We start from the raw sequence: 107,531 nt of genomic DNA, 5'->3' as shown, positions 1-107,531 counted from the left end.
TTCATGAGCGATTCCAGAACGCGAGCGAGCGCTTTTCCTCGATCATGAGCGATTCCTAGACGCGGGCGAGCGCTTTTCTTCGTTCATGAGCGATTCACGGACGCGAGCGAGCGCTTTTCTTTGTTCATGAGCGATTCCTGGACGCGAGCGAGCGCTTTTCTTTGTTCATGAGCGATTTTCGGACGCGAGCGAGCGCTTTTCTTCGTTCATGAGCGATTTTCAGACGCGAGCGAGCGCTTTCACAGTAATCATGAGCGATTTTCAGACGCGGGCGAGCGCTTTTACAGTAATCATGAAGCGACTTCCAAGCTGGAACTAGCAACTTTCTCCGTTGCACCTCATTCTTATTGACATCCTCCCTCGTATCCGCTAAAATGAAGTAAACGTTTACTCTATAAGGAAGATAACATGAAAAAATCAACGATAAAAGATGTTGCTAGAGAAGCGAATGTGTCTATTGCGACAGTATCTCGAATTTTAAATAATACGGGAAAGGGCTACTCTGACAAAACAAAGCAGCATGTAATGCAAACGATTGAACAGATGGGGTACTTCCCTAATGCTATTGCCCGTAGTTTAATTAATAATGAAAGCGGAACAATTGGAGTGCTGTTTCCTGCGGTGTCTGGAATGGTCAGTGCAGAAATGCTACATGGCATAGAAGCGGCTGCGCAAGTTTACGGAAAGAGTGTATTTGTTTGTAATACATTGTCCGATCCTGATAAAACAAAGCATTATTTACAATTACTTTATGAAAAACAGGTGGAGGGCGTTATATTTGCAAGTGGAAGGCTGACGAGAAATTTTCAAAAAATTGTTAAGCAAATGAATGTTCCTTTTGTCACTTTATCAGGAATATCTGATTTAAAGAACATACCGGAAATAAAAGTCGATGATCTAAAAGCTACCTATGATGCTACGAATTATTTAATCAAGCATGGGCACACAAAACTCGCTATGGTTAGTGGACCGCCTCATGACTTAATTGCAGGTACGCCTCGGATGGAGGGCTTTAAGCAAGCATTAACTGATGCAAACCTTCCTTGTAAATCATCACAGATTAGTTGGAGTAGCGCCTTCTATTTTGAAGATGGCAAACATGCATTTCGTTCCATTATGAAAAGCCACCCAGAGGTTACTGCAATTGTTGCAGCAAGTGATGAAATGGCGGCTGGTGTTATTTCTGAAGCAAATGCACAAGGAATACGTGTCCCTGAAGATGTATCCGTAATTGGCTATGATAATACGAAGTTAGCTACGATGACTGTTCCTTCATTAACTACTGTATCTCAAGAGTTCGACGTGATGGGGTATCGTGCTAGCGAGTTGCTATGCCAATGTATTATGGGGGAAGATACGGATTCGATTATCATGGAACACAAAATAATTGAAAGAGAATCGGTGAAAAAGACAAAGGCTCGGGGCGTAGTTTAGCAACGTAGCGACTGGAACGAACCAATGAAAGATATCGGATTCATGCCACAAAACAAGTGGTATACCGACGTCGTTCGGCAAACCCGTTTTTAGTCAGCCTTCCCCTTAGCCATGAACCGATGATAACTTAAAAGTCGCCTAGTTGCTGGGCGACTGCGCTGGATGTGGCTATTCAGTTATTATACCTACACAAGCTACTCTATCTTTAAATATAACAAGTTCATCTTTTCTTTTTAACGAAGGCTTTCGCCATAAGGTTTGGCGACAAGCCAAGTTTTCTAGCAGTAGAGTAAACGTTTAACCTTAACAGAAAAGGAAGGTTTTCATGACACAAAATAATTGGTGGAAAGAAAGCGTCGTTTATCAAATCTATCCACGTAGCTTTCATGATAGCAACGGTGATGGAATTGGAGATATACAAGGAATTATTCAAAAACTAGACTACTTGAGAAAACTTGGAATCGATGTCATTTGGCTATCCCCTGTGTACGATTCCCCAAATGATGATAATGGTTATGATATTCGTGATTACCAAAAAATCATGGATGAATTCGGAACGATGGAAGACTTTGATACATTGCTTGAAGAAGCACATAAACGAGGACTTAAAATCGTAATGGATCTTGTAGTGAATCACACATCCGATGAACATGCTTGGTTTGTCGAGTCAAGATCAAGTATAAATCATCCAAAAAGAGATTATTATATTTGGAAAAAAGGAAAAGAAAATGGGCAACCACCGACGAATTGGGAATCCGCATTTAGCGGCTCTGCATGGAAATATGATGAGGCAACGGATGAATATTTTCTGCATATGTTTAGCGAAAAGCAACCTGATTTAAATTGGGAAAACCCTGATGTCCGTAACGACGTGTATCAAATGATGCGCTGGTGGTTAGATAAAGGAATAGACGGATTTCGTATGGATGTGATCAACTTAATTTCGAAAGATCAAACCATGCCTGAACGCGAACCAGATCCAGGTAAAGAACTTGTTTCCGCATTTGAATTTCATATGAATGGACCGCGTATTCATGAATTTTTACATGAAATGAATCAAAAAGTGCTCGCTGATTATGATATTTTAACAGTTGGAGAAATGCCAGGTGTAACCGTCGAGGATGCGAAGCTTTACACTGGGGAAGAACGTGAAGAATTGAATATGGTATTCCATTTTGAACATATGGGGCTTTGGAATGGACCAGATGGAAAATGGTCCAACATGCCTTGGAAGCTTACCGATCTAAAAGAAATTTTAAGTAAATGGCAGTACGGTCTAGAACATGAAGGCTGGAATAGCTTGTATTGGAATAACCATGACCAACCAAGGGTAGTTTCTCGCTTTGGCAATGATAAAGAATACCGTGAGAAATCAGCTAAAATGCTCGCCACTCTCCTTCATGGCATGAAAGGAACACCTTATATCTATCAGGGAGAAGAAATTGGTATGACGAACGTCCAATTCCCTTCCATTGATGATTATGAAGATATCGAACTGATTAATTGGTATCATGAACGCTTGGCACAAGGGCATCATAAAGAGGACTTAATGCAAGCTATTTATGCTATTGGTCGTGATAACGCTAGAACACCAATGCAATGGAATGACAAGCCACATGCAGGATTTACAACAGGACAACCTTGGTTAAACGTAAATCCAAATTACACGACAATAAATACAGAAGCAGCTCTTGCTGATCCTAACTCTATATTCTATTATTATCAGCAATTAATTGCCTTGCGGAAACAAGAACCGACCATCATCCACGGAAAATTTGATTTATTACTTGAAGATAACGAAGAAATATTTGCTTACACGAGAACACATCAAGAAGACACTTTGCTCGTCGTATGTAACTTTACAGATCAGCAACAGACATGTGAACTACCAAACGTGCCAGAAGGCCAAGAAATCTTAATTACGAACGAGCCAACAAAAACGATGCATTCCGTTCGCCAATTTACTCTTAAACCATATGAAGCCTTTATATACAGGCTTGCTTAGAAAGAAGGAGATTTTTAATGAGAATGATCGCTTCTCTAGCCATCTCACTCGCTACAGCCCTCTTACTCGTCGGCTGTAGTGAATTTAGCACAAACTATAACTTAGCATTTGCTTCTTATTTACTTGCCTTATTGCCAATGATCATCGTTTATCTCATCGCTCAAAAATGGATCATTGGTAACGTAACACGTGGTGCGGTAAAATAGTCAGTGGGGTTTTTCCCCACTGTTTTTTTATACTCTAAGGAAAACAATAACGTTTTTCTGTCATATAGATTTGACGTAAGCCAAGTTTTTCTAATCCTTTATAAAAAATATCAGGAGAGTCGATTATACTTAATTTCGAGACAAGACAACGCACTATTTTTTAAATTTGTTTACAGCGATAGCATAAAAGGAAATACATTGGTATATGATGACCTTAAGGAGGAGGTTATACCATGAAAACTTCGAAATATATTATAATGATGTATCTTATTTTCTTTGCTATGATGGTTGGGATTAATTATTTCGCTGGGAGCAATGTAGGACAAATAGCCAATCAGTATGAAACGCTTATTCAGCCAGCTGGATATGCCTTTGCTATTTGGGGTGTTATCTACTTATTTTTGTTTATTTGGATCATTCGAGGATTCTTTATTCAAGGGGACAAAGCTACTTTATACAAAGAGTTTCAATTTGTTCTTCCCATTAATTTTGTTTTAAATAGTTTGTGGATTTTAACATTCACTCGTGACAACATACTACTTTCAACGATTATTATCCTCTTATTATTAGGCACGCTTATTTGGATGTACCGTGTCGTATGGACAATTTCTTTCAGTCGCTTACTTGACCGCATTCCATTTTCGATTTATTTTGGATGGGTATCCTTAGCTAGTGTAGTTAACCTATTCACTTATGCAAAAAGTGAAGGAATAACTTCATTTTTAGGGTTAAGTGAGTTCATTTGCACGGTCATTGTCATCTTGTTAGTGACAGGAATAGCGGCTCGAATTACCCTTCGTAATCAAGACCTTTTCTTACCACTTGTTTATATATGGACATTTATCGCCATTTACGTAAAAGATCAACAACAACTATTACAGTTTACTTTACTTCTATGTTGCCTTGTGCTTGTTGTTTGCTTCGTGTTCATTGCTATTAGGAAGATGAAAAAAATCGTTAAATGAACTGTACTACTTTTTTTCAGAAGGACTCCCTCTCCTTATCCACCTAACGACAAACTGCCCAAATAAATAAGTAATTGCTGTTATTATAATTGCTACATCTCTACCAAAAGGCTTAAACCATGCGCCATCATCTGGTATAAAAAAGGAACCTAACACAGAAGAAAAAATGGTCATTACGATTCCTAATAAGAATATAGGGAATACATTTGTATTCTTAAACTGCATTCCAACAACAATCATACATAAAAATAAACTAGGGTATAATAAAATTGGATATGTACCATTTAGATGGCACTGATAATCATAAAAGTGAATTAGGAACGGAAGTGGAAGAATGGACAATATAATATGTGTTTTTTTCATTTCGTTTCCACCTTTACTGTTTAATAACCTTGTATCACTTTAGGATTTTAAAGAAATGGTTTTATTCCTTATAATCTGTGAGCTAAATCATCACTATATCTATTCAGACAAAACATTACCAAAAAGCTTTTACCTTCAACTACAACCCTATAACCAAACTCTGGTTGTGAACGCTACTCTAAATTCATTATCTGTTTCATTCAACGGTTTTCTACCACTCATACTAAAAAACCACCAATTATTATGAATACTAGGCTTAAAAAGATTTGTAATAAACTATCGTTAGGGCGAAAGTGAAATAACAAAACATTTATAATAATAACAAATATGATGATGTAGCCTATCATTCTTATGTAAACATTTCTTGTTTTCCACTTTATATTCCCTAGTATGAGATACGTCTATTGTAGGAGTAATTCACTAAAATGATTAACGAAAGATTTAGAAATCACAAGCAGGGTATGCCGACGTCGGGCGGCATGCTCGTATTTAGTCGGCCTTCCTCTTAGCAACGAACCGATGATGACTTAGCTAGATCTATTCCGTGAAGTCGCCTAGTTGCTGGGCCTAGCCGAACATAGCTTATTAATGTTAATATACATAAGTCTCATTTTATGCTTTCTTATCTTATTTAGAAAAAGCTTTTATTTAGGCTCAAAACAATCCCAATTGCTTCGGAGCGAGTCCTTCATATTCAATGCCTAAAAGTTCTTGAAATTGCTTGGCGTTTTCGGCAGCATCACCACCTGAGTTGTTGTTAAATAACACAACAATGTCCTTCGTTTCTTTTTCTAATCTCTGTATCACTTTTTTCCATTCTATAAGCTCTTCTTGATTATACTTATATAAATAACGTACATCACGCCAATTTGTATTAATACTCGTCGGTTTATTCCAACCAACAGCATTTCTACCATGAAAACGGATAAGCGTCTGCGCTTCATTGGTTACTACTGGAACCGTCGGGATAGAACCTTCTCCTGCCTGTGGTTCATCTACAATCGAATGAATCCAGCCTTCTTGTTTCATGAATGACAATGTGCTTTGGCGAAAACGATCGCTGAACCAAGTTTGATTTCTAAATTCTAAAGCAACGGGAATATCTCCCATCATTTGCTTGCAGTAGCGCAAGTAGGTCACATTTTGTTTCGTACAATCAAACCAAGGTGGAAATTGAAATAAAACCATTGCTAACTTATCCGCCTCTTGATACGGCTGTAACGATGCTATAAATGAGTTAAACATCTCTTTTTTCGTCTCAAAAGGCGAATCCTCTTCTTTCCGTTTATGTCCCGTCATCCCTTGGTACGCTTTTACGACAAATTGGAAATTAGCAGGTGTTTCTCTTACCCATTTTTCTGCATTCTTCACTGGCTGAATTGCGTAAAATGATGCATCCACTTCAACAACAAGAAAATGGCTACTATATTCTGCTAATTTATCTTTTGCTTTAATTTGCTCAGCATATAAGGAGTAATGATCTCCCCACCCTGTCAATCCAATATAGATCAAGAAAAACCCTCCTATTTAAAAATATCATAGCATAGGAAGGTTTTTACATAAAGAAAATATGACTAACTTCTATTGAAGAATATTGTACTTAAGACTTTGAATCATTTTTAATTGCATCTACATAGCTCGAGAGAATCAGTAAAGCATGCAAGAATGCTACCGCCATGGCTTACAATGGGCGGGGCACCATGAATAAGAAAAGTACTTACATCCAAACGTATACATGTTATTGAAGTGAGTGCTTTTATTGACCGGAAGACAATTCCGTTTTCACTTGTTGTACTTCTTGTTGCGATGCGGGCATGGCTGGCTTATAAAATCCCTTTTGCGACGCATAACTATAAAGCGATCGTTGGCGAGATTCATCCCCATTACGCAAATTTATGAGCGTTTGTCTTAGCTGTGCATTATTGGCTTGAGCTATATAATCGGCATAGCTCTTTAAACTCGAATTTAATCCATTTAGATAATCATTCACAATGTCTTTATCTTGTAACATGAGAACCCTCCTATTGTAAAAATGGTAATAACTGTTGCTGCGCTTGTCTAGCAGCTTGTGCATCTTGAAGCAAAATAGATTTCAGCTCTTGATCTGTTGCGGATTGTGCGTAAGTTTCCAATTTATTAGCGATCATCCCATGACCTCCAATAATCTTACGCAAGTTCTCTAATTCGGTTTGCGTTAACTGATTCATGGCACAAACTCCTTTCAGAAAAGTTCAAGCATATTTTATGCGTTTTTAGAAAGGATATACATAGTAAAAATGTCGTTTGCCTTTTAATTTGAATTTCAGCTTCAACCTTATCTTTCACAGATTGTTAGGTGCAGGCTCTGTTATTTCCTGCTTAGACGTTTTCTAGCTCGCATCTTTCATTTATAGAAATGAAATCCTTATAAGCACCTACAAACCTCAACATTTGATATAAATTGAATTCAAAGCGCTGGGACTAAAACTTAACTTTTAATTGGATAAATTAAACCACGAAACTAGGCTAGTGCTGATTCGCACTAGCCTAGTTTTTTCATCCAATTTAGAGCAACTCGGCTTACCGCCAAATCTTTATGGCGCAAGCGTAGTTTTCTTAGAATACATCTTGAAGCTGGGTAATTCCCAAAAAGGTAGGTTTTTAAAAATCACACTTGCAAAAAACACTTTATATCGTGGTTTGTTCAATAACTGTATATGTCGTGCGTCAAATGATCCCATGACCTTTTTGGGTGAGAACCTTAAGCTTTATATTTTTCTATAGTGTAAAAATGCTCTATATTCTTGGTTTGTATATTAGTCATCCATAATGGAATGATTCTGCATTGTTTTCATATCAATGATACGTTGATTTTTACTTCCACGAAACGTTAACGTTAAATCACGTTCTGCTAGAATAAATGGACCATCTACAAGTACGTCCACATATTGCAGTAACTCTAACTGGTGCGGATCTTTATTCTCTAATAATTGTTCTAATGTCCATCCCGTATAAGCCCATATGTTTTTCCCATGCTCTTTAAGTTGTTTAGCTACTTTAGCTACAGCCTCTGCTTGGTAAAACGGATCGCCACCACTTAATGTAATATCATTTAATGGGTTCAGCGCTTCTTCTACAATTTGATTTACATGCATTTCTTTACCATTTCGCAAATTCCATGACTTCGGGTTATGGCATCCTTTGCAGAAATGAGGGCAACCTGCAAAAAAGATAACAGCACGTAATCCTTCTCCATCGACAACCGAATCATGATAAATAGATAACACGCTTGCTGTATCCATTACACATGTCGCACCCGATCATGTTCTTCCGAGGCTTTTGCCGTATTCCATTTATCCATCGTTCCTACAAGATAACCAGTAATCCGGCGAATGCGGTCGATTTGTTTTTCATCCGTTATTTGGCATTTAGGGCATTCATTATCTATCATCCCTGTATAACCACAGTTTTTACATCGATCTACTGGATGATTCACACTTCCATAACCAATACCGCTTTCTGCCATTGTTTTCACAAGTGTATCCATCGCCTTTAAATTTTTACTTACATCGCCGTCTACTTCAATGTACGTAATATGGCCAGCATTCGTATATGGATGATATATTGCTTCTCGTTTTATTTTTTCCATAGCACAAATTGGATAGTATACTGGGATATGAAACGAATTTGTATAATAATCTCTGTCAGTAACGCCTGGAATTCTGCCAAATTCCTTTTGATCTTGCTTGGTAAACCGACCGCTTAAACCTTCAGCAGGAGTTGCTATTAAGGAATAATTTAAATCATATTGTTCACAAGCCTGATCACATTTGCTACGTAAAAACGCAACAATTTCTTCCCCAGTACTCTGTGCTTCATCAGATTCGCCGTGGTGCTTGCCTGTTAAGGCTACTAAGCATTCTGCTAAGCCGATAAAACCAACGCTTAAGCTTCCTTGTTTTAACACTTTTTCTAATCTATCCTCAGGGCCTAATTGTGAACTTCCTTCCCATACTCCTTGTCCATGCAAAAAGGTGAAATCTTTCACAAGTTTACGCGCCTGAAATAAATAACGATCATACAATTGACGTATAACAATATCTGCGTATTCATCTAATTTTTGTATAAAAGCTTCAAAAGATTGTGTAGTAAGTGCTAATTTCACTAAGTTGATACTTGTAAATGACAAGTTGCCTCTGCCAAGACTATTTTCTTTTCCGTGACGATTAGCCATTATTCGTGTGCGACATCCCATATAAGCTACTTCTGAGTATGGGTTATCAGGTTCATAATAGTGTAAATTAAAAGGTGCATCAATAAAGCTAAAATTAGGGAACAGTCGTTTTGCTGTCGTTTTAAGCGCTAGTTGATACAAATCATGGTTTGGATCTTCTTTATAGAAATTAACGCCTTTTTTCATTTTAAAAATTTGAATAGGAAAGATTGGCGTTTCTCCCTTACCTAAACCTGCTTGCGTAGCTAACAATAAATTTTTTACAATCATTCTACCTTCTCTGCTTGTATCTGTACCATAATTAATGGACGTAAACGGAACTTGCCCACCACTTCGAGAATGAAGGCTGTTTAAATTATGAATAAACGCCTCGCATGCTTGATAGCATTCATGATCTGTCTCCGACCACGCTAATTCCTCCAATTCCTGCTTAGAAAGCGCAAGCGGGTACTGTTTTAATTTCCGTAAACGTTTTTCATAGGAACGTTTAACAAACGGTGCTAAATCATAATCAAATGCTGGAAAACTTTGGCCTCCGTGTTGTTGGTTTTGATTGCTTTGAAAAATAATCGCCGCTAACGCCATCGCACTTAAAATCGTTTGTGGGGAGCGCATATGACCATGTCCCGTGTTGAATCCTTTTTCCAATAATTTTCCTAAAGGAACTTGGCAACAAGTAGCCGTTCCTGTCGGCATATAGTCTAAATCATGAATATGAATATAGTTTTCTGCTACAGCTTGGTTAGCTTCTTCGCTTAACATTTGTTGCTTTGCATAGAACTTCGCACTTTCATTGGCAAATTTATTCATCTGTCCACATGGCGATCTGCCATCAACATTGGCATTTTCTTGAATTAAATCTTGATTAGAGCTTGACACAATGTCTTGAAAAGCCAGCATCAAGTCTTCACCTATGTTTTTGGGAGTGTTTTTTGTTTCAATCATTTTTCTTCTTCCTCCATTCTTTCCATTGTAGGAATTACTCTTTCCTACTACCTATAAGGCACGACCTGAACCCTCTAAATAAGAGTGTAGGTGTTATTTTCCCGTGAAATTATTTTGCGGTTGGTAAAACCTTCTCGAAAATAAAAAGGACACCTTGCGAACGAAATATGTTTTTTTCTATTTATGTAATAAGATCATGTTTAGAGTTTTAATTGAATGAAAAACATAAAGCATTTACATACACAAATAACTATATATAGTGTCGGGAAAATAAAACAAACACTATATATAGTTATATAATAGATCACTTCGTATTAAATTTCAAATGGATATTTTATGACTTTTTGATGTAAAAAAAGCAACGTTCGGGTTTTGCCTTAAAATCAACTTGACATTTTCTAAAAGGATATTGTTTACTTTTTCATTAGAAAAGTTTGGCTTGCCGCCACGTCTTATGGCGAATGACATAGTTTTTCTTATACTATAAACCAAAGTCTCGGGGGAGCCTGGTTAGTAGCGTAGCGAGTAGAGCAAATCAACTAAAGTTTTAGGAATCATGCTCCTGCAACAGGATTATGCCGCCGCACTAAAGCAAGCCCGTTTTTAGTCTTCCCATTTAGCACGAACTGATGATGACTTAGCTTAGGACGATTCGTGAAGTCGCCTAGTTGATGGGCGATGGAGCCGAACGTAGCTTATTCGGTTATTTTGTATACATAAGCCCCTAATTTTATACATTCCTATCTTTTGAGAAAAACTTGGCTTGTTGGCAAGTCTATAGCTCTAGTTTTGTTTATTACGATAAACCAAAAAACCTTATACTTTTTTATAGTGTAAAAAGGCTTTAAATGCTGTAGTGCTTGCTCAGCGCACATCTTCTAAGTAGGAGTCTTACAAGCACTTTATCTTAAAATATAACTCGTTACTAATACGCATTTCACAAACCTTCCTAAATAGATGCCTTTATTGCTTTTGTTGCGATAAAGCATTTTAAATGTTGATCTATCGGTCTACTGCCCCCAAAATCGTCTTCAAAAAAACCTGCAATCACAAAGCCTGCATCCACCTGCCCTTGAATTTGATCTTCTAAAGTATGACCAAATTCAATCGTGTGATTTGCTTTTAAATACGCCTCTACTTCTTCTTCACAAAGGTCTTGTAAAGAATGAAAAGGAATTGTATGCTTTACAACTAAATTTCCTTTTCGATCTTCTTCATCATCAAAAATAAATAACACAGGATTCGTAAAACCAGAAATAAGTGTGCCGTTCGTTTTTAACACCCGAGACGCTTCGTGCCAAACATGTGAAATATCTTTCACAAACAAATTTGCAACAGGATGAACAATGATATCAAACGTTTCATCCTGGAAACAAGATAAATCCGTCATGTCACCTTGTACAGTTTTCAGATTTAATCCTTCACGTTCAGCGACGAGCGAATCTTTTTCCAGTTGCCGATTAGATATATCAAATACTGTAACGTCAGCTCCAGTTGTAGCTAAAATAGGCCCTTGCTGTCCCCCACCAGAAGCTAAGCACAAGATTTTCTTCCCTGTAAGAGATGCAGGAAACCAGCTTCTCGGAACAGGTCTATTCGTCGTGACGGTTATTTCCCAATTTCCCGCTTTACTTTTTTTAATTACATCGCTAGATGCTTCCTGCGTATAAACTGCCCTGTCTTCCACTTTCTTGTCCCACGCAAGACGATTTTGCTCCCCAATATCCACCTTTTCCTCTCCCCATTCTAAACATTTATCTATAGAGCACTTGAAATGATCGATCAACGGTACCAACACTCAACTAACTAAGCCTTCTGACCCTTTAGTTATAAAACCATTGTATGATATAATGCGACTAAGTGCATAAGGCTTTCATGGGTGGTGGCTCATCCCTTTATGAAAGGGGGTGAGGCCTATATGACAGTTTTCGAAGGATTGGTCTTAATGATCTCGTTCGGAACGCTCATAGTAGCAATTCTGTCACAAAAAAAGTAACCACCCTAGCCTGACGAGCATTTCATGGTTACTTTTCTCAAAATGTGAGTCGCCCCCTTTAAGGGCTATGCACAAACCGTTTGGTGTTCCAGCACCAAGCGGTTTTATTCGTTTGACTATCTATATATAGTATACCTGATAATACATCAAATGAAAACCGCATATTCGTTCTAAAACTTATGCGCAACTCTTGTTATGAAGCAGGCAGTTGTTTTTTTGCGGCGAGGCTTTTGAGAGCGGGCGGATTAGTTGCGTTGACGAGCGAGCGATTTCTTCGCGTTGATGAGCGATTTTCCGATGTGAGCGAGCGATTTCTTCGCGTTGACGAGCGATCTTCCGATGAGTGCGAGCGATTTCTTGAGCGATCTTCCGATGAGTGCGAGCGATTTCTTGCGTAGATGAGCGATCTTCCGATGAGTGCGAGCGATTTCTTCGCGTTGATGAGCTATTTTGCGACGAGTGCGAGCGATTTTTTCACGTTGATGAGCGATCTTCCGACGAGTGCGAGCGATTTCCTCTGTTGATGAGCGATCTTATTAAAATTGTATGCGGAAACCGTTGAACTCATGTATACCAGTTCCAAACTTTGCAAAGCTGTTCTCTCGCAAATACGTAACTGCTTGCTTCACTTCTTGTAAAATTGATGCGTCTAGCCCGAGTGTATTATGTGAGCCAAAGACTTTCTTTACTCCATCTATGTTCGATATTTTTTCTAAAGACATAACTAAATCAACTGGGTTAGTGGATGGATAAAAAGCGTAGATTGGTGTTTGATCATAAAGTAAATCTCCCGTAAATAAATACCCCTGTGTTGTATCATATAAGACGATATGACCAGGCGAATGGCCAGGCGTATGATAGATAATTAATTGTCTATTCCCCAATTCTATCCTGTCTCCGTCCTTCAGAACATTGGTAGGATAGCCTTGAAATGGTGTATACGTATCTGGATGAAACGTTGCCGGGGTTGGAAGGCTTATATCCCTTGCTATATCTATTCTTATTTGTGCTAATGTCAACCCCTCCATTCCATGTATGAGCCAGTCTTGATCTGCTTCATGAACGTGAATTGTATCATATTCTCCATGGCTCCCAATATGATCTGCATGAACATGCGTTGTAACTACTTCAATCGGTTTACTTGTTAATTGATCCGTTATTCTTTTTATATTATCAATTCCTAAACCCGTGTCGATTAAAGCAGCCTTATGTTCACCTATGACTAAAAAAGAGTGAACTTTTTCCCAATGGCCGTATTCACTAATGGCAAATGTATTGTCAACTATTTTTTGTACGGTAAACCAAGCATCCTGTATCAATGGGTAACCCCCTTTTTCTTGTTTATTCAATAATATTCTCAGCTAGTTTATAAACCCAAATGCTACATTCTTATTTGTTGCACGCAAGCTTTAAAAACTATGGATCCATTATACTATGAGCATCATAAAAAAACAGCTGACATATTTTTTCATACCCCAGCTGTTTTTATCTATCTTTACAGTGATCAGACTAGCAAGCATAGCTGTTTTCACCGAAATCTTAAGCTCTTCTAAACATTTTTTTCGCTATTTCCATACAAATTACTGCAGCGGCTGCTAACCCTGTAGCGATGGCCCAATCACTAAAGCCAAATGCATCAGGGATGTTAAATACATCTCTTGCAAAAGGAAGCACTGTTATTCCATACAAAACAAAACCTAACAATACAGCGCCAATTACATATTTATTGGAGAAAAAGCCCATTTTTATTGACGTCTCCGTATTGGAACGAGCTGGAAAAGTTTGCAACGTACGAGAAATGATTAATGTAGTAAACGCCATAGCAACGCCCATTTCATTTGAATGATCTAATCCTATATAGAAGGAAATAACAACTGCGACAGCAATCAATATTCCTCTCGTTATTACAGTTTGCAATGTTCCTCCAGCAAATATACCTTCATCTGTCGGTCGTGGCTTACGTTTCATTACATTTGGTTCTGATTTTTCCACACCTAAAGCGATTGCTGGCAAGGAGTCGTTTACTAAATTGATAAATAACAATTGTAAAGCTGTAAATGGGTTTGGTAAGTTAAAAATGACGGCATACAAAATGGCAATAATCGCTCCTAAATTACCAGCAAATAAATAACCAATTGCCTTTTTAATGTTATCAAACACCGTTCTTCCCACCTGTACAGCATTAACAATAGATACGAAATTATCATCCGTTAAAATCATTGCCGCAGCATCTTTTGAAACATCCGTACCACTTCCCATAGCTACGCCAATATCGGCTTGTTTTAAAGCTGGCGCATCATTGACACCGTCACCTGTCATTGCAGTAACAGCACCTTTCCGCTGCCATGCACGTACAATTCTAATCTTATTCTCTGGCGACACGCGAGCATATACAGAAATGTGTTCAATTTTTCCTTCTAGCTCGTCATCCGACATGTTGTCGAGCTCTTTGCCCGTAATGGCTATATCATCGTCACCCATTAAACCGATATCTCGTCCAATTGCTTGGGCTGTAGTTTTATGGTCACCAGTAATCATTATTGTTCGAATACCTGCAGCTTTGGATTCTTCAATGGAACTATATACAGCTTCTCGAGGTGGGTCCATCATTGCCGTTAAACCAACAAGCACAAAATCATACTCATCATCATGAGTGACTTCGGTTTTTGTATCAGGTAAACGTTTATACCCATAGGCTAGCACACGTAACGCCTGATTAGAAAACTCTTCATTTGCCCCTTCAAATCGTTCGCGTAAATCATCTGTTATCGGCTGTTCTTCGCCATTTACGAACACATAGCCAGCCCGCTGAAACATGACATCAGGGCCGCCCTTTGCCAACAGTAGCTTTGTCCCATCAATCGTGTTTACGGTTGACATTAATTTTCGGTCTGAATCAAATGGCAACTCGGCTTCTCGTGGAAATCTTTCTCGTAGCGCTTCGTAATTGTGTGCATGTTTGTTCGCAAAGTTAATTAAAGCTATTTCAGTTGGATCACCAACCTCCTGCTTGTCCTGATTGATGTACGAATCATTACAAAGCGCCGCAATATAAACTAGTAAACGCTCTGCCTCATGCCAATTACTTGGATCTTCAGGCAAACGTTCATGCTTATTAAAAGGTAAATAATGATCGGTAACCGTCATTTTATTTTGCGTCAATGTCCCTGTTTTGTCCGTACAAATAATACTGGTGGAGCCTAATGTTTCAACAGCAGGAAGTTTACGAATAATCGCATGCTGTTTTGCCATTTTATTTGTTCCAACTGACAAGACAATGGTAACAATCGATTGGAGTGCTTCTGGAATCGCAGCCACAGCAATTGCTACAGAAAACATTAAAGCATTTAATAATGCAGTTGTTGTATCTACATTACTATCACCAAACCAAATACGCGCAGCTTGAACCACAAAAATAACAATACAAAGAATTAAAATACCGATACCTAACTTTTTGCTAAAACTATTTAATTTCTGTTGTAGTGGGGTTTCTTTTTGCTCTGCTGTCGAAAGCATATCGGCAATTTTTCCAACCTCGGTTTTCGTTCCCGTACCAGTTACGACAAACGTACCCCGACCATATACAACTAAAGAACTACTAAACACCATGTTTCGACGATCACCAAGCGCAGCTTCTTCTTCAATTGCTTCGATCGATTTATCAACAGCCTCTGATTCGCCGGTGAGCATTCCTTCATTTACTTTCAAAGAGCCACTTTCCAATACCCGACCATCAGCAGGAACGTAATCCCCCGCTTCTAAATAAACAATATCTCCCTGGACGAGTTCTTTAGCAGCAATCGTCTGCTTCGTACCATCTCGTATGACTTTTGCTTCAGGCGCAGACATATCTCGAAGCGCTTCTAAGGAGCTTTCCGCCTTACGTGTTTGCACAACACTAATGACAGAATTGATTAATAATACAAGGAAAATAATGAGTGACTCCACCCATTCTCCCAGTAACATTTGCACACCAGCTGCCGCTAATAATACAATAACCATTGGATCTTTAAAGGTTTCTAAAAATAATTTCCACGTAGGAACTTTTTCTTTATCTTCTATTTCATTATATCCGTCCCGTTTCAGGCGTGCATTCGCTTCTTGTTGAGATAAACCTTGTTCCGTGGACGCTACTGCTTTTAGAACATCTTCTGTTTGCCTTTGGTAATATTCCATCTCCAAATTCTCCTTGCTTGTTCAGTTTTGCAGTTATACTGTCAAAAATATATTATACGTTATCTTCTTCTGTTACTTCTATTTCTTCTAGTCGAGTAATTAAGAGTTTATCGACAAGTACACTATCCATATCGACTACTTCTAATTTCAAATTAACGATAAAAACACTATCCCCTTCTATTGGAGTATTACCTATTTCGCTCGTGATAAAACCACCTAGTGTTTGGAAGGATGTATCTTTCATAACATCATCATCAATTTCATCTTCTAAATCGAAATAACGCAAAAATGTATCAAATGGAACTTGACCGTCTGCAAGCCATGAATCATTATCACGCTGCATAATTGTAGCCCTTTCCCTACTGCCTTCTGTCTGTATTTCACCAACAATAACTTGCATAATATCATTTAACGTTACAAAACCTTCGACACCGCCATACTCATCTACAACGACAGCCTGATGGTATCCTGATTCTTTTAATGTTTCCAAAGCCTTAAAGACTTTTACATGTTCCGGTAGAATCAACGCTTTTTCAATACAGTCATCAATCGAGAATGCTTCTCCGGATTGTAATTTTGAAAACACTTTTTTTGTATGTATAATACCTAAAAAGTGATCTAAGCTCCCTTTCCCAACAGGAAAGCGTGAAAACTCACTTTGACTAATGATTTCCATATTTTCTTCAAAACTACTTTCTATATCTATCCACGTTAATTGCGTTCGCGGTGTTAATATATCACTCAGACGCTGATCGCCCATATAAAAAATTTGATCGACCATCTCGTGCTCAATTTCCTCAATACTCCCACTATGAACACCTTGCTCAATCATTTGTTGAATTTCTTCTTCTGTTACATCTGGTTCATTCGTTGTTTTAATTCCAAGTGTCTTGAGGGCGAGTTTTGTGGACTGGTCTAGTATCCAGATTAACGGTTTGGCAACTTTTGAAAAGAAATACATCGGTTTTGCCACTGCAAGTGCTACTTTCTCCGGATTTGTTAAGCCAATTTGCTTTGGTGTTAGTTCACCGATAACGAGCGTTAAAAAAGTTGTCAATGTAACGACAAGTACCATACTAATCTCCGTGCTCCAAGGAGCTAAAAAAGGAATTTCGCTCAAGTAAACACTCACATCATCCGCAATGGCGGCACCACCAAAGGCACCAGATATAATTCCAATCAACGTAATCCCTATCTGAATGGTAGATAGAAGCTCACTAGAGTTTTCCGCTAAATAAAGGGCTGTTTTAGCTTTGCTATTCCCCTCCTTCACTTTTTGTTCTAATCTTATTTTCCTTGATGTAACAACTCCAATTTCCGTCATTGCAAAGATACCATTTGCAATAATTAAAACGAGAAGAATAATGATCGATACAGCCAAATTATCCATTTCTACACCTTTCCTTTTTCATCTGCCTTCATTTGGGGAAGGCAGCTATCTATACTAAAAGTGTCTGCAATGTCTTTATATATATTTTGCCACAGTATAGTACATATTCCCATTATTACCTGTAATTAAGCTTTTATTTCCAATGCTTCGATAAAATTTTATATGACATCGTGGAATTTATCATTCAATAGTTTCCGATCGTACAAAAAATCCAAGCTGAAGATTATCATCGCTTGGAAATAGTGATACAGTGACTTGTCGTCTGTTTATTAACACGTGACTGTACAACAAAAGTATAAACAACTGACCTTTTATAATCAGTCGATTTTTAATTATGCCTTTATACATCATTGCTTTTATACTAGAAACCACATCATTTATAATAGATATGAACCGCCCTTTTTCCTTCATCGAATCTCAAACATTTAATAAAGTTCAAACACAATCCCCATTAACGAATAAATAATAATGGTAGAAAAAAGCACTGTCATATGGATTAAGGAATACAGGAACATGGAAGTTGCCCACTTCTCTGAATCCACTTTGTTAAATCGATACACACTAAGCGCCAACCAGCCTACACTTAATAAAAGTGCTACTAACATTAACCCAATACTCAATGTACCAAATAGAAAACTAATTACAATCATAATAATTAAATAAACGTTCGTTTGAATGTAGGTGCGTTGCACACCCTTTACAACAGGAAGCATTGGAATTTTTGCAGCTTTATATTGTTTATGATTCCGAATGGCTATTGCATAAAAATGCGGCATTTGCCAAATAATCATTACAATAAATAAACCGATTATGGCAGGGTGTGTAATATCTGGATAGACAGCGGCCCATCCAATGAGTGGAGGCATCCCACCGGAAATACTGCCTATTTCTGTATTATATACCGTTTTTCGTTTGCTCCATATCGTATATGGAACGACATAAAAAAACAGCCCCAAGAAAGCTAATAGTGCAGCTAACCACGTTGTTAACGCCAATAATGCAATTCCGCTGATCGCCATAACCACACTCAGCAACAGTACAATAGCTGGTTTTATTTCCCCTGTTACAGTAGGTCTTCGCTTGGTCCTTTCCATAATTGCATCAATATCTCGATCATATAAATTGTTAAAAGCACCCGCAGCTCCAATAACTAAGGCTGCACCAAGTAAAGCAAAAATAACTTCCGGCAACTTTTCCATAAAACTAATTTGATACGTATATAAAGCCAAAGTAAAACCAGCAAACATCGGGATCAGATTGGAACGAATAATCCCAGTTTTAATCGTTTTTGACAAAATGCTTGCCCAATTTTGCCTTGATCTTTCCTGCTTATTTTCCAAAATCATGATAACTCTCTTCCCCTTTAGAAAAACTTGGCTATCGCCAAACCATTATGACAATGGCTGTCTTTTTGTTTCTACTATAAAACCTAAAAAATTCAAATTCTCCTATAATACAAATAATATATGTTACCTGTTTCTTAATTTCAAACTGATGGTTCTCTTAAACATAGAACATTGACGTTTCATATCCCTTACAAGTCTTTATATAGGCTATTCATACATTCTTACAGATTGTAATGCACGTTCACACACCTAGATTAAGGTTTCCTTCAATATACAAACGCATGAATTAAATCTAATGCCCCAATACTATTATACGATAACAATTACTATTAAGCATGTGAAAGATATGTGAACCCCTTCATTGATTCTTATTGTTCATCATAACATCTTCTCTTTCCATATATATAACAAGAAAACGTTAACAAATCTTTAAGAATTAAGCCCATGTACCCTTCCTAATATTTGCTATACTGAAGGTATTGACGCAATCATCCTAATGGGGAGGTAATTATTTTGAAGAAAATGGAAAATAAAATAGCAATTGTTACTGGTGCAGCAATGGGGAATGGAAAAGGTATTGCTGAAGTTCTAGCCAAACATGGTGCTACTACTATTTTGCTAGATGTCTCCAAGCAAGTGCATGATACTGCGAAAGAATTAACAGAACGTGGCTTTGAAACGATGGCTTTAGAAGTGGATGTTACAAATAACGAAGATGTAAAAGCTGGAATTGATAAAGTTATAGAAAAATATGAGCGTATAGATGCTCTCATTAACAATGCAGGTGTTGTTCGATTAGCAAACTTTGAAGATATGGACGATGAAACAAGAGATTTTCATTTTAACATTAATATTAACGGCGTTTGGAATGTAACGAAAGCTACTTTGCCGCATATGAAAAAAGCAAAGCAAGGTAGAATTGTCAATCTATCCTCTGTAACAGGAACGATGGTAGCTGATCCTGGTGAAACCGCATATGCAACAACAAAGGCAGCCATTCTTGGTTTTACAAAATCGCTAGCTCGAGAGGTAGCTCCTGATAATATTACTGTGAATGCTATTTTACCAGGCTATGTGTTAACTCCTATGGCAGAACAAATGGCAAAAGAAACGAATCCAGATAATCCGCAAGAAGTCATTGACGGCATAGCAAGCGGAGTGCCTTTAGGACGTCTTGGTAAAATTGAAGAAGTCGGTGAACTTGCAGCATTCTTAGCTTCTGACGAATCCAGCTATATTACAGGTACACAAATTGTTATTGATGGTGGTAGCACATTACCAGAAACGGTTTCGGTTGGGAGCTAAATTTTTCAATATAGGCCATGTAAGGAAAAACAATTTCCTACATGGCTTTTTTTGCATAGAATATTAAGTAGCTTCATTCTTATCCTGTTCGCGTAAAAAAACATAAATTTCAATTAAGAAAATAAACAGAGCGACTACAGTAGCAATAAGGAAACTACTCGTTTGATGAATGCCAATAAAAAGACCAATTATATGCAAAGCGAAAATACGAATCAGTAGAAGAAGTACAGGATTAGCTAAATTTTTCCCAACGATCACTTTAACTACTAACTCGATTACATTATCAATTGTAAATAGAAAGATAAGGTATCCGATAAATATAAAACCTATTTGCTTTATAGTTAAATCCAAATCCAAAAATGTATTTGTCATTTTAATGGAGCCAAGTAATAAAAATATACCAGCTCCAAAGACGAGCGTTACTATGAGAGCTAAACAAAATGAAACGAAAAACATGATAAAAACATTCTTTTTTTCGGAACTTTCGTCTTTTCTCTCAGCAATAAATATCCAAACAGAAAAAAGCAGAAAAGACAGTATAAATATTGCTCCAACTATGGAGATAGCTATGTTCATACAATTCCTCCAAGTCTTGATCGATGCATCATAAGTAATCTAGTTTATAGCATTATACATCGTAGACATACCCTTACATACCTTGCTGAAAATGAAAGATATAAGCAGCGGATCACTTTATTTTAAATTCACTTTCAGATGTATGTATCTCATCTTCTACTGTAACGTGCTCTTGGCAAATTTTTAATAATTGTTTCAACGTTTTTTCCGATGTAACGACAAAGGAAGTAAAACCAAATTTGTATTTTATTTTCACCACAAAACCTATATTAACATCTGACGAATAGCCATAAAACTTGTGATTTTTATATATTGCTACGGCTTTTATAGAATGAATATGCTTCCACGAAAGAAAACGTGTACCAATTAATATGCCATCCTGTTTCACCGCAACTAAATTTAATGGCAACATGAAATAAGCATACATTAAAAAAAATAACATAAACAAATATTGATGCCAGGAGAATACATCTGTAATATAAACAATGCTAAACATGGAAGCGATAAAAAACAAGAACGCCACATTAGCTAATAAACCTAATTTCTGTCCTTCAACAGTTGGTGGAGCAGTTATTTTTTGCGGATGCTTCCGAATCGTTCTTCGTTCTTCATTCGTTAATGGAAAAATATGCGCTTGTTTTAATTTCACAATCACTTGGATGATCCGAAAAATATAATAGACAAGCGCTAATAATACGAAAATCATGAATAATGTTTCCATGAAAACAACCCCCTTTGTAAACTTTTATAGGGTTTCATATTCTTCTACCGTCGATGGGATAAATTGGATGGAATAATGAGAAGGTAGCTCAGATTGTAGTTTACACAATAAGCGATATCCTGTTTCATTATACATCATTACTTGTTTTTTAGCATTTGAAAGTAATGTATCTTTTTCCCAATTTATCCACGTTCCATAATTGGAAGCCCATGTTTCTAATTCGTTTTGTAGCTCCTTAGAAAGAGGTAAATCCTCCATATCTAAATTACAGCGACAACCCTTACACCAAATAGGGTCTGCCATATCCGCTTCTAATAATAACTCTCTTGTCTCTCCAGCTTTACAACAACATTCCAACATGTTAACCTCCTACAAAACTTGTTCTCCTAAATTATAACGGATTAGTCACTACGAAGGAAATGAATTATTAGTAAAAATTGTGATGATAAACAGCCTAACATGCTATTTCATTATAGCGTTTCATATCAAACATGCATACGAACATATGCATCATGAAAACCGCATTCTCCCCTTCTGTAAACTTTAAGTTAACAGCTTTCAACCATAGGTTTCTTCCTTATTATCCATTCATCATTTATACTAGAAGTACGAGAGGTGAATGGACATGGAAGAACAAGCAAACACTTTTGGAGAGCAGCTAAAACAATGTAGGGTGGAACGAGATTGGTCACAAGAAAAGTTGGCTACAGAGTTACATGTTTCTCGCCAAGCCGTCTATAAATGGGAAACAAATAAAAGCTACCCCGACATCCAGAATTTAATACGTATTAGTGATCTGTTTAACATAACAATTGATGAGTTGATTCGTGGAGATAAACAAATGCAAAAAACGATTAGCATTGACGATGATGAATTATTTGATGAATTGTCTGACCCTGGTTTTTATATAGGAATGATTCTAATACTAGTAGGCGTGTTAATCTTTGATGGTCCTTTAACAGATACCTTCTTGTTTATTGGTCTTATTATGATAGTTTTTTTTACTGATACTGTACAATCGTTGAAAAATCTGTTTAAAAGCTAGATAGTAAGGATCTTTAGTTACTTTGAAAACAGAGCTTATCGTCAATTCTTCTGGTGAGAGAGTAGTTTTCTTATACGATAAACCTTAAAATTTATTTAGTGTAACAATCATGAGAGCATATGCAACGGCGCTTTTTTATATTTTTTTCGCATACAAAATTTATTTAGTGAAATACACCTACTATTATGTCTCTATCATCCTGTCGTGAATACGGTAAAGATTGAGACTGACTCCCGCGTCTAAAGACGCAAGCACTCCATCTTATGGTATAAGGGTGGATTCTAGCATGACGAAAATTTACTTTAGCAAAATCATCAGAGGCTTCATATCCCCTCTCCGTAAGCATACAGCTTTTGTAACTTCTTCCTTGCCTCTTTCCCCCAACTTTTTACTGCATCTACAGATACGCCCTCTCTTTCAGCGATGGTCTTTGTCGTCATATCTTCTATAACGAAAAGTTTCAACCATGTCCATTGATTCTTACTTAAAATCGCCTTTGCAACCTGTAGAAGTTCTTCGGCTTCCAGATTAGGGCCTTCTGCATATTTTATCGGATAGGCATTCCCGCCAGATTTGTAATAATTACCAGTCTTTTCTTTTACCCCTTGATATTGTTTATACGCAATTACTTTTTCCTTTTCCCTTGCTTCCTTTCGTACGACGTCAATTAACCGATTACGAATCGTATAATTAAAATACGTAGCAAGCGGACCTTTATCTGGCTGATATTTTTCATACGCATTCCACATCGCCACCAACCCCTCTTGGTAAAATTCATGATGCGGATCACGGATGTTTAATTTATGCAAATGGTAATATATTCTGCGCTCGTTTTGTGCTACAATTTCATCAAATGTCATTGACACAGCTTTTTTCTGCTTCTCCATGAAATCCCCCTCAAAACTGTATTTATCCCGTATATAAGGTACTGTAAGACGATCATTCAAGAATTGGAAGATGCAAGTTGGACAAGTCTAAGTCAAAGATAACAGCACCTAAATTCCCCATTCATTCACCTAACAATTTAGTAGGAGATGAGAGAATCGCCCACACGGATAAGGTTCACTTTATACTTATATTCGAACCCAGTCTGCTAAAAGTAGTATTGGTTCCAATTTTTTCAACTTGATACCATAATAGAACAAACGTTCCCATTTGTAAAGAGGGTTCTTTGTAGTAATTAGTCAGCTAATTACTACAAAGAGAAAAGGAGAAGAAAAAAGCCTCCTCCTAAATCAATAATTCTTTCAAAAAATAAAATTTCTCTTAACAAAGGCGCAAGTATCCGTTTAGCAACGTAACGAGTGGAACGAAGCAACGAAAGTTTTAGGAATCATGGTGAGACGGTGTTGCACGGAACCGATGATGACTTATCGTAGGGCGATTCGTGAAGTCTCCTAGTTGCTGGGCGCTGGAGCCGGACGTGGCTAAATAACTTAGTAAGTTTATCCGCAGCTGCAAAATTTTATAATTTCCTAGACCACGAAAAACTTGGCTTAGCGCCAAATCTTTAGTAGTTTTCTTATATTTTTTCATACTATAAACCTTTAATCTCTTATATTTTTCTATCGTACAAAAAAACTACCTCCACATTTATAGCGGAAGTAGTTTTAATAGGATAAAAATTATCACTTACCGAACTCCTCGTGTTCGTCATGTAAGACAGAGGCATCTTCCATCTTCCCTTTTGCTTCTTTTACAATTGCTTCGAACTCTTTCTTTATTGCTGCCTGATTTTCCTCTGTTTGTTTTTTATTCAGTGATTTTATTAGTTCATCAGCATAACGCTCTAGCTCCTCCGTTCGGGCTGTGATCTCTTGATCTGCTGTGTGAATTAATTTTTGTTCTGCTTCCTGCTTTTTCACTCGTAACGCTTTTCGCAAACGTTCTGTTTGTTCTTTCTCTTCTTTTAAAATAGCCTCATCCACTGTTTGTATCGCATCATCTGTTTTCTGCTGTAACCAATCCGTTACCATACCACCTATATCTTCATCAGCAAAAACAGGATAGAAACTTCCAACTGCTATTAACATACATAGCAAAGAAACAATAATTATTTTTTTAAGATTGGAGTACCTTCTTCGCCTGTAGGTTTCTTTTCTGATGCCCAAAAGCTATTTCTCCTTCCTACACAGAAGTTCCTACTATTCATTGATACCGGAAACAACATCATCAAGCGCTTCTTTTGCTTCATCCTCTAATATTTGCGCTGTTTGGGTAATGATTGTCTGCTGCTCTTCCATTAAGTCTGCAAGCAATGCCGTTACTACCTGCCTTACATCTTCTACTGCCCAATCAATTTGATTTTTTAAGTTACGTGTCGTTATTTCTTCCTGATTACGAAGCTCTGCCTCTATTTGGTCTTGAGCACTTTGAATCGCCGTTTCCAACTCTGTTACCGCTTCCTGTTTGGCAGCAGTCAAATCACTCGTTATTTGATTTCTCGCCTCTTGCCCTAATTCACCAGTATAATGCGTTAAGTCTTCGGAAGCATAATTTAACCCTTCGTCACTTAAACGTTGAATTTCTCCATAGCCATCCAAAAACACATGATAAAATTCCAAACCCATTTGATCTAAAATTTCCCTCGATTCACCATCAAGAGACTCCAGATGCTCTATTTTCGCTGCAACAATTTCTTCTAATGATTCGCTTGTTAGCCTGTCTCTCATTAAATCAATATCCAGCGACGCATCGTTTTTTAACTGTTCATATTCCGCCTCTAACTCTGGCAGTTTACTTTCCCCATATGCCGTAACGTCATCTTCTATGGTAGCAACAGAATTTCCAAACATACCTTCATACCATTCACGTAAATGATCACCTGCCCCTGAACCGGCTAAGACAACACCGGCTCCCGTCAAAATACCTACTCCTACCATTCCAGCAACCACTTTCCCTTTCATTGTTTTTAATCCCCACTTCATAAGCACTTACTCCCCTTTGTTCTATTATTTGAAAGGACTAATAAGTGAAGTCCTATTCATCTACCCAAGATGCAATTTCTGCTTTTACCCCTTCATTCAGTTGCTCGTGAATGTCTGCTTTCTTCTCATTAGAATAATGGTGAAATTTATCTGCTACGCGAAACGTTTCCTTCGCCTTTACGATGCGCTCCGAATAACTATTCTGATAGTCTTCTATTTTCACTTTTCCTTTTCTACGAGCTCGCTCTCCTGCCTGTTTTAATTTCTTTTGCTGTTCGATCCGTAGCAGTTCTTGATGCTCTAATGCATCTTTTCCTATTTGACTCAAATACGTGTTCATCCAGTTGGAAACTATTTCTATCTTGGGGATTTGCTGTAAGTTCCAGCTTTGTATATCTGCTGCAATCCTATTCACTTGCAAGCTTGTACCAATGACTACTAGTAACAAACTAATGCCCAAAATCAACCGTTTTTTCAATTTAAATCACCCTTCGTAGTACGACGTATTAACTATGACATCAACTTCATTTCTCCCTTTGGGACTATCATAGCAGAGTGATTCGATTTTAAAATCAGAATATTATATCATTTTTCATATAGGTTAATAGTTTTGCAATCATACACAAATCTACAAGAAATTTAGGATTGTAGGCAGTTTCTCATACATGAATCAGAATTTTCATCATAATTCATGATAAATTCTCTTATTATTTGTCTATTATCTATCAAACTTTTAGCCTACTTCACAATAAATATTGGCTCGTTGCATAAGAACAAGATCGGTTTAAACGCCCCTCCACCAAGCTTGCTTTTAATAATTATCTGAATTAAAATAATTAAAAGAATATTGTTAGCAAATCTAAAGGAGTGTGTCCATGAGCGTAGAAACAAATTGTGATGTCATTAAAGTGTTGCAACGCGCCAGAAGAAATACATTAGGAGATATACTCTCCCGAACAAGCGAACGAAAGCCTAACCAAATTGCAATCACTTACAAAAACACCGAAGTAACGTATAACAAATTAGATCATCTCGTAAATCAAACCGCACATGCTTTCTTAGCAGACGGAATGAAAAAAGGAGATCGGATTTCTGTTATGTCCAAAAACAGCTTAGAGTTTGTCATTGTAAACTTTGCTCTAGCTCGAATAGGGGCTGTCATGATTCCAATCAATTATATGTTGCATGTAGAAGATATCACCTATATTGTGGATCATGCTGCAGTTACAGGGCTCATCGTTGCTGAAGAGTATATACATTTACTAGATGAAGCAGAATTAAACATGGATATTCCATATCGCTACGTCATGAAGACAAATAGCAAAGCGACCAATGAGAAATGGAAGCGATTAGATGATGTGAGACAAGATCAACCTACATCTCTCGTTGATGTTGATGTGGAAGAAGATGATCTATGTCATGTTTTATATACGAGTGGGACAGAATCACGACCCAAAGGCGTTATGCTCACTCACAAAAGCATTATTAGTGAATATGTAAGTTGTATTGTAGATGGCGATATGCAGCCTGAAGATATTATCATTCATGCGCTGCCACTATATCACAGCGCTCAACTTCATGTGTTTTTAGGCCCGAGCATGTATGTTGGTGCTAGTGGAATCATTCTTGATGGAGCTAATCCAGAAACGATGTTAAAAACAGTCGAAGAGAAAAAAGTTACCCAACTTTTCTGTCCGCCAACCATATGGATTGCTTTATTGCGTCACCCCGATTTTGCAAAGAGAGATTTATCCAGTTTACAAAAATGCTATTATGGAGCAGCAATTATGCCTAGAGAAATACTTAAAGAGTTAACAGAACGCCTACCCAATGCAGGTTTTTGGAACTTTTACGGGCAAACAGAAGTTGCTCCACTTGCTACCGTTCTAAAACCACAGGATCAGCTTCGAAAACTCGGCTCTGCAGGAATCCCTTCGTTAAATGTACAAACAAAAATTGTGGATGAAAATGATGTTGAGGTAGCTCGTGGGAAAGTAGGTGAAATCGTACATCGCACTCCACATGCCATGAAAGGTTACCTTCATGATCCAGGCAAAACAGCAGAGGTGTTTCGCAATGGTTGGTTTCATAGCGGGGATTTAGGTGTAATGGATGAAGAGGGCTATATAACGGTGGTTGATCGTAAAAAGGATATGATCAATACTGGAGGAGTAAACGTATCTAGTCGTGAAGTAGAGGAAGTCATTTATCAGCTAGCAGGCGTGTCGGAGGTTGCTGTCATTAGTATACCAGACCCTTATTGGATTGAAGCTGTCACAGCTATTATTGTCCCTAAACAAGACACACCATTAATAGCGGAAGAAGTGAAAGCATTTTGTAAAGATAGACTATCCAAATTCAAAGTCCCTAAATATATTATTTTTTCAAATACGTTGCCGAAAAATCCTAGCGGTAAAGTACTCAAGCGAGCTTTACGTGAGCAATATGAGGATAAGATAGGGGGAATGTGATGGATGCTTCAACTAGTGGGGAATTTTCTTACTTTCCCCACTGGCTTACTATGCATATAGACAAGCTACATTTTTCAAGCGACCGTTTACGATGCGTATTAATTTGTTAAATCGCCACTTATTTGTTCCCCGCTTCCCAAAGCTTCATCGGATCCTCTTGCCCTTCACGTAGCGGCATTTGAGCGGTAGGTAATGAACGTTCTGCCTTCGGTTTTTGCAAGTCTTCATATATTTTTTCCGAAGTTGTTAAGCCTACTTCCGCCGCATCTTCAACCGATGCACAGTAATACACCTTGTCAATGGATGCAAAATACATTGCTGTTAAACACATAGGACAAGGCTCACCACTTGCATACATCGTGTAACCGGACAAGTCATTCGTTTGTAATTTTTGCTGCGCTTGTCGAATCGCTACGAGTTCCGCATGAGCACTAATATCATAGGTGTGGTGAAGCTCATTTACCCCCTCAGCAACCACTTCCCCATCTTTGACCAATACCGCACCAAACGGCTGTCCACCATGCTTCACATTTGACAGTGCTAACTCTACCGCGCGTTCCATAAACACATCCATTTCCTGCACCTCCATTGTCATCCTAATACATGTTTAGAGCCTACTTCTTCATAATAGTTACACAAATATGGCATCACTTTCCAAGTTCTACCTTTATACAAGTTCCATAGATAAACGTACCATATCAACACACGGAATGCCATTTTCAAAAATAGGTTCAGAATAATGACGTACAAAAAAATCTTTGTCTACGCCAGTTATTCGAAAACCACATTTTTGGTACAGAGCTAACTGATTTATACTCGAATTACCTGTACCAATTTCCAATGTTTTATATCGCTTTTCTTTCGCTTTTTGAATAGCATCCGCAACAAGTTTCTTACCATATCCTTTTCCCTGCTCAGATTTCGCTACAGATATGTTCACCAACTCAGCGGTACTCGGTCTAGTTGGAAGTAAAACATATACACCGATTCTTTTTTCTTGAACTTCTGCAATATAACAATCCCCCCTAGGAAGATATGCTTTTACCAGATCTATTTCCGGATCTGCTTCTAATAATAAATCGAACGGTGGCGCTTCATTCACTCGTAATGGTCGAACCTTCATCTTTTTATTCTCCTTTAACTTTATTTGGAATTACTCATCTTTGCACTCACTATAACACAAGCGAAAGTAGAAAAAAATTCATTTTCTGATAATTGATTTCATGATAAACTTTTAGCAAGGTTAAATAGAAAATAATACCCTTTTCAATTTTCCTTATACTTCACTTCCACATTCTATGACATACAGAGCGCCACCAACATGAGATAAACTTGATGTATTAGGAGGTCGGTTGAACGGTATGCCATTACGGTTCTTTTTAGTACTACTATCGGTTATCTTGCTTTCCATGGTTGGATGCGAGAACAATCATGCACCAAATGCAGATAACAAACAAATGAATAGTAAGGAGGAGAGCGCTTTGAATCAAGAACTAATTCAAGCTGCGGAACGAGGGGAAAAAGCAAAAGTAAAGCAATTGCTTCATGAAGGCGCAAGTATAAATGCAACCGACGATCAAGGAACAACAGCTGTACTTGCTGCCACATATAGCAATGAAGTAGAAACAGTCAGATTGCTCATTGAGAAAGGGGCAGACATAAACAAGCAGGACAATCGGTTGGATAATGTACTACTTTATGCAGGTGCAGAAGGCTTATTAGATATTGTAAAATTAGCGTTAGAAGCAAACGCCGACACATCACTTACAAACCGCTTTGGTGGAACAGCGCTGATTCCTGCAGCAGAACGGGGTCATGTGGATGTAGTAAAAGAATTGCTCACCAACTCAGATACGGATGTTAACCATATTAACAATCTACATTGGACGGCATTAATGGAAGCAGTTGTACTTAGTGACGGCGGTAAAGCCCACCAAGAAATTATTCAATTACTTATTAAATACGGTGCAGATGTAACCATTGCAGACAAAGATGGCGTAACTCCGTTAGAGCACGCGAAAAACAAGGGATTCCATAACATTGTAAAGCTATTAGAAGCAGCGGAGGCGTAAACACACATGTGTGAACTACTCACCACTTAGCTTCGCTTGAAGTGGGAGCTTCTCATTTCCACGACGAAAGCAACCTTTCGTCTCCATGAGCGTTACTTCGGGAAGTTCCTGCCCTAGATGTCCGACGAATCGGAGTTTCTTTCGTACCTTGGATATTTTACGCATGGAAGGATTCGCTTGGTTTTCGCATTATTAGTTTCTCCATGCAACCTCATATATCCAGTTTTCAAAGAACACTTCATGCTCTTATGGTAACATGCGTTCGGTCAATTAGCACGTCTAAAGACGTACTTGACCGAAAGCCAATTCATCTCCACCTTACCGCTGGGATTTCACCCTTCACACGCTTGAAGATGGAGACTTCTTGGCTAAAAACGTTAAAGTTAAGAATGAATGCCTTCCTTAAAATGACGTTTTTGCAGATCCTATCGTGAAAAAATCATACGATTTCCTAAAAATTTTTATAGAGGCTTGGCTTCATCGCCAAGCCCGTTTCTATCTTATTAGTCTGCTTCAAACCCTTCAACGACTAATTTCCCAATCATTTTTCCTGATTCTACTTTCGCATGTGCTTTTCGCAACGTCTCTGCACAAATTGGGGATAATTTTTCTTGCAACGTTGTTTTAATCACATTTTGGTCCATCATTTCACTCGCTTTATTTAATAAAACATGTTGGTTCATTATATCTGGCGTTGTGTATAACGATTTGGTGAACATAAACTCCCATACAAAAGTAGCACTTTTACTTTTAAGCACATTTAAATCAAGCGGCTGTTCATTTTCCACAATGGAACATATCTTGCCTTGAGGTTTAATCACTTCGCCCATCGCTTCCCAATGTTGATCTGTATTATTTAGACATAGGATATAATCTACTTCAAGTAACTGCTTCGTGGCTAATTGTTCTTTTAACGGTTCATAATGGTTTATGATATGATCTGCACCGAGCTGCTTTACCCAATTTTCTGTTTCTGATCTGGAAGCAGTAGCAATGACTTCTAACCCCGCCCATTTTGCAAGTTGAATTGCTATTGATCCTACGCCACCAGCTCCGCCAATGATTAAAATGCTCATAGCATTATTTTCCTGTTTATTTTCTGGATGAATAGCTAGTCGTTCGAATAATGCTTCCCAAGCAGTTATCGTCGTTAACGGCATTGCAGCAGCTTCAGCAAAAGATAATGATGTCGGCTTCTTCCCAACAATTCGCTCGTCCACAAGATGATACTCGCTATACGTACCGGGTCTATTAATTGCACCAGCATAAAACACTTCATCGCCAGGTTGGAATAGTTCACAATCTTCCCCAACTTCGACAACGACGCCACTCGCATCCCAGCCTAACACTTTCGGTGTCTCTTCTTTCTTTTCTTTGGGCGCACGCACCTTCACGTCTACTGGATTAATGGAAATAGCGTTTATTTTAACTAACAAATCTTTTCCTGTTGCTGTCGGTTTCGTTGCTTTAAAATCAAATAAACTATCTTCTCGCTCAATTGGTAAATACTCTAGCAAGCCCACTGCTTTCATATCAATCATCTCCTTAGGTTTTTATTTTAGAATAAGAAATACTTGTCGTATAACCTTAAACTTTATGGTTTACTATAGTATAAGAGTAAACGCAAAATAATGTAAGAAGGCACATAAATGTTGTATAGTAACATTAATGTAACCTATGCATGTTTTTATAAGGTACTTTCCTTCAAAGGCTGTTAGTCTTATCCAAATATATGTGCTAATTTTATACCTTATCACTAGCCGACATATATGATGCTTTAAAAGCGGATATTATAGAAAAAAGTTGTTGCTTTTTTATACTATAACCTTTTCGTGTGAAAAACATGCTTTTAGAAACTAAATAACGAGAGTATACGCACGGGGTTTTTCCCCTTGAAATTAAAATCCGAATTAGGTGGTGGGTAAAGATGAGAAACAGAAAAAGTGGATACGGGTGTCCTGAAGGCTGTCCAGTAGAAGCCACGTTAGATGTTATTGGCGGAAAATGGAAAGGTGTCATCTTATATCATTTGCTAGATGGTAAAAAGCGTTTCAACGAATTACGTCGCTTCATTCCAGGTATAACCCAACGGATGCTATCCTTGCAATTAAGTGAGTTAGAACAAGACGGTGTCATCAGTCGTACAGTGTTTCCAGAAGTGCCCCCACGCGTTGAATACGCTATGACAGAATTTGGTACAACATTAGAACCCATTATTACGCAAATGAAAAAATGGGGAGATCAATATAAAGCAAACATGTTAGAAAAGAAGCAAAAAAGGCAGTGACTATAGAGAGCAAACTGGACATAATTTAGCATTCCTATAGTATTTGAGACATTCGGCTGATTGCCACGTTTTATAGAAAAATATGTAATTTCCCTCAAGCTATAATCCTTTACATTTTATTTTACAGTGCAAAAAGAGAAAGAGAGCATACAAGGGTGCCCTCTTTCTTGTTATAGCTTTGGTATGGATTTTGACTGTTGAACCATCTCAATTTCTATTCCTCGCTCCATCCTACGAGCGCTAAGAGATGTAAAAATTGCTCCAACTCCTCCAGAAACAACGACCATTACTACAATACCTGCGATAATGACTAGCACCGGACTCGCCTCTTTCCATATTAACACCGTATGAACAAAGTTTGCTACCACGTTTACGACACCGGTATTGTCGTTTGCTATTTCCTGAATAAATGCTTTTGCTTCTATAGGAAGTAATAATAGAACGTATGGTATAAGCGCTAAAAATAGATACATATAGGAAGCGACAAATAAAATGAGCGCGGTGCCAAACTTTAAACGATTCTGTGGATTTTCTGGATTATATTTTGCTCCAATTGCACCAAACCATAAGCCGATGCCGCTAATACCAATGGATAATACAGCTTTTAAAGCAATACCTCCAACAAATGGCAACAAAGACCATCCTAGTAACACACCGAGTATAATCTCCACCACGGTCAATACAACAAATGGTATAAGCCAACTAATCCATAATTTCCCTATTGCTATTTCTCGACCTGACAAAGGAAGGATTTGCAAGATCCAAAGATTTTTCCCTTCTCTAGCTATAGAAGAACTGGCTATTTGACCATTCAACATCGCATAAAGAAGCAAGAGTAAAACTTGCGCAATTGGCCATGTTATTTCCGCAGATCCGCGAAATTCGCTTAAACTTCCACCCCCAGCTATAACAGCAAATAGATAACCAACAAAGAAGAAAAGTAGCGGCATAAACACGAGCCATTCCCTCAAATCACGCTTCATTACATACCATTCTTTTTTACCGACGGCAATGATTGGATGGCGGGGTTCAGCCGCAGATGTTTTAAACGTCTCTTTCTTCTTCCTTTTTCCTCCACCTTCACTTAATTTAATCCAACCTGTACGAAATCCTTTTTCAACAAAAACAGAAGCGATTAAAACCGAAATGATAGCCAATGCTAGAGTCAAACCTAAAGGTAATACAAAAGAAAACGACCCTATGCTTGCTTCCGATACAGCTCTGCTTGCCCATGTAAGCGGAACCCAATTCGGAAATAATGGCAGCCCAGCTAACATTAATTCCGACAGCGAACGCTCTGACAACATGTCTGGCAACATAATAAGCAAATAGACAAATAAACCAGAAAACATACTCATCACAGTCATAAACTCATTCGCTCGACTACCCGGGATAATTTGAATTAATAACAAATTGATTAAATAAGCAACGGATAACCCGATCATCATCACTGCGAGCAAGACAAGAAGCGTAACTGGATAAAATAATAGACTTACCCCAACTGTTGCTCCATAAGTAAACAACGGAACGATAACGAAGATACATAACATAAGTGGTGTACCTGCAAGGCTTTGCAAATATTTGGTCCAAAAAATATAGGTTGTTGGAATCGGCATCGTGAACAATAAATTTAAGTCTGTTGCTGCATATAATTGCTTAAATACTTGCGGTAAGCCAAACAGTATAAGAAAACCAATCATTGCTAACATGCCATATGCAAGTACTCCTTCAAAAACAGCCCCCGTTAATGAACCACTAATTTGAATAATACCCTTCGTTATCCAAGCGATGAAAAAACCAATTACTAAGAAGCTAATAACATAAACAGCGTATGTTTTAGTCGGTTGTGATTTCATCGTATTCATAAATATTTTCCATTGATTAGCTAGTAAGACGCTCATCATTGGCTGTCACCTTGATTTGTTAATCCTTGAATAACTTTCTGATGATCCTCCCCACCTGTTAACTCTAGGAAAATATCCTCTAAACTCTTATTGGCATATTCGCCTCTGCTTCTCAATTCTTCCATCGTTCCTAAAGCTATTATATTACCTTCAAATATTATACCGATACGATCACACATTTGCTCAGCGATCTCCAATATATGTGTGGATAAAAATGCCGTCATGCCTTGATCGCATCGTTGGCGTAATAGATTTTTCAACGCTCTAGCACTTTTCGGATCTAAACCAACTGTCGGCTCATCTAAAAACAACACGTCAGGGCGGTGTACGAAGGCACCACACATAGCAATCTTTTGCTTCATTCCGTGAGAGTAGCTTTCAATTAAATCATTTGCACATTCCGTTAGACCAAACATCTCTAATAGCTTCTTCGCTTCAACTTGAAAATCGCTTTTTGGCATGCGGTATACCGAGGCAATAAATTCAAGATAATCCCACCCCGTCAACTTCGGATAAATATTAGGCTGGTCAGGCACATAAGCGATATGTTTCTTTGCTTCAAGCGGATTTTTCCAAATATCAATTCCAACAATTCGCGCTATACCGCTGGAGGGCTCTAACAATCCAGTTAGCATCTTAATCGTTGTCGTTTTCCCAGCACCATTTGGACCAAGGAATCCAAATAGCTCTCCCTTTTTCACTTCTAATGAAATATCCTGAACAGCCTTATGCTTGCGGTAAGTCTTTGCTAAGTTCATTAACTTTATCGCTTCCATTATCGTCTCACCTTTCATTTATAAGTTATTTTTCTATTTAAAAGCTTGGCTTATCGCTCACTTTTAGCGGGCGATAAAGTTTAAGCTTGTTTTATAAAAACTTAGCTATCGCCAAGTCTTTATACCAAGAAACATCGTTTTTCTTTTACGACACATTTTTTCCTATATTTTAAAATACGAACTTATTTACATATTAAAAAGGTTGCTCAGCAAATATGACATAATAATTTCCTATAGTATAACAAATCCATATTCATCTGGACATTATATTTTTTAAAGATAGCATCATTTCACCTTCAAGATACATCCGACACTTTTTATTTTCCTCTATTGGAGGTAGAAAAGCTACTTACTTTGAAAGTATTTTCATGAAAACGCATAAAAAAGATACTTTATACAGAATTACTTGTAGATATATACATTACACAAAGACACACATATAATGAAAACATAGCTAATTAGCCAAGATCTATTCGCATTCTTATTGTATCTAGATACATGAAAAACAATGAAAGGGAGCATGACTAAGTGTATTCCTTTCCCAATCTTTATTTAAAGAAAACAACTACAGAAAGGTGAGCTACCATGTCTAAAAAGAAAATTGTTGGTGTTACAGCTTGTTCAGCCGGAATAGCCCATACGTATATGGCCGCCGAATCTTTAGAAAAGGCTGGCGTTGCTAAAGGTTACGACATCAAAGTGGAAACACAAGGTTCCATCGGTGTCGAAAACAAACTAACTGCTCAGGAAATTGAAGCAGCTGACGTAGTAATACTAGCTGTAGAAATTAATATCGATATGACACGTTTTGCAGGTAAGCGTGTATTAAGAGTACGAGCAGCAGAAGCAATTAAAAATCCTGAGGCTTTAATTGAAAAGGCTTTAAATGAGGCTCCTATTTACGGAGAAAAGGGAACAAAAGCGGGAGTAGCAAAGATGGGCAAAACAGAAGAAGGCGGTTTCTTCCAGCATATTATGGCAGGCATTTCCTACATGATCCCAATGGTTATTGCTTCCGGACTTATTTTAGCTATTGCCAATGTATACGCATTCCAAAAAGATGATGCAGGAAGAATTGTCAACTGGGGTTTTGATACTTCTACATTTATGGGCGATTTAATGTCCAACTTGTTCAGTGTTGGGCAAGTCGGTTTCCTATTAATGATCCCTTTGTTTGCTGGATTTGTTGCGAACTCTATTGCCGGAAAGCCAGCGATTGCAGCTGCCATGATTGGAACCTATATTGCCAATGATGCAGAAATGCTTGGCGCTGAAGCTGGTGGAGGATTTTTAGCAGCTATTCTAGTTGCCTTTGCAGCTGGTTATCTCGTCAAAGGGCTTAAAAAAATTCCGTATCCAAAAATTATTCAGCCTATCGTACCAATTATGCTACTACCATTAGTAAGTACATTACTTATTTCTATTTTTGTCCTATACGTAATTGGAAATCCAATGGCCTCGATGATGGACTTCTTATATGAAGGGTTAACGACTTTAAATGAGAATTATGCGGCAGCACCAGTAATTGTAGGTATTATTATTGGCGCAATGGTCGGCTTTGACCTTGGTGGACCAATTAATAAAACAGCCCTTGTTTTTGGTACAGCAGTCTTTACGGACACCGTTGCTAAATATGGCATTGAAGGTGCTAACTTTGTACCACAGACAGCAACTCAAGCAGCGATTTCCGTTGCTCCACTTGGAATATGGCTTGCCTCTATACTCTTTAAAAAGAAATTTTCACCAACCGAAAAAGTATCTGCACATAGTGCATTTGGTATGGGGATGGTTGGTGTAACAGAAGGTGCTATACCTTTTGCGGCACAAGACCCCATTCGAATGATCCCTGCCTTTGTTGCTGGTTCAGCAGTTGCTGGAGGACTTGCAGCAGGATTAGGCGCCAAATTTTACGGCGGTATCGGCTCTCCACTTGGTACATTTGTCGGATATATTGAACAGCCTATTCCTTTTGTTACATGGATTTTCAGTGTCATGACAGGGGTACTCGTTACAGCCGTTATTATTGGATTCACAAAGAAAAAGGTGGAATAAATCATGGTGACATCGATCTTAGATATACAACATATTACTTTTGATTCTTCCGTAACGACAAAAGATGAAGCTTTACAATTTATTGCTGATTTTGCCAAAGAAAAAGAGATTGTTAAATCGGCTAAAGCTTATTATAAAGGTCTAAAAAAACGTGAGCAAGAGGTTACGACAGGTTTTAAGAGCTCCATTGCTATTCCTCACTGTAAGCATAAAACAGTGAAGAAACCTGCACTGATGTTAGTGAAATTTGCGAATCCAATTGAGTGGGAATCGATGGATCATCAACCTGTTCATATGACGTTCGCCCTTGCGATTCCTGAAGGGGAAAATCAAGAGCATCTCACATTACTCAGTACAATTTCTCGGGCATTAATTGATGAGACATTTACAAAATCGATTATAGAAGCTGCAACAGCTGAGGAATTACATGCGACTATTCAAAATAAATTACTTGCTCAAAGTGACTAACAGATTAGGGTGTTGTTGAAATGAAAACGAAAATTCATGTGATCGCTCATACACATTGGGACTATGAGTGGTATTTTACAAGTAGCGAATCATTTATCCAGCTGTGCTACCATGTAGATGAGGTAATCAAAGCGTTAGAAGATGGTGTCCTCGACTACTATATGCTGGACGGACAGATGAGTATTGTGGAAGATTACCTGGAGGTACACCCAGATAAACAACAAACATTACAATCACTCATCGCGGCTGGAAAATTAAAAGTTGGTCCTTGGTACACACAATCCGATCAAATGATTATTCGTGGTGAATCGCTCGTCCGCAATTTGCAGCTTGGTATTGAATCTGGAGATGCATTAGGCGGAGCAGATCGATTAGGGTATATCCCAGATGCGTTCGGACAATCCATTGATATGCCAAAGATTTTCTCACAATTTGCGATTGATAAAGCTGTCTTTTGGCGTGGGTTGTCCTCTGACCAATTAAACACTAGAGAATTCTACTGGCAGTCAGAGGATGGGTCTAATCTATTAACCTACAATATAAAAGATGGTTACTTTGTCGGTGTACAACTCATTGAAGTAGACTATGCAAAGCCTTTATTAGAGCAAATAAAACAGAATACCACCTCATCTCATATTGCTCTACCGGTGGGCGGGGATCAACGATATGTCGATTTTAATTTAAAAGAACGGATTGCTCACTATAACGAACAACTTACAGATGATCACTTCATCGAAAGTAACTACGATCATCTATTTGCAGCCATGGAGAACGAAGCTAGGACTTTACCAACTGTCCAAGGGGAATTATTGAATGCGGAGGTTTCTAAAATTCATCGTTCTATTTACTCATCTCGCTATGATCACAAATATTTGAACGATAAAATAGAACGTCGATTAATTTTTCAAATCGAGCCATTAATGAGCCTAGCAGACCAGCTAGGAATTCCATATAAACAAGCGCTTATAGATAAAATTTGGAAATTAACATTACGTAATCACGCTCATGATAGTGCTGGTGGCTGTAATAGCGATAAAACAAACCAAGCCATTTTACAACGCTTTATTGAAGCTGACCAACTTTCCTATTCTGTCGTCGATTACTTAACAAGAAAAATCAGTGAATCAAGGAAAAATGTAAAAAATAATCAAGTAACTATCTTTAACACGTTACCAATAATCAGAGAGCAAGTTATTACCATTGCTTTATCATTACCAGTGACGAGCTTTTCTATATATCATGGAGAGCAAAAATTGGATTATGACATCCGAAATATAACGAAGCATTCCAATGCACCGATTCGTAAAACAATCGATCCTGCTCCTGCATCGTATTATTACGAAATCGAAATTGCCTTGCCTGTAAAATTACAACCGCTTGGCTATGAAGTACTTGATATTGTATTGGAAGAAGATCGTCTGGAAACAGTTCCTGCTTCCGAGAAGCAAGAGGTCACTCCAAATACGATTGAAAATGAATATTATCAAGTTCAAGTTAAGAATGGCAGTGTTCACGTTCTCGACAAAGAAAGTAACACCTTATATCCTGATTTCTTACTTGTTGAAGATGCTGGTGATGACGGGGATAACTACGACTACTCGCAACCAGAAAATGACTGGAAATTACAATTTAAATTTGACACAGCTAGTGTTTCTAGCAATCCAGGAACTTGGAAAAGCACACTGAAACTGAACGGAAATTTTGTTGTTCCTAAAAACCAGCACGAACGCGAACAAGGAACTGCTACAGCATTGATTCCTTACACCTGCACTATTGGGTTAGAAGCGCATAAGCAAGCTGTAGATATTCATTTGAAAATAAATAATCAAGCAATGGATCATCGCATGCGCTTACTAATAAATGGTGGAGTAAATACAGAGGAAAGTATTGCTGATACACCTTTTGGGACTATATCTCGTCCTGTAACTGACCCTAACTTCAAACATTGGCAGGAAAAGGGCTGGAAAGAAGAGCCAACAGGTATTTATCCGATGCTTAGCTTTGTTCAATTGCATGACCAACAGAAAAGCGTGACCGCCTTTACAAAAGGGATCAAAGAATACGAAATTATCGGTTCTAAAGAAAAAGATATAGCACTCACGCTATTTCGTGCAGTAGGCTATCTTGGTAAACCTGATTTGAAACGGCGACCAGGTGTGGCTTCTGGTAATCAGTTCAAATATATCGAAACACCTGATAGCCAATTGCTTAAATCATTAACATTTAAGGTCTCTATTCGCATTGGACGTACGTGTCATGAAGCTTGTGCATTTGCAGATTACCAAAAATATGCCATATCGATTCCTTACTATCAACAGCAAAGCTTAAACCAATTTACGAATACGCTAAAATACTTTGTGATGCAACCACTCCCTTTTCAAGTACCAGAAACCTATTCGTTGGTGGATGCGACAAATGTGAAACAAGTTGTATTTAGTTCATGTAAGAAAGCACGTCAAAGTAAAGGAATGATCTTACGCTTTTTCAACCCGACAAACCAAGCTTTGGAAGATGGTGGCGAGCTAACCTGCAAAGAAAACGTCCGCTTTTGGCAGTTTACAACGATGGAAGAGAAACTGGATAAATCTAACCAAAAAAGTAGCCAAACCATTCATTTAGGAAGCTTTAAGCCAAAAGAAGTTAAAACAATATATATCGAATTTAAATAATCATATAGAACTATCTAGCTTGTGCGGACCTTCTTATCATCTATTTAGAGAGGGATATTTTCTTCCCTCTCTAAATGTAAAAACGAATGAACAAAGGCTCGGGGCGCCCGTTTAGCAACGTAGCGAGTGGAGCGAATCAACTGAAGTTTTAGGAATTACGCTCCTGCAACAGGAGTATGCCGGCGCCCTACGGCAAGCCCGTCTTTAGTCGGCCTTCCTATTTAGAACGAACCGATGATGACTTATCGTAAGGCAATTCGTGAAGTCGCCTAGTTGCTGGTCGATGGAGCCGGACGTGGCTCATTCGGTTATTTGGTTAACCCATAGCATCCAATTTTTATACTTTCTTATCCCTTAAAAAAAGCGTGAGACGAATTACTGTATAGACGCTAGGTCGTAAGAATATATTATAATGGAATCAATCAATACATGATAATAAGGTCTAAATAAAGTGGGTGATACGGTTGATTAACAGTGATCTATTTTTATTAATTGAAAGTTCTAGATTAAAATTTACAGTAGTAGATGAGCAAATTGCTGCTTATTTCTTAGAAGGAAATCCTCCTCTCAAGCAGTCGGCAATTGCAAAAAAAATAAATGTATCTACTGCTTCTATTACAAGGTTTTGTCAGAAAATAGGCTTTGAAAACTATAAGGAATTTATCTATGCCTATCGAAATGCGTTAGAAGAACACACCATTGATAAAAACAATGTGACACATAATCTTAAATTTCGTTATAAAGAATTGATTAATACGATTGATAACAATATAGATATACAAGATATTCAAACGGTATGCGAATATATTTACAATCATAAGATCATTCATGTGTACGGCTTAGGATTAAGCGCAATTGCTGGAGCTGATTTCAAATTTCGTTTTACTAGGATTGGTAAATTTATTGAAGTAGTGCAAGATCATAATTCCATCGAGATGGTCTCTTCCCTTTTAAATGAAAATAATTTAGTTATTTATTTGTCGTTACGAGCAGAAAACCAATATGTTCTTGACTCCCTACAACAGCTTAAACAACAAGGGACATCGATTGTTATGATCACTTCAAATCATTCAGAAGAAATAAAAGAACTGGCAAATGTTACTTTACTAACTTCAAGTTTACAAAACACAAATGAAGTTGGACAAATCTCGGTACAGATCCCGCTGCTCATTATTATTGATATGATTTATTCGCAGTACATTAGCATGTACAGAGAAAATATAAGCAAGTGGATTCATACGGAACACGCTTATAGACAGGGTCACAACATGAAGAATAAGCGATTCTAAACATAAATTGCTCAGGGCTTAAAGTTCGCCACTAAATAAGCCTACTACTGTGTTTCAACAAAGGTTTTTGAAAAGAAACTTTTGCGGTTAGAAAAACTTGACTTGTCGCCAAGTCTTATGGCGAAAGGCGTAGTTTTTCTTATACTAAAAACCAAAAAATCTGATGCTTTCCTATAGTGCTATAACAGCTAAGCATTTTCTACTTTACGATCGTGTAAATAAACACAAGATCTAATGAGCTACAAGGTAAAAGAAAAGAGGCTATACTAATGAAACAATACCTTGCATTTGACTTTGGCGGAACGTATGTCAAATACGCGGTAATCGATGAAGAAGCAAACATTTCTTTAGAAGACAAAACCCCAACTCCCGATCATTTACAAGATTTACTGGATTTTATCCAACAAACGGTGCAGCAAGTAAAACAAAAGGCAAACATTCACGGGCTGGCTGTTAGTTGTCCAGGAACGATTACAGCTGATGGTGAAGTACAAGGAACAAGTGCCATCCCTTATTTACACGACATCGCTTTAAAAAAAGTACTGCATGAAGCGACAGGTATGCCAGTCGCAGTGGAAAATGACGCAAACTGTGCAGCTCTTGCGGAGTTATGGAAAGGCGGCGCTGTTGGACTCCAAGATGTATTGGTCATTGTCATTGGCACAGGTATTGGTGGTGCTATCATTTCTAATGGTGCATTATACCGTGGGGCACATCTTTATGGCGGAGAGTTCGGCTACGCTATTTTGTTTGCCGACCCAAAAAGCAAACGAATCGATTATTGGAGTCAGATGGGCTCTACTTCTGCCATCGTAAGAAAAGTCGCCGAACAAAAAGGGATGTCAACAAAGTCGCTCTCTGGAGAAAACATTTTTGCCATGGCTAAAAATGGAGATGAGATTTGTCAGCAAGCTATCGAGGAATTTTATTTTGTTTTAGCAACAGGCATATACAACTTACAGCATATATATGATCCTGAACTTATTTTGATCGGTGGGGGCATTAGTGCAAGACAAGATTTTATGTCTTCCCTTTCTACTAGCATACAGGATGTTCAACAGTCAATGGGAATAGGAAACCCGCACGGAAAAGTAACTACTTGTACTTTTTTACAACAGGCAAATCTTATCGGGGCAACCTATCATTTCCTTCAATCTAAATCATAAGAAAAGGTGGTAACTATGTCACAATACACATTTCCTAACGACTTTTGGTGGGGAAGCGCTGCTTCAGCTACGCAAACAGAAGGTGCTGCAGCAATGGACGGTAAAGGAAAAAACATTTGGGATTATTGGTATGAACAAGAACCGAATCGTTTTTTCCAACAAGTCGGCCCCAGTGAAGCGTCCCGTTTTTATGAAGCCTATCAAGCAGATATTGCCTTAATGAAAAAGTTAGGTCATAATTCCTTTCGTATGTCTATCTCCTGGTCACGTCTTATGCCAAATGGTACAGGAGAGGTGAATCCAGCAGCGGTGAATTTTTACCATCACGTACTGGATGAGCTAATCAATGCAGGAATTGAGCCTTTTGTAAACCTCTATCATTTTGATATGCCGCTAGCTATGCAACAGATAGGTGGCTGGGAAAACCGCGATGTTGTCGAAGCCTTTCAAGCATATACTCGTACTTGTTTCCAATTATTTGGTTCTAAAGTGAGCAAATGGTTTACACAGAATGAACCCATTGTTCCCGTAGAGGCTGGCTATTTATATGATATGCACTATCCAAATGTCGTTGATTTCAAACGAGCTGTTCAAGTAGGGTATCATTCTGCTTTAGCTAGTGCGAAAGCAATCCAAGCCTATAAAGAAGAAGGGCAACAAGGAAAGATAGGTATCATTTTAAATGTAACCCCATCTTATCCAAGAAGCAGCCATCCAGCTGACGTAAAAGCTGCGAAAATTGCAGATTTATTTTTTAACCGCTCTTTTTTAGATGTCTCTGTAAAAGGCGATTTTCCAGAAGAACTTATCCAATTACTAGAAAAACATGATCTGTTACCAGTCACTCAAACGGAGGATCGCGTCATTTTCTCAACATATACGATTGACCTTTTAGGGGTAAACTATTACCAGCCCCGTCGAGTAAAAGCAAAAGAATATGCCACTCATCCAGATGCACCATTAATGCCTGAGCATTTTTTTGACGCTTATGACATGCCAGGCAGAAAAATGAACCCCTATCGTGGTTGGGAAATATATGAAAAAGGCATTTATGATATTCTAATTAATTTAAAAGATAACTATAATAATGTAGAATGTTTCATTTCTGAAAATGGTATGGGTGTAGAAAATGAACAGCGATTTAAAGATGACTCCGGAATCATTCAAGATGATTATCGAATTGATTTTTACAAAGACCATTTAAAATGGGTTCACAAGGCTTTAGAAGAAGGAGCTAACGTAAAAGGGTATCACGTATGGACATTTATGGATAATTGGTCTTGGATGAATGCCTATAAAAATCGCTACGGCTTAGTTTCCGTTGATTTAAATAATAACGCGAAACGTTCTATTAAGAAGAGTGGTTATTGGTTTAAAGATGTCGCTACGAACAATGGCTTTTTTACAGAAGCATAAGATGTTAAGGTATTAAGCCGTGGGCATTGTCTCATGGCTTATTTGTTTCATCCTATTTTTCTAAGCTTGGTATTCCTCTATGAATGGTTTTAAAAAATATTCGTTAATATCTCTATATGTTGCTAACTTGTTTCTATTGCTAATTTCCCCCGTGCAAAACTTCATTGTTTTCTACATAAAGATCGTTGCCTAAAGCCAACTTCCCCCTTTCAGATAAAAATGATTCTTGTTTGTGATATAAGTAACAACATTTTTGTGAAATCACGAGCATTAAAGCGTATAAACATGTTTTTACCTTCATATGTTCACACATAAAATGATTTTACGGATATTTGTCGTTTTATGACCTTTTTTGTTGAATATTACTGCCATTATGCTATATTGAAGGAGAAGTGGAAATATATAGCAGATTACAGGACTTTTCTGCTAATTACAAAAATAGTTTTAATAAGGAGATGAAAAACATGACAGCGCAAAGTCAATTTTCAATGCCTTCCATTAACTTATTTGGTTCAGGAAGCATTCAAGAAACGGGTTCCCGTTTAAAAGATGTAAATGCAAAGAAAGCGCTATTAGTAACAGATGAGGGATTATTTAAATTAGGTATCGCAGACAAAATTGCGAACATTATTAAAGAAGCTGGGCTAGAAGTAGAAGTTTATCCAAAAGCTGAGCCAAACCCTACAGACAAAAACGTAGCAGATGGTGTAGAAGCCTATAAAGCTGCTAATTGTGACTCTCTTGTATCATTAGGAGGAGGATCTTCACATGACGCCGCTAAAGGTATTGGACTTGTTGTATCTAACGGTGGAACGATCCACGACTATGAGGGTGTAGATAAATCAGAGAACCCATTAGTTCCATTAATCGCCATTAACACAACAGCTGGAACAGCAAGTGAAATGACGAAGTTTACGATCATAACTGATGTAAAGCGGCACGTAAAAATGGCTATTATTGATAAGCATGTAACGCCTTTAGTATCCATTAACGATCCAGATTTAATGGTTGGTCTACCACCAGCACTAACTGCTGCTACAGGATTAGACGCTTTAACTCATGCTGTAGAAGCTTACGTTTCAACAGCGGCAACTCCAATGACAGATGCAGCTGCTGAAAAAGTATTTGAACTTATTCCTGAATATTTACCACGAGCATTTGCCAATGGACAAGATATCGAAGCGCGTGAAAAAATGGTTTACGCACAATTCTTAGCCGGCATGGCATTTAACAACGCTTCGTTAGGGTATGTGCATGCAATTGCTCACCAAATGGGCGGGTTCTATAACTTGCCACACGGTGTATGTAACGCCATCCTTTTACCACATGTGTGCCATTACAACCTTGTAGGCCGCGAAGATCGTTTTGCTAAAATGGCAGCTTATTTAGGTGAAAAAGTAGACGGATTGAGCAAACGTGAAGCAGCTGAAAAAGCAATTGCTGCCATTGAGCGTTTATCAAGAGACTTAAACATTCCATCTGGCTTTAAAGAACTCGGTGCAAAAGAAGAAGACATCCCTACCCTAGCAGAAAACGCTATGAAGGATGCTACGGCTGCAACCAATCCTAGAAAGCCAAAATTAGAAGAAGTTCAAGCAATCATTCGTAAAGCGATGTAAGTAGCATTTAAAAAAAATTTCTAAAAGTAACGTTTTAATAGCTATTATTTTTTAAAAATATGAAAACAAATACAAACTAACTCCCACTACCTGCTTCTCAGCAGGTAGTTTTTCTACGTCACATTCCCAGTAATTCAATCACACGCTTTGTTAAGTTTGGCACGATTTCAAAAGAATATGTCATCTCTACTCGTTCCAAACGCTTATGCGCATCCATACCGTACGGGCCGATGTTGATGACAGGTATATTTAAATCCCGTATATCCTCATAAGGAACAACATGTTTGCTCCCCCAACTTGGGCTGTTCTGGGTAACAGCTTGAATATCTGCTTGTGAATCTCTAATCGCCACAAAGCTCATATCTGAAATATGTGGAAAGAAATTTCTTGTTACTAAAGGATGCGAATAGTTTGGTTGTATTTCGGTGACCGCCTTCTCCAAAGCTTTGATGAGTGTCGCTTCTTTTTCATTGTCCTCCGATAAGTCCACTCTTGGTGAGTAAAGAGAAGCATAAAATAAAATAATTGCTGGTGTTTTATCTGTCATCCATTTCCAAGCCTCCTCCACAACATAAACAGAAAATAATCGGGTATCTAAATTTTCTTGTTGCAAAAGAAAATCTTTAAACGCTTGCATATGCTGTATAAAAGGTTCACCATGCTCCTCTATTAGCCTATTTTCCATTTCCTCATATGTTAGCACTCTTGGCTTCCATCCAAGCGGTGCAGGCGATTTCCCTCGAAGTTGACCAAATTGCTGATAGCGCTGTTGTAATTTTTCAATCGCCCGCTCAAAAGCAATGTAAGCCTCCCCTTTTAATGTTTCCAAAACCTCTGCCGGCGACCAGGAATGGGTAAAAAAATTATAGTATACATAAGCAGCCAGAGCAGTTTGCGTGGTATAAGCTGGCTTTAAATCGGTTTGCTTTAAAGAAACAGGTGGATGCGTCATTTCTCCATGTGCTTCATCACAAAGATGTGGGTTATAATTGATGTGATTTGTTAACTCGGCAACTATAAAATTCGGATCAAGCCCTTCGAAGCACGAGCCAACATGCGTTTCTGCTCCTAGAACAAGAAATGTCGGAAGCAATTTCCCCACGGTACCTTTATATATGTAGCGATTCTCATCTCCAGCAAATGCTGGTGCAACAAAGTCAGAATTAATAGCTGCTACATATTCAAAGCCTTGTTCCCTTTTCCATGATTTTAATAGCGGTATCGCGGATAAAATACCATGTGAACTATCTTCTTCATCGCAAGCTGCTAAAAATAACAAATTCCCTTCCAGCTCCTCGGGGTGGTTGGCATAATATTTCAACAAATATAAATGACTAGCAAGGCCGCTTTTCATATCTAAAGCTCCCCGACCAAACAACCAATCCCCTGATTCTAAGTCTGCTTTTACCGTAGATGGCAATTGCTCCTCTTTTAGGTGTTCCATCAACTCCTCTGGAGAACAAGCTACATGCTGTAAATGTTGAAAATCAAATGTATCAACCGTATCCAAATGTCCCATAAGAATGACCGTTCGATTACTGTTTCCTTTTGTCCCTTTTACAAACGCAAGCACATTATATCTTTCCATAGAATCATTTGCTGTCGGTTGTAAAAATACTTGATCAGCATGCCCTCTGAAATAGGGGTAATTGGAAATAATGGAATACAATGAAGATGCTATCGTTTTTTCCCCATCTGTATTTACCACGCTTTCCATGTGTACTAATTGTTTGGTTATATGCACTATTTCCTCTCTAGAATGTAACATCATATCAACCTCCTTAACACTATTGTACAAAAAGTAATACTATTATGATAACAAATTTTTAACATCTTTTTGGCAGCAATTTTAAGATCGCTACCACCAGTTAATTTGAGCCTCTCTTCTAAAAAGATGATGAGTCATTCTTAATACTAAATAGTTGATGCTACTGCACCATATTAATGTTTTGGGAACATCAACCCCCTTTATGTGGTGCTAAACCAATTTGAATATCGAGCTAATTTTTGTTATTATTAAAAAATTAACAACTTTAAATTTTCTCTCTACTTAAGCAAAAAATGAAAAGGAGCAAACGTATGCAAGTTATTCTGCAATCTATTTCAGAGTTTCTATGGGGACTGCCTCTTCTTATTGCTATTCTCTTTACCGGCGTGTATTTTTCCGTACGGAGTAAATTTTTTCAATTTCTTTATTTGCCACATATTCTGAATAAAACATTGCTAAGTATCTTTAAAAAGAAGGCCCCTAATGATGATCCGTCCTCCAAAGGGATTATTTCCTCCTTTGAAGCTGTTAGTACAGCTATTGGCGGTTCTGTTGGTGTTGCCAACATTGGCGGAGCCTCCACTGCAATTGCCGTCGGCGGGCCAGGTGCTGTATTTTGGCTTTGGATTTGCGCTCTCTTTGGTATGATTATAAAAACCGTGGAAGTAACCTTGTCTGTTCATTATCGCAGCACAGATGAAAATGGCGAACCATATGGCGGTCCAACCTATTATATGGAAAAAGGACTTGGAGAAGAGAATAAATTTCGCTACTGGATGATTCCTGCTATTCTATTTGGTTGCGGTATTTTTGGCACCTTCTTTTTTACATTGCAAAACTACACGATCTCCGAAGCAGTTAGCTCTACATTTAATATTGGCATGATCCCTGTCTCTTTAACACTTATGCTAGTTACATATTACGTCATCTATGGTGGTTTAAAGCATATTGGGAAGTTTGCAGCGAGACTCGTGCCCATTATGGTACTATTTTACATTCTGTCTGGTTTGTATATTATTTTGACCCACATCACCCAAATTGGCGACGTGTTTTCCATTATCTTTCAAGGCGCGTTTGGCGGGACAGCTGCTGTAGGCGGGTTTACTGGCGCAGCAGTAACACAAGCAATTAGTATGGGGATGGCAAGATCCGTCTATAGTAATGAAGCTGGTTGGGGGACCTCCCCGATGGTTCATTCAACTGCTAAAGTAAATCACCCCGTTAAACAAGGGCTTTGGGGCGCGTTTGAAGTATTTGTTGATACGATTGTGGTTTGTTCCCTCACTGCTTTTGTCATTATTATTACAGGTAAATGGTCTTCCGGCATGTCAGGTGCCGCATTAACATTATCGGCTTTTGAAATGGGCATAGGCGACACTGGAAGAGTTGTCATCACGATTTCGATTTTCTTATTTGGATTAACAACATTAACAGGTTGGTTTGTCTATTATGAAGTGCTACTGCGTCACCTATTACGAAATCAAAAGCGCGCTTTTAAAAAAGGCGTTTTGACGTTTTACAATTGGTTTTACCCTATACCAGGAACGGTTTTAGTCATCTATGCCGTAAGCTATGGTTTAACAGGTCAAACGGTCTGGTATTTTGCCGATATCGCTTCTGCTATTCCTACGTTTATTAATGTTATGGTGATTTTACTCTTAAGCAAAAAATTTTTCACCTTACTTCACGACTATAAAGCAAGATATTTAGGAATTGGGAAAATCGATCCAACCGTACATCTGTTTTATGAAGACGAGCATCCTCCATCATCTACTTTAAAAAACGTTCCTTAGGTAAACAATGCTCGGACTGCCAGCTTAACAACACAGCGAGTAGAAAGCATCAACGAAAGATTTAGGAATCATGCCACTAAAATCAGGAGGGATGCCAACGTCGTGCGGCAAGAATAACCAAAAAACAGTAGCAATTATAAAACGCTACTGTTTTTATATGGCTTTCAAGTGTAACGACTTGCGGATAGTTGTGAACTTCAGCGACTTTATTGTGAACTTCGAGTAACTATCTTGTGAACTTCAGCGACTTTCCATAAAACTCAAGCGAAATGATGATGAACTTCAGCGACTTTACAAATTTCCTCATTATCATTGAATATCATTTTCAATTACTTTGTTCAAATAACTATTTTTTATATGTGTGTAACCATAGCTTACCTAACAAACACTGTCATTTTCAGTAAAAAGGTAAATGCTTGACAAAAAACAACTACTAATTAATAATAGATGTGTGATTAGAATTATTATAGCTAAAGCTTTTGCTTTTTAGCTCATACATCAAAATACTTCTAGGAGGAAGATAATTATGTCTTTAATAGGAACCGAAGTACAACCATTCTCTGCAAAAGCCTTTAAGCAAGGTGAATTTATCGATGTTACAGAGGAAAATTTTAAAGGGCAATGGACAGTGCTTTGCTTTTACCCAGCAGACTTCTCATTCGTATGCCCAACAGAATTAGAAGATTTACAAAACGAATATGAAAATTTGAAAAAACTAGGTGCTGAAGTGTATTCTTGTTCTACAGACACACACTTCGTACACAAAGGTTGGCACGATGCGTCTGATAAAATTAATAAAATTGAATACGGAATGATTGGCGATCCTGCACAAACACTTACGCGTATGTTTGATGTGTTAAATGAAGAATCTGGTCTTGCTGATCGTGGAACGTTCATTATTGATCCAGATGGCGTTGTCCAAACTGTAGAAATCAATGCGGATGGTATCGGCCGTGATGCTAGCTCATTAGCTGATAAAATCAAAGCTGCACAATATGTACGTAACAACCCAGGTGAAGTATGTCCTGCAAAATGGAAAGAAGGCGAAGAAACACTTAAACCAAGCCTTGACCTAGTAGGTAAAATCTAAGGAGTGCTATAAATGGTACTAGACCCAGAGATCAAGTCACAATTACAACAATATCTTGAACTATTAGAAAACGATCTAGTGCTTAAAGTAAGCACTGGAGACGATAAAATATCAAAGGACATGCTAGCTCTTACAGATGAGCTAGCTAATATGTCCAATAAAATAACAGTTGAACATACAAAGCTAGCGAAAACACCAAGCTTTAGTATTAATCGTGTCGGGGAGGACTCAGGCATTGCGTTTGCTGGTCTTCCACTTGGGCATGAATTTAATTCACTCGTCTTAGCTCTCTTACAGGTGAGTGGCAGACCGCCAAAATTAGATCAAAAAATGATTGACCAAATTAAAAGCATTACAGAAGAATATCACTTTGAAACATATGTTAGTCTAAGCTGTAACAACTGTCCTGACGTGGTTCAAGCGTTAAATATGATGAGCGTACTCAATCCAAATATTTCGCATACGATGATTGACGGTGCAGCGTTTAAAGACGAAGTAGAAAGCAAGAACATTATGGCAGTCCCGGCTGTCTATTTAAATGGAGAATTCTTTAATGGTGGGCGAATCACCCTTGAAGAGTTACTAGAAAAAATCGGACATGGTGTAGATGCTTCTGAGCTTTCTGAAAAAGAGCCCTTTGACGTTCTTGTCGTGGGCGGTGGCCCAGCAGGTGCTAGCTCAGCTATATATGCTGCTCGTAAAGGAATCCGTACTGGTATCGTTGCTGAACGCTTTGGCGGTCAAGTTCAAGATACACTTAGTATCGAAAACTTTATTAGCGTCAAGCGTACGGAAGGACCAAAGCTAGTTGCTAACCTAGAAGAACATGTCAATGATTACAACATTGATGTCATGAACTCTCAACGCGCCAGAAACCTCGAAAAGAAAGATATGTTTGAGCTCGAACTTGAAAATGGCGCTGTACTAAAAAGTAAAAGTGTCATTATTTCTACAGGCGCTCGTTGGCGAAACATTGGCGTTCCTGGCGAACAAGAATTTAAAAACAACGGTGTAGCATATTGCCCACACTGTGACGGTCCATTGTTCGAAGGAAAAGACGTCGCTGTTATCGGCGGAGGTAATTCTGGAATTGAAGCAGCTATCGACCTCGCTGGAATTGTGAAGCATGTCACGGTACTTGAATTCGCGCCAGAACTAAAAGCTGACGAAGTGCTACAAAAACGCTTGTACAGCTTACCAAACGTAACAGTCATTAAAAATGCACAAACAAAAGAAATTACTGGTACAGACAGTGTAAATGGCATTACCTATGTCGATCGCGAAACAAAAGAAGAAAAACACATTGAACTTCAAGGCGTATTCGTACAAATTGGACTCGTTCCAAATACAGAATGGCTTGATGGCACTGTGGAACGCAACCGCATGGGCGAAATCCTTGTAGACAAACAAGGACAAACAAACGTCCCTGGCTTGTTTGCCGCAGGAGATTGTACCGATAGCGCTTATAACCAAATTATCATTTCTATGGGATCAGGCGCAACTGCTGCTCTAGGCGCATTTGACTACTTGATTCGTAATTAAATAATACCTTTGTGTACAAAGTCGCTATACTACCTATCAGGGGTAGTATAGTGGCTTTTTTATACAGCAAGAGATTCCGACGCGCAAGATTAGCTTGCTTCACGGGTTCTCCTCCGTTGCGTGGATGCAAGACTTGTGATTGGTGACTTATCGTAAGACGATTTCGTGAAGTCGCCTAGTCCCTGGACGCTGGAGCCGGACGTGGCTATTCCGTTAAATCGGTATCCCAAAGCAACAATATCATACTTTCTTATCCTTTTAGAAAAATTTAGCTATCGCCAGTCCTTTTGGCGATAAACCGTCGTTGTTTCGCTTATACCTTCAGGCTTAAAAAATTTTCACTTTCCTGTAGTGTCAAATATGTACATTCGCCCATCCTTCTGCATAGGATATGGTAATTATGATTAGAAAGGATGGAACAATATGTATTATTATCCGTATGTATACCCTTATCCTTACTATATGAACAATCCAAATTACTATAGTAGATATGCACCTATGCATGCAAATATGGATGGTGCACCTCTAGCTTATCAAAATTTTGCTTATGCCTATCCGGCTTATCCAAATCCCTTTTACCAAGTAGACGATCGTTCACACTTGAAAGACTACGGCGGAAAACCATATGTGGTAAATATTGAGGAAGCTACAGAGGAAAATGAAACATTTCGCACAGCCATTTGGACGGGAGATCATTTACAAGTAACCGTCATGAGTATTCCCGTAGGTGGAGATGTTGGATTAGAGGTTCACCCAAACGTAGACCAGTTTTTACGCATTGAAGAAGGGGAAGGAATAACACAAATGGGCAATACAAAAGATAATCTCACTTTTCAGCGTAACGTCTATGATGACTATGCCATTATGGTTCCTGCTGGCACATGGCATAACATAACAAATACAGGCGATAAACCATTGAAGCTTTATTCTATTTACGGACCGCCAAACCACCCATTTGGAACGGTACATCGAACACAGGAAGAGGCCATGGAGATGGAAGAGCATTATCATTAATATCGTATGAGCTTAATACTATTCCATGGAATTTAACTTTACGGACAGAATATACACAAATGCAGTAGGAGCGCTTTATACCACTGGAACATGTTGTTAGAAGATATTTTTTATTCTTTCAAGGTCTAAGTCGCATATTATTATAAAACTTAGACCTTTTTATACTATTTTTCTTATTGAAGGTTCCCTATGTTTAAATGTTGAATAATGCTTTCCGCTTCCCACAAATCTTTTATTTAAAAAGACCGCAACATCTGTTCATGACCACGTATCTTTAGTAGCTTAGATCTCCACCACTTTTCTATATAAGTTAAAGCCCACTCCTAGAAAACAGCTTCCTTTACCCGTTTATGATCGCTTCAGCAGAAAGAAAAACTCATCTTTTACTTGGAAAAAGCGTGTACGACCATGAATATATGAGATCGACTACAAATACAATCCCCCATAGCATTCCAATAGAAAAAAGTGTCTTATTCGGGTATGGTGACTGTGTAAAATCTCCTTGCTCTACCCATGATAAATCAGTCAGATATGCTTTCATTTCCTCCCAACTATCTGTTCCTAATGACCAGAAAATGGTTTGCCCTAGGATAAACAATACAATATGAATCATAGAAGAGATACGATACTTCTTGGCAATGTATTTAGGATTTTTATTTCTGTCCATAATGGTATAATCTTTATCCGTTAGCAATTCTACGCCACGCCAATTTCCAATCTTATTCCGCATCCAACGGTCTAACCTTATGAAATCAAAGATACCAAATGTACAAGCATAGATGACAAAAATCGTAATTACGATAAGAAAATTTGAAATCTCTCCCGTATGCTGATATACATACATGCCCAATAAGGCTTCTGCAACTAATAGTATGAAAAACAAGCAGATGAATAACACGCTCGTTTTCGTCTTATTGAAAAAGTATCGGAACAGGCCGAATAGTAGTAATGAAAGGAGGGATAACACTTCAGCGACGATAAATATTTCCCAGCTATACTTTACGAAAAAACTCAGATGATCAACCCCTTATGAAAAGATGTAATCAAGCTTCCTTTCTATTGTTTTGAAAAATAACAAACGCTTTTTCTACAAACTCTAATAGTTCTTGATCCACTGGATAAAAACCAGCTTCCTGTGATTTTTCAGGTGATTTTCTTATTTCCCATAACTTATCTATAAATTCTGGACAATCACCGTAAACCTCCACCGTTTTTTCATCCATCCGTCTAATAATTCGTTGCACTTCTGGTGCAGAGACTCCTTTTAGCATATGCTGTTTTAATTGGGCCATTAGCGCGATCCATTCCATTGTATCTGGATCACCGTGATTAATATTTGGAAGCATATCCAACAGCTTTCTTTCTTCTTGATCAAACATTTGTTTTAAATACGCTTCCCTTTTATGAAAATCTTTCTGGTAAATTTGAATGAGTTTTTGTAATTGAAGCAAGTCAATTTGCTCTTCCAGTACCATTTCATGTAACAACCCACGTAGGATGCTTTCCATTTCCCCTAGCTTTTCTTTTTCTTTTAAAATGTAATTCAATTGATTTTGCAAACCACTAAACCAATCATGGTTTTCATTCTCCAGCATATCCTTAATAGCTTGCAGACTAAATCCTAACGTTTTCAAAAACTGAATTTCTTGTAATTTTATTAGCTCTTTCTCTCCATACAGTCTATGCCCGCCTTCCGTCTTGTCGGCTGGTGAAAGTAAATTGATTTGGTCATAGTATCGCATCGTTCGTACCGTTATTCCCGTCTGTTTGGTTATTTCTTTTATAGAAATCACTGCAAACTCTCCCCCCCACTTTTCCTACGTTATAGTAAGTATACAAAATGACGTAACGTCACTTTCAAGCATTTCACCATTTATAGGGAAATTTATTATTTCATTTTAGAAAAACTTGGCTTGTCGCCAAGTCTTATGGCGAATGGCTTTGTTTTTCTTATACTATAAATCTATAGACTTTATACTTTCCTATAGTGTAAAAAAAGGATACCTCATGGCACCCTTTTTTTCCTTCCACTTATAGATGAAACTGACGCTGAAACGTTTCACATCCATATCCCATTTATGTTACACATTCTGAAAAATAGTCAACGAAGAAAAAATTCCTTTAAAGTTGTTAACTTCTTCACGCTTTAAACCGCTTCCTTCGAACAAAGAAATGCAAGCAATTATTTTTTCCATTCCAGCAAATATTCCTTTTCCCCTGTAGGTTCATCTACCAATTCTTCACAAATTGCAAAAGCCTGTTTGAGGTAAAAACCGACCGCCTGCTTGTTTTTCTGATAGACTTTTAATTGTATGTGATTGCGGTTTGCTTTAACAAATTGCAATAGTTCTTTACCGTAGCCTTTTCCTTGACAAGCAACTTTCACAAATACAGCTGCTAAATAATTGTCAACCATTGCAATAAAACCTACTATCTCGCTATCCGCCAAAATAACATGCGTTTCCGCCATTGGCAAATACGTTTCCTTCATCGCTTTTCGTTGTGACTCCCAGTACGCTTGCTCGATAAAGTTGTGCGCATACAGGGAGCCTTGATACCAAATATCCACTAATTGATCCAATTCATCTGGATGATACTTCCTTATGTTCATGTTTTCTCACCTTTTCATCTTCCTTGAGCAACTGCTCGTCTATATTATATGGGAAATCTTTTATTCTAGCAATCATCCCTTCCATATCATCAGCTCTTAACACAACAGATGTGATAGATCTTGTTTTGCCAAAGATCTTTTTCAATGGCACAGGTTGTTTAAGTATGAACGCATAATGTGGATCATCCCACTGCATGAGCGAAACATAAGTATGCTTTGGTATTTTCGTTTCAAAGGAAATGGGTTGTGCAGCTACAATCTCGCTTATATTACGAATATCTAATTCTAGATTACTTTGAAAGCCAAATTGTATGTTAACCTTATTCCCTTCTATTACATGGGGCTTATGTTTCGCTGATTGAAACAGCGCCATGCAATAAACGAGCGCATGTACATGTATGATGGTGGTAATCCAAGCAATGGTTTCATTCCAAAAATGCAGGAGGAAATGCAACAGACCTCCTTCTAAAATCGTTAACATACTAAAAACTATTGTAATTACCTTCATTTGTGACGTTTGATGATACTTATACACATTTTCATCCCTAGCAGGTGCTGGATGTTTTTTCAACCAAACGACTACGCCATAATACCACAAACGCATATACATCAAGCCTATCTGCTTTAACATTCCTCCTCGAACTCCATCTGTTCCATATAGACGTCAATAGCTTGACTAATAAACGATTCTACTTCTTTTGGTAGTAAAGTAAAGTGATATAGAGCATCACCTTCTATTTCTAACGCATTTATTTGTTCAAAAATATCCTCCCCCCATAAATTCCCAATGTATTCTAACAATTGTGCTACTTCCATTTGCACGTCAGCATGCTCTGGAGAGAGACCTTGATAATATAGTTGTTGTAAATGATGTACATATACCATCGTCTTGCGTTCTATTTCCAGCCTTTCTTCTTCAGACAAATGGCGCATGAAAATTTTCTCCATGGCAGATGGAGACAAATGATTGGCTAGCCATTGCTCCACATCTTCTTCTGTCTGTGTTGCATGAATAATTGCTAATAACAAATCTTTATTTATTTCGCTCATGTCTGCCATCTTCTCTACTCTTGAAATAGTGCGAATGACATGATGAAGGTGATCTCGTTTTTCTTCAAGTAATTTTTTTTGCTCTTTTAACGTTTCCTGCATGTTTTTCGCCGGGCTCTCATAGAGGTGTGCTTTAATCTGTTTTAACGAAAACCCTAAATATTTGAATGTAATGATTTTTTGTGCGGTAAATATATCCTCATGCGTATACAAACGGTGGCCGTGATCCGTGTAATTGGTGGGCTTTAATACTCCTTTTCGATCATAGTATTGTAACGTACGCTCCGTTATACCAATCATGTTTGCAAACTGTTTCACTGTAAAATACGCTTCACTCATTCTCAATCTCCTCCCCTTGATCTTCTTTCTCATAGTTTAACTTATGACGTAACGTCATAGGCAAGGAAAACTTAATTTTGTTTAACCGCTATCCAATGGTAAAATAGAATTATAGAATCTCTCTTCTGAATAAAGAAAGCAGGTGACAGCATGGCAGATTTCTCCCATTTTAATGAACATGGTAGGGCTAAAATGGTGGATATATCCGACAAACATGAAAGTGAGCGAAAAGCCATTGCCCGTTCAAGTGTAAACATGAATAAATTGGTTTATGAAAATATTGTGGAACAAAAAAACAAAAAGGGCGATGTACTAGGTGTTGCTCAAATAGCTGGTATTATGGGCGCCAAGCAAACATCATCCATTATTCCCATGTGCCACCCGATTCCCATTAGCAGTGTAGATCTTTCCTTTACTTGGGTGGAACTAGAGGCGTACGATATGTATCAGTTAGTGATTGAAGCTGAAGTGAAAACAGTCGGGTCTACTGGAGTAGAAATGGAAGCATTAACTTCAGCTGCCACAGCAGCTTTGACGGTATATGACATGTGTAAGGCAATCGACAAAGCAATGACGATTGGACCAACTTTTTTACAAGAGAAAAGCGGAGGAAAAAACGGTGATTACCATCGGGAGACAAACTAGCTTTTAGCTGTTTTCTAATAAACTCGCCCCTTAAATCTTTCATTATGGCAACATGACAGCGTGATTTTCTTTAAATAGCAGGGGGTATACCCTGCTATTTTTATACCATTCTTTTCGTTCCAATAGTATCGCAAAAACAAAGGTTTACTATTTAAGTAGTCTTAAAATCATGTTGAAATTCAATACTATACTTTTTATAAAAACTACTTTACCTATTCATTTACAATTCAATACCACAAATTAAAAAAATCCTGTGCACACAAGAAAGTATTCACAGGATAAGCCTACGTTTTAAGCGCATTATTCTATCTTAAACTATAGAAAAACGACGGCACTTTTGCGCCATAAGACTTGGCGACAAGCCAAGCTTTTCTAAGAATATGATTAATAAAATCAGGCGGATATTACTCTTCTATAATCTCTTGAAGAAAGCTTACACCTTCTGCTGTAGCAGGTAAATGAAAAAATTCACAGAAGGTTGCACCAACATCAGACATAGTTTCCCTCATACCAATATTCACTTTTTTCACCTTTTTGCCTACCACCATAATTGGAACATACTCTCGTGTATGATTAGAATGTCCGATGGTTGGATCGTTCCCATGGTCAGCCATAATAATTAAAATGTCATCTTCAGCCAATTTAGGAATGAACTTTTGTAACCATTGATCCGTTTCATTTAACAATTCACAATACCAATCTACATTTTCGGCATGCCCTGCTAAATCCGTTTCTTGCACATTTACCAAAAATGCTGCATCATTTTTTTCTTTTTGGTACGCTTCATCAACTTTTTTTAATAATTGGGTCGTGTTCACAATAGGCTCAGCGGGGCCTTCACCATGCAAGACATCCGCCGTTTTTCCTAAGCGATAAACTTTTAGCCCATGTTTTGCAGCAATCATAGGGAATTGTTTGTTAATTTCTACACCATACCCCATATGATAAACATCGTACCCTTCTCCATAAACTTTCGCCTTGGGTGTGTCCACACCCCACTGCCCTTTATTTTTTTCCTTCACACAAGACAATATATGGTCAATGGAAGTGTATGGACCACCGAATGCAATAACTCTCGTTGTATCTACATTGGCACGAATGACTTCTCCTAGTTTTTTAACTTTGTTGAACGGCATTTTTTTAAAATCTGCTGTCACATTAATAATGTTACCAACCTCAGACTCTAAGTTATCCCCAACAACTACGGCGTTGTCAACTAGAAGAATAGGACAAGAATCAATTGGATATGTGACCTTATAGCCTTTTTCTTCCAGAGCTTGCTTTAGTTGAGCATGAATATCTTTCATTAATCTTTTATAAGACTTTTTCGGACAGCTTCCAGCAATCTCTTGATGCCCTAGATAGGTATCTGCTCCATGGTGCGCCAATTTGGAATAGCCATACGCATTTTCTGGCACAGGTCTACCATCTACAAGTGTTCCTAAGCCCATCTCGTACATCTTCGGTATATCCAGCTCGCATTGTTTTGCCTCTCGAATATGTTTATAAGTGTTTGCATTACAATCAGAAGGTATATATGCAGCACAATCATCCATCGCCCCTATACCAAAACTATCAATGACAAGTAACATCATTTTAGGCATGATGTCACCACTTCCTTTCTAAATGAATAAGTCTCGGATTACCAGTTTGTATTCCTTCTATCAGTGCTACATGCGCTCGTGTTACAAATATTTGGGTGCGAAAGGCAAAAATAGCTGTATCTCCAATTTCTATTTGAAAGTTATCCGATTTATCTATAGAACCATAGTAGTCGATAGATTCTGGGCTGCTGTTATAAGCACGAACGTATCGTTTCAATATACTTTGTTCCTCATGTCCTACAAAACAGCCTTCCATATTAGAACGTCCATAATACCCTCCCGCTATTACTTGATATTGCTCTTTGAACCTGTGCGATACCTCAGAAACATAAATAATAGCTGGCTTTTCAGGTAAATCACAATATGCATGTAATGGGGTTGTACCTGTTAACCCATGCCCCGGCTCACCGTGTGTAACACCTTGTAAGGCTAGATGAGGTATTGTTTGACAGCTAGTTCCCCCTGGGCCATTGACTTGCTTTATTTCAATTCCTTCATTCTCTAAAATGGCTCTCGCCTGCATTAACGTATGCATATTAGTTGTAGGAATCATTTTCGTCTCTGTTTGGTTTATTTCCAAGTTGGGAAACGTAGTAACGCCAACAATATTTACACCTGATAATTTTCGAATTTCGGCAACTGTCTTAGAAAGATGCTCTAAGGGGATTCCGCCTTCCTGGGAACTATACATTTTATCATTTAAACCATAGACCTTGAGTAAGATATTTTGCTTCATTCCAAGCTTCACTGCACTTTCTGATAATTGCTTGGCTCTTTCATAGGAAAATATCGTAACTACCTCTGGCTCCCAGCTTAATACTTCATTCCACTGCATTTTCCCTGGTTGAACTAGATGACCAATATTTCCAATAGCTACTCCATTTTCAGCCAAAACTTTACCTTCATCAAAATCTACGGCAACAGCTTTTTCAATACCATTGTCTGTAAAAATTTTCGCCAACTCGGGAATTCGCCCAAGTTGTTTTGTCATAAAATAAAGATTAAAATGATGATCATTAGCCGTTTTTGCCATCATTCGTGTATTCTCTTTTAGTATGTCCACATCTATTATATATGTGTTCGGCGGGATTTCCCCAGATTGATGAAAAGTAACACCAGTCTTTATTAGTTGTGGATTTCTACGTTTGGTTACGTCCAAAAACATGGGCATCCTCCTGCTTTCTGTTGAAAACTGTATTTATTGTACTGATTTTATTGCTTTATCTAAAATGCTTAAAACCGTTGAAGATCCAGATTTCATTGGGTTAATTCGTAAGCCATACTCTTTTAACTTTGGCTCGGCGGCAATAAAACTGCCTGAAACACGATAGATCATTGGTATAATTTCATACTTAGACTCTGCCCCCACCGGGTGTGTTGCTGCCCCCAATTGATTGCTCACTTTAATAACTGCTTGAGCAATTGGCTGTCGCAGTTCTACAATAATCACTTTTGATTGTGCATTTACCATATATGCATGATCAATTCCTTCAATTATACCTTCATTTAAGTGCTTACAAACTTCTTCCACCTGTTCATTTTGCGTAGCAAGAGCTACAGGCGCAAAGGTCATCATGCGCAACAGTTCCATTGCTTCATATCCTTGAATCTGGCCACCGCCTGAATAATTTCTTTCTTGAAGCAAGTTGATCGCTTCACTCTTACCAACAATTATCCCAATTCCTTCTGGTCCAAGTACTTTAAATCCAGAAAAAGTGGAATAATCCGCCCCAAACTCAACACCAATCCCATACGCCTTCATAGCGCAATAATTATCATCAACAACAATGGCGATATCTGGTCGTTCCTGTTTAACCATTTGAATAACTGTCTTTAAATCATAGATATCAGTAGGTGTTTGGCGTGCATGTTGAACATAAAAAACTTTACAAGTATCCTCTGCTGTTACTGCTCTTTTAACAGCTTCCACATCATTATAATTTACTTTCTTTGTTTTAATTCCCAGCATTTGAATGGTATCCTGAGTCGTTGTATATACTGGGGCATCGTGAATGAACATTTGATCTCCTGCTGACATCAATGTACTTAGTATAGTACGAATTGCGCCAGTGCCAGCCCCTCGCACTAGTGAAGCATCCTCTACACCAAAAAATGTAGCAAGTGTTCGTTCAACCCTTTTTGTTTGTTCTGGCTTTTTATATTTTGGAGCAACCCCTAAATCTCCCATTGATAAAAACTGATCGCCAGAAAAATGCTCACTCATACAATCAACTAATTTAAACTGTAATTGTTGCGCTTCTTTAACGGTTAAAGTTGGAATAACAGAATCGGCGTACTTTAATTTTGATTTATCATAAGCCACTATAAACGCTCCTTTATCGATAAGGCGTTCGCAGGATTATGAATCAGCAAATCATCTATAACATGATTAGAGACGCCCTGCTCCCGTAGAATTGGTACAAACTTATTAAGTACTAAATCATATCCAGGACCACCATGCTTTTTCCAATGAGATTTCCTAGTTAAATCAGCGGAAAGTAAAATTTGTTTTTGAAAACCTCGTTCAATAAAATCGATCAAATACGATAAACGTTCTTCATCTGGCCTATAGTTATTTTTTCCAATTGTATCAAATCCAATATAAACTCCAGAACGAAGCACCTCTAGCACTTCATTTTTATTCGGATTGAGGTCTTGGTGACCAATAATAATTTGATCTTTATCCAAGCCAACGTTAAAAAGCATTTCTACTTGCTCACGACCCATTGTTCCTAACGTCGTATGTGTACTAACCGTTAATCCCGTTGCTAAAGCTGCTTTTCCAGCACCGATAATTAGTTCTTTTTCTACTGGCTTCATCTCATTTAAGCTTGTTCCAACTTCACCTATTATCCCCGGAAATATTCCGCTATCTCCTATTCCCTCTTCTATTTCACGAATAAAATACGCTGCAAACTGATGACGGTCCCAGCTGTTAGCAAAATCAGGAATAAAGGGATTTTTATAAAATCCTGTACAAGTTACAATGTGAACATTTGATTTCTCACTTAACGTTTTTAAACGTGAAACATTTCTACCCATTCCATCATTTGTTAATTCTATTAGCGATCTGCCACCCGCACGATAAAAATGATTCAACTCAGAAATCATACCTTCTTCATCATCTAATATAGTGTCTGGATCATTTTTCACTTTTGATAGATCAATGGATAAATGTTCATGCGCTGCGCATACCCCAAAGTCATCTGTAGTAATCCTACCTCTTACAGTTTGTATCATATCATCACTCCTGTAGTTTCATTCATTTTATTGCGGAATACTCATTAGGCCTAAAGCGACTAGGATGTTAGCGATAATACCTACTGCAATTGCGCCAACAGGACCTACTGCCATACGGACAATCGGACGACCAGCTACTTCATTTAATAGATAAAAACCAGCAATAAAGAAGAAGCCGAACCCAGGTGCAATCATATTAGATGCATTCGCACCACCAATTAATAAAGCGACTTCTAATAGTTTGGTCATAGCACTACGAATATTTTCACCAGAGTTTCTCACACCAGGATATTTGTCTAAAAATCTTGCAATTGAACTTAGTAACATAACTTCTAGAAAACTGATTATTCCACCAACAATTACAGCAATCCAAACATTTGGCGAAAATAAGCCGACAACAAAAATTAATGTAAACCCAACCGGACTATAAACACCTGTCGCAATCGCAGTACTAGCTACTAGTGGAATAAATCCAATTGCTCTAGCTGCAGCTGCAATCCCAGCATCTGTAATTTTTCCTTCTGCAATTAGATTGAGAGAAATTGGATCACCAGCCATGATTAATAAATTTGTCGCTCCTGCAATGAGAGCCCCTATAATGACAAAATATATGACATTATTTTTAATAGATTTAACCTTTTCACTAAACATGGCAGCCAAATCAACAGAAGATCCTTCATCCCCTTTTTCTTTCATTGCATAGAAAAATAGAAAGATCATTCCAACAATGAGTGCCATACCTTCTTGATTTAATTGAATAACATTTTCACCAATGGAAAGGAATCCGCTTTCATTAACAAATACGGTAAGCTGCCGTACCAAAGCTGCTAAAACAAATGTTAGAATACCTTTTTTAATACTAAATTGCATAGCAACTGCTAAAGCTGGAAAAGCCATGAACGTTACTACAACAGGAGTTCCCACTTCTCCTAATGGTTCTAAAAAATTAACAGGTAAATAATCAAAGAGCTTCACAAAGCTTTCTAAACCTGCTAATAATGCCCATCCGTATAATCCTCCAACGGCAGCTGCTAGAGGGGTTCCCCATTTATTCTTTGGTGTGATTAAACCGATAATATCTGTACCTAGTAAAATGCTATGAATCAAAATAATACTAGCTGATAATGTAAAAGGGATACCAAACCCAATGACTAATCCAAAGCTCATTGCAAAAGCCGTTACTCCTAATTCTCTACGCTTTAGCCTTCCTTCAATATGTTCTCCGACGACTGGTCTTAAACCATCGTTAAACACTGCAATATTTTGGTTTGCTAAAATGGCCGCCATCGCTCCAATTAACACAATAAATAAAGTCTCCATAGCTTACAAAGCACCTCCTTTACTATTTATTTCTTAATGCATTAATAATCATTGGTACCGCAGCATCGACATGATCTGCAGTAAAACCAAATGCTTTTCTACCGCTGTTAACCGCTTCGATAATATTATCATTATTTGGCTTCCTACCAGGCATGGAAACTGTTTCACATTGATCTCTTCCAATTAAGGCAATAGCCATAGCCAATGCACCTCCACCACCAGTATGACAAGCACCCACATAATAATCTGCTTGGTTTGACTTTATAGCCATTGCAGCATCTAAATCTGATTTAATTACCGTTTCAATGGATGAATCCATTTCCTTTATTAGTGACTCTATTGTCTTTTTTTCTACTTGACCACCGATAACAATTTTCATTTTATTGTCCTCCTTGTGAATTTAAATTGATTACATTTGTGTAATGCATATATAAAAACTCCTTCTCTCCTTCTGGCAAAGGCGCCCCCCATTTGTTTTCAATAAAGAAAACGTGCTCCTTTGCCAACGGAAAGTAATTGGAATTTTTTACTTCTTTCATTAACTCAACTGCAGGTTTTTCTACTTCTTCTCCTTTTTCAATACGACTTAAAGCCATCGGTAAATGAGTAAAAAGCATCTCTGCTTGTTCGATATCATGCTTGTTAAGCATTTTTAATAACCTTTCAAATGCAATAGTAGCAATATCATATTCCTTTTGTTTTATTAAGCATTTTTCCAACAACAAGTTTAATCTGTCTTTGAGATCTTGTACGTTCATATCACGCTATCCCCTTACCTTAATAAATTTAGTAATGTGGTAGTTTTTTCTTATTAACTACTAGCTCTTGTATTTCAATAATTTTTCTTGTTTCCAATCCTAAGAGAAAATCATGTACGTCAGTTCGATCTTTTTCAATTAAAATAACGGATGTGGAAGCTTTTTCCGAAAGCATATTTGCTTCTTTTGTTCGAAAGCCTACTTTTTTGAACGTTTTGTTTGTTCTCCTTTCATCTGCATTCCATACTGCCGCATCCAAACTCCCATTTTGCAGATTCTCAAATAGTTGCATGTAATTGATTGGTACTAATTCCACATTAATCTTGTCACATTCCAATAGAGTAATCTTGGATTGATCAATAGATGAAAAGTCTATTCCAACCCGCATGCCATCTTTGATTTGATTGTTGGAAGGGTCTGCTAAAAAAATTTCATGTGCCGTTACGTATGTTTTGGGGCCAAAATTAATAGCTACTTGTAGGTTATCATTATGCTTCATTTCTTCTTCAGCAGCTAACTTAGACATGACAACGAAGTCATATCTACGTGACTTTAACCCTTCCAAACGCTGCTTAGATCCTCTCATGTATGCCAAATCCAAACGTTTATGCATCACATCTGATACCTCAATTAATCCTGTTGCTAAGCCTTCATAACGTGTGGAATAAGGTAATGGCATTGCGCCCATTAAAGAACCTATTCCTGCAATTTCTTTTAATATGTGAATATCTTTATTCATTAAAAAGGTTCCTAAATGCCCTCTAGATTCCAACGTAATTGCATGCAATCTCTCCAATACATTTAATCCACCTTGAATAGTTCCCCGTCCAAAAGATAATTTCTGAACAAAATCTTCTACTCTAGGAATTCTGTCTCCCTCATTGACATCAATGAGCTCTTTAGCAATGCCTTTTGCTGCCAAACCATTTTTCGAAAATAAACTTTCCCATATTCTACTCATTCTTTACTCCTTTCCAATCAATCTACCTTTTTATAACTGAAAACCATTAAATTCTTGTTCATTATCAAGAAAGTAACGTTTCCAAACATCTGGAAGATTGATTCCCTTTTCTAACTTCTTGGCTAAATTAAATGCATTTTTGCAGTTTCCAACCCCCTCTTTAGCAACAATGACTAATCCAGTTGCAAGGTTTTCAGTTGGAACCGTAATAGCTGTTGTGTTGCACATGTTTGCTGAACGTAGAAGATATTTCCCATGATGCTTCGTTAATTCTTGACCAACTTGCCCAAACTGTTGCGGAATTGTTTCACCATAACCATACACATCAATCGGTCCTTCACAGGTTAAAATTAAATCGGCTTCGTTTTCACCTAAAATTTCTTGAATAATGTTTATACCTCTAGCTCGATTATCAATCCCTGTCATGTCTACTTCTAAGAAGGAAATATGCGAACAATCCATTTTTGATAAGTAATATATAACTTTTTCATGCATATCCATTTGATCTGGGCATGTAATCGTTCCTTTTTTTGGAATGGCGATTTTCAACTTCGGTTCTTCCACTAGCTCAAGTTCCTCGTTAATTAAAGTTTCTATAATTGAAGCTAATGTCCACATGTCTTTGGCAATTACGCCAACACTTCCAGTAAAATCTATTCCATCAGTTGATGTCTTTTTTTGCTTTACATGTAACCCGATCCCTGAACCTATCACAGAAGGAAGTTGACAACTCATTGCGGGACCAAGGGTGGAACCTCCACCATCTGTTCCAATTGCGAAATCATTTATTCCTTTTAAAATGTTAATTGGTCCGCCGCTAGAAGAACCTGTCATTAATCGGTAAGTTATTGGGTTATGCAAATCCGTATCTATCGCTCTTCCCTTGCTTGCCGCTTTATCCACTGTTAGCCAAATCATATTTTGATCACTATCTAGCTTGTCTAATACATAATTCGGTATCTGATTCGTGTCTTTCACTCCAAAAAACAAAGCACCTTGACCTTTACTTATTCTCTCTGTGTTCCAGTCATAATTAATAGCTACCACAGATCTTCCTAACTCTCTTTCTGCTAAAGCGAGCCTATTTTTTGCTATCAATTTTAAAACTTCCAATCTTTATTGTATGATCACTTAATTACAACATACAATATACAAAATATTGTATGTTGTAATTATAGCGCTTTCACATTCTAATTTCAACATACTTTTTAAATTATGTTGAAATTAGAATGTGATTTATACAAAAAAACTATCATAAATACATTAAAAGCCACCTTTTCACAATAAAGTGGCTATCTAGTCTGCTAATGTAATTTTTCCTTTCATCACTGTGGGATACTGTCTTAATGATTTCTCCCAACCCTCCTATTTTTTAACGTCCACCCTCGTCAATCTGTTCATCATAAACAACAACACAAACGAAAAACCAATGCTAATGAGCGCATAATAGGTAGCAATTTTTGTTTGCCCAGATTCAATAGCAAGATAAATGGCTGTTGGAATGGTTTGCGTCTTTCCTGGAATATTCCCGGCAAACATTAAGGTTGCTCCAAATTCACCAAACGCCCGTGTAAAACTTAAAATAAATCCCGTGGCAATTGACCGATAGGATAACGGAATGGTAATTAGAAATAGCAGCTTCCAATTAGATGCTCCATCTACTTTGGCCGCACCACGAATAGTATCATCAACCATTTGAAAACCGGTTTTCAGTGATTGATACATAAGCGGGAAAGCAACTACACTTGCAGCTATAACCGCTGCAGTGACGGTAAACAACAGGGGTTGTCCGGTTAGCCAGGAGATAGCTTGCCCAACAAAGCTGTTATTACCAAAAATAATAATTAATAAAAAACCAATGACGGTTGGCGGCAAAACAAGAGGAAGGAAGACAACCGTCTCTAAAATGGCGCGTCCTTTCACATTTTTTTCGGTCATCCAATACGCCACAATCATAGCAAATACAAATACAATCCCTGTTGCGATACTGGCTACGACTAACGAAAGTTGAACAGGGTGCCAAGACCACATCATGTATCCTCCACCAGCTTATCACGAATGACAAATCCGTAAACTTCAAATAGCGCTTTACTCGTTTCATTTTGCGCATAGTTATAAAATTGTTCTGCCGCTGCTTGCTTTTCTTGAGAACGTTCATTACCATTTTCAATGACCGCTACATAATAGGATATTGGGGTATGTAATGCGCCATCTATTTTCTCTATAATATCTACTTCGTTCACACGATGGAGATCACTGCTATAGACTATACCAGCAGACACCGCTTTATCTTTTACTAATTGCAAGACATGAGATACGTCTTTAGCAAATACCATTCGCCCTTGCAACTCATCCCAAAAACCCATTTTTTGTAATGCTTCTTGTGCATAGAAGCCTGCTGGTACGGATTCCGGTGTACCAAGAGCAAATTTTTGATTCGTGTTAACAACATTTTGTAGCGTTGAAACAGGACCACCTTGTGGCTGGATAGCAACTAATTGATTATGTAACAATTCCTCGCCCTGTTCAATATACCCTCCCTCTAATAACAGATCGTAATCTTTTTTAGAAGCAGAAAAAAAGACATCAATAGGTGCCCCTTGTTCTACTTGCTTCCGTAGCGCCCCTGTCCCTCCAAAATTAAATGTTACTTCCATATTTGGGTTTTCCTTCTCGAAGTTTTCTTTTATTTCTGTTAATACGTCCATCATGCTGGAAGCCGCAGAAATCGTAAGTTCTATGGAGCCTTTGGCATTTGAGTTAGAGTTAGATGCATTTCCACAAGCAGTTATAATGATGAGCACAGCTACAAGTATGAGTATGGTTTGTTTTTTCACATTGCTCCATCCTTTTATACGTATCTTATTGTTGCCACTTTATTTCATTCAATAAAAGTGGTTGACTCTCTTCAAGCTTACGTCTTATAATACGAGCCTCTTTCATCATTTTCCTGTTTAACCTTGCTCTAAATCTTTGCTAACTTCCATGACAAGATGTCCCAATTCAGGCAAGATTAACTTTTCCATCGCTAGTTTTACCGCCCCACTAGAACCTGGTATGACAAAAATAACACGATTTTGCGAAACGCCGGCGACTGCTCTTGATAACACGCTTGCTGAACCGATGTCCAATTGGTAACTAAGCATACGAAATAACTCACCAAAGCCAGGTAATTCTTTATCTAATAATGGCTTGACAGCTTCAATGGTGACATCGCGTTTGGAAATGCCTGTACCTCCATTTATAATCACAGCTTCTATGTCTGTTCCATAGCTGTTTATATGCATTTCAATCATGCCTTTTTCATCTGGGATTACATCGTAAGCAGAAACAGCATGACCTTCCTCTCCCAAAAAGGATTGAATGAATCTTCCACTTTTATCGGTTTCCTTATTTCTTGTATCACTGATGGTTAAAATAGCACATGTAACAGCGTTTGGTGATGCCTTTCGATGGTCTTGTAACAATCGTGTAGCCCCCTTAATGTTCTATATTAGCCACATATTTGTGATATTCGGACTGTCGATTTATATTAAAAAATGCTTTGGTATCATCTATTTTCACATAACGTGTAGCTATTTTTTTCAATAAGTGATCAACCTTCCGTTCTTCTTGATCAAGCTGCGTTTTAATCTTGTCTTTTATAGTACAACGAAATAACCCCACAAGAACTTGCATTTTTTCATCTACTATGGGAATAACGGCGTCTATCTCATCTCCCATCTCCCGCAACAAAACCTCTAGTACGTCTGACTTCATAAACGGCACATCGACAGGCAAGGTGAGCAACCACTCTGTTTCACAAGACGTCATTGCGGAATAAATTCCTGCAAGCGGACCATCCCCTTGATAATGCGGGACATCCTCTATGATTTTCACATCCGTATCATCATGCCTAAAGCAAGCCGCTAAAGCGGGACTAGTTACCAAAAAAATCTTGTTAACCAACGGACGCAATACAGCGATGGAAATTTGATAAAAAGCTTTTCCGTCTTTTTTAGCAAATGCTTTTGGGGAGCCAAATCTTCTTGACGCCCCTCCCGCAATGACGGCTCCAGTTATATCCTGTTCCATGGAAGCCCTCCTTTTTAGAGCTATTTAAAGTTATGAGAAATCACCCATTACACTGTAAAGTGAAAGACCGACGACTTTAGTGGTGGAAATTTCAAGAGGTCACCAATAGAAATACAGTGAGGATTTTATCCCACATGGATTGTTTAGTATCCCATTGATATAACATAAATCTTTCAAAGATTATTTAGGTGTTGTTATTTCCGCTTAGACTTGCATTTTCCGATTATTAAAGTGGTATTCAACATAAAATTACCCTCCGCTTACAGGAGGAATAAAAGCAATTGTATCCCCAGCTTTTATAACTTCTGAATCCATTACATATTCCTCATTAATTGCTGTCATCATTGTTTCCATTTGCGATAACGAATAGCTTTCCTGAAGTTGCTTTTTCAATTCATGAATAGTCATTTCTTCAGCCTCTACTTGTAAACGGTCTGTTCCTATGTCTTCTCGAAGCTGTGCAAATAATAAAACCTCTACCATGCATACCCCTCCTTCTATTAAATGACACTTGAAATATAATGTTTATCGTTTAATTAGTCCTTAGCAAAGTGAATTTGCATCGATTCACTCTATTTATCTACGCATCTATTGCTTGAAACTTAGCCACCTATATAAGACATTTCAATTTTTGTCTTATTCTTTGCCGACTCTTCTGTTCGTTCATCCGAGTACCGATCCGTTCTGTTCTGCCACGTCGATACAATCGCTGCACGCACAGCTTCATCACCAGAATTAGAACGTAGTATACTTTTTAGATCTAACCCATTAGATGCAAAGAGGCATGTATATAGCTTCCCATCAGCCGCAACTCTTGCTCTTGTGCAAGTAGAACAAAAAGACTCGGAAACAGAGGTAATAAAGCCAACTTCTGTATTCGTTCCGACATAACGATACCTTTTCGCAACTTCACCAACATAAGCAGGATTTACGGCTTCTAAAGCAAAATGCTTGAATAATTCATCATAAAGTTCTTTTTTTGTCATCACTTGACGAAAGTTCCAACCGTTCGCTGTACCAACGTCCATAAATTCAATAAATCTCAACGTAATTCCACGTTTCTTAAAATAAGTAGCCATTGGAATTACTTGATGATCATTCATTCCTTTTTTTACTACCATATTGACCTTAACGCCTAACCCGACTTCTTTAGCCTTATCAATTCCTCTTAAAATCATTTCTGTTTTGTAAGCGGCATCATTAATTGTCATAAAAACATCGTCGTTTATGGCATCTAAGCTCACATTCACCCTATGCAAACCTGCCTCCTTCAAACGAGGAGCCATACGCTCCAATAATGAGGCGTTCGTTGTCAATGCAACATCTTCTAATCCATGAATAGACATTAGCTTATCAATTAACACTGGTAAATCTTTACGCAACAAAGGCTCTCCGCCCGTTAAGCGAATTTTCCTTATTCCTAATGAAACAAAAATTTTCGCCACTCGCTCTATCTCTTCAAATGAAAGCAACTGCTCTCTTTTCATAAACGAAAAATCGTTGCCAAACATTTCCTTTGGCATACAATATCTACAACGAAAATTACAACGATCTGTCACAGAAATCCGCAAGTCATGTAAAGGACGTCCAAATTTATCTTTCATTTCAGACAAGTAACCCCCTCCTTTTCCCTTCCTTCTTACGTCCATTCTAACAGAATTAATCTTTAAAAACCTTACAAAATCGTGAATTGTTAGAATAAAGAAGCTGTGTAGCACAAAAGCAATTTAGAGGGGTAAAGTAAGCACAAGGAGTGGAGGTTTATTCACCCTCCACTCCTTGCTATTACTCCAAGAATAGTCTACAAACCATTGAACAAATTATACATTCATGTATTCTGTATAATCTATACCTCATTTTAGAAAGAGAAAGAAAGCTCAAAGCATTTTTCTTTAAGGCAAGTTTATACTTCGTTCATGCACTTACAACGCTATTTTTGTAGCATCTTTCGGATATCATCACTGAACAAATGCCCATCTAATACGCCTGCCATATGCCCTTTTAAGCTCTCAATTTCTACTAATTCTGCTTCTTTGCCTAATTTCAACAACATATCAACCATACGACGATTATAAATGGTCGGCTGGAGTAAATCACGCGTGCAAGAAATCATTAACACGTTAGCCTGTATTCTGTCTAACGATTCTTCTAATGAACCTATACCGTGAGCGATATCATGCATCATCGTTGCTCGACAAGTATAATACCAATGACTAGCATCCATAACTGGCATTCCCGCTTTCACAGCGTCATACAACTGTTGCTCGTAACCTGTTTTCATATGAAGATATTCGTAAGGAGCTTGTTCATCACTATTTCGCTGATATGTATCTTCATACAGCTCTGGTGTAAACGCACCTGCATTCATCATTTGAATAGCTAAGTGCAAGCCTTCTTCAGGTCCTTGATCGTCCACATAATTACCATTATTCCAATTCGAATCTAGTTCAATTGCTCGCATGGCATGTTGTAGCACATTAAACGATGTTATGACTGGATTTTGTGGATTGGTTATTACTCCAATTACACGTTCTACCATGTCTGGATAGTGGACTGCCCAATTTAATGAAATAAACCCACCAGCTGAAGCCCCCATGACAGCATGTAGTTTCTTAATACCTAGCTGCTTCGTAATAAACTCATGCTGTATACCCGCCATATCACGAAATGTAAATGGCGGAAAATCCATCCCCCATATTTGCCCTGTCTCTGGGTTAATTGTTCTTGGACCTGTTGTAATTACCTTCGGATGATAAGCTTGTACATTCGCCAAATTATCTGTACTAATAACAAAGAATTTATTCGTATCAACTGCTTTATCCGGGCCAATCAAAGAGTCCCAATAGCCGCTTGTCTCATCCTCAGGAGAATACTTTCCTGCCGCATGGCTAGAAGCGCTAAAATAATGTGCCACTACCACTACATTTGATTTGTCTTCGTTTAATTCCCCGTATGTTTCATATCCTAAAGTTACAGGGATCGCTTTCCCGCATTCCAATGTATAACTGTCCAACGAAAATTGCTTTTTTTCAACATGATTCATATCCACCGTAAAGCCTCCCTTTCATCATTTCTTTAGCTGATTGCTTGCTTTTGATCTTCTGTCTTCCCTCCTGTTTCTGGTAGTAAGAAGGAACCAATAAAAAATGATAAGCTTAATAGAATCGCACAATATAATCCAGCCTGGAAGCCAGATACATCAATTAACACTCCCACAAAATAATAGGCAACCGTTTCAAACATATAAGCAAACGACCAGAAGAATCCCATGATTAACGTTAATTTGCTTGGTGTCATATCAGGAAGCTCTTGTGGAATCGTAACCAATGCTGTCATTGGCAAGAACATGAAGAATCCGACCAGTGCTGCCATAGCTAACGCCAATGCACCCGATGTTGTCATGACCATGATTACAGCTGATACCGTCATCGCTAGCCCTGACCAACGAAGTACTGGCAAACGGCGAGCAAATCGCTTCGTTACCATAATTCCAAATATCGTTCCGACTACTCCGGCGATCGCTACTACTGTACTCAGCGTTTTTGGATTGATTGCAGCACTATCTGAAACTGGGAAAATTGTAAGAATAACAATATATAACAATAACAAGCCAGCATAAGTAAACGGAAAGACATAATTAAACTTATCCTTTAAACCATCTTTAAATGTGTATGCTTTCACCGTTTTTTGATCGTTAGAGGTTTGATTTAGTTCAAAATCTTCCCCAAATATGAGCCATAATACGAATAACACAAGACTACAGGCTGTAAAAAACAGGATACTATTTTGCCAAGTTACTAGCCACGTAAAAACAGGTGTTACAACAACCATAGCAATAATACTTCCCACATTATAAGCCGCTGCATTAATCCCATTAATAGTAGAGCGTCGTTTTGGATCAAAATAACGAATAACAATTGGTCCAAAATATACAATATATAGAGCTCCCCCAAAACCAGTAATAAACCTTGTTACAACAAACATCCAATATTCCGTTACGAACACACCTAAACCACTTCCGAGTACAATTAACAACGAAGCAAAAGCAATTGCTTTTTTCGGTTGTAGTTTAACCAAAAACCATGCTGCTAGTAGATTACCTATAATTTTAGCAACCGTAATTGCATTTGAAATAAATGTCGCGGAAGCAAAATCTGTCAACTTAAAATGCTCCATAATTTGCGGGGTCAGTGTCGTCCCCGCAATCCAGCTAACCGCAAAAAATGCATACGTAAAAAACATAATCGTTTCCATGATATATGCCCTAACGCCATTTTTCTGAATCGCTTCATTCATCGTGCTATCCCCAATCTTTATTTTGTGAGAAAATCACTACCCATATCTTGCTTACTCTGATGAAATATGAGCCCCATAGGACCTTCTTTAAAAATTGCTTTATCCATTAATGTTAAGTCCTTGCTAATCAGTGGTGTAAATTCCATTTGTGCCAAGACATCTCTTTCTACATCGATTCCTGGAGCTATTTCTATTAATGTCAATCCATTTTTACGTAGTTCAAACACAGCTCTCTCCGTTACATACAAAACAGATTTTTCATTTTGTTTCGCTACTTTTCCACTGAAGGTAATTTGCTCTACATCGCTGGTAAATTTTTTCACTTTTCCTTCCTGTACGATTACTAACCTTCCATCACATACTTCCATTTTTAACCCGCCAGCTGTAAATGTCCCACAAAAGACAAGCTTTTTGGCATTTTGTGTAATGTTAATAAATCCACCACAGCCCGCAATTTTAGGTCCGAATTTTGAAACGTTTACATTACCTTTATTGTCACATTGAGCCAATCCTAAAAAGGCTATATCTAGTCCTCCTCCATCGTAGTAATCAAACATATACGATTCATCAATAATCGCGTCCGGGTTTATGGAGCATCCAAAATCAAGTCCGCCAACTGGAGTTCCCCCAAATATGCCTGGTTCAATCGTGGGGATGAAATGGTCTTCCTGTCCTTCTTCACTTAATACATTAGCTACCACTTCTGGAACACCAATCCCATAATTAATTACTTTCATTGATTGGGTTAAAGTCTTCGCACTGCGTCTTGCGATTACTTTGCGTATATTTAATGGATAGATAGATTTTTTATCATCAACAATCAAATCACTACGTATAAAAGCTTCATTGTATTGTGTGCCGAATGTTTGCATATGGTTTTCTTTATTTTCTACAACGACGATAGCATCAACTAAGACATGAGGAATGTGAACATTTTTAGGATTTAGTGAAGATTCCCGTACAACCTTTTCAACTTGAACAATTACTTTTCCGCCATTGTTTCTGGCATTCATAGCAAAGGATAGAACATTTAAAGTTAGTGGTTCATCTTCTAAACTTATATTTCCTTTTTCATCAGCAGTTGTACCTTTTAAAATAGCAACATCTATCGGCAGTGTTTTATACGCTAAATAATCTTGACCATCAAATTGAATTTTTTCAACAATATCCTCCGAGGTAACTGCATTTAACTTACCGCCGTCCAAATCAGGATCAACAAAAGTCCCTAAACCGACATGGGAGATTAAACGCGGATGACCTGCTGCACTTTCACGAATGAGCTGTGTAATAACCCCTTGCGGTAAATTATATGCTTCTAACTTATTCTCTGCGACGAGTGGAGCGAGACGAGGAGCCATTCCCCAATGCCCTCCTATTACTCGTTTAATTAATCCTTCATGAGCGTAGTGATTAAGCCCCTTGGATGCACCATTTCCATCCCCTATACCAGCGGCATAGATTAACGTTAGGTTTTGTGGTGTATTCGTTTCGATGTATTTATTTTCAATTGCCATATGAATTTCCTCAGCAACTCCGGTACCAATAAATCCCCCTATTCCAACTCTATCACCTGTGTTAATCAAATGTACTGCTTCTTGAGCAGACATAAATTGTAAGTTATCTTTCATCTCTTTCACACCTTTATGTTTCATGATCTTTACATAACTTGAAACTATTTCAAGTCTGGAAACTATTCGCCAGAGCAAAACAGAATGCGTTTTCATAACTGTTCTCGGTGATTTACGAGAAACTGTTCCTTCTTCACGCTTATGTGTTGCTTTTTTTCTCCCACTAATTGTTCATACTACTTAGACAGCACCTAAAGGCCTCTAAGTCAAATTGGTTATTTAGGTGCTGTTATCTGTACTAAAAAACGTGTATGTGACCCCTTCATTTAAACCAGGAAACTTACAGCACTTTAATGCAGGACAATCTCACACAATCTCAACGCCCAATTTCAGATACGGACTACTCTATCGATTTTAATAGTGTAGCTGTACCCATTCCTCCACCAATACAAAGAGATGCGAGCCCATATGTTATCGTTCGCTTTTGCATTTCATGTACAAGTGTAGTAATAATCCGCGCACCGGAAGCCCCTAAAGGATGACCTAGCGCGATAGCTCCACCATTAACATTTACAGTTGATTCGATCCATTCTTTCGTCCAACCATACATTTCCTGAAGCTCCTTGATTACTCCGATAGATTGAGAAGCAAATGCTTCATTTAACTCTATTAGCTCCACCTGTTCTGGATTCACATCTGTTTTACTAAATAGATGTTGAATTGCTTTTACAGGACCTAACCCCATAACAGCTGGGTCTATTCCACCTTGTCCAACCGCAACAATCTCAGCAATTGGCTCAAGCTGATATTTCATTACTGCAGCTTCAGAAGCTACTAAGAGGATAGCTGCTCCATCATTAATGCCAGAAGCATTTCCAGCAGTAACCGTCCCATCCTTCTTAAACGCTGGTCTTAAACGGGCGAGCTTATCAAAAGTAGTAGAGTAATTGGGATATTCATCTTCTTTAAATGTCATAAGATGCTTTTTACGATCCATAAACTCCACAGGTACAATTTCAGCTTCAAAACGACCACTATCCTTTGCTTTGATAGCTCGTTGCTGCGATTTTAGAGCAAATCTGTCCTGCTCTTCTCTGGTTATATGATATCTTTCAGCAATATTCTCAGCAGTTATCCCCATATGATAATGATGAAATGCATCGGTTAAACCATCTTGAACCATACTGTCATGCAATTGAAGGTTCCCAAGCTTCTTACCAGTTCTAACTTCTGCCGTTGTTACGAAAGGAGCCTGTGACATCACTTCAACGCCACCAACTAACATAAGATCAGCCATATTAGCTAAAATGTTACTATAAGCAGTCATTAAAGATTTCATGCCACTGCCACAAACCATATTCATTGTATAAGCCGGAACGGATACAGGTATTCCAGCTTTTATACTTGCTTGTCTAGCAATGTTTTGCCCCTGCCCCGCAGATAACACATTTCCAATAACTACCTCGTCTATTTCACTACCATTTAGTTGATGGTGCTGAATGATACTCTTCATTACTTGAGCAGCTAAATCACTGGGCGGTACAGAAGCAATTGTACCTAAAAAAGATCCAATCGCACTTCGTCTAGCATCTATTACATATACTTTTGTCATTAGTAAACCTCCTATTTTACAGCCTTAATCCACCATCTACGGAAAGCACATGACCATTTACATAACTCGACTCATCACTCGCTAAGAATAACGCCGCATTTGCCACTTCCTCAGGACGTCCTAATCTTTTTAATGGTGTTTGATCACGAAGCGGCTGCAACACCTTTTCCGGAACCGTTTTCATCATATCCGTTTCAATAAAGCCGGGAGCAATCACATTCGTACGTACAGCAGCACCTTTACGCGTAAATTCTTTTGCCCATGTATAGCTCATTCCTATGACTCCTGCCTTCGTAGCAGCATAGTTTGCTTGGCCAATATTTCCATAAAGACCTACAATGGACGAAATATTAATAATAGAACCAGACCCGTTCTCCATCATAATGGGAGCAATCGCCTTCGTCATATGAAAAACACCCTTTAAGTTGATATCCATTACTGATTCCCATTTATTATCATCCATTTTCTGTGTCAATGCATCACGAGTGACCCCTGCATTATTGACTAAAACATCGATGCGACCGTACGCTTCTTTGACCGATTGAATACAAGAGTCAATCTCCGCTATGTTTGTAACATCTAACTCCTGATGTTTTACATTATCTGCTGTGAGATTCCCTTTTTGTAAATCTAACGAATAAACAACTTCAGCTCCTTCATAAGCAAATCGCTCACACATCGCCTTACCTAATCCTTGTGCTCCCCCAGTTACCACGACGACTTTGTCTTTTAATTGTTTCATCATCTAACACCTCTTCCTTTCTACTTTCACTTTTCATACCCAACTATAATTATTAGTTATAAAAAAACAACAATATTTCCATTTAGAATGCGTTTACAATTAATTGATATGAACTATTTATAATCATAATCCTATATAAACCCGTTGTATAATACATAAAAGTTCTTGGAGTAATAACTAATAGTTATAGACAGTGAAGATTTTCCTATACAGGTAGAAATAACCGCACTATCCATCTTTAGAAAAAATAGGCTTATGGCGAAAGCTGTAGTTCCTATAGTATAACAAAGGCTCAGGGCGCCGTTTAGCAACGTAGCTACTGGAACGAATCAACGAAAGTTTTAGGAATCATGCTCCTGCAACAGGAGTATGCCGGCGCCCTCCGGCAAGCCCGTCTTTAGTCGGCCTTCCTATTTAGAACGAACCGATGATGACTTAGCTTAGGCAATGGAGTGAAGTAGCCTAGTTGCTGGGCGCTGGAGCAGGACGTGGCTACATAACTTAGTAAGTTTATCCACAGCTGCTAAATTTTATAAAAAAGCTTAGATTATTGAGCTAAGCCTTGAGAAGAAGGCTATCTTTTTTTGCTTATACCATAACCACTATAATAATGTACCGCTATATTTATCCAAAGGTACTCTCCTTAGCTTAATGATATATTTTCATATAAAACAATGGGGAACCTGAATAAGAATGATCATATTTCTTAGGACGTAAAAAACCACAGTATGACAGCACTGTGGTAGGAAGCAAATCTTAGACTTTTTAAACTGCTCTTTTATACGCAATTACTATACTTTTTCATTCACATGTTGCAACTGTACGAACAGTATGATCAATAAAAACTTTCATTACATGTGTAACATATTGCTCTCTATTTAAGAGGAATCCCACTTTCCACTTTAAACAATTAGGACGGATAGGTATAATGTGTATTTGTCTGTTTTCCACCCGTGACAAAATTGGTCGAGGGAGGATAGTAACCCCTTGATTTTGCGCAACAAGTTCCACAAGAAAATCCCACTGAGAACTTTCAAATAAAATATTAGGCTTAAACCCTGCGTCCTGACAATACTGAACAACATGGTGATGGAGCATAAACGTTTTATCCAAAAGAAGGAATTCTTCTTCTTTTAAGTTTGCAATGGAAACAGCTTCTCTCTGCGCCAAAGGATGATGATGATGGACAACTAAAACACTTTCATCCTCCATAATTGGTATATATTCAAACTGGTTTTCGTCCACAGGAGCTATTACTACCCCTAGATCAATTTTGCCGTTATATAAATTATGCTCGACCATCTTCGCGCCATTTTCTATAATATGCAATTTGATATCAGGGAAACTTTCTTTAAATGTTGTTAACACTTTGACAAATATACTAGATCCTATTACGGGTGGTAGCCCGACAATCACTTCTCCTTTATTCAACTTGCTTTGGTCATAAAGAGATGCCTTCAATGAATCAAAAGCATTTAAAACAGCTTCCGCCTGGACAAAAAATAGTTGGCCGATTTCAGTTAGTTTTATTTCTTTATCTGATCGATCTAACAACTGTACTTCTAATTCAGACTCCAAGTTTTTCATTGTTTTGCTCAAGGCTGGTTGGGATATATGAAGATTTTTTGCAGCTAACGTAAAGTTCTTCTTTTTTACAATTTCTATAAAATATTTTAACTCACGAATATCCATTAATATTATCTTCTCCTCTGTTTAACCAAAATTTAAAGCAGACGACACTAAATGAGAATACTTGATAATATTTTAACTTATTCTAGCATGTATCTGTCTTTAAAATTTAGCAATAAAAGCACAATGAAATGTATCCGGAATAAAAATCACCTTTACTTATTTATCAAGAAGACAAGCCCGAAGCTTTACCTCGATTTTTCCAAAACGCAACAATAAGCCACACAATGTTTATGATAACACCTAGGATACTCACAATAAGAACACTACTTAGTTGCAACATGTTATGATTGACTAATCCAATTATAAGTACGATAACAATTGTTGATAGCAATATAACAATGCCGATGACACAAAATATAGCCATTATTATCTTGATCCAATTTAATCCGATTGCATATAGTATTACTGGAATAAGGTAGAAAAAAAGTATCATAGCAATAGAAAGCCACATGCCTACTGAGTTAAATTGATTTGCATTGTCCCCCATTTCCGATAAAGGCGACAACGAACCTGCGATAATTAACGCACTAAATAAAAATGCCGATAAAACCGTTAAAGCAATGATATATTTTTTGTTCTTCATAAAAACGCTTCCTATCTATTTATATTAGCAAAGCCAGTTACTGAACCTTTTCATTAACCATTATCCTTTCCAGTGCATTGAACGTTTACTTATGTCAACTATGTTTTTAAGCCACTAAAAGAAGATTACTCATCGCACATTAGAAGGACTTTGTTTTTAGAATAACTTAGCTTGTCGCCAAGTCTTATGGCGAATGGCATCGTTTTTCTTATACTATAGACCTTTAAATTTTTGTACTTTCCTATAGTAGAACAAAAAAATAGTAGAATCAGAAAACGTAAAGACCGTTAAAAAAGATTAATTTTTCAACAACTATATATAAACTATTATAACGAAAATGGTAGTTTCTCACTTCCAATAGACTGCCAGCATATCTGAGGAGTTAACCATCGTTGCTTGTTTATACATCTTTCGGTACTATATTTACAGGTCACTTTTGCAACAGTTTTACACCTTGTATTGCACTTTGGTTATAAGCAACTTCACCGTTCCTGCAGGGGTTTCTACAGACACTTCCTCATTTATTTTCCTTCCAAGTAATGCCCTCCCTATTGGGGAATTATCAGAGATCTGTAATTTTTTCGCATCTACTTCTGCAGCACTAACAACCTGAAAAGTTTCTTCTTCGCCATCTGGGTATTCTTTAAACGTCACCAACGCCCCATGTTGAACCACGTCGCTATTTGCTTCTCCAATTATTTCTGCACGAGCAAGAATAGATTCTAATTCTGAGATTTGCTCCTGTATTTTGTTTAACTCATCTAAAGATCTATCGAATTCAGGATCTTCATGAAAATCGCAAAATGCCCGGCCTGCCTTCACTTGTTTATTTGCCTCAACCAATTTTTCTTCCTTTAACGTATTCCATTTCTCTTGTAGTTCTTCATAACCTGCTTTTGTTACAGGTATTGTTTTTTTCATATCATTTTCCTCCACGATCGTAGCAATTCAATTCCCTTAAACCCAAGCATACTATAATTTTAGGAAAACGAGCGAACAACTGAACTCCGTGTATTAGAAGTATACAGTCGCTTACAATTTTCTTTTCATTATCTTTAAAAAGAGATACATTAGCCCCACACCAACTCCAAAACCGATTAAACTGCCCCATAATAACTTATTAACGATTATAGAAATAATGACCATTGTGAGTATAAGCCCTCCCATCATCGCTACGAATTGCTTAGCCATCCATACCCCCCTATAAAAAGTAAATCATGTTTAAGCGTGCCCTTTTATCATTATTCTAACATTTCCCATATATTCCTAACATAGAACTATAGAATTAACTTTTGATCACGGGGTGAGCGAAGTTCTGATCGGGATGAGCGAATTCTTACTCAGGGTGTGCGGATTCTTGATCGGAGTGAGCGAATCTTGCTCAGGATGAGCGGATTCTTAATCGGAGTGAGCGAAGTTCTGCTCAGGGTGTGCGGATTCTTGATCGGGATGAGCGAATTCTTGCTTGGGGCGAGCGTATTCTTGATCGGGATGAGCGTATTCTTAATCGGGGCGAGCGAATTTTGCTCAGGACGAGCGTATTCTTGATCGGGATGAGCGAATCTTGCTCAGGATGAGCGTATTCTTGATCGGGGTGAGCGAATTTTGCTCAGGACGAGCGGATTCTTGATCGGGATGAGCGAATCTTGCTCAGGATGAGCGTATTCTTGATCGGGGCGAGCGAAGTTCTGCTCAGGGTGAGCGTATTCTTGATCGGGATGAGCGTATTCTTGATCGGGACGAGCGAATTTTGCTCCGGATGAGCGTATTCTTGCTCCGGATGAGCGTATTCTTGCTCAGGACGAGCGAAGTTCTGATCGGGATGAGCGTATTCTTACTCGGTTAGGTCGACTTTCCAGCAGTGATGAGCAACTTTACTTACAGCTAGAGCGAGTGCAGGCGGCTTGTCCAAGCCGCCTGCGTACCTCGTCATTATGTGCCTGTTTTCTTCTTCTTTATCTTTTTTTCCTTTTCTTTGGTGAGCGATGGTTGTTTTGGTTTTGGCTTTTCTTGTTTTACACGCTCTAACGAAGCTTGTAAAGCATCCATTAAGTTTGTAGCTGCATCAGGGGAAGGCTTATCTTGTGCTGTTGCTGTTTGCTCATTATTTTTCTTTTGTTCAATTAAGTCTAACAATGCATGACGATACTCATCCTTGTATTTTGTCGGTTCAAACGTCGTTGATAACTGATCAATGAGCATCTTTGCTGTATCTAATGCTTGAGGATCTGTTTCCACTTCCTTTGGTATGTTAGGTACATCTTCAACACGACGCACTTCATCTGGATAATGTATGGTTTCCACAACTAGTGTGTCCTCATAGACACGAATAATGGCCAATTGTTCTTTAGAACGAATCATCATTTTCGCAATGCCAATTTTTCCAGTTTCTTTCAAAGCCTTTCGTAAAAGCCCGTAAGCTTTCGCTCCACCTTCATTCGGCGATAAAAAATAACTTTTCTCATAATAAATTGGATCCACTTCAGCCAACTGCACAAAGTCCATGATTTCGACTGCTTTATCTGCCTGTTCTTGCTTTAACGCTTCTAACTCTTCTTCATCTAACACAACGAACTTATTCTTTGCATATTCATATGCTTTCACAATCTCTTCATTCTCTACTGGCCGGTCACATACCGGACATGACCGTTCATATTTAATCGGTGATTGACACTCCTTATGCAATTGCCTTAATTTAATATCTTTATTTTCAGTTGCCGCATGCATTTTCACAGGAATATTTACAAGCCCAAAGCTAATCGTTCCTTTCCACATCGTATGCATTCTCATTCCTCCTTAGGCTTAGTTTTCCAAAGCAATTCATTTTTATCCATCTGATTAATATATACACTTTGGCAAAAACTAAGTGAGGGAAGACGAACGATAATAGAAGATATAGACTTATTAACATTGCCTTTTAGTGTAAGCAATCGTTTGGATTTAAAAGCACTTGGCTTATCGCCAACTCTATATAGGAAAAACGCCTTTCCTATGTTACAAAAACTTCCTTTTTAATTACGCAAAGATAAAATTCACCGTTAATAAACGAAATTCATATACGAGGAGAATAAGCATGGAAGTCATGAAACCTATACCTACAAGAGATATACCTCGAGGTAACGGATGGTTATATGAGGTAAAGTACGACGGTTATCGTTGTACACTACAATGGCAGAAAGAAAGTATTCAATTGCGAAGTAAAAATCATAACGATTTAAGCAAGCAGTTTCCAGAAATTATAACAGCTTGTTTACAAGTCCAAGATCAAATGGAGTCTTATTTACCACTGATGTTAGATGGTGAACTTGTCATCTTAAACCAACCTTATCAAGCTAATTTTGATTGGATGCAAAAACGCGCACGAATGCAAACAGAAGCTAGTATTCGAAGCGCTTCCAAAGAACGCTCTGCTTGTTTAATGGCTTTTGATATTTTACAGGAACAGGGAAATGCTTTGTTATCCACTCCATTAGAGGAACGCAAAAATATTTTAAAAACGCGGCTATCACACCAACTATTCAAAGACAAAATAATGTATGTGCCTAGCTATAGTGATCCGGATCCGCTTTGGGAAAAAATTTTCACACACTTAGGAGAAGGAATGATTGCCAAACGCAAACATAGCACATATAAGCAAGGAAAGCAGCACCAGGACTGGTATAAAATTAAAAATTGGCGCTCAATAAGTGGGTTTTTAACTGCGTATGATGGGGATAATGATTATTTCCAAGTTGGCGTGTATAAAAATAATCACATTATTTCGATTGGTAAATGTAAGCATGGTTTATCGCAAAGAGATTTTTCGACCGTCAAACAACTGTTTCAAACAAAAGGAAAACTCGAAAACAAAACGTATACACTCCCACCTGCCATTTGTGCTACGATTCATAGCCTTGATTTATACAAACAAGAACTACGTGAACCAGCATTTCAGAAAATACTTGCCCATGCACGTCCAGAAGAAATGACGTGGAAGAAGCTTGAGTTTGCTCAAGCTATGTTTCCAAAGGAAATTGACATAACAAATGAGGACAAACTATTTTGGAAAGGGCTAGACTATACAAAAGCAGACTTATTACTTCATATACGCCAAATAGCACCATATATGTTGCCATTTTTACAGCAACGAGCGCTCACCATTATTCGTGCACCTGATGGGGTAGAAGGAGAACATTTCTTCCAAAAGCACTTACCAAGTTACGCGCCTCCATTCATGGCAAGACAAACACATCAAGGAAAAGAAATCATTACTTGCGAGACCTTAAAAGATCTTATTTGGTTAACCAATCACGGAACAATCGAATTCCATACACCATTTCAAAGCCTTACAGCACGTACACCAGAAGAAATCGTCTTTGATTTAGACCCGCCAAATAGAGACCGTTTTGATTTAGCTATCCATGCAGCTTTAAACATGAAGCATGTCTTTGATGAGTTACAGCTAACATCCTTTGTTAAAACGTCTGGTAATAAAGGGTTGCAAATCTACATCCCTATCCCCTCTGGTAGCATGACTTATAAACAGACTGCTTTGTTTACAGAAGCGATAGCACGTACGTTAGAAAATGCGTTTCCAGCACTGTTCACAACCGAGCGTCTTAAGGAAAAACGAAAAGGTAGGCTATATATTGACTATGTACAGCATGGCAAAGGGAAAACGATCATAGCACCGTATTCACCGAGAAAAACCGCAGAAGCTACCATCGCAATGCCTTTATACTGGGAGGAACTAACGAACGACCTTTCTCCAAAAAGCTTTACGCTAAAAAATGCTGTGGAGCTTGTCAAACAACGCGGATGTCCATGGCGAAATTATGAGGCAGTTAAAAAAAGCCAAAATCTAACAGAAATTTTGACTTTTTTAGGAACTTAGAACGTACCAATCACAGAAATAGACTTCTTCATAAGGAGTCATTTTCGGTTTTTCTTAACTAGGATACAACAAGCGGCACTTGGCGATACGTCAAGTGCCGCTTAAACAAATTTCTCCAGAAATGAAAAAAACATTAACTAGCTGGAACACCTTGATGAAGCAAATTAGCATATGCATCTTCATCACAAATAATAAACAATTTCGCGCCTTGGGGGATCGAATCTTTTAATTGGTTAATAATTGATAAATCATTACGGTTAGAAAGTAAAATAGCCCCTTGTGATGCTAATTCTGTCCGAGCATGCTCATATGTATCCCATTCTGCCTTTTTACCTATGGAATAAAGATCATAACCTCGATGACTCGTTAGTTGACGAATAATCTCGCTTGATCCATTAAATAAAATAGAACGGGCCGCCAAGTGGGCTGCTGTATCATTCGCCGTAATAAATTCTTCAACAGCTGCGTGCTTAAAGGCTGGAATATGTGTCGATTCCAACACTTCACAAATCGTATAAATATTCTGTGAATATTCCTCTCCAATACTTTCTAAGGTTGTCGCAATGAGTAATGTTTGACCATCAGCTTGAGAAGTTGCTACCCCATCTTCAGAAGCAAAAACCATCACAGATTTACTTTTAAGCAAATTTGCCTTTAGTAGTACATCTCGATTCGCTGGATTACCGTGAACAAACTCTACCTGTTCATGAATCAATGGTGTTTTTTCAATTTTCTCATCAATGATTACTATACGAACATCATCAAATGTATGTAAAATTTCATCTAATGTAATGCTTGCTTTCTTCGTCCAATTAATGAGAATGATATGCTCCTCTGTAGTAATTGTCAATTTACCTTCCTCCTTCAACCGCTTTCGAATGCTCAAAAAATCAATCGCTTTGCCAATAAAAATAGTCATTAAACCAATCCCCACAATATATAGGAACATGGCAAAAAGCTTCCCGCCTACAGTCGTTGGTGAGATATCTCCATATCCAACTGTAGTAACGGTCGTCATCGTCCACCAGAGCCCTTCAAACGGACTTGCAAATGTATCAGGTTCTAAGTAATAGATAAAATAACTGCTGGCAAACACTAAAGTAAGTGTGGCAAAAAGCAAAAACCAATTATTTAATTTGATAACTTTAACAAATAATTGTCTAAAAAATATCATATGCTCCTCCTCTTTCACTTCTTCCAATCCTAAAGCTATTAAAATAGTAACATATTTTAACTGCATCCGGCATACATACGGTATTAAATCTATAACGCTTCTTTTTAAAATTATAGGTTCAAATTATCGCGAAATGGATAGAAAAACGACGCTTTTGCATGCTGAAATTTGCTAAGTGCGTTTCTTAAAAACAGTAACTATCTCCATGCGGACCACAACAGGTTTATAATAGGATAAAATGTACAAACATGAGATTTTGTCTGAAAAAACTTCTATACAGGTTATAGAGACGTGTATCCAATTTCAAAAAATGAAAAATGCAAGCAAGTAATAACAGATACATATCGATTTGTTCCATGGCTAGCCGATAAGGAAGCAAAACACAACAGAATGAAAGATTCACTATATATATATCACGGTGAGGAACGAACCGATGATCACTTAGCTTAGGGCAATGAAGTGAAGTCGTCTAGTTGCTAGGCGCTAGAGCTGGACGGGATCCATTCGGTTATTTGGTTACGCCATAGCATCAAGTTTTATGATTTTTTATCTTTCAAGTGTTATGGTGAAAACTGTAGTTTTTCTTATACTATAAACCTTTAAACTTCTATGCTTTCCTATAATTTAAAGCAAAAAATGGCACTTACTTCCAAACTAAAGAAGTAAGCACCATTTCCATTCTAAATACATGCGTTGTTTAACCTCTACTTTACCGGTTATCTCGAAGGATTGCTGAAGCGCAGTTTTCATCCTGATCTACCTAAAATTTATCACTATATTAGCATATCATGGATGACTACCATCATCTGTTATTCCTTCTAGATGTCCGTTGCTTCTTGTATTGCCGTTTTATCTTGAAATGTTTTTACGTTGAGCTTATTTAAAATTCTTGCTGTAATTGTTCCAGTTACCATAGAACCATTGACATTCAATGCCGTTCTACCCATATCAATAAATGCTTCGATGGAAATTAATAACCCAGCTAAAGCAACCGGCATGTTCATAGAAGATAAAACGATTAACGCTGCAAAAGTGGCTCCACCGCCTACTCCTGCTATTCCAAATGAGCTGACGCCGATAATTAACACAAGCTGTAAAATAAAGCCTGGTGATAGTGGATCAATTCCCATTGTTGGAGCGATCATTACCGCAAGCATCGCTGGATAAATACCCGCACACCCATTTTGCCCCATTGTTGCACCAAAGGATGCTGACATATTCGCTACTCCTTGATCAACACCTAAAGCATGCTGTTGAGCTTGGATGTTCAACGGAATTGTTCCAGCGCTAGAACGGGACGTAAATGCAAAGCCAAGCACTGGAATAGCTTTACGTAAATACATGAACGGATTTAGACCAAATAAACCGACAAGAATTAAATGAATTACAAACATCGTTATTATCGCAACATAAGAAGCAGCTACAAACTTCCCTAATTCTAATATACCTGCGAAATCAGTACTCGCCACTGTGTTTGCCATTAAAGCTAAAATTCCATACGGTGTTAATCGAAGGATAAGTGTCACTATCCGCATAACGACTGCATACAGCGCATTAATCATTTTGGTGAACATTTCCGCCTGTTCAGGTTTTTTTCTTCGGACTCCCAAAACAGCGATACCTACAATAACCGAGAAAATAACGACAGCGATAACAGACGTAGACCGATCTCCTGTCATATCCAAGAAGATATTTGATGGAATAAAACTAACAATTTTTTGTGCAGCTGTTTGCTCTTCCACCTCTTCTAAAGTTGACTCTAGTATCGTTCCTCGTTCATTCTCTGCTTGCCCTGCTTCAATTTGTTCTGCATTTAAATCAAACACCGTAGCCGTAACGATGCCAACTAAAGCAGCAATCATCGTAGTTGAGATTAAAATTCCAATGATCCAACTAGCCATTTTCCCTAATTCGGCCGATTTTTCTAAGTTAATAATGGATTGAATGATGGAAACTAACACAAGCGGAATAACAATCATCATTAGAAAGCGAATATACCCACTTCCAACAATACTGTACCAATCCGTTGTCTCTATTAATACATCAGACCCAGCCCCATAAGCCCATTGGAGAATGGCTCCTAAAATGATTCCAGCACCTAAGCCTGTAAAAACACGCTTTGTAAACGAAAAGTGTTTCTTTTGCATCCAAATAAGAATTCCTATAAGTACAGCTAATATTGCCACATTCAGTATCGTATACATGCCCATTAGCTTACCTCCTTTTATTGTTTGCATCTAGTTGAACTTATTTTATGCGCTTTTAACCCAACATGATACATGCATATTGTATTAATCCGATAAAAATACTAAGACTTTACTTAGATTACATTTTTTCCGCATGTCTGTCAAGAAAATAATTTCATTCTTTGCTCGTTTAAATAACGCTATTTCTTTACAATGAAAACAGCCATTTTGCTTAAATGATGTACACTTAAATTCTATGACATATGACCTTCATCATCTCACTGTGAGAGGCTATTTTAAGCATGGCATGACGTCTCGAAAATTATACAAATTCAAAATTATTTTAGAAAGTTGGTCTATTGCCAAATCGCTATGAAAAAAATTGCCACCATTTTATTTATACGATAAACTACTTTCCTATAATGTAAAAAATTTTGCTTAACGCCTAAAAAGGATTTCTATAGTATTTACATTTTCCTATCATATTAGATAAGCTTGGCTTATTCAAATTTCTAGTTTGGTCTATACACCTGTAACATTCTAAAGTGTTTGAAAAACAAGGCTAGTCGCAAATTCTTATAAGGAAAGCCTTTGTTTTTCTTATACTATAACCCTTAAAATTTTATACTTTCCTATAGTGCAAAAAAAGACAATTTCCAATTTTTATATTGAAAATTGTCTGCTTACTCGTTTTTAAATTAGATGTCACCCGATTAAATGGACAATCTCTCCACCAATAACTCCGATAATAACAATGAGCCAAGCTGGAACCTTCCAAAAATGCAATAACGCAAATAAAATAACCGCCAAGCCAAAATCTGCTCCATTTAAAATAGAGCTTGTAAAAACAGGGTCATAGAAAGCCGCAATTAATAAGCCAACAACGCTTGCATTTACTCCCGTTAAAACACCTTGAAAGCTAGAACGTTTACGCAGTTCACTTAAAAATGGCAATGTACCTACAATAAGTAAAAAGGAAGGTAAAAAAATAGCCACTGTAGCAATGACAGCACCAACTATTCCACTCATCATTGTTCCTACATAAGAACTAAACGTAAATAATGGCCCAGGAACTGCTTGTGCCATCCCATAACCAGCTAAAAACTCATCGTTCGTTAAGAAGCCTGTCGGAACAATTTCCTGCTCTAGCATCGGTAGCACAACATGTCCACCTCCAAACACGAACGAACCGACACGAAAGAACGTATCTGCAATTTGTATGTACATATGAGAAAACGCACTTGCCAAAATGGGAAGTCCAATTAACATTGCCACTAATATGGATAGTGCAAGCATTCCTTGTTTTTTCGAAATCGAGACAGTAAAAGAAGAAAGCTTCGGTTGTGCTTTATTCTTATACAAAAAGTAACCAATACCTGCCCCAATGAAAATAATGATAATTTGCACGAATGCAGATGGAAAAAGAAGCATCATCAATGCTGCTCCCAAAGCAATTGCAATCCGCGGTTTATCTGGTGTCAGCTTTTTACCCAAACCAAGTACGGCATGAGCTACTACGGCAACAGCGACAATCTTTAAACTAGCAATCCAATTCGCATCACCAAGTGTGAAAGATTGATAGAATAGAGCAAACAACACGAGCACAAACACAGAAGGTAATGTGAACCCAAACCAGGAGACAACACCACCTAAAAATCCACCTCGTAACATACCAATAGCTATTCCTACTTGTGAACTAGCAGGCCCCGGTAAAAATTGGCACAAAGCGATAATATCGGCATATGTTTTATCATCTAACCATTTGCGCTTATCAATATACTCTGTTTTAAAGTAGCCTAAATGAGCCACTGGGCCACCAAACGATGTTAACCCCAACTTTAATGAAGTTCGTAATATGTCTAATAAGGATTGATTCTTAGTCATAATCGCCTCCCAATAAGTAAATCTATATCTATCAAGGAGGACTTTCCTCCCCACGGTCTTGTTCGGTGAACAAATCAAGCAAAGTCGCTCACAATCTAGAAATAAGAGCTTCTACGCAAGATTACTGATAATGTATCATAATTTGCATCGTATGTTAATGTTTTTTACATAACTGTAATAGAGATGTTTCTTGTCACTGTTTATGGGGTAATGATATACTAAAAAAAGGGAATGCAATACTAGGTGTGTTCCTTCAAAAAAGGATGAATGAAAACGTGAAAGCGAAAGCCAAATCAACCGAAGCTTCCATTGCTAGTGCAACTGGTAAACTATTAAGAAGCTATTTTGGTAAAGGGCCTGGAGCATTATATGTATCTTTAGCCCATTCTTATTTAATCATCTATTTGAAAGACTTTATTACACCAATGGAAAGTGTCTTACTTAAGCAAAAACAAGCTTTGAAAATAGAAGAAACACGAGACATCGTCATGGAAAAATGTATGCCTGAACTAAAAGCAATGTGGCATAACGAGTTTGGAATACAGGCACAACATATTTATTATGATTGGAACTTAGCAAATAAGACAGGTGTTATATTTGCTGATTTAAAGGGAGCACAATTAACAAAGCATTTCAGCGCTCTTTCTAGCGAACAGGAAGCAAAGATTCATCAAGAAATAAAACGATTTACTGAAAAAGCACAAAAAGCTCCTCGTAATATAGCGTCTGTTCGATTAAATGAACGAACCATTATATCAAAGCGAGAGGACATTCTCGTTAGCATTGAAAAAGAACTTATTTCTTCTGGCTTTGAAGAGCAATTAAGGCTTTCTAAAAGAAAATTAGAGAAAAACATTATCAACAGGTCGTATTTAGAATCCATTTTAAAGCAAGGGATTGAAGATCTGTTCGTGGATTGGGATTTTCAACAAGACATCGGTTATGTCGTATTCATACTGCAAGCCGAAAAATAAATTGGTAGGAATGTCTGGACAATAGCGCTAAGACATAAGCCGAAAAGGATGAACCCTTTTCGGCTTTTTTATTAACAGTTTCATTCACGAGCCCTATATATGTAAGATTTGAACAAAGGCTCGGGGCGCCCGTTTAGTAACGTAGCAACTGGAACGAATCAGGAATCATGCTCCTGCAACAGGAGTATACCGGCGTCCTCCGGCAAGCCGTTTTTAGTCGGCCTTCCTATTTAGAACGAACCGATGATGACTTAGCTTAGGGCAATGAAGTGAAGTCGCCTAGTTGCTGGGCGCTGAAGCCGGACGGAGCCCGTTCAGTTGTTTGGTTACGTCATAGCAATAAGTTTTATACTTTCCTATAGTGTTAGAAAAACTTGACTTGTCGCCAAGTCTTATGGCGATATAACATACATTCTGCACTTTCCTAAAGTGTATAAAAATCGATTACTGTTTATATATGTCAGAGAAGCTAAAGTGAATTGAAGCTGTGTCAACAAGAAAAAGGAGAGATCAGATGTACCGAATCGTTGCAATTAGCAATAATGTACGGGCAATTATAGCCATGAATGAACAGGAGATGATTTTTGATACTTACCAAGAAGCAGAAAAATATCTTCTAGAAGCAAAAGATATATTGATTTTGCCTGACAACTACAATTTAAAGATTGAGAAACAATAACTGTTTAGAAATTATCTTTTGAAAACCCCTCTAATTGAAGTTTACTTTGCATGATAACCATAGACATAAAATACTTCCATTCCATTCATTTTGAATGGAATGGAAGCATAGGGCAAAATAGCTTTACTTTTATATTTAGGTTAACCTTCTAATTTGTTTACTTTTACGTCCTCTATTTCATTCTTACTGGATGAGAACCAACCAGTGACAGCAATTCCCACAAGCACTACATAGAAGATAATCTTCCATAACGTAGAATGTGGAAAATCATGTGGTATGAATGCGATATCCTCATGGGCAAGTACAATTAAACTTAGCTTCACGCCAACCCAACCAACAATAACGAAAGCCGCGACTTCAAGCCCAGGTCGTTTATTCAACAATTCTACAAATATATTTGCAGCAAATCGCATAACAATGAGACCGATCATTCCACCAGCAAACACGACAAAAAACTGTCCCGTATCGAGGCTTCCTATATGGCCTAACCCAGTTGCTGGCAATGCAACTGCTAATGCTACAGCAGCTAAAATAGAGTCAACCGCAAATGCAAGGTCAGCAAACTCTACTTTTAACACAGTCATCCAAAAGCCGCTTCCCTTTTTTTCTGTTACGTTCGCTCCTTCTTCTACTTCTTTTCTCGGTTTAAATCGATCATATAAATGTTTCCCACATATAAATAGTAAGTACAGCGCACCAAGGGCTTGTACCTGCCAAACATCTACTAAAAACGAGATAACAAATAAGGACCCAAACCGCAGAACAAAAGCACCAGCTAATCCATAAAACAACGCTCTTTTACGCTGTTTTTCTGGTAAATGTCGGACCATAATTGCTAGCACAAGTGCATTATCTGCCGCTAACAATCCCTCTAAACCAATAAGCACCACTAAAACCCATAAATATTCGATGAGTAAATCAACGCCCATTCCTTATCTTCTCCTTCCGCTTATGGCGATCGAAATTTTTTTGTTTAGAAAACAGTTTCCAATGTTTTACAAAACAATGTAGCAGGTCTTCTTAACAATGAAAAAAGATTCCTACCAATTGGTAAGAATCAAAAAAAGAAATAGACCCTTACCAAGTTTGGTAAAGGTCTCGCTAACAACGATCGTTGCCAATTCAGCCGGAGAATGATCTCGTAATGACGACTAAAATTGTACAGCTACTCCCCTTTATAAAAGCATGTCCATAAAAACGATTTCCTCTAGTATAGAAGCTATTGTTTTTACGACATTTGATTATAGGAACAAAATTACTATTTTATTAAACATGTTTCAGAGAAAAATGTCAACCACTTTATATGCTATACTTCTATCGTTCCTTGTAAAATTTGATTCATTGATTCCTGTAGAGTGGCTAATTTATTTTTACTATCCTCTTCACTCGTACCGCGAACACCAAAATAACATTTAATTTTTGGTTCCGTTCCAGAAGGTCGTAAACAAATCCAACAATCCTGTTCCAACTTATATTTCACCATATTCTCTTTTGGTAGCTCGATTGTTTCAACATTCCCGTCTCTACATGTTCTTTTACCAGCTAGATAATCCTCCATTTGCACTACTTTCAACCCGCCGATTTGCTCTACAGGCTCTCTGCGAACATCATCCATAATAAAACCAATTTTTTCTGAGCCTTCTTTTCCTTTTAGAGTAATCGATTGCATGTGTTCAAAGTAGTAACCATGACGAGCAAATAGGTCGTATAAAGCATCTAATAATGTTTTACCTTGTTGTTGCCAATAATACGCCATTTCACAAGCCATTACTGAAGCTTGCACTGCGTCTTTGTCCCTAGCAAAACTGCTAATTAAATACCCATAGCTCTCTTCATAACCAAACACAAACGTTTCACCTGTACGATCAAACTGTCTAATTTTCTCACCGATAAACTTGAATCCTGTTAATGTATTCAATGTCTGAATACCGTAATAATCGGCAACAGCCCTGCCTAACTCTGATGTGACAACGGTTTTAATCATTCGCCCGCTTCTTAATAACGCTGCGTCACTATGGGCTAGAATATAATCTAACATTAATGCACCTAGCTGGTTTCCGGTCAAAACCTGATAATTTCCCGCACTATTTTTTACCGCCACACCTAAACGATCTGCATCAGGATCCGTAGCAAGTAGTAGAGTAGCATCGGTTTGCTTCCCTTGTTCTATGGCCATCGTAAATGCTTGATGTTCCTCTGGGTTTGGTGATGCAACCGTAGAAAATTCAGGATCAGCAATAGCCTGTTCCTTTACCATATGAACATGCGTGAAATTCAACTGTTTCAACCCTTTAGGTACAAGCTCAGCGGCTGTTCCGTGCAAAGGAGTGAAAACAATTGGCATTTCCTTTTCTATCTCTATTTTATCTGCAGGCATTTTCGATATTCCTTGCAATTTATCTAAATAAGCATTATCGATTTCATCTTTTATCCAGTTTAAGAGTTCTTTTTCTTCTAGCTCCTTTTTTTCCAAATAAGGAACAGATAATTCATCCTCTACCTTATTAATATAAGTAACAATTTCTGAAGCTTGGTTTGGAGTAATCTGCCCACCATCTTCATTATAAACTTTAAAACCATTATATTCAGGCGGATTGTGACTAGCCGTAATCATAACACCCGAAACTGTACCTAAATAGCGTACAGCAAATGAAAGTAAAGGCGTAGGTCTTAAAGACGAAAACACATAGGATGTTATCCCAAACGACCCTAATACTTTAGCTGTTTCTAAAGCAAATTCTTTCGACATGTGTCTCGAATCATAAGCGATGACAACGCCACGATCTTTCACATTTACTGTATGGTCGAGCAAATACTTCGCTAAGCCATTCACAGCTTTTCGGATAGTATAGACGTTCATTCGATTTATTCCTGCTCCAATAACTCCACGCATGCCACCAGTACCAAAGGTCAGTTCTTTATAAAAAGCATCCTCCAATGCAACAGGGTCTGATTTTAATTCCTTCAATTCCTGTATTAAATTAGGTTCTAAGTCTTCAAACGAATCCCACTTTTCAAAGATATGCTTCCAGCTCATCATTTGCTTATCCTCCAAGTTTTTTCTATACGAGGGCGCTCCCTTACCATTTTGCGAACATTGGACTTCCTCGTTTATTGTCATAAATAATCGTTTATTAAAACATTAGCACTATTTATTTGCTACTTTCATACTATACGAATTTTAGCATATTTTCTCTAATTATACTATGCCTACCCTTTTTTGTTTACATCGGTTGTAAAATGGATAAACTTAGTAATAGGTTTTTACTAGAATATAAGATTTCGTTGCATATATTCTTTCTATTTTTAACATAAACCAGTAAAATAAAAAATAGGATATATGAACACTCGAAAGTAGGGATGTATGTGGTAAACAAACGCTGGTTTCAATTTTTTATGTTTTTCATTTTAGCTTTTACACTCATTCTATTAATCTCAGTAACAAAATTTATCTTCTTTCCCTTTGTGAAAATAGTTGGCGCTGTGGCAGTGCCTATTATCGGTGCGGGTATCCTTTACTATTTAACAAAACCGTTAATGTATTTTTTTGAGCGTTTGAAGATGAATCGGATTATTTCTATCGTTCTTGTCTTTGTTGTAATCATCCTTCTCGGTGTATTTGTATATATGTATATTGCGCCAATCGCCCAGCAGCAATTCCGTAATTTAATTGATAATGTTCCGAAAATGGTAAACTGGGCACAAGATATGATTTCGTTATGGCAAGCCAACCAAACGGCTATGCCAGAGCAACTAGATAAAGCCATTAATGATTTCACCAATAATTTACAATCACATATTGATAGTGTTATCAATTATTTATTTGGCTTTATTGGGCAAATTATCGGCTTTGTTACATCAATTGTGCTTGTTCCATTTTTTCTCTTCTTTATGCTTAAGGATGGTGAGAAATTAATACCATTTATAACGCAAATTTTTTCCAAGAAAAAAGCTGCCAACATTCGCGCATTGCTATCTAAACTAGATGCGACATTAACTGCTTTCATTCAAGGTCAATTAATTGTCAGCTTTTCTGTAGGAATTTTATTGTTAATTGGCTACTTAATTATTGGATTAAATTACTCATTAACACTCGCCTTATTTGCCATGGTCATGAACGTTATCCCATTTGCTGGTCCGTTTATTGCTGTTATCCCAGCATTGATCGTCGGTGCCTTTCAAGAGCCCATTTTAGTTGTTTGGGTATCGCTTGTGATGATCGCTGCACAGCAAATTGAAAGTAATTTAATATCGCCAAATGTGATGGGGCGGGCATTAGACTTACATCCGTTAACCGTTATTACTGTTATCCTAGCTGCTGGGAGCATAGCTGGCTTCTTAGGTATCCTATTCGCTGTTCCTTTCTATGCGCTCATTAAAACAATTTTTGTCCATTTCTACCAAACGTATGTGGACTCCAAAAAGAACAAAGACGATGCGCTCATTTAAACCGACTATCACGCAGTTTTTTGGCAAAATCTCATCTGGAGTAAAAATAAACAAATGTGTAAAAAACAGTAGCAACTTTCAAGCGCTACTGTTTTTTATTGGTTTAAGGTGTAGCAACTCGGCTAACATTGTGAACTTCAGTGACTTTATTGTGAACTTTGAGTAACTATCTTGAGAACTTCAGCGACTTTTCATGAAACTTAAGCGAAATGGGAAGAAGTTCAGCGACTTTACAAATTTATCCCATTTCAAAAACTATAAACGATTGCGGAGCCAACTTTATAATAACCAATTTTTTGATATACATGATTGGAGATAGGGTTGGATGTATCGGTGTATAAGCTACAAAACTGATAGCCACTATCAAGTAATTGTTGACTCAATGCGGCAACTAAACTGGTAGCATACCCTTTTTCTTTATGTTGATCTGGAGTAAACACAGCATTAATTGTGGCTCCGTTCTTTGTTGTTCTTGATCGGTTTGCCATGGATACGTAATGTTTTCCGACTTGCCATAAGAAAGCGGAATGTTGATTTATATTACGTCGTGCAATTGCTTCTGCCTGTTTTTCTGTAATTTTCTCACCAGCTTCCTCTCCAAATTGTTGTAACCAATGAATTAGTAATGACAAATCTTTCTCTTGAGCGATTACCAATTCACCATCCTGCTGCACTTGATTAACCGCATCTAACTGGTAAATCCACTCTTGCATATGAACTACGGGTTGATTACCTGTAATATCTTCCCATTCTTTTGCAAAAATAGTAGCGTACTGTTCTGGTCCTATCACCCCTGGCACTTCCATACCTTGATCCCAAATCTGCTTTACAGCAGCACGGATCACCTCTTCTCCAACAAATTGCCCCAAATCTGGGAGCACCCAATTATTTGGGGCTGTTTGCATAAAAGGAAAAAGAAGCTCTTTATCCTTTTCTACCCACCCTAAATAATAGGCACCTTCGTTATTCTGTTTTAGACGCTCTAATATACCAAGGATTAAATTATTGCATGCTTCTTTTTTTAAAAGTTTCTTCTCCACTAATTCTACATAAGCCTCTACTGATTTTGCGAACTGGACTTTCACCTTGCCTCCCCCTTTGCTTTTTTTAAACGATACATAGTTTATACTGTTTTGTAAAGGCTTTTTTCGTTACACTCATAGTAAGGAGGGATAGGGAAATGAATGAAAAACAATTACAAGATAAGCTGGATGAATTAAAATCGGACTATGTGCGAATTCAAGGGGATTTAGATAAACTGGAGTATGTGCGTGGCAGAGTATCTTCTGCCGAGGAACAATTAATTCGTTTAGAAGGAGAAATTGCCGAAGTACATCGACAGTTGGACGCATTTAATAGATAACGGCAAACTTTGTATACGGTTTATGCAATAGATGTAATTTTTTAAAAACGCAGCTATCATCAAAGTCTTTGTGACGATAGCTGCGTTTTTTATACTATAAACTCTTAAGAATCTATACTCTCCTATTGTGCAAATAAGAAAAACGATAACACTCGCCGTTCATACTGGGCGACAAGCTATCGTTTTTCTTTAGAATATGTTTTCAGATATCATTACTTGCTTGGCACATGGGTAGTTCGTTCTCACTTTTTAAAGCCTTCGAGTATTTGATTACCTGTTTTCTTTGGATTGACCATTGCGCTGTGTTTCCAGCTTTGCTTGTATTTTTGCTTTTTCTTTATTTGGTGGTGTTAAGCTAACAATCCGGTCTCCTACAGCAGGCACCGTCCTCATTTCTTCAGAATAGAACTTTAGTTGCCCAGAAGGTTTGATTAGATATAGGAACACTGTTGCATCATCTTTATCGGCTAAATATTGCTTGTAATTATATTGACTAGTTAACGTTGTCTGTCTAAATACATAATGATGATCTAATTTATCAAGCAGGTCTTCCATTGTAAATTTCTTATCAAACAATATTCTTCCGCCCACTCTTGACACAACATTAACAGAATCACCACTAAATTGGTCGAATGGACTAATTTTAAACACATTTGTCCTTCCATACTCTGGCATAAATGTCGTACATACTAATGAATTAAAAGCATGATCATCTGTTGCTGCTAGTAAATATTCATATGGAATCGTATCTAAATTATATTCTGTTTGTTCAGATAGGATATTACCATGATAAAAGTTAATTCCTGCTTCTCTTACAGGTCTTAACTTCTCCCATGAAGAGTCTACAATAATAACTGGAAAATCTGCTTTTGAAAGAGATTTAGCTAGTTCCACCGTAAATCGATTTGCCCCAACAATCATTGCTCCTGGTCTTCCTTCCATGGACAAATGTAGTTTTTTCGACAACCAGCCAATAGAAAATCCGTGCGCCACAACGGTAAAGAACACAAGACCAAAGGTTAACGTCGTTAAGATTTGCGCATCTTCATATCCTTGTTCTGATAAAACACCAGCAAAATAACCAGACACTGTTAATGCTACTATCCCTCTTGGAGCAATCCAACCAACGAGCGCTTTTTCATTAAACGTTAAGCTCGTTCCTATTGTGGAAAGAAAAATCGATAATGGTCGGACAAGAAACATCATAAGCAGAACATAGCCGATGATATTTGGGCTAAATATGTGCAACAGCGTTTCTAATTGCAAAGAAGCTGTTAACATAATGAAGATCGTTGAAATAAGCAGAATTGATATATTCTCCTTGAAGTGACGCATATCAGAAATCGAGCTAATCCCCATATTCGCCAGTGTTATCCCCATCGCGGTAACAGATAATAGCCCTGTTTCATGGACAATTTCATCAGCTACTGTAAAACACATAATAACGACAATGACAACAGCAGGTGACTTTAAAAATTCTGGTATATGACCGGTTTCAAACATCCAGCCAATACCCCTTCCACAAGCCCAACCAAAAATCGCAGCAAAGATAGAGGCGGCAAAGAATAGAAGGAGTTGAGCTACATCAGGCTCTGATCCAGTTAGGAAGGTAATAATTTCAAAAGCGAATACAGCAAGCAAGGCGCCGATTGGATCGACAATAATCCCTTCCCATTTTAAAATTTTTGCAGGTCGTGCTTTTAACTTCGATTGGCGTAAAAGCGGCATAATAACCGTTGGACCAGTAACGATAAACAAACCACCAATTACAAAAGCTACTGCCCATGAGAGTCCTGCAATATAGTGTGCTGTTAACGAGCCCAGAATCCATGCGATAAATGCACCGACCGTTGAAATACGAAAGACTGGTTTACCTAGCCCTCGTAATTCTTTAAAACTTAAATTTAAGCTTCCTTCAAATAAAATAATGGCTACAGCTACAGAAATAATCGGACTATATAAACTGCCAAAGTCTTCTTCAGGATTCAAAAAACCAAAAATAGGGCCTGCCAACAACCCTGTTATGGACATAACGACAATCGCAGGCATTCGATAACGCCAAGCGACCCATTGTGATCCGATCCCTAAAAGACCGATTAGCATGATTTCAAATAATAAAGATGGTACCATGTTATACCTCCTCGGTTAAAATAAAATTGGTATGACTCCTTTTCTTGGAGGTATAGAACTGCCCCTCCAATTGTAATGACTATAATAAATACTGTTCAAATTGAAGGAGCAGAAGAATAAACTGCTTTAAAATTGATTTGTAAATTCATTTCCTTTAAAGAAACGGTTAGAACTAAACTCATTCTAGATAAGCCATCATAGCATCAGAAAAACTTGGCTTACCACCAAATCTTTATAGGTGAAGCTAGCGTTTTGCTTATACTATAAACCTGTAAACTATTATATTTTCCTAATAGTATAAAGAAGATACCTATCTTTCGTGGAACCTACGTTATAAGTTAAACACAAGATAAAAACATTTTAAAGGTGAAAAGCAATAATGTAAACAATTTTTATCAAATAAGATTTAAAATAAATTATTGCAAACTTTTTTTCTTTTACATTTTTTGTATGAAAGAAGTATGCATAAATTTACTACTTCCATAGTTACCCCTTCATTTTCATGGGGTTGAGCATCAAAAGTTTCAAGTTAAAATAGGCATAAAACGAAGGCTTCCATCGTAGAGGCGTGAAGATAAGACAAGTTTTATACTGTTTTATTGACATAGAAAACAATTACCTGTTACTATAATGACTGCTTTGTACTATTTTCAAAAAAGCGACATAAAAAGGCAAAATTTTCAGATTATAAGGCCAATTTACTTAGAAAACATGAACAAGCTATTCCATTTATTATTATCTGTTAATTCTAATTCTCTAAAAAAATCGGCTTATTAACTAGTTGTAAAAGTTATTGTTTTTTACTGTTAACTTTAAAATTTCACACTTTTTAAATAGTTGAAATACAACGCTTGTTAATCATCTTGGAAAAGCATTGCCTTTTCATACGGAGGGAACAATCATGAAACGTGATACATTTATTATTGGTTTTATGCTATTTGCTTTGTTTTTCGGCGCTGGTAACTTAATCTATCCTCCTATTTTAGGAGTTTCTTCAGGCTCGTCTTTTTTTTCAGCTATTATCGGATTTATCATTACTGGCATTGGCATACCAATTTTAGCAGTTACAGCAATTTCTTATGTAAAAAATGATGCTAGAGAACTTGGAAATCATGTTCATCCTTTGTTTGGACTTATTTTCACCTGTCTTGTTTATTTAGCAATCGGACCATTTTTTGGCATACCAAGAGCGGCGACTGTTGGTTATGAAATGAGCGTTGAACCGCTATTACAAAATACTTCTTCAGCAGCTTTATTGCTATTTACGAGCATATTCTTCTTAGCTGTTCTTTTCGTCAGCTTAAACCCGTCCAAAATGGTGGATCGCATCGGCCAGCTACTAACGCCAATCCTATTGCTTTCCATTGCAGCGCTAGTCATTGGAGGACTTATTTTATTTGATCAACCACTACCAACAGCTTCTGGTGATTATGCCCAAAATCCATTTTTTACAGGTTTTGTTGAAGGATATTTAACAATGGATGCGATCGCTGCATTAGCCTTTGGTATTATTGTTGTGCAAACTTTTAAAGAGCGTGGATTATCCACAAAAGCAGATATTATAAAAGCAACGTTAAAATCCGGAACAATAGCAGGAATTGGACTAGCTATTGTTTACACTTCTCTCGGTTGGATTAGTGCGAGAATGCCGAATGGTAGCTCGTTTGTAAATGGCGGCGAGATATTGTCAGAAGCAGCTACGCAAATATTTAACACGTCAGGTACCTTGTTACTAGGGATTATCGTAACATTAGCCTGTTTTACAACATCTGTAGGACTCGTTGTAGCCGCTTCGCAATTTTTCGCAAAAATCAGTCCAGTACCCTATAAGTGGCTTGCGGTCATTATTACATTCGCAAGTTATCTCATAGCCAACCAAGGACTAAATACAATCATTCGTTTTTCTGTACCAGTACTTGTTTTCTTATATCCAATTGCTATTGTGCTTATTCTACTTACCTTTTTGCAGCCACTGTTTAAAAATAAGCAAGCTGTTTATCGAGGAGCCATCCTCTTTACTGCTATCGTCAGCTTGTATGACGGAATACTAGAATTAGGAGTAAAAATGTCATTTTTCTCGGAATATATGGCTATGCTTCCGTTTTCTAATATCGGATTAGGTTGGTTGCTTCCTGCAATCATCGGCGGATTCATTGGTTGGGTTCTATCCAAAATACAAAAGCGTGAAGCGTCTGTTTGAATGAAAAATTTTTATATTAGTCTATGAGGGAAATAAAAAAGTGGTTTTAATTATTTAGCTTTTATGATTAGAACCACTTTTATTTTTTCTTCAGCCTTGGTAACGTAAACTGTAAAATATGTTAAGATGGATGGGGTAAAGGAGGAACATGACATTGGGTTTACGTGAAGAGAAACTATTACAAACCTATTTTGGTTACCAACAATTTCGACCAGGTCAAAAGGAAGCTATTGACTTTATCATAAATGGAAACAACATTCTTGCTGTTATGCCTACAGGAGGCGGAAAGTCGTTATGTTATCAAATACCTGGACTAGCCTTAGAGGGAACAGCAATTATTATCTCCCCACTTATTTCTTTAATGAAGGATCAAGTGGATGCTTTACAAGCTTTAGGGGTTGCGGCTACATATATCAATAGTTCCTTATCTCCAGAACAGCAGCAAACGCGTCTACAGGACATGTCGTTAGGAAGATACAAGTTTGTCTATGTAGCTCCAGAACGATTTGAATCTAGCTTTTTTATGCGTGTATTGCACCGCATACGCATATCCTTAATTGCTTTTGACGAAGCACACTGTATATCTCAATGGGGGCATGATTTTCGACCTAGCTATCGCTCCATTATTCCCCAATTGCAACAGTTACCAAAAAGACCTGTGATGATGGCTCTAACAGCAACAGCCACTACAGAAGTAATTGAAGATATTCAGCAGCAACTACATATTGAAAATGTTGTTAACACAGGTTTTGAAAGAGAAAATCTAGCTTTTCATGTCATTAAAGGAAGAGATAAGCGCACTTACATTCAATCTTTCTTACAAGAACGGAAAGAAGAATCTGGGATTATTTATGCAGCTACAAGAAAACAAACGGATTCTCTCTATGATCAGCTTGAAGCTCAAGGGTATTCTGTGGCAAAGTATCATGCAGGATTATCAGAAATGGATAGAAAAAGAGCCCAAGCTGCCTTTATTCATGATGAAAAACAACTTATGGTAGCAACGAATGCGTTCGGTATGGGAATTGATAAATCTAATGTTCGCTTTGTGATTCATTACGCCATGCCAATGAATATTGAATCGTATTACCAAGAAGCTGGTAGAGCTGGCAGAGATGGAGAGAAAAGTGATTGTATCCTGTTATTTTCTCCGCAGGATATTCAACTACAAAAATTTTTAATTGAACAATCTAATATGGAAGACACTGTGAAGCAAGCAGAATACCGTAAGTTACAAGCAATGATTAATTACTGTCATACACATAGTTGCTTAACCGAATATATTTTAGGTTATTTTCACGCTTCATTGAAAAAAAGATGCGGGCGCTGTAGCAATTGTGTAAAACGACAAGAAAAAGTGGATATGACAGAAGAGGCACAAAAAATCCTCTCCTGCGTAAAACGAATGGGCGAAAAATTTGGCGTAGGTATGACAGCTAAAGTGTTAAAAGGGTCTAAAGATAGGAAAATGAGGCAATTCCGCCTACATACTTTATCTACATACGGTATCCTGTCCGCCTATACCGAAAAAGAACTGACAGAATGGATCCAGTTTTTAATTGCTGAACAATTGCTAGCAACCGAAGAAGGGAAATTTCCAACACTAAAGTTGAACCAACAATCCGTTGATATATTAAAAGGGAAAAAAACCGTTTGGATGTTTACTGCTCCTATGCCAACAAATGACGTAGCAGATTATCATGAAGATTTATTCACTTCACTACGACAATTAAGAAAGCAGCTAGCGGAAGAACAAAACGTGCCACCTTACATTCTGTTTTCCGATGCAACACTAAAAGATTTAAGTAGGTATTTTCCAACTACTAAAGAAGAAATGTTACTGATTAAAGGAGTTGGCGAAAGAAAGTTTGACCAGTATGGAGAAGCGTTTCTAACCGTTATTCAAAAATGGCGCGAAGAACACCCTGATGTTCAAAAAGTAATTCCTATTCAAGAATCAAGACCTATAAAAAAATCGAATCCTAAACAGGAAGACAAGCCAAGTCACATCATAAGTTATCAGCTATTTCGGTCGGGAAAAGCAATTCAAGACATCGCTACTATGCGCGAGCTATCTGTACAAACCATCGAAAACCATTTGTTTAAAGCCTTTAAAGACGGATATCCCATCGCTTGGGAAATATTTTTCACCTCACAGGAAGAAGAAGCCGTTTTAGCTGCTCGCGAACAATTGGACGAACCAAAACTAAAACCATTAAAAGATTCTTTACCAGACACATTTGGGTATACAAAAATCAAGGCTGTTTTAACGAAGCACGGTCATTTATAAAGCGCATCTTAATCAGCGAGGAGTCCCCCATCTCCTCCCAAATGGTTAGTAATCCATAGGCATGGCCTAAAGCTACCGCCAATATGGTAAAGTGATGCTGGGGAGCATAGGCGCAAGAGCCCGTTTAGCAACGTAGCGAATGGAACGAATCACCGAAAAGAGATTACGATGAGGGAACGAACCGATGATGACTTATCGTAGGGCAATAAGTCATATGGCGGAAAAACGCTGTCGCTTTGCTTATACGATAAATCTTTAAACTTTTAAACTTTCCTATAGTGTAAACCAAAACATCCATCTCGACTCACACACTCGAGATGGATGTTTTGGTTTATTGCTTATTCCCAAACAAGCAATCCGTTTATTACTTCTTTTTCCACGCCCATGTTCCGTTCCGAAACACCGGCTCAGTTGTGCCATCGGCAAATACGCCATCGATATCAAGTTGATCCGAACCAATCATAAAGTCAACGTGACTTAAGCTATCGTTAACGCCATGTTGATCTAATTCCTCCTCATTCATTTGCGCTCCGCCTTCCAAGTTCGTTGGATAAGCTTTTCCTAATGCGATATGACAAGAAGCATTTTCATCAAATAACGTATTGTAAAAAATGAGCCCAGACTGCGATACCGGTGATTCATGAGGAACAAGAGCCACTTCACCAAGACGTTTAGAGCCTTCGTCAACATTTAGTAAATGCTCTAATGTATCTTGACCTTGTTCAGCGGTAAAATCAACAACTTCTCCATCTTTAAATGTTAATTTGAATCGATCAATCAAGCTTCCGCCATAATTCAACGGCTTCGTACTTGAAACAGTACCGTTCACGCGATATTTATGCGGCAAGCTAAACACTTCTTCTGTTGGCATATTCGGGTTAAACGTTATACCACCCTCCGTTTGGGCAGAGCCGCCTTTCCAGATATGCCCTTCTGGTAGCTCCATTTCCAAATTTGTACCTGGTGCTTTAAAAATAAGCTTCTTATAGTTTTTATCGTTTAAAACCTCTCTTGCCACACGTAAAGAAGCATTATGCTCCTCCCAAGCAGCTATAGGATCATCCATATCTACACGAACAATTTTCACAATCGCCTCCCAAAGGCTCTCTATAGCAGCTGCTCTTGATTTATTAGGAAAAATCTTTTGCGCCCAGTCCCCTGTAGGGATCGAAATAATGGACCACGCAATCTTATCATTCATTGTATATTTGCGAAAATTTTTCATAGCTTCTGCGCCTGCTTTATTTGCTTTTGCCACTTTAGCTGAGTCAATTCCTTGCAATAAGTCTGGATTCGTTGAACGAATGTTTAAAACTGCTGCTCCATCCTCAGCAAAACTTTCATGAAGCATGACTCTCCATTCTGGGAAATGGGCAATGACTTCATCGGGAGCATATTCGAACTTAAGCCGTGTTAGTTCGTCGTCTACCCAATTAATATGTACGTTTTTCGCTCCCATTTCATAAGCTTTGCGGACTACAATTTTTGTGAAGTCCGCCCCTTCTATTGGTGCATTAATCATTAAAGCTTGCCCTTTTTGTAAATTAACACCTGTACGAAGTGCTAATGTAGCATATTTTTTTTGTACTTGTTCAGTAACCATTGTTAACCTCCAAAAAATAATTAGTGTATATCCTTTATTATTCCACAAATACAATGAAAATACCAAAGCCGAACATTTACAAAGAGAAAGTGCTTCTTGTATGTGTAAAATATTTCACGAGGAGGATATGAGAGCCTATTGCTATTCAAAAAAAATAACATGTTAGCGTAGGAAAAACACGAAGACTTCGATGGGAAAGCCCAATGGGATGACCCGCAGCAGCGATCACTAGCTATGTATTTATCTTTTAAAACAGTAAAAGTGGACGTAAATGGGTTAGGTAGATATTTGGGCTATGCTTATGTAGAGAAAAACTTAACACAAACGTGCTTCTTAGCAAACTTTACGCAACATCTAAAATATGATACCCTAGAAACAAGTTACTTTTCGTAATAACTGTTTATCTATTGGAATGGATACCAATTGAGGTGATGAATCTATGGATACGAATCTATGCCCGCGCTTTGAAAAAGCAATGGGCTTAATAAGCACAAGATGGGTAGGACTCATTCTGTTTGATTTACTTAAAGGTACGAAGCGATTTTCGGAAATGGAAGCTGATTTACCAATAAGTGGGCGTTTACTTTCAGATCGACTAAAAATGTTAGAAAAAGAAGGTATTGTTACAAGAGATGTCTACTCAGAATTCCCTGTTCGCATTGAATATTCTTTATCCGAGAAAGGAAAAGCACTCGCACCAGTCATTAAAGAAATTCAAAAGTGGGCAGAAGAACATGTTTCCGATGATCAGACAAGTACGGAATGTTAAGCAAAGATCTATTTTTCGAATAATGACGCATGAACAAGAGCGCCTCTATTCATAGAACGCGCTCTTGTTTTTTGTATTTATTTAGAATGCTCGGCTTCCTCTCGATCCCAATATTCAATACCTTCCTGATCATCTAACACATCGCGGTAAAAGACAGGATCTTTTCCTGCTTTCCGTTGTCTACGATAATCTTGAAGCACTTGATTAGCGATTTTAAACAATCTGGCTATCGCATACAAGTTAATTAAAGCCATAATTGCCATCGTTAAATCAGCTAATGACCAAACAAAGTCAAACGAAGCTATTGCACCAAACGCCACCATTAATAGCGCTCCGATTCGATATAAAAATAAACCTACTTTACTATCCCGGATGTACGTTATATTTGTTTCCCCATAGTAATAATTCCCTAAAATGGAACTATAAGCGAACAATAGTATAGCTATGGCAATAAAACCGCCTGCCCAATCTCCTATATGGAAAGTGAACGCATTTTGCGTCAACTGTATACCGTCAGCCTTACTTCCTTCAAAACCACCTGCTGTAATAATAACAAACGCAGTGGCACTACAAATTAAAATCGTATCAAAAAATACCCCTAATGCCTGAATAAGCCCTTGCTTAGCAGGATGGGTAACTTCAGCAGTCGCTGCAGCATTTGGGGCACTACCCATACCTGCTTCATTAGAGAACAAACCACGTTTAATCCCCATCATAATAGCTGCACCAAAACCACCACCAGCTACTTCACGAATTCCAAAAGCATTGGAAACGATATATGTAAGCATATCTGGGATTGCAGTAATATTTGTAATTAAAATATAAATAGCTAATAAAATATATAAAATAGCCA

Annotated in this window: 94 protein-coding genes and 1 pseudogene (1 of these 95 only partly in view); 31 read left to right on the top strand and 64 right to left on the bottom strand. The window is 37.8% G+C overall.

What is annotated here, in order from left to right:
- Window positions 1-408 precede the first annotated feature (408 nt).
- The 4 genes and pseudogenes from BUB45_RS07955 to BUB45_RS07940 all read left to right on the top strand — a co-directional run bounded on the left by BUB45_RS07955 (window position 409) and on the right by BUB45_RS07940 (window position 4,610).
- Window positions 409-1,434 carry a substrate-binding domain-containing protein gene (locus tag BUB45_RS07955; RefSeq protein ID WP_073007076.1) on the top strand — a complete coding sequence of 342 codons (1,026 nt, stop codon included), beginning with the start codon at window positions 409-411 and terminating at the stop codon, window positions 1,432-1,434.
- 325 nt (window positions 1,435-1,759) lie between these two features.
- Window positions 1,760-3,439 (top strand): glycoside hydrolase family 13 protein, encoded by a 1,680-nt coding sequence (locus tag BUB45_RS07950; RefSeq protein WP_073007074.1) that lies wholly within the window; start codon window positions 1,760-1,762, stop codon window positions 3,437-3,439.
- An 80-nt stretch (window positions 3,440-3,519) separates the two neighbouring features.
- Window positions 3,520-3,645, top strand: a pseudogene (locus BUB45_RS07945) (carbohydrate ABC transporter permease); the annotation flags it as partial.
- Between the two features lie 233 nt (window positions 3,646-3,878).
- Window positions 3,879-4,610 carry a tryptophan-rich sensory protein gene (locus BUB45_RS07940; protein WP_073007071.1) on the top strand — a complete coding sequence of 244 codons (732 nt, stop codon included), beginning with the start codon at window positions 3,879-3,881 and terminating at the stop codon, window positions 4,608-4,610.
- A 6-nt stretch (window positions 4,611-4,616) separates the two neighbouring features.
- Here the strand turns inward: BUB45_RS07940 and BUB45_RS07935 are convergent, their stop codons facing one another.
- The 7 genes from BUB45_RS07935 to BUB45_RS07905 all read right to left on the bottom strand — a co-directional run bounded on the left by BUB45_RS07935 (window position 4,617) and on the right by BUB45_RS07905 (window position 11,860).
- Entirely contained in the window at window positions 4,617-4,973 is a 357-nt protein-coding gene (locus tag BUB45_RS07935) for a hypothetical protein (RefSeq protein WP_073007060.1), read from the bottom strand.
- A 654-nt stretch (window positions 4,974-5,627) separates the two neighbouring features.
- Window positions 5,628-6,485 (bottom strand): DUF72 domain-containing protein, encoded by an 858-nt coding sequence (locus BUB45_RS07930; protein ID WP_073007059.1) that lies wholly within the window; start codon window positions 6,483-6,485, stop codon window positions 5,628-5,630.
- 244 nt (window positions 6,486-6,729) lie between these two features.
- A complete protein-coding gene (locus BUB45_RS07925; protein ID WP_073007057.1) occupies window positions 6,730-6,984 on the bottom strand; it encodes a spore coat protein in 255 nt (84 codons plus the stop codon).
- Window positions 6,985-6,994: 10 nt separating this feature from the next.
- A complete protein-coding gene (locus BUB45_RS07920) occupies window positions 6,995-7,180 on the bottom strand; it encodes a hypothetical protein (RefSeq protein ID WP_073007055.1) in 186 nt (61 codons plus the stop codon).
- Between the two features lie 588 nt (window positions 7,181-7,768).
- Window positions 7,769-8,254 carry an anaerobic ribonucleoside-triphosphate reductase activating protein gene (nrdG, locus tag BUB45_RS07915; protein ID WP_073007054.1) on the bottom strand — a complete coding sequence of 162 codons (486 nt, stop codon included), beginning with the start codon at window positions 8,252-8,254 and terminating at the stop codon, window positions 7,769-7,771.
- Window positions 8,254-10,131 (bottom strand): anaerobic ribonucleoside triphosphate reductase, encoded by a 1,878-nt coding sequence (locus BUB45_RS07910; protein ID WP_073007052.1) that lies wholly within the window; start codon window positions 10,129-10,131, stop codon window positions 8,254-8,256. Before BUB45_RS07910 ends, nrdG begins: the two co-directional genes overlap by 1 nt.
- A gap of 949 nt (window positions 10,132-11,080) precedes the next feature.
- Window positions 11,081-11,860 (bottom strand): class I SAM-dependent methyltransferase, encoded by a 780-nt coding sequence (locus BUB45_RS07905; RefSeq protein ID WP_073007050.1) that lies wholly within the window; start codon window positions 11,858-11,860, stop codon window positions 11,081-11,083.
- A gap of 168 nt (window positions 11,861-12,028) precedes the next feature.
- On the opposite strand from BUB45_RS07905, the gene BUB45_RS20765 reads away from it, so the two are divergent.
- The gene (locus BUB45_RS20765) at window positions 12,029-12,127 is read left to right on the top strand and encodes a putative holin-like toxin (protein ID WP_367946636.1); all 99 of its coding nucleotides are present in this window, start codon (window positions 12,029-12,031) and stop codon (window positions 12,125-12,127) included.
- A 230-nt stretch (window positions 12,128-12,357) separates the two neighbouring features.
- On the top strand, window positions 12,358-12,525 hold the full coding sequence (locus BUB45_RS19820) for a hypothetical protein (RefSeq protein WP_212590751.1): 168 nt from the start codon (window positions 12,358-12,360) through the stop codon (window positions 12,523-12,525).
- Between the two features lie 138 nt (window positions 12,526-12,663).
- Here the strand turns inward: BUB45_RS19820 and BUB45_RS07900 are convergent, their stop codons facing one another.
- From BUB45_RS07900 to cyoE, 4 genes are all read right to left on the bottom strand, one after another.
- Window positions 12,664-13,446: an MBL fold metallo-hydrolase gene (locus tag BUB45_RS07900; RefSeq protein ID WP_084723575.1), complete on the bottom strand. Its 783-nt coding sequence runs from the start codon at window positions 13,444-13,446 to the stop codon at window positions 12,664-12,666.
- 220 nt (window positions 13,447-13,666) lie between these two features.
- Complete coding sequence (locus BUB45_RS07895; protein WP_073007038.1) at window positions 13,667-16,303, bottom strand: cation-translocating P-type ATPase; 2,637 nt, start codon at window positions 16,301-16,303, stop codon at window positions 13,667-13,669.
- Between the two features lie 52 nt (window positions 16,304-16,355).
- Entirely contained in the window at window positions 16,356-17,693 is a 1,338-nt protein-coding gene (locus tag BUB45_RS07890) for a hemolysin family protein (RefSeq protein ID WP_073007036.1), read from the bottom strand.
- Window positions 17,694-18,118: 425 nt separating this feature from the next.
- Entirely contained in the window at window positions 18,119-19,039 is a 921-nt protein-coding gene (gene cyoE / locus BUB45_RS07880) for a heme o synthase (protein ID WP_073007032.1), read from the bottom strand.
- Window positions 19,040-19,561: 522 nt separating this feature from the next.
- Here cyoE and ucpA point away from each other — a divergent pair.
- The gene (ucpA, locus tag BUB45_RS07875; RefSeq protein WP_244527690.1) at window positions 19,562-20,344 is read left to right on the top strand and encodes an SDR family oxidoreductase UcpA; all 783 of its coding nucleotides are present in this window, start codon (window positions 19,562-19,564) and stop codon (window positions 20,342-20,344) included.
- Window positions 20,345-20,407: 63 nt separating this feature from the next.
- Here ucpA and BUB45_RS07870 read toward each other — a convergent pair whose 3' ends face one another.
- The 3 genes from BUB45_RS07870 to BUB45_RS07860 form a co-directional block, all read right to left on the bottom strand.
- Complete coding sequence (locus tag BUB45_RS07870; protein ID WP_073007028.1) at window positions 20,408-20,920, bottom strand: hypothetical protein; 513 nt, start codon at window positions 20,918-20,920, stop codon at window positions 20,408-20,410.
- A gap of 112 nt (window positions 20,921-21,032) precedes the next feature.
- Window positions 21,033-21,641: a hypothetical protein gene (locus BUB45_RS07865; protein ID WP_073007027.1), complete on the bottom strand. Its 609-nt coding sequence runs from the start codon at window positions 21,639-21,641 to the stop codon at window positions 21,033-21,035.
- Window positions 21,642-21,665: 24 nt separating this feature from the next.
- Window positions 21,666-21,998 carry a hypothetical protein gene (locus BUB45_RS07860; RefSeq protein WP_073007201.1) on the bottom strand — a complete coding sequence of 111 codons (333 nt, stop codon included), beginning with the start codon at window positions 21,996-21,998 and terminating at the stop codon, window positions 21,666-21,668.
- 268 nt (window positions 21,999-22,266) lie between these two features.
- On the opposite strand from BUB45_RS07860, the gene BUB45_RS07855 reads away from it, so the two are divergent.
- Window positions 22,267-22,686: a helix-turn-helix domain-containing protein gene (locus tag BUB45_RS07855; RefSeq protein ID WP_244527687.1), complete on the top strand. Its 420-nt coding sequence runs from the start codon at window positions 22,267-22,269 to the stop codon at window positions 22,684-22,686.
- A 323-nt stretch (window positions 22,687-23,009) separates the two neighbouring features.
- On the opposite strand, the gene BUB45_RS07850 is transcribed toward BUB45_RS07855, so the two are convergent.
- From BUB45_RS07850 to BUB45_RS07835, 4 genes are all read right to left on the bottom strand, one after another.
- Window positions 23,010-23,573 (bottom strand): sigma-70 family RNA polymerase sigma factor, encoded by a 564-nt coding sequence (locus BUB45_RS07850; protein ID WP_073007023.1) that lies wholly within the window; start codon window positions 23,571-23,573, stop codon window positions 23,010-23,012.
- A gap of 741 nt (window positions 23,574-24,314) precedes the next feature.
- Window positions 24,315-24,797 (bottom strand): hypothetical protein, encoded by a 483-nt coding sequence (locus BUB45_RS07845; protein ID WP_073007021.1) that lies wholly within the window; start codon window positions 24,795-24,797, stop codon window positions 24,315-24,317.
- Between the two features lie 33 nt (window positions 24,798-24,830).
- The gene (locus BUB45_RS07840) at window positions 24,831-25,613 is read right to left on the bottom strand and encodes a hypothetical protein (protein ID WP_073007020.1); all 783 of its coding nucleotides are present in this window, start codon (window positions 25,611-25,613) and stop codon (window positions 24,831-24,833) included.
- A gap of 52 nt (window positions 25,614-25,665) precedes the next feature.
- Window positions 25,666-26,091, bottom strand: a complete 426-nt coding sequence (locus tag BUB45_RS07835) for a hypothetical protein (RefSeq protein WP_073007018.1) — start codon at window positions 26,089-26,091, stop codon at window positions 25,666-25,668.
- A 397-nt stretch (window positions 26,092-26,488) separates the two neighbouring features.
- Here BUB45_RS07835 and BUB45_RS07830 point away from each other — a divergent pair, with 397 nt between their 5' ends.
- Window positions 26,489-28,084 (top strand): fatty acyl-CoA synthetase, encoded by a 1,596-nt coding sequence (locus BUB45_RS07830; protein WP_073007016.1) that lies wholly within the window; start codon window positions 26,489-26,491, stop codon window positions 28,082-28,084.
- 118 nt (window positions 28,085-28,202) lie between these two features.
- Here the strand turns inward: BUB45_RS07830 and BUB45_RS07825 are convergent, their stop codons facing one another.
- Both BUB45_RS07825 and BUB45_RS07820 read right to left on the bottom strand, forming a co-directional pair.
- A complete protein-coding gene (locus tag BUB45_RS07825) occupies window positions 28,203-28,658 on the bottom strand; it encodes a nucleoside deaminase (RefSeq protein ID WP_073007014.1) in 456 nt (151 codons plus the stop codon).
- Window positions 28,659-28,751: 93 nt separating this feature from the next.
- Window positions 28,752-29,207: a GNAT family N-acetyltransferase gene (locus tag BUB45_RS07820; protein ID WP_073007013.1), complete on the bottom strand. Its 456-nt coding sequence runs from the start codon at window positions 29,205-29,207 to the stop codon at window positions 28,752-28,754.
- Window positions 29,208-29,565: 358 nt separating this feature from the next.
- Between BUB45_RS07820 and BUB45_RS07815 the strand changes: the two genes are divergently transcribed.
- The gene (locus BUB45_RS07815) at window positions 29,566-30,156 is read left to right on the top strand and encodes an ankyrin repeat domain-containing protein (protein ID WP_073007199.1); all 591 of its coding nucleotides are present in this window, start codon (window positions 29,566-29,568) and stop codon (window positions 30,154-30,156) included.
- Between the two features lie 15 nt (window positions 30,157-30,171).
- Here the strand turns inward: BUB45_RS07815 and BUB45_RS20145 are convergent, their stop codons facing one another.
- Both BUB45_RS20145 and BUB45_RS07810 read right to left on the bottom strand, forming a co-directional pair.
- Window positions 30,172-30,321, bottom strand: a complete 150-nt coding sequence (locus BUB45_RS20145; RefSeq protein ID WP_176087306.1) for a hypothetical protein — start codon at window positions 30,319-30,321, stop codon at window positions 30,172-30,174.
- A gap of 338 nt (window positions 30,322-30,659) precedes the next feature.
- Window positions 30,660-31,688, bottom strand: a complete 1,029-nt coding sequence (locus BUB45_RS07810) for a zinc-binding alcohol dehydrogenase family protein (protein ID WP_073007011.1) — start codon at window positions 31,686-31,688, stop codon at window positions 30,660-30,662.
- A 395-nt stretch (window positions 31,689-32,083) separates the two neighbouring features.
- Between BUB45_RS07810 and BUB45_RS07805 the strand changes: the two genes are divergently transcribed.
- Entirely contained in the window at window positions 32,084-32,443 is a 360-nt protein-coding gene (locus BUB45_RS07805) for a winged helix-turn-helix transcriptional regulator (protein WP_073007009.1), read from the top strand.
- Window positions 32,444-32,613: 170 nt separating this feature from the next.
- On the opposite strand, the gene BUB45_RS07800 is transcribed toward BUB45_RS07805, so the two are convergent.
- Window positions 32,614-34,347: a putative ABC transporter permease subunit gene (locus tag BUB45_RS07800; RefSeq protein WP_073007007.1), complete on the bottom strand. Its 1,734-nt coding sequence runs from the start codon at window positions 34,345-34,347 to the stop codon at window positions 32,614-32,616.
- Window positions 34,344-35,123 carry an ABC transporter ATP-binding protein gene (locus BUB45_RS07795; RefSeq protein ID WP_073007005.1) on the bottom strand — a complete coding sequence of 260 codons (780 nt, stop codon included), beginning with the start codon at window positions 35,121-35,123 and terminating at the stop codon, window positions 34,344-34,346. Before BUB45_RS07795 ends, BUB45_RS07800 begins: the two co-directional genes overlap by 4 nt.
- A 585-nt stretch (window positions 35,124-35,708) precedes the next feature.
- Here BUB45_RS07795 and BUB45_RS07790 point away from each other — a divergent pair.
- The 7 genes from BUB45_RS07790 (at window position 35,709) to BUB45_RS07760 (ending at window position 45,802) form a co-directional block, all read left to right on the top strand.
- On the top strand, window positions 35,709-37,175 hold the full coding sequence (locus tag BUB45_RS07790; protein WP_073007003.1) for a PTS fructose transporter subunit IIC: 1,467 nt from the start codon (window positions 35,709-35,711) through the stop codon (window positions 37,173-37,175).
- A gap of 3 nt (window positions 37,176-37,178) precedes the next feature.
- A complete protein-coding gene (locus BUB45_RS07785) occupies window positions 37,179-37,643 on the top strand; it encodes a PTS sugar transporter subunit IIA (RefSeq protein WP_073007002.1) in 465 nt (154 codons plus the stop codon).
- Window positions 37,644-37,663: 20 nt separating this feature from the next.
- On the top strand, window positions 37,664-40,312 hold the full coding sequence (locus BUB45_RS07780) for a glycoside hydrolase family 38 N-terminal domain-containing protein (protein ID WP_073007000.1): 2,649 nt from the start codon (window positions 37,664-37,666) through the stop codon (window positions 40,310-40,312).
- A gap of 464 nt (window positions 40,313-40,776) precedes the next feature.
- Window positions 40,777-41,601 (top strand): MurR/RpiR family transcriptional regulator, encoded by an 825-nt coding sequence (locus BUB45_RS07775; RefSeq protein ID WP_139300111.1) that lies wholly within the window; start codon window positions 40,777-40,779, stop codon window positions 41,599-41,601.
- A gap of 269 nt (window positions 41,602-41,870) precedes the next feature.
- Window positions 41,871-42,767, top strand: a complete 897-nt coding sequence (locus BUB45_RS07770; RefSeq protein WP_073006999.1) for an ROK family protein — start codon at window positions 41,871-41,873, stop codon at window positions 42,765-42,767.
- Between the two features lie 15 nt (window positions 42,768-42,782).
- On the top strand, window positions 42,783-44,183 hold the full coding sequence (locus BUB45_RS07765) for a glycoside hydrolase family 1 protein (RefSeq protein WP_073006997.1): 1,401 nt from the start codon (window positions 42,783-42,785) through the stop codon (window positions 44,181-44,183).
- A gap of 464 nt (window positions 44,184-44,647) precedes the next feature.
- Window positions 44,648-45,802 carry an iron-containing alcohol dehydrogenase gene (locus BUB45_RS07760; protein WP_073006996.1) on the top strand — a complete coding sequence of 385 codons (1,155 nt, stop codon included), beginning with the start codon at window positions 44,648-44,650 and terminating at the stop codon, window positions 45,800-45,802.
- Between the two features lie 118 nt (window positions 45,803-45,920).
- Here BUB45_RS07760 and BUB45_RS07755 read toward each other — a convergent pair whose 3' ends face one another.
- On the bottom strand, window positions 45,921-47,570 hold the full coding sequence (locus BUB45_RS07755; protein WP_073006994.1) for a M20/M25/M40 family metallo-hydrolase: 1,650 nt from the start codon (window positions 47,568-47,570) through the stop codon (window positions 45,921-45,923).
- Between the two features lie 311 nt (window positions 47,571-47,881).
- Here BUB45_RS07755 and BUB45_RS07750 point away from each other — a divergent pair, with 311 nt between their 5' ends.
- The 4 genes from BUB45_RS07750 to BUB45_RS07735 all read left to right on the top strand — a co-directional run bounded on the left by BUB45_RS07750 (window position 47,882) and on the right by BUB45_RS07735 (window position 53,009).
- Window positions 47,882-49,363 carry an alanine/glycine:cation symporter family protein gene (locus BUB45_RS07750; RefSeq protein ID WP_073006993.1) on the top strand — a complete coding sequence of 494 codons (1,482 nt, stop codon included), beginning with the start codon at window positions 47,882-47,884 and terminating at the stop codon, window positions 49,361-49,363.
- Window positions 49,364-49,889: 526 nt separating this feature from the next.
- Entirely contained in the window at window positions 49,890-50,453 is a 564-nt protein-coding gene (ahpC, locus tag BUB45_RS07745; protein WP_073006991.1) for an alkyl hydroperoxide reductase subunit C, read from the top strand.
- A gap of 12 nt (window positions 50,454-50,465) precedes the next feature.
- Window positions 50,466-51,995 carry an alkyl hydroperoxide reductase subunit F gene (ahpF, locus tag BUB45_RS07740; protein WP_073006989.1) on the top strand — a complete coding sequence of 510 codons (1,530 nt, stop codon included), beginning with the start codon at window positions 50,466-50,468 and terminating at the stop codon, window positions 51,993-51,995.
- 423 nt (window positions 51,996-52,418) lie between these two features.
- On the top strand, window positions 52,419-53,009 hold the full coding sequence (locus BUB45_RS07735) for a cupin domain-containing protein (protein WP_073006988.1): 591 nt from the start codon (window positions 52,419-52,421) through the stop codon (window positions 53,007-53,009).
- A 376-nt stretch (window positions 53,010-53,385) separates the two neighbouring features.
- Here BUB45_RS07735 and BUB45_RS07730 read toward each other — a convergent pair whose 3' ends face one another.
- The 5 genes from BUB45_RS07730 to BUB45_RS07710 form a co-directional block, all read right to left on the bottom strand.
- Window positions 53,386-53,892 carry a hypothetical protein gene (locus BUB45_RS07730; protein ID WP_342068346.1) on the bottom strand — a complete coding sequence of 169 codons (507 nt, stop codon included), beginning with the start codon at window positions 53,890-53,892 and terminating at the stop codon, window positions 53,386-53,388.
- Window positions 53,893-54,052: 160 nt separating this feature from the next.
- A complete protein-coding gene (locus tag BUB45_RS07725; RefSeq protein ID WP_073006984.1) occupies window positions 54,053-54,802 on the bottom strand; it encodes a MerR family transcriptional regulator in 750 nt (249 codons plus the stop codon).
- 389 nt (window positions 54,803-55,191) lie between these two features.
- Window positions 55,192-55,620 carry an N-acetyltransferase gene (locus tag BUB45_RS07720; RefSeq protein WP_073006983.1) on the bottom strand — a complete coding sequence of 143 codons (429 nt, stop codon included), beginning with the start codon at window positions 55,618-55,620 and terminating at the stop codon, window positions 55,192-55,194.
- Window positions 55,592-56,251: a hypothetical protein gene (locus BUB45_RS07715; RefSeq protein ID WP_073006981.1), complete on the bottom strand. Its 660-nt coding sequence runs from the start codon at window positions 56,249-56,251 to the stop codon at window positions 55,592-55,594. The genes BUB45_RS07720 and BUB45_RS07715 overlap by 29 nt, the downstream gene beginning before the upstream one ends.
- Window positions 56,245-57,009 carry a MerR family transcriptional regulator gene (locus BUB45_RS07710; RefSeq protein WP_073006980.1) on the bottom strand — a complete coding sequence of 255 codons (765 nt, stop codon included), beginning with the start codon at window positions 57,007-57,009 and terminating at the stop codon, window positions 56,245-56,247. Before BUB45_RS07710 ends, BUB45_RS07715 begins: the two co-directional genes overlap by 7 nt.
- 150 nt (window positions 57,010-57,159) lie before the next feature.
- On the opposite strand from BUB45_RS07710, the gene moaC reads away from it, so the two are divergent.
- The gene (gene moaC / locus BUB45_RS07705; protein WP_073006978.1) at window positions 57,160-57,654 is read left to right on the top strand and encodes a cyclic pyranopterin monophosphate synthase MoaC; all 495 of its coding nucleotides are present in this window, start codon (window positions 57,160-57,162) and stop codon (window positions 57,652-57,654) included.
- A 404-nt stretch (window positions 57,655-58,058) separates the two neighbouring features.
- On the opposite strand, the gene BUB45_RS07700 is transcribed toward moaC, so the two are convergent.
- The 25 genes from BUB45_RS07700 to ku form a co-directional block, all read right to left on the bottom strand.
- The gene (locus BUB45_RS07700) at window positions 58,059-59,258 is read right to left on the bottom strand and encodes a phosphopentomutase (RefSeq protein ID WP_073006976.1); all 1,200 of its coding nucleotides are present in this window, start codon (window positions 59,256-59,258) and stop codon (window positions 58,059-58,061) included.
- A gap of 4 nt (window positions 59,259-59,262) precedes the next feature.
- Window positions 59,263-60,423 (bottom strand): YhfX family PLP-dependent enzyme, encoded by a 1,161-nt coding sequence (locus BUB45_RS07695; protein ID WP_073006975.1) that lies wholly within the window; start codon window positions 60,421-60,423, stop codon window positions 59,263-59,265.
- A 33-nt stretch (window positions 60,424-60,456) separates the two neighbouring features.
- Window positions 60,457-61,584 (bottom strand): aminotransferase class V-fold PLP-dependent enzyme, encoded by a 1,128-nt coding sequence (locus BUB45_RS07690; protein ID WP_073006973.1) that lies wholly within the window; start codon window positions 61,582-61,584, stop codon window positions 60,457-60,459.
- Window positions 61,581-62,498, bottom strand: a complete 918-nt coding sequence (locus BUB45_RS07685; protein ID WP_073006971.1) for a phosphotriesterase family protein — start codon at window positions 62,496-62,498, stop codon at window positions 61,581-61,583. The genes BUB45_RS07690 and BUB45_RS07685 overlap by 4 nt, the downstream gene beginning before the upstream one ends.
- Before the next feature lie 27 nt (window positions 62,499-62,525).
- Window positions 62,526-63,818, bottom strand: a complete 1,293-nt coding sequence (locus BUB45_RS07680) for a YhfT family protein (RefSeq protein WP_073006970.1) — start codon at window positions 63,816-63,818, stop codon at window positions 62,526-62,528.
- A gap of 22 nt (window positions 63,819-63,840) precedes the next feature.
- Entirely contained in the window at window positions 63,841-64,197 is a 357-nt protein-coding gene (locus BUB45_RS07675; RefSeq protein WP_073006968.1) for a DUF2620 domain-containing protein, read from the bottom strand.
- 1 nt (window position 64,198) lies between these two features.
- Window positions 64,199-64,576 (bottom strand): PRD domain-containing protein, encoded by a 378-nt coding sequence (locus BUB45_RS07670; RefSeq protein ID WP_073006966.1) that lies wholly within the window; start codon window positions 64,574-64,576, stop codon window positions 64,199-64,201.
- Between the two features lie 28 nt (window positions 64,577-64,604).
- A complete protein-coding gene (yhfZ, locus tag BUB45_RS07665) occupies window positions 64,605-65,537 on the bottom strand; it encodes a GntR family transcriptional regulator YhfZ (protein WP_073006964.1) in 933 nt (310 codons plus the stop codon).
- A gap of 30 nt (window positions 65,538-65,567) precedes the next feature.
- Window positions 65,568-66,635, bottom strand: coding sequence for an amidase (locus tag BUB45_RS07660; RefSeq protein WP_084723571.1), 1,068 nt, complete (start codon window positions 66,633-66,635; stop codon window positions 65,568-65,570).
- A 267-nt stretch (window positions 66,636-66,902) separates the two neighbouring features.
- A complete protein-coding gene (gene modB / locus BUB45_RS07655) occupies window positions 66,903-67,571 on the bottom strand; it encodes a molybdate ABC transporter permease subunit (protein WP_073006960.1) in 669 nt (222 codons plus the stop codon).
- Window positions 67,568-68,374: a molybdate ABC transporter substrate-binding protein gene (gene modA, locus BUB45_RS07650; RefSeq protein WP_073006958.1), complete on the bottom strand. Its 807-nt coding sequence runs from the start codon at window positions 68,372-68,374 to the stop codon at window positions 67,568-67,570. Before modA ends, modB begins: the two co-directional genes overlap by 4 nt.
- A 117-nt stretch (window positions 68,375-68,491) precedes the next feature.
- The gene (locus BUB45_RS07645; protein WP_073006956.1) at window positions 68,492-69,004 is read right to left on the bottom strand and encodes a MogA/MoaB family molybdenum cofactor biosynthesis protein; all 513 of its coding nucleotides are present in this window, start codon (window positions 69,002-69,004) and stop codon (window positions 68,492-68,494) included.
- A gap of 13 nt (window positions 69,005-69,017) precedes the next feature.
- Entirely contained in the window at window positions 69,018-69,611 is a 594-nt protein-coding gene (gene mobA / locus BUB45_RS07640; protein WP_073006954.1) for a molybdenum cofactor guanylyltransferase, read from the bottom strand.
- 249 nt (window positions 69,612-69,860) lie between these two features.
- Window positions 69,861-70,094 carry a molybdopterin converting factor subunit 1 gene (gene moaD, locus BUB45_RS07635; RefSeq protein WP_073006949.1) on the bottom strand — a complete coding sequence of 78 codons (234 nt, stop codon included), beginning with the start codon at window positions 70,092-70,094 and terminating at the stop codon, window positions 69,861-69,863.
- Window positions 70,095-70,213: 119 nt separating this feature from the next.
- Window positions 70,214-71,260, bottom strand: coding sequence for a GTP 3',8-cyclase MoaA (moaA, locus tag BUB45_RS07630; protein ID WP_073006948.1), 1,047 nt, complete (start codon window positions 71,258-71,260; stop codon window positions 70,214-70,216).
- 281 nt (window positions 71,261-71,541) lie between these two features.
- Entirely contained in the window at window positions 71,542-72,654 is a 1,113-nt protein-coding gene (locus BUB45_RS07625; RefSeq protein ID WP_073007194.1) for an alpha/beta fold hydrolase, read from the bottom strand.
- A gap of 32 nt (window positions 72,655-72,686) precedes the next feature.
- Window positions 72,687-73,907 (bottom strand): MFS transporter, encoded by a 1,221-nt coding sequence (locus tag BUB45_RS07620; protein WP_073006946.1) that lies wholly within the window; start codon window positions 73,905-73,907, stop codon window positions 72,687-72,689.
- Between the two features lie 17 nt (window positions 73,908-73,924).
- Window positions 73,925-75,559: an acyl CoA:acetate/3-ketoacid CoA transferase gene (locus BUB45_RS07615; RefSeq protein ID WP_084723579.1), complete on the bottom strand. Its 1,635-nt coding sequence runs from the start codon at window positions 75,557-75,559 to the stop codon at window positions 73,925-73,927.
- Between the two features lie 316 nt (window positions 75,560-75,875).
- Window positions 75,876-77,087 (bottom strand): acetyl-CoA C-acetyltransferase, encoded by a 1,212-nt coding sequence (locus BUB45_RS07610; RefSeq protein ID WP_073006942.1) that lies wholly within the window; start codon window positions 77,085-77,087, stop codon window positions 75,876-75,878.
- A 16-nt stretch (window positions 77,088-77,103) separates the two neighbouring features.
- Entirely contained in the window at window positions 77,104-77,832 is a 729-nt protein-coding gene (gene fabG, locus BUB45_RS07605; protein WP_244527686.1) for a 3-oxoacyl-ACP reductase FabG, read from the bottom strand.
- 798 nt (window positions 77,833-78,630) lie between these two features.
- Window positions 78,631-79,521, bottom strand: a complete 891-nt coding sequence (locus tag BUB45_RS07600) for a LysR family transcriptional regulator (protein ID WP_073006940.1) — start codon at window positions 79,519-79,521, stop codon at window positions 78,631-78,633.
- A gap of 163 nt (window positions 79,522-79,684) precedes the next feature.
- Window positions 79,685-80,104 (bottom strand): DUF5391 family protein, encoded by a 420-nt coding sequence (locus tag BUB45_RS07595; protein WP_073006939.1) that lies wholly within the window; start codon window positions 80,102-80,104, stop codon window positions 79,685-79,687.
- Between the two features lie 447 nt (window positions 80,105-80,551).
- Complete coding sequence (locus BUB45_RS07590) at window positions 80,552-81,025, bottom strand: GreA/GreB family elongation factor (RefSeq protein ID WP_073006937.1); 474 nt, start codon at window positions 81,023-81,025, stop codon at window positions 80,552-80,554.
- 111 nt (window positions 81,026-81,136) lie between these two features.
- Entirely contained in the window at window positions 81,137-81,295 is a 159-nt protein-coding gene (locus BUB45_RS19815) for a hypothetical protein (protein WP_170861728.1), read from the bottom strand.
- Window positions 81,296-82,036: 741 nt separating this feature from the next.
- On the bottom strand, window positions 82,037-82,888 hold the full coding sequence (gene ku / locus BUB45_RS07585; RefSeq protein ID WP_073006935.1) for a non-homologous end joining protein Ku: 852 nt from the start codon (window positions 82,886-82,888) through the stop codon (window positions 82,037-82,039).
- 289 nt (window positions 82,889-83,177) lie between these two features.
- Between ku and ligD the strand changes: the two genes are divergently transcribed.
- A complete protein-coding gene (ligD, locus tag BUB45_RS07580; protein WP_073006933.1) occupies window positions 83,178-84,977 on the top strand; it encodes a DNA ligase D in 1,800 nt (599 codons plus the stop codon).
- A 133-nt stretch (window positions 84,978-85,110) separates the two neighbouring features.
- Here the strand turns inward: ligD and BUB45_RS07575 are convergent, their stop codons facing one another.
- The 3 genes from BUB45_RS07575 to chrA form a co-directional block, all read right to left on the bottom strand.
- Complete coding sequence (locus BUB45_RS07575; protein WP_244527685.1) at window positions 85,111-86,217, bottom strand: ion channel; 1,107 nt, start codon at window positions 86,215-86,217, stop codon at window positions 85,111-85,113.
- A 752-nt stretch (window positions 86,218-86,969) separates the two neighbouring features.
- Window positions 86,970-88,361 carry an L-cystine transporter gene (locus tag BUB45_RS07570; RefSeq protein WP_073006930.1) on the bottom strand — a complete coding sequence of 464 codons (1,392 nt, stop codon included), beginning with the start codon at window positions 88,359-88,361 and terminating at the stop codon, window positions 86,970-86,972.
- A gap of 681 nt (window positions 88,362-89,042) precedes the next feature.
- Window positions 89,043-90,221, bottom strand: a complete 1,179-nt coding sequence (chrA, locus tag BUB45_RS07565) for a chromate efflux transporter (RefSeq protein ID WP_073006928.1) — start codon at window positions 90,219-90,221, stop codon at window positions 89,043-89,045.
- A gap of 275 nt (window positions 90,222-90,496) precedes the next feature.
- Here chrA and BUB45_RS07560 point away from each other — a divergent pair, with 275 nt between their 5' ends.
- Entirely contained in the window at window positions 90,497-91,195 is a 699-nt protein-coding gene (locus BUB45_RS07560) for a Na-translocating system protein MpsC family protein (RefSeq protein ID WP_240458711.1), read from the top strand.
- A 514-nt stretch (window positions 91,196-91,709) separates the two neighbouring features.
- Complete coding sequence (locus tag BUB45_RS19810) at window positions 91,710-91,874, top strand: hypothetical protein (protein WP_162985905.1); 165 nt, start codon at window positions 91,710-91,712, stop codon at window positions 91,872-91,874.
- Between the two features lie 140 nt (window positions 91,875-92,014).
- On the opposite strand, the gene BUB45_RS07555 is transcribed toward BUB45_RS19810, so the two are convergent.
- Window positions 92,015-92,803, bottom strand: a complete 789-nt coding sequence (locus BUB45_RS07555) for a TerC family protein (RefSeq protein ID WP_073006924.1) — start codon at window positions 92,801-92,803, stop codon at window positions 92,015-92,017.
- Between the two features lie 377 nt (window positions 92,804-93,180).
- Window positions 93,181-94,914 carry a phospho-sugar mutase gene (locus BUB45_RS07550; protein ID WP_073006922.1) on the bottom strand — a complete coding sequence of 578 codons (1,734 nt, stop codon included), beginning with the start codon at window positions 94,912-94,914 and terminating at the stop codon, window positions 93,181-93,183.
- Window positions 94,915-95,234: 320 nt separating this feature from the next.
- Between BUB45_RS07550 and BUB45_RS07545 the strand changes: the two genes are divergently transcribed.
- Window positions 95,235-96,323 carry an AI-2E family transporter gene (locus BUB45_RS07545; RefSeq protein WP_342068345.1) on the top strand — a complete coding sequence of 363 codons (1,089 nt, stop codon included), beginning with the start codon at window positions 95,235-95,237 and terminating at the stop codon, window positions 96,321-96,323.
- Window positions 96,324-96,571: 248 nt separating this feature from the next.
- Here BUB45_RS07545 and BUB45_RS07540 read toward each other — a convergent pair whose 3' ends face one another.
- On the bottom strand, window positions 96,572-97,408 hold the full coding sequence (locus BUB45_RS07540; RefSeq protein ID WP_073006919.1) for a GNAT family N-acetyltransferase: 837 nt from the start codon (window positions 97,406-97,408) through the stop codon (window positions 96,572-96,574).
- A gap of 95 nt (window positions 97,409-97,503) precedes the next feature.
- Here BUB45_RS07540 and BUB45_RS07535 point away from each other — a divergent pair, with 95 nt between their 5' ends.
- Entirely contained in the window at window positions 97,504-97,686 is a 183-nt protein-coding gene (locus BUB45_RS07535; RefSeq protein WP_073006917.1) for an SE1832 family protein, read from the top strand.
- Between the two features lie 270 nt (window positions 97,687-97,956).
- Here BUB45_RS07535 and BUB45_RS07530 read toward each other — a convergent pair whose 3' ends face one another.
- Entirely contained in the window at window positions 97,957-99,816 is a 1,860-nt protein-coding gene (locus BUB45_RS07530) for a cation:proton antiporter (RefSeq protein WP_073006915.1), read from the bottom strand.
- Window positions 99,817-100,717: 901 nt separating this feature from the next.
- Here BUB45_RS07530 and brnQ point away from each other — a divergent pair.
- Both brnQ and recQ read left to right on the top strand, forming a co-directional pair.
- On the top strand, window positions 100,718-102,016 hold the full coding sequence (gene brnQ / locus BUB45_RS07525; RefSeq protein ID WP_073006906.1) for a branched-chain amino acid transport system II carrier protein: 1,299 nt from the start codon (window positions 100,718-100,720) through the stop codon (window positions 102,014-102,016).
- Window positions 102,017-102,170: 154 nt separating this feature from the next.
- Entirely contained in the window at window positions 102,171-104,306 is a 2,136-nt protein-coding gene (gene recQ, locus BUB45_RS07520) for a DNA helicase RecQ (RefSeq protein WP_139300110.1), read from the top strand.
- Between the two features lie 364 nt (window positions 104,307-104,670).
- Here the strand turns inward: recQ and BUB45_RS07515 are convergent, their stop codons facing one another.
- Window positions 104,671-105,909, bottom strand: a complete 1,239-nt coding sequence (locus BUB45_RS07515) for an aminopeptidase (RefSeq protein WP_073006903.1) — start codon at window positions 105,907-105,909, stop codon at window positions 104,671-104,673.
- 439 nt (window positions 105,910-106,348) lie between these two features.
- Here BUB45_RS07515 and BUB45_RS07510 point away from each other — a divergent pair, with 439 nt between their 5' ends.
- Window positions 106,349-106,678: a winged helix-turn-helix transcriptional regulator gene (locus BUB45_RS07510; RefSeq protein WP_073006901.1), complete on the top strand. Its 330-nt coding sequence runs from the start codon at window positions 106,349-106,351 to the stop codon at window positions 106,676-106,678.
- A 77-nt stretch (window positions 106,679-106,755) separates the two neighbouring features.
- Here the strand turns inward: BUB45_RS07510 and BUB45_RS07505 are convergent, their stop codons facing one another.
- Window positions 106,756-107,531, bottom strand: partial view of an alanine/glycine:cation symporter family protein gene (locus BUB45_RS07505; protein WP_425303961.1) — the 3' portion only. 637 nt of this gene lie beyond the right edge of the window; only the last 776 of its 1,413 coding nucleotides appear in the window; its start codon lies beyond the right edge, outside the window; the stop codon is at window positions 106,756-106,758.

The sequence above is a fragment of the Virgibacillus chiguensis genome (genome assembly GCF_900129865.1).
In the GTDB taxonomy this organism is placed as follows: Bacteria; Bacillota; Bacilli; order Bacillales; family Amphibacillaceae; genus Virgibacillus; species Virgibacillus chiguensis.
Note: the sequence above shows the minus strand (reverse complement) of the source record. Positions and strands in the feature narration are given on the sequence as shown.

Bases quoted from the DNA above. Each gene is read 5' to 3' on its own strand.
- BUB45_RS07545 (WP_342068345.1), top strand. From the start codon at position 95,235: ATGTATGTGGTAAACAAACGCTGGTTTCAATTTTTTATGTTTTTCATT.
- BUB45_RS20145 (WP_176087306.1), bottom strand. From the start codon at position 30,321: ATGCGTAAAATATCCAAGGTACGAAAGAAACTCCGATTCGTCGGACAT.
- BUB45_RS07770 (WP_073006999.1), top strand. From the start codon at position 41,871: ATGAAACAATACCTTGCATTTGACTTTGGCGGAACGTATGTCAAATAC.
- BUB45_RS07515 (WP_073006903.1), bottom strand. From the start codon at position 105,909: ATGGTTACTGAACAAGTACAAAAAAAATATGCTACATTAGCACTTCGT.
- BUB45_RS07575 (WP_244527685.1), bottom strand. From the start codon at position 86,217: ATGCAGTTAAAATATGTTACTATTTTAATAGCTTTAGGATTGGAAGAA.
- moaD (WP_073006949.1), bottom strand. From the start codon at position 70,094: ATGGTAGAGGTTTTATTATTTGCACAGCTTCGAGAAGACATAGGAACA.
- nrdG (WP_073007054.1), bottom strand. From the start codon at position 8,254: ATGGATACAGCAAGCGTGTTATCTATTTATCATGATTCGGTTGTCGAT.
- cyoE (WP_073007032.1), bottom strand. From the start codon at position 19,039: ATGATTTTGGAAAATAAGCAGGAAAGATCAAGGCAAAATTGGGCAAGC.
- BUB45_RS07625 (WP_073007194.1), bottom strand. From the start codon at position 72,654: ATGAATCATGTTGAAAAAAAGCAATTTTCGTTGGACAGTTATACATTG.
- BUB45_RS19810 (WP_162985905.1), top strand. From the start codon at position 91,710: ATGTACCGAATCGTTGCAATTAGCAATAATGTACGGGCAATTATAGCC.
- ucpA (WP_244527690.1), top strand. From the start codon at position 19,562: ATGGAAAATAAAATAGCAATTGTTACTGGTGCAGCAATGGGGAATGGA.
- BUB45_RS07710 (WP_073006980.1), bottom strand. From the start codon at position 57,009: ATGAGTGAAGCGTATTTTACAGTGAAACAGTTTGCAAACATGATTGGT.
- BUB45_RS07940 (WP_073007071.1), top strand. From the start codon at position 3,879: ATGAAAACTTCGAAATATATTATAATGATGTATCTTATTTTCTTTGCT.
- BUB45_RS07780 (WP_073007000.1), top strand. From the start codon at position 37,664: ATGAAAACGAAAATTCATGTGATCGCTCATACACATTGGGACTATGAG.
- BUB45_RS07550 (WP_073006922.1), bottom strand. From the start codon at position 94,914: ATGATGAGCTGGAAGCATATCTTTGAAAAGTGGGATTCGTTTGAAGAC.
- BUB45_RS07785 (WP_073007002.1), top strand. From the start codon at position 37,179: ATGGTGACATCGATCTTAGATATACAACATATTACTTTTGATTCTTCC.
- yhfZ (WP_073006964.1), bottom strand. From the start codon at position 65,537: ATGAGTAGAATATGGGAAAGTTTATTTTCGAAAAATGGTTTGGCAGCA.
- ligD (WP_073006933.1), top strand. From the start codon at position 83,178: ATGGAAGTCATGAAACCTATACCTACAAGAGATATACCTCGAGGTAAC.
- BUB45_RS07735 (WP_073006988.1), top strand. From the start codon at position 52,419: ATGTATTATTATCCGTATGTATACCCTTATCCTTACTATATGAACAAT.
- BUB45_RS07830 (WP_073007016.1), top strand. From the start codon at position 26,489: ATGAGCGTAGAAACAAATTGTGATGTCATTAAAGTGTTGCAACGCGCC.
- ahpC (WP_073006991.1), top strand. From the start codon at position 49,890: ATGTCTTTAATAGGAACCGAAGTACAACCATTCTCTGCAAAAGCCTTT.
- BUB45_RS07855 (WP_244527687.1), top strand. From the start codon at position 22,267: ATGGAAGAACAAGCAAACACTTTTGGAGAGCAGCTAAAACAATGTAGG.
- BUB45_RS07510 (WP_073006901.1), top strand. From the start codon at position 106,349: ATGGATACGAATCTATGCCCGCGCTTTGAAAAAGCAATGGGCTTAATA.
- BUB45_RS07870 (WP_073007028.1), bottom strand. From the start codon at position 20,920: ATGAACATAGCTATCTCCATAGTTGGAGCAATATTTATACTGTCTTTT.
- BUB45_RS07670 (WP_073006966.1), bottom strand. From the start codon at position 64,576: ATGAACGTACAAGATCTCAAAGACAGATTAAACTTGTTGTTGGAAAAA.
- BUB45_RS07805 (WP_073007009.1), top strand. From the start codon at position 32,084: ATGAGAAACAGAAAAAGTGGATACGGGTGTCCTGAAGGCTGTCCAGTA.
- BUB45_RS07720 (WP_073006983.1), bottom strand. From the start codon at position 55,620: ATGAACATAAGGAAGTATCATCCAGATGAATTGGATCAATTAGTGGAT.
- ku (WP_073006935.1), bottom strand. From the start codon at position 82,888: ATGCATACGATGTGGAAAGGAACGATTAGCTTTGGGCTTGTAAATATT.
- BUB45_RS07620 (WP_073006946.1), bottom strand. From the start codon at position 73,907: ATGAATGAAGCGATTCAGAAAAATGGCGTTAGGGCATATATCATGGAA.
- ahpF (WP_073006989.1), top strand. From the start codon at position 50,466: ATGGTACTAGACCCAGAGATCAAGTCACAATTACAACAATATCTTGAA.
- BUB45_RS07600 (WP_073006940.1), bottom strand. From the start codon at position 79,521: ATGGATATTCGTGAGTTAAAATATTTTATAGAAATTGTAAAAAAGAAG.
- BUB45_RS07925 (WP_073007057.1), bottom strand. From the start codon at position 6,984: ATGTTACAAGATAAAGACATTGTGAATGATTATCTAAATGGATTAAAT.
- BUB45_RS19815 (WP_170861728.1), bottom strand. From the start codon at position 81,295: ATGGCTAAGCAATTCGTAGCGATGATGGGAGGGCTTATACTCACAATG.
- moaC (WP_073006978.1), top strand. From the start codon at position 57,160: ATGGCAGATTTCTCCCATTTTAATGAACATGGTAGGGCTAAAATGGTG.
- BUB45_RS20765 (WP_367946636.1), top strand. From the start codon at position 12,029: ATGAAAGGGGGTGAGGCCTATATGACAGTTTTCGAAGGATTGGTCTTA.
- brnQ (WP_073006906.1), top strand. From the start codon at position 100,718: ATGAAACGTGATACATTTATTATTGGTTTTATGCTATTTGCTTTGTTT.
- BUB45_RS07955 (WP_073007076.1), top strand. From the start codon at position 409: ATGAAAAAATCAACGATAAAAGATGTTGCTAGAGAAGCGAATGTGTCT.
- BUB45_RS07590 (WP_073006937.1), bottom strand. From the start codon at position 81,025: ATGAAAAAAACAATACCTGTAACAAAAGCAGGTTATGAAGAACTACAA.
- BUB45_RS07535 (WP_073006917.1), top strand. From the start codon at position 97,504: ATGAATGAAAAACAATTACAAGATAAGCTGGATGAATTAAAATCGGAC.
- modB (WP_073006960.1), bottom strand. From the start codon at position 67,571: ATGATGTGGTCTTGGCACCCTGTTCAACTTTCGTTAGTCGTAGCCAGT.
- BUB45_RS07750 (WP_073006993.1), top strand. From the start codon at position 47,882: ATGCAAGTTATTCTGCAATCTATTTCAGAGTTTCTATGGGGACTGCCT.
- mobA (WP_073006954.1), bottom strand. From the start codon at position 69,611: ATGGAACAGGATATAACTGGAGCCGTCATTGCGGGAGGGGCGTCAAGA.
- BUB45_RS07610 (WP_073006942.1), bottom strand. From the start codon at position 77,087: ATGACAAAAGTATATGTAATAGATGCTAGACGAAGTGCGATTGGATCT.
- BUB45_RS07555 (WP_073006924.1), bottom strand. From the start codon at position 92,803: ATGGGCGTTGATTTACTCATCGAATATTTATGGGTTTTAGTGGTGCTT.
- BUB45_RS07760 (WP_073006996.1), top strand. From the start codon at position 44,648: ATGACAGCGCAAAGTCAATTTTCAATGCCTTCCATTAACTTATTTGGT.
- BUB45_RS07840 (WP_073007020.1), bottom strand. From the start codon at position 25,613: ATGAAGTGGGGATTAAAAACAATGAAAGGGAAAGTGGTTGCTGGAATG.
- BUB45_RS07810 (WP_073007011.1), bottom strand. From the start codon at position 31,688: ATGAAAGCAGTGGGCTTGCTAGAGTATTTACCAATTGAGCGAGAAGAT.
- BUB45_RS07700 (WP_073006976.1), bottom strand. From the start codon at position 59,258: ATGCCTAAAATGATGTTACTTGTCATTGATAGTTTTGGTATAGGGGCG.
- BUB45_RS07680 (WP_073006970.1), bottom strand. From the start codon at position 63,818: ATGGAGACTTTATTTATTGTGTTAATTGGAGCGATGGCGGCCATTTTA.
- BUB45_RS07800 (WP_073007007.1), bottom strand. From the start codon at position 34,347: ATGATGAGCGTCTTACTAGCTAATCAATGGAAAATATTTATGAATACG.
- BUB45_RS07595 (WP_073006939.1), bottom strand. From the start codon at position 80,104: ATGAAGAACAAAAAATATATCATTGCTTTAACGGTTTTATCGGCATTT.
- BUB45_RS07895 (WP_073007038.1), bottom strand. From the start codon at position 16,303: ATGGAATATTACCAAAGGCAAACAGAAGATGTTCTAAAAGCAGTAGCG.
- chrA (WP_073006928.1), bottom strand. From the start codon at position 90,221: ATGACTAAGAATCAATCCTTATTAGACATATTACGAACTTCATTAAAG.
- BUB45_RS07675 (WP_073006968.1), bottom strand. From the start codon at position 64,197: ATGAAAATTGTTATCGGTGGTCAAGTAGAAAAAAAGACAATAGAGTCA.
- BUB45_RS07795 (WP_073007005.1), bottom strand. From the start codon at position 35,123: ATGGAAGCGATAAAGTTAATGAACTTAGCAAAGACTTACCGCAAGCAT.
- BUB45_RS07910 (WP_073007052.1), bottom strand. From the start codon at position 10,131: ATGATTGAAACAAAAAACACTCCCAAAAACATAGGTGAAGACTTGATG.
- BUB45_RS07825 (WP_073007014.1), bottom strand. From the start codon at position 28,658: ATGGATGTGTTTATGGAACGCGCGGTAGAGTTAGCACTGTCAAATGTG.
- BUB45_RS07530 (WP_073006915.1), bottom strand. From the start codon at position 99,816: ATGGTACCATCTTTATTATTTGAAATCATGCTAATCGGTCTTTTAGGG.
- BUB45_RS07695 (WP_073006975.1), bottom strand. From the start codon at position 60,423: ATGTTTTTGGACGTAACCAAACGTAGAAATCCACAACTAATAAAGACT.
- BUB45_RS07790 (WP_073007003.1), top strand. From the start codon at position 35,709: ATGTCTAAAAAGAAAATTGTTGGTGTTACAGCTTGTTCAGCCGGAATA.
- BUB45_RS07820 (WP_073007013.1), bottom strand. From the start codon at position 29,207: ATGAAGGTTCGACCATTACGAGTGAATGAAGCGCCACCGTTCGATTTA.
- moaA (WP_073006948.1), bottom strand. From the start codon at position 71,260: ATGGACGTAAGAAGGAAGGGAAAAGGAGGGGGTTACTTGTCTGAAATG.
- BUB45_RS07890 (WP_073007036.1), bottom strand. From the start codon at position 17,693: ATGGATAATTTGGCTGTATCGATCATTATTCTTCTCGTTTTAATTATT.
- BUB45_RS07755 (WP_073006994.1), bottom strand. From the start codon at position 47,570: ATGTTACATTCTAGAGAGGAAATAGTGCATATAACCAAACAATTAGTA.
- BUB45_RS07765 (WP_073006997.1), top strand. From the start codon at position 42,783: ATGTCACAATACACATTTCCTAACGACTTTTGGTGGGGAAGCGCTGCT.
- BUB45_RS07685 (WP_073006971.1), bottom strand. From the start codon at position 62,498: ATGATACAAACTGTAAGAGGTAGGATTACTACAGATGACTTTGGGGTA.
- BUB45_RS07615 (WP_084723579.1), bottom strand. From the start codon at position 75,559: ATGAAACATAAAGGTGTGAAAGAGATGAAAGATAACTTACAATTTATG.
- BUB45_RS07950 (WP_073007074.1), top strand. From the start codon at position 1,760: ATGACACAAAATAATTGGTGGAAAGAAAGCGTCGTTTATCAAATCTAT.
- BUB45_RS07935 (WP_073007060.1), bottom strand. From the start codon at position 4,973: ATGAAAAAAACACATATTATATTGTCCATTCTTCCACTTCCGTTCCTA.
- BUB45_RS07865 (WP_073007027.1), bottom strand. From the start codon at position 21,641: ATGGAAACATTATTCATGATTTTCGTATTATTAGCGCTTGTCTATTAT.
- fabG (WP_244527686.1), bottom strand. From the start codon at position 77,832: ATGATGAAACAATTAAAAGACAAAGTCGTCGTGGTAACTGGGGGAGCA.
- BUB45_RS07570 (WP_073006930.1), bottom strand. From the start codon at position 88,361: ATGGGCATGTATACGATACTGAATGTGGCAATATTAGCTGTACTTATA.
- BUB45_RS07850 (WP_073007023.1), bottom strand. From the start codon at position 23,573: ATGGAGAAGCAGAAAAAAGCTGTGTCAATGACATTTGATGAAATTGTA.
- BUB45_RS07920 (WP_073007055.1), bottom strand. From the start codon at position 7,180: ATGAATCAGTTAACGCAAACCGAATTAGAGAACTTGCGTAAGATTATT.
- BUB45_RS07715 (WP_073006981.1), bottom strand. From the start codon at position 56,251: ATGTTAAAGCAGATAGGCTTGATGTATATGCGTTTGTGGTATTATGGC.